At 66.4% G+C, this 112,260-nt stretch carries 110 protein-coding genes (2 of these 110 only partly in view); 73 read left to right on the forward strand and 37 right to left on the reverse strand.

Translation table 11 applies throughout. The features are described 5' to 3' along the window. The 4 genes from V6V88_RS21325 to V6V88_RS21340 all read left to right on the forward strand — a co-directional run. Positions 1-111: the end of a class I SAM-dependent methyltransferase gene (locus V6V88_RS21325; protein ID WP_338616235.1), read on the forward strand. It extends 1,008 nt beyond the left edge of the window; only the last 111 of its 1,119 coding nucleotides appear in the window; its start codon lies off the left edge, out of view; its stop codon occupies positions 109-111. A gap of 135 nt (positions 112-246) precedes the next feature. Next, on the forward strand, positions 247-759 hold the full coding sequence (locus tag V6V88_RS21330) for a sigma-70 family RNA polymerase sigma factor (protein WP_142053738.1): 513 nt from the start codon (positions 247-249) through the stop codon (positions 757-759). Then, entirely contained in the window at positions 756-1,739 is a 984-nt protein-coding gene (locus V6V88_RS21335; protein WP_338616236.1) for a FecR domain-containing protein, read from the forward strand. Before V6V88_RS21330 ends, V6V88_RS21335 begins: the two co-directional genes overlap by 4 nt. 201 nt (positions 1,740-1,940) lie before the next feature. Beyond that, positions 1,941-4,364, forward strand: a complete 2,424-nt coding sequence (locus tag V6V88_RS21340; protein WP_338616238.1) for a TonB-dependent siderophore receptor — start codon at positions 1,941-1,943, stop codon at positions 4,362-4,364. A 23-nt stretch (positions 4,365-4,387) separates the two neighbouring features. On the opposite strand, the gene V6V88_RS21345 is transcribed toward V6V88_RS21340, so the two are convergent. From V6V88_RS21345 to V6V88_RS21355, 3 genes are all read right to left on the reverse strand, one after another. Then, positions 4,388-5,632, reverse strand: a complete 1,245-nt coding sequence (locus tag V6V88_RS21345) for an arsenic transporter (RefSeq protein ID WP_056326527.1) — start codon at positions 5,630-5,632, stop codon at positions 4,388-4,390. Between the two features lie 15 nt (positions 5,633-5,647). Continuing rightward, complete coding sequence (locus V6V88_RS21350; protein WP_338616240.1) at positions 5,648-6,835, reverse strand: MFS transporter; 1,188 nt, start codon at positions 6,833-6,835, stop codon at positions 5,648-5,650. Positions 6,836-7,009: 174 nt separating this feature from the next. Continuing rightward, positions 7,010-7,966, reverse strand: a complete 957-nt coding sequence (locus V6V88_RS21355; RefSeq protein WP_062838730.1) for a GlxA family transcriptional regulator — start codon at positions 7,964-7,966, stop codon at positions 7,010-7,012. A gap of 261 nt (positions 7,967-8,227) precedes the next feature. On the opposite strand from V6V88_RS21355, the gene V6V88_RS21360 reads away from it, so the two are divergent. Together V6V88_RS21360 and V6V88_RS21365 are read left to right on the forward strand one after the other, a co-directional pair. Then, positions 8,228-8,986, forward strand: a complete 759-nt coding sequence (locus V6V88_RS21360; RefSeq protein WP_062838729.1) for an SDR family NAD(P)-dependent oxidoreductase — start codon at positions 8,228-8,230, stop codon at positions 8,984-8,986. Between the two features lie 53 nt (positions 8,987-9,039). Next, complete coding sequence (locus V6V88_RS21365) at positions 9,040-10,320, forward strand: MFS transporter (protein WP_338616241.1); 1,281 nt, start codon at positions 9,040-9,042, stop codon at positions 10,318-10,320. On the opposite strand, the gene V6V88_RS21370 is transcribed toward V6V88_RS21365, so the two are convergent. The 3 genes from V6V88_RS21370 to V6V88_RS21380 form a co-directional block, all read right to left on the reverse strand. Beyond that, on the reverse strand, positions 10,289-10,972 hold the full coding sequence (locus V6V88_RS21370) for a DUF1345 domain-containing protein (RefSeq protein ID WP_338616242.1): 684 nt from the start codon (positions 10,970-10,972) through the stop codon (positions 10,289-10,291). The two genes, V6V88_RS21365 and V6V88_RS21370, sit on opposite strands and share 32 nt — an antisense overlap. 69 nt (positions 10,973-11,041) lie before the next feature. Continuing rightward, positions 11,042-11,566: a chromate transporter gene (locus V6V88_RS21375; protein WP_062838727.1), complete on the reverse strand. Its 525-nt coding sequence runs from the start codon at positions 11,564-11,566 to the stop codon at positions 11,042-11,044. Then, a complete protein-coding gene (locus tag V6V88_RS21380; protein ID WP_062838726.1) occupies positions 11,563-12,141 on the reverse strand; it encodes a chromate transporter in 579 nt (192 codons plus the stop codon). The genes V6V88_RS21375 and V6V88_RS21380 overlap by 4 nt, the downstream gene beginning before the upstream one ends. 136 nt (positions 12,142-12,277) lie before the next feature. Here V6V88_RS21380 and V6V88_RS21385 point away from each other — a divergent pair, with 136 nt between their 5' ends. The 8 genes from V6V88_RS21385 to V6V88_RS21420 all read left to right on the forward strand — a co-directional run bounded on the left by V6V88_RS21385 (position 12,278) and on the right by V6V88_RS21420 (position 20,268). Beyond that, a complete protein-coding gene (locus V6V88_RS21385) occupies positions 12,278-13,210 on the forward strand; it encodes a LysR family transcriptional regulator (RefSeq protein ID WP_223572491.1) in 933 nt (310 codons plus the stop codon). Between the two features lie 78 nt (positions 13,211-13,288). After that, positions 13,289-14,107 (forward strand): glutamate racemase, encoded by an 819-nt coding sequence (gene murI, locus V6V88_RS21390; RefSeq protein ID WP_062838724.1) that lies wholly within the window; start codon positions 13,289-13,291, stop codon positions 14,105-14,107. 83 nt (positions 14,108-14,190) lie between these two features. After that, complete coding sequence (locus tag V6V88_RS21395; RefSeq protein WP_062838723.1) at positions 14,191-14,616, forward strand: universal stress protein; 426 nt, start codon at positions 14,191-14,193, stop codon at positions 14,614-14,616. A 9-nt stretch (positions 14,617-14,625) separates the two neighbouring features. Then, on the forward strand, positions 14,626-15,054 hold the full coding sequence (locus tag V6V88_RS21400; protein WP_062838722.1) for a universal stress protein: 429 nt from the start codon (positions 14,626-14,628) through the stop codon (positions 15,052-15,054). 48 nt (positions 15,055-15,102) lie between these two features. Continuing rightward, the gene (locus tag V6V88_RS21405) at positions 15,103-16,419 is read left to right on the forward strand and encodes a sorbosone dehydrogenase family protein (RefSeq protein ID WP_338616245.1); all 1,317 of its coding nucleotides are present in this window, start codon (positions 15,103-15,105) and stop codon (positions 16,417-16,419) included. An 80-nt stretch (positions 16,420-16,499) separates the two neighbouring features. Further along, a complete protein-coding gene (locus V6V88_RS21410; RefSeq protein WP_280002785.1) occupies positions 16,500-17,204 on the forward strand; it encodes an SDR family oxidoreductase in 705 nt (234 codons plus the stop codon). Positions 17,205-17,323: 119 nt separating this feature from the next. Continuing rightward, positions 17,324-18,874 carry a DUF1800 domain-containing protein gene (locus V6V88_RS21415; RefSeq protein WP_338616247.1) on the forward strand — a complete coding sequence of 517 codons (1,551 nt, stop codon included), beginning with the start codon at positions 17,324-17,326 and terminating at the stop codon, positions 18,872-18,874. Further along, a complete protein-coding gene (locus V6V88_RS21420) occupies positions 18,871-20,268 on the forward strand; it encodes a DUF1501 domain-containing protein (RefSeq protein WP_338616249.1) in 1,398 nt (465 codons plus the stop codon). The genes V6V88_RS21415 and V6V88_RS21420 overlap by 4 nt, the downstream gene beginning before the upstream one ends. Here V6V88_RS21420 and V6V88_RS21425 read toward each other — a convergent pair. Both V6V88_RS21425 and V6V88_RS21430 read right to left on the reverse strand, forming a co-directional pair. Beyond that, complete coding sequence (locus V6V88_RS21425) at positions 20,252-21,526, reverse strand: type II toxin-antitoxin system HipA family toxin (protein WP_338616250.1); 1,275 nt, start codon at positions 21,524-21,526, stop codon at positions 20,252-20,254. The two genes, V6V88_RS21420 and V6V88_RS21425, sit on opposite strands and share 17 nt — an antisense overlap. Continuing rightward, complete coding sequence (locus tag V6V88_RS21430; protein WP_280019441.1) at positions 21,523-21,798, reverse strand: helix-turn-helix domain-containing protein; 276 nt, start codon at positions 21,796-21,798, stop codon at positions 21,523-21,525. The genes V6V88_RS21425 and V6V88_RS21430 overlap by 4 nt, the downstream gene beginning before the upstream one ends. A 252-nt stretch (positions 21,799-22,050) precedes the next feature. Between V6V88_RS21430 and V6V88_RS21435 the strand changes: the two genes are divergently transcribed. The 4 genes from V6V88_RS21435 to V6V88_RS21450 all read left to right on the forward strand — a co-directional run bounded on the left by V6V88_RS21435 (position 22,051) and on the right by V6V88_RS21450 (position 24,354). After that, the gene (locus V6V88_RS21435; protein ID WP_338616252.1) at positions 22,051-22,515 is read left to right on the forward strand and encodes a GNAT family N-acetyltransferase; all 465 of its coding nucleotides are present in this window, start codon (positions 22,051-22,053) and stop codon (positions 22,513-22,515) included. 103 nt (positions 22,516-22,618) lie between these two features. Continuing rightward, on the forward strand, positions 22,619-22,987 hold the full coding sequence (locus V6V88_RS21440) for a hypothetical protein (RefSeq protein WP_056326478.1): 369 nt from the start codon (positions 22,619-22,621) through the stop codon (positions 22,985-22,987). A gap of 24 nt (positions 22,988-23,011) precedes the next feature. Beyond that, positions 23,012-23,542: an RNA polymerase sigma factor gene (locus V6V88_RS21445; RefSeq protein WP_180098043.1), complete on the forward strand. Its 531-nt coding sequence runs from the start codon at positions 23,012-23,014 to the stop codon at positions 23,540-23,542. Next, positions 23,539-24,354 carry an anti-sigma factor gene (locus V6V88_RS21450; RefSeq protein ID WP_280002776.1) on the forward strand — a complete coding sequence of 272 codons (816 nt, stop codon included), beginning with the start codon at positions 23,539-23,541 and terminating at the stop codon, positions 24,352-24,354. Before V6V88_RS21445 ends, V6V88_RS21450 begins: the two co-directional genes overlap by 4 nt. Before the next feature lie 74 nt (positions 24,355-24,428). Here V6V88_RS21450 and V6V88_RS21455 read toward each other — a convergent pair whose 3' ends face one another. Genes V6V88_RS21455 through atzF form a run of 3 tightly spaced genes read right to left on the reverse strand, consistent with a single transcriptional unit; the run spans position 24,429 to position 30,658 of the window. Beyond that, the gene (locus V6V88_RS21455) at positions 24,429-25,157 is read right to left on the reverse strand and encodes a GntR family transcriptional regulator (protein WP_152385322.1); all 729 of its coding nucleotides are present in this window, start codon (positions 25,155-25,157) and stop codon (positions 24,429-24,431) included. Then, complete coding sequence (uca, locus tag V6V88_RS21460; RefSeq protein ID WP_338616253.1) at positions 25,154-28,792, reverse strand: urea carboxylase; 3,639 nt, start codon at positions 28,790-28,792, stop codon at positions 25,154-25,156. Before uca ends, V6V88_RS21455 begins: the two co-directional genes overlap by 4 nt. Positions 28,793-28,819: 27 nt before the next feature. Continuing rightward, positions 28,820-30,658 (reverse strand): allophanate hydrolase, encoded by a 1,839-nt coding sequence (atzF, locus tag V6V88_RS21465; protein WP_338616255.1) that lies wholly within the window; start codon positions 30,656-30,658, stop codon positions 28,820-28,822. 369 nt (positions 30,659-31,027) lie between these two features. Between atzF and urtA the strand changes: the two genes are divergently transcribed. From urtA to V6V88_RS21500, 7 genes are all read left to right on the forward strand, one after another. Then, positions 31,028-32,281 carry an urea ABC transporter substrate-binding protein gene (gene urtA, locus V6V88_RS21470; RefSeq protein ID WP_063952076.1) on the forward strand — a complete coding sequence of 418 codons (1,254 nt, stop codon included), beginning with the start codon at positions 31,028-31,030 and terminating at the stop codon, positions 32,279-32,281. A 25-nt stretch (positions 32,282-32,306) separates the two neighbouring features. Then, positions 32,307-33,938: an urea ABC transporter permease subunit UrtB gene (gene urtB / locus V6V88_RS21475; protein ID WP_279214584.1), complete on the forward strand. Its 1,632-nt coding sequence runs from the start codon at positions 32,307-32,309 to the stop codon at positions 33,936-33,938. Then, the gene (urtC, locus tag V6V88_RS21480) at positions 33,935-35,062 is read left to right on the forward strand and encodes an urea ABC transporter permease subunit UrtC (protein ID WP_062838709.1); all 1,128 of its coding nucleotides are present in this window, start codon (positions 33,935-33,937) and stop codon (positions 35,060-35,062) included. Before urtB ends, urtC begins: the two co-directional genes overlap by 4 nt. Further along, positions 35,059-35,898: an urea ABC transporter ATP-binding protein UrtD gene (gene urtD, locus V6V88_RS21485; protein ID WP_338616256.1), complete on the forward strand. Its 840-nt coding sequence runs from the start codon at positions 35,059-35,061 to the stop codon at positions 35,896-35,898. The genes urtC and urtD overlap by 4 nt, the downstream gene beginning before the upstream one ends. 2 nt (positions 35,899-35,900) lie before the next feature. Then, entirely contained in the window at positions 35,901-36,599 is a 699-nt protein-coding gene (gene urtE, locus V6V88_RS21490; RefSeq protein ID WP_062838707.1) for an urea ABC transporter ATP-binding subunit UrtE, read from the forward strand. Positions 36,600-36,723: 124 nt separating this feature from the next. After that, the gene (arsC, locus tag V6V88_RS21495) at positions 36,724-37,152 is read left to right on the forward strand and encodes an arsenate reductase (glutaredoxin) (RefSeq protein WP_062838706.1); all 429 of its coding nucleotides are present in this window, start codon (positions 36,724-36,726) and stop codon (positions 37,150-37,152) included. A gap of 91 nt (positions 37,153-37,243) precedes the next feature. Continuing rightward, positions 37,244-37,849, forward strand: coding sequence for a phosphatase PAP2 family protein (locus V6V88_RS21500; RefSeq protein WP_338616258.1), 606 nt, complete (start codon positions 37,244-37,246; stop codon positions 37,847-37,849). Positions 37,850-37,879: 30 nt separating this feature from the next. On the opposite strand, the gene V6V88_RS21505 is transcribed toward V6V88_RS21500, so the two are convergent. The 3 genes from V6V88_RS21505 to V6V88_RS21515 form a co-directional block, all read right to left on the reverse strand. Beyond that, positions 37,880-38,860, reverse strand: coding sequence for a tripartite tricarboxylate transporter substrate binding protein (locus V6V88_RS21505; RefSeq protein ID WP_338616259.1), 981 nt, complete (start codon positions 38,858-38,860; stop codon positions 37,880-37,882). Between the two features lie 278 nt (positions 38,861-39,138). Further along, positions 39,139-40,224 (reverse strand): tartrate dehydrogenase, encoded by a 1,086-nt coding sequence (locus V6V88_RS21510; RefSeq protein ID WP_338616260.1) that lies wholly within the window; start codon positions 40,222-40,224, stop codon positions 39,139-39,141. A gap of 85 nt (positions 40,225-40,309) precedes the next feature. After that, entirely contained in the window at positions 40,310-40,876 is a 567-nt protein-coding gene (locus V6V88_RS21515) for a methylated-DNA--[protein]-cysteine S-methyltransferase (protein ID WP_338616261.1), read from the reverse strand. Positions 40,877-41,022: 146 nt separating this feature from the next. Here V6V88_RS21515 and V6V88_RS21520 point away from each other — a divergent pair, with 146 nt between their 5' ends. Then, positions 41,023-42,468 (forward strand): AlkA N-terminal domain-containing protein, encoded by a 1,446-nt coding sequence (locus V6V88_RS21520; protein ID WP_338616262.1) that lies wholly within the window; start codon positions 41,023-41,025, stop codon positions 42,466-42,468. 22 nt (positions 42,469-42,490) lie between these two features. Here the strand turns inward: V6V88_RS21520 and V6V88_RS21525 are convergent, their stop codons facing one another. The 9 genes from V6V88_RS21525 to V6V88_RS21565 all read right to left on the reverse strand — a co-directional run bounded on the left by V6V88_RS21525 (position 42,491) and on the right by V6V88_RS21565 (position 52,042). Continuing rightward, positions 42,491-43,396 (reverse strand): LysR family transcriptional regulator, encoded by a 906-nt coding sequence (locus V6V88_RS21525; RefSeq protein ID WP_056326428.1) that lies wholly within the window; start codon positions 43,394-43,396, stop codon positions 42,491-42,493. Between the two features lie 17 nt (positions 43,397-43,413). After that, positions 43,414-43,896, reverse strand: a complete 483-nt coding sequence (locus tag V6V88_RS21530; RefSeq protein WP_056326426.1) for a YajQ family cyclic di-GMP-binding protein — start codon at positions 43,894-43,896, stop codon at positions 43,414-43,416. Positions 43,897-43,973: 77 nt separating this feature from the next. Then, positions 43,974-44,762, reverse strand: coding sequence for a heme ABC transporter ATP-binding protein (locus V6V88_RS21535; protein ID WP_338616264.1), 789 nt, complete (start codon positions 44,760-44,762; stop codon positions 43,974-43,976). Then, entirely contained in the window at positions 44,759-45,733 is a 975-nt protein-coding gene (locus tag V6V88_RS21540) for an iron ABC transporter permease (RefSeq protein ID WP_056326421.1), read from the reverse strand. The genes V6V88_RS21535 and V6V88_RS21540 overlap by 4 nt, the downstream gene beginning before the upstream one ends. A 22-nt stretch (positions 45,734-45,755) precedes the next feature. Continuing rightward, positions 45,756-46,598: an ABC transporter substrate-binding protein gene (locus tag V6V88_RS21545; RefSeq protein ID WP_338616266.1), complete on the reverse strand. Its 843-nt coding sequence runs from the start codon at positions 46,596-46,598 to the stop codon at positions 45,756-45,758. 28 nt (positions 46,599-46,626) lie between these two features. Further along, positions 46,627-47,673, reverse strand: coding sequence for a ChuX/HutX family heme-like substrate-binding protein (locus V6V88_RS21550; RefSeq protein WP_223572531.1), 1,047 nt, complete (start codon positions 47,671-47,673; stop codon positions 46,627-46,629). An 82-nt stretch (positions 47,674-47,755) separates the two neighbouring features. Then, positions 47,756-50,257 (reverse strand): TonB-dependent hemoglobin/transferrin/lactoferrin family receptor, encoded by a 2,502-nt coding sequence (locus tag V6V88_RS21555; protein WP_338619678.1) that lies wholly within the window; start codon positions 50,255-50,257, stop codon positions 47,756-47,758. Positions 50,258-50,543: 286 nt separating this feature from the next. Further along, on the reverse strand, positions 50,544-51,554 hold the full coding sequence (locus V6V88_RS21560; protein WP_338616267.1) for a FecR domain-containing protein: 1,011 nt from the start codon (positions 51,552-51,554) through the stop codon (positions 50,544-50,546). After that, the gene (locus tag V6V88_RS21565) at positions 51,533-52,042 is read right to left on the reverse strand and encodes a sigma-70 family RNA polymerase sigma factor (RefSeq protein ID WP_062838694.1); all 510 of its coding nucleotides are present in this window, start codon (positions 52,040-52,042) and stop codon (positions 51,533-51,535) included. Before V6V88_RS21565 ends, V6V88_RS21560 begins: the two co-directional genes overlap by 22 nt. A gap of 171 nt (positions 52,043-52,213) precedes the next feature. Here V6V88_RS21565 and V6V88_RS21570 point away from each other — a divergent pair, with 171 nt between their 5' ends. The 4 genes from V6V88_RS21570 (at position 52,214) to V6V88_RS21585 (ending at position 54,659) form a co-directional block, all read left to right on the forward strand. Next, positions 52,214-52,681, forward strand: a complete 468-nt coding sequence (locus tag V6V88_RS21570) for a CopD family protein (protein ID WP_223572535.1) — start codon at positions 52,214-52,216, stop codon at positions 52,679-52,681. A gap of 29 nt (positions 52,682-52,710) precedes the next feature. After that, entirely contained in the window at positions 52,711-53,373 is a 663-nt protein-coding gene (locus tag V6V88_RS21575; protein WP_280002819.1) for a hypothetical protein, read from the forward strand. A gap of 117 nt (positions 53,374-53,490) precedes the next feature. Continuing rightward, complete coding sequence (locus V6V88_RS21580) at positions 53,491-54,180, forward strand: YafY family protein (protein WP_062838691.1); 690 nt, start codon at positions 53,491-53,493, stop codon at positions 54,178-54,180. A 68-nt stretch (positions 54,181-54,248) separates the two neighbouring features. After that, positions 54,249-54,659 carry a VOC family protein gene (locus V6V88_RS21585; RefSeq protein WP_056326395.1) on the forward strand — a complete coding sequence of 137 codons (411 nt, stop codon included), beginning with the start codon at positions 54,249-54,251 and terminating at the stop codon, positions 54,657-54,659. 53 nt (positions 54,660-54,712) lie between these two features. Here the strand turns inward: V6V88_RS21585 and V6V88_RS21590 are convergent, their stop codons facing one another. Continuing rightward, positions 54,713-56,119, reverse strand: a complete 1,407-nt coding sequence (locus V6V88_RS21590) for an amino acid permease (protein ID WP_062838690.1) — start codon at positions 56,117-56,119, stop codon at positions 54,713-54,715. Between the two features lie 77 nt (positions 56,120-56,196). Further along, on the reverse strand, positions 56,197-57,447 hold the full coding sequence (gene kynU / locus V6V88_RS21595; RefSeq protein ID WP_338616271.1) for a kynureninase: 1,251 nt from the start codon (positions 57,445-57,447) through the stop codon (positions 56,197-56,199). 138 nt (positions 57,448-57,585) lie between these two features. Here kynU and V6V88_RS21600 point away from each other — a divergent pair, with 138 nt between their 5' ends. Continuing rightward, positions 57,586-58,059 (forward strand): Lrp/AsnC family transcriptional regulator, encoded by a 474-nt coding sequence (locus tag V6V88_RS21600; protein ID WP_152382365.1) that lies wholly within the window; start codon positions 57,586-57,588, stop codon positions 58,057-58,059. A 33-nt stretch (positions 58,060-58,092) separates the two neighbouring features. On the opposite strand, the gene V6V88_RS21605 is transcribed toward V6V88_RS21600, so the two are convergent. Together V6V88_RS21605 and V6V88_RS21610 are read right to left on the reverse strand one after the other, a co-directional pair. Next, the gene (locus V6V88_RS21605; protein WP_338616274.1) at positions 58,093-58,722 is read right to left on the reverse strand and encodes a hemolysin III family protein; all 630 of its coding nucleotides are present in this window, start codon (positions 58,720-58,722) and stop codon (positions 58,093-58,095) included. Between the two features lie 75 nt (positions 58,723-58,797). Beyond that, positions 58,798-59,883 carry a P1 family peptidase gene (locus V6V88_RS21610; protein WP_196589452.1) on the reverse strand — a complete coding sequence of 362 codons (1,086 nt, stop codon included), beginning with the start codon at positions 59,881-59,883 and terminating at the stop codon, positions 58,798-58,800. Between the two features lie 187 nt (positions 59,884-60,070). On the opposite strand from V6V88_RS21610, the gene V6V88_RS21615 reads away from it, so the two are divergent. The 3 genes from V6V88_RS21615 (at position 60,071) to V6V88_RS21625 (ending at position 62,367) form a co-directional block, all read left to right on the forward strand. Then, entirely contained in the window at positions 60,071-60,853 is a 783-nt protein-coding gene (locus V6V88_RS21615; RefSeq protein ID WP_063952100.1) for an amino acid ABC transporter substrate-binding protein, read from the forward strand. Between the two features lie 84 nt (positions 60,854-60,937). Further along, the gene (locus V6V88_RS21620; protein WP_056327000.1) at positions 60,938-61,618 is read left to right on the forward strand and encodes an amino acid ABC transporter permease; all 681 of its coding nucleotides are present in this window, start codon (positions 60,938-60,940) and stop codon (positions 61,616-61,618) included. Continuing rightward, positions 61,615-62,367, forward strand: coding sequence for an amino acid ABC transporter ATP-binding protein (locus tag V6V88_RS21625; RefSeq protein WP_062838685.1), 753 nt, complete (start codon positions 61,615-61,617; stop codon positions 62,365-62,367). Before V6V88_RS21620 ends, V6V88_RS21625 begins: the two co-directional genes overlap by 4 nt. Positions 62,368-62,613: 246 nt before the next feature. On the opposite strand, the gene V6V88_RS21630 is transcribed toward V6V88_RS21625, so the two are convergent. Further along, a complete protein-coding gene (locus tag V6V88_RS21630) occupies positions 62,614-63,282 on the reverse strand; it encodes a peptidoglycan DD-metalloendopeptidase family protein (RefSeq protein ID WP_056326379.1) in 669 nt (222 codons plus the stop codon). 244 nt (positions 63,283-63,526) lie between these two features. Here V6V88_RS21630 and V6V88_RS21635 point away from each other — a divergent pair, with 244 nt between their 5' ends. From V6V88_RS21635 to cyoD, 9 genes are all read left to right on the forward strand, one after another. Then, the gene (locus V6V88_RS21635) at positions 63,527-63,964 is read left to right on the forward strand and encodes a DUF2946 family protein (RefSeq protein WP_223572540.1); all 438 of its coding nucleotides are present in this window, start codon (positions 63,527-63,529) and stop codon (positions 63,962-63,964) included. A 103-nt stretch (positions 63,965-64,067) separates the two neighbouring features. Beyond that, positions 64,068-64,691 (forward strand): SCO family protein, encoded by a 624-nt coding sequence (locus tag V6V88_RS21640; RefSeq protein WP_338616276.1) that lies wholly within the window; start codon positions 64,068-64,070, stop codon positions 64,689-64,691. 22 nt (positions 64,692-64,713) lie between these two features. Then, positions 64,714-65,202: a copper chaperone PCu(A)C gene (locus tag V6V88_RS21645; protein ID WP_223572544.1), complete on the forward strand. Its 489-nt coding sequence runs from the start codon at positions 64,714-64,716 to the stop codon at positions 65,200-65,202. A gap of 253 nt (positions 65,203-65,455) precedes the next feature. Continuing rightward, on the forward strand, positions 65,456-66,661 hold the full coding sequence (locus tag V6V88_RS21650) for a HAMP domain-containing histidine kinase (RefSeq protein ID WP_056326371.1): 1,206 nt from the start codon (positions 65,456-65,458) through the stop codon (positions 66,659-66,661). 5 nt (positions 66,662-66,666) lie between these two features. Next, positions 66,667-67,218 carry a response regulator gene (locus V6V88_RS21655; RefSeq protein WP_062839675.1) on the forward strand — a complete coding sequence of 184 codons (552 nt, stop codon included), beginning with the start codon at positions 66,667-66,669 and terminating at the stop codon, positions 67,216-67,218. A gap of 259 nt (positions 67,219-67,477) precedes the next feature. Then, a complete protein-coding gene (gene cyoA / locus V6V88_RS21660) occupies positions 67,478-68,386 on the forward strand; it encodes a ubiquinol oxidase subunit II (protein WP_338616278.1) in 909 nt (302 codons plus the stop codon). A 2-nt stretch (positions 68,387-68,388) separates the two neighbouring features. Further along, positions 68,389-70,365 carry a cytochrome o ubiquinol oxidase subunit I gene (gene cyoB, locus V6V88_RS21665; protein WP_062839676.1) on the forward strand — a complete coding sequence of 659 codons (1,977 nt, stop codon included), beginning with the start codon at positions 68,389-68,391 and terminating at the stop codon, positions 70,363-70,365. Between the two features lie 3 nt (positions 70,366-70,368). Next, entirely contained in the window at positions 70,369-70,983 is a 615-nt protein-coding gene (gene cyoC, locus V6V88_RS21670; RefSeq protein ID WP_056326361.1) for a cytochrome o ubiquinol oxidase subunit III, read from the forward strand. Continuing rightward, complete coding sequence (gene cyoD, locus V6V88_RS21675) at positions 70,983-71,333, forward strand: cytochrome o ubiquinol oxidase subunit IV (protein ID WP_056326358.1); 351 nt, start codon at positions 70,983-70,985, stop codon at positions 71,331-71,333. Before cyoC ends, cyoD begins: the two co-directional genes overlap by 1 nt. A 137-nt stretch (positions 71,334-71,470) precedes the next feature. Here the strand turns inward: cyoD and V6V88_RS21680 are convergent, their stop codons facing one another. Then, positions 71,471-73,987 (reverse strand): ankyrin repeat domain-containing protein, encoded by a 2,517-nt coding sequence (locus V6V88_RS21680; RefSeq protein WP_338616282.1) that lies wholly within the window; start codon positions 73,985-73,987, stop codon positions 71,471-71,473. Positions 73,988-74,166: 179 nt separating this feature from the next. On the opposite strand from V6V88_RS21680, the gene V6V88_RS21685 reads away from it, so the two are divergent. The 9 genes from V6V88_RS21685 (at position 74,167) to V6V88_RS21725 (ending at position 84,424) form a co-directional block, all read left to right on the forward strand. Then, on the forward strand, positions 74,167-74,796 hold the full coding sequence (locus tag V6V88_RS21685; RefSeq protein ID WP_223572548.1) for a nitrogen fixation protein NifQ: 630 nt from the start codon (positions 74,167-74,169) through the stop codon (positions 74,794-74,796). 305 nt (positions 74,797-75,101) lie between these two features. Beyond that, the gene (locus V6V88_RS21690) at positions 75,102-75,620 is read left to right on the forward strand and encodes an Hcp family type VI secretion system effector (protein ID WP_056326349.1); all 519 of its coding nucleotides are present in this window, start codon (positions 75,102-75,104) and stop codon (positions 75,618-75,620) included. Between the two features lie 163 nt (positions 75,621-75,783). Then, a complete protein-coding gene (gene tssI / locus V6V88_RS21695; protein WP_338616286.1) occupies positions 75,784-77,913 on the forward strand; it encodes a type VI secretion system tip protein TssI/VgrG in 2,130 nt (709 codons plus the stop codon). Next, positions 77,910-78,785, forward strand: a complete 876-nt coding sequence (locus tag V6V88_RS21700; protein WP_280002744.1) for a DUF4123 domain-containing protein — start codon at positions 77,910-77,912, stop codon at positions 78,783-78,785. The genes tssI and V6V88_RS21700 overlap by 4 nt, the downstream gene beginning before the upstream one ends. Further along, the gene (locus V6V88_RS21705) at positions 78,785-81,484 is read left to right on the forward strand and encodes a toxin VasX (RefSeq protein WP_338616289.1); all 2,700 of its coding nucleotides are present in this window, start codon (positions 78,785-78,787) and stop codon (positions 81,482-81,484) included. Before V6V88_RS21700 ends, V6V88_RS21705 begins: the two co-directional genes overlap by 1 nt. A gap of 18 nt (positions 81,485-81,502) precedes the next feature. Then, positions 81,503-82,774, forward strand: a complete 1,272-nt coding sequence (locus V6V88_RS21710) for an IS256 family transposase (RefSeq protein ID WP_102776314.1) — start codon at positions 81,503-81,505, stop codon at positions 82,772-82,774. A 55-nt stretch (positions 82,775-82,829) separates the two neighbouring features. Beyond that, the gene (locus V6V88_RS21715) at positions 82,830-82,988 is read left to right on the forward strand and encodes a hypothetical protein (protein WP_338616291.1); all 159 of its coding nucleotides are present in this window, start codon (positions 82,830-82,832) and stop codon (positions 82,986-82,988) included. Continuing rightward, positions 82,988-83,965 (forward strand): hypothetical protein, encoded by a 978-nt coding sequence (locus V6V88_RS21720; RefSeq protein WP_280002741.1) that lies wholly within the window; start codon positions 82,988-82,990, stop codon positions 83,963-83,965. The genes V6V88_RS21715 and V6V88_RS21720 overlap by 1 nt, the downstream gene beginning before the upstream one ends. 201 nt (positions 83,966-84,166) lie before the next feature. Continuing rightward, positions 84,167-84,424: a PAAR domain-containing protein gene (locus V6V88_RS21725; protein WP_152382378.1), complete on the forward strand. Its 258-nt coding sequence runs from the start codon at positions 84,167-84,169 to the stop codon at positions 84,422-84,424. A gap of 5 nt (positions 84,425-84,429) precedes the next feature. Here the strand turns inward: V6V88_RS21725 and V6V88_RS21730 are convergent, their stop codons facing one another. After that, positions 84,430-84,702, reverse strand: coding sequence for a hypothetical protein (locus tag V6V88_RS21730; RefSeq protein WP_338616294.1), 273 nt, complete (start codon positions 84,700-84,702; stop codon positions 84,430-84,432). Positions 84,703-84,932: 230 nt separating this feature from the next. On the opposite strand from V6V88_RS21730, the gene V6V88_RS21735 reads away from it, so the two are divergent. The 5 genes from V6V88_RS21735 to V6V88_RS21755 all read left to right on the forward strand — a co-directional run bounded on the left by V6V88_RS21735 (position 84,933) and on the right by V6V88_RS21755 (position 89,801). Then, entirely contained in the window at positions 84,933-86,024 is a 1,092-nt protein-coding gene (locus tag V6V88_RS21735; RefSeq protein ID WP_280004175.1) for a DUF6708 domain-containing protein, read from the forward strand. A gap of 318 nt (positions 86,025-86,342) precedes the next feature. Beyond that, entirely contained in the window at positions 86,343-87,284 is a 942-nt protein-coding gene (locus tag V6V88_RS21740) for a hypothetical protein (RefSeq protein WP_280004177.1), read from the forward strand. 124 nt (positions 87,285-87,408) lie between these two features. After that, positions 87,409-88,386, forward strand: coding sequence for a hypothetical protein (locus tag V6V88_RS21745; protein WP_280004179.1), 978 nt, complete (start codon positions 87,409-87,411; stop codon positions 88,384-88,386). Positions 88,387-88,575: 189 nt separating this feature from the next. Continuing rightward, complete coding sequence (locus V6V88_RS21750) at positions 88,576-89,562, forward strand: hypothetical protein (RefSeq protein ID WP_280004181.1); 987 nt, start codon at positions 88,576-88,578, stop codon at positions 89,560-89,562. Further along, positions 89,544-89,801: a PAAR domain-containing protein gene (locus V6V88_RS21755; RefSeq protein ID WP_338616298.1), complete on the forward strand. Its 258-nt coding sequence runs from the start codon at positions 89,544-89,546 to the stop codon at positions 89,799-89,801. The genes V6V88_RS21750 and V6V88_RS21755 overlap by 19 nt, the downstream gene beginning before the upstream one ends. 5 nt (positions 89,802-89,806) lie before the next feature. On the opposite strand, the gene V6V88_RS21760 is transcribed toward V6V88_RS21755, so the two are convergent. Then, positions 89,807-91,873: a TonB-dependent receptor gene (locus tag V6V88_RS21760; protein ID WP_338619682.1), complete on the reverse strand. Its 2,067-nt coding sequence runs from the start codon at positions 91,871-91,873 to the stop codon at positions 89,807-89,809. Positions 91,874-91,971: 98 nt separating this feature from the next. On the opposite strand from V6V88_RS21760, the gene V6V88_RS21765 reads away from it, so the two are divergent. From V6V88_RS21765 to V6V88_RS21775, 3 genes are all read left to right on the forward strand, one after another. Then, a complete protein-coding gene (locus V6V88_RS21765; protein WP_056326323.1) occupies positions 91,972-92,187 on the forward strand; it encodes a SlyX family protein in 216 nt (71 codons plus the stop codon). Positions 92,188-92,562: 375 nt separating this feature from the next. Next, positions 92,563-92,928 (forward strand): DUF4148 domain-containing protein, encoded by a 366-nt coding sequence (locus V6V88_RS21770; protein ID WP_062839690.1) that lies wholly within the window; start codon positions 92,563-92,565, stop codon positions 92,926-92,928. A gap of 137 nt (positions 92,929-93,065) precedes the next feature. Then, a complete protein-coding gene (locus V6V88_RS21775) occupies positions 93,066-93,446 on the forward strand; it encodes a hypothetical protein (protein ID WP_338616301.1) in 381 nt (126 codons plus the stop codon). A gap of 98 nt (positions 93,447-93,544) precedes the next feature. Here the strand turns inward: V6V88_RS21775 and V6V88_RS21780 are convergent, their stop codons facing one another. Further along, entirely contained in the window at positions 93,545-95,842 is a 2,298-nt protein-coding gene (locus V6V88_RS21780; protein ID WP_280002527.1) for an NADP-dependent malic enzyme, read from the reverse strand. Between the two features lie 106 nt (positions 95,843-95,948). Between V6V88_RS21780 and V6V88_RS21785 the strand changes: the two genes are divergently transcribed. The 6 genes from V6V88_RS21785 (at position 95,949) to V6V88_RS21810 (ending at position 102,773) form a co-directional block, all read left to right on the forward strand. Continuing rightward, entirely contained in the window at positions 95,949-96,917 is a 969-nt protein-coding gene (locus V6V88_RS21785) for a LysR substrate-binding domain-containing protein (protein ID WP_280002529.1), read from the forward strand. A gap of 105 nt (positions 96,918-97,022) precedes the next feature. Next, positions 97,023-99,761, forward strand: coding sequence for a cation-transporting P-type ATPase (locus tag V6V88_RS21790; RefSeq protein WP_338616305.1), 2,739 nt, complete (start codon positions 97,023-97,025; stop codon positions 99,759-99,761). A 122-nt stretch (positions 99,762-99,883) separates the two neighbouring features. Further along, complete coding sequence (locus tag V6V88_RS21795) at positions 99,884-100,432, forward strand: hypothetical protein (RefSeq protein ID WP_280002531.1); 549 nt, start codon at positions 99,884-99,886, stop codon at positions 100,430-100,432. Continuing rightward, entirely contained in the window at positions 100,429-100,920 is a 492-nt protein-coding gene (locus tag V6V88_RS21800) for a hypothetical protein (RefSeq protein ID WP_062839694.1), read from the forward strand. The genes V6V88_RS21795 and V6V88_RS21800 overlap by 4 nt, the downstream gene beginning before the upstream one ends. 73 nt (positions 100,921-100,993) lie before the next feature. Further along, complete coding sequence (locus V6V88_RS21805) at positions 100,994-101,800, forward strand: AraC family transcriptional regulator (protein WP_280002533.1); 807 nt, start codon at positions 100,994-100,996, stop codon at positions 101,798-101,800. 73 nt (positions 101,801-101,873) lie between these two features. Beyond that, a complete protein-coding gene (locus tag V6V88_RS21810) occupies positions 101,874-102,773 on the forward strand; it encodes a DMT family transporter (protein ID WP_280002534.1) in 900 nt (299 codons plus the stop codon). Here V6V88_RS21810 and V6V88_RS21815 read toward each other — a convergent pair. Next, on the reverse strand, positions 102,760-103,236 hold the full coding sequence (locus tag V6V88_RS21815) for a MarR family winged helix-turn-helix transcriptional regulator (RefSeq protein WP_280002623.1): 477 nt from the start codon (positions 103,234-103,236) through the stop codon (positions 102,760-102,762). The genes V6V88_RS21810 and V6V88_RS21815 overlap by 14 nt on opposite strands. Before the next feature lie 133 nt (positions 103,237-103,369). Between V6V88_RS21815 and V6V88_RS21820 the strand changes: the two genes are divergently transcribed. Further along, the gene (locus V6V88_RS21820) at positions 103,370-104,770 is read left to right on the forward strand and encodes an MATE family efflux transporter (RefSeq protein WP_062839697.1); all 1,401 of its coding nucleotides are present in this window, start codon (positions 103,370-103,372) and stop codon (positions 104,768-104,770) included. On the opposite strand, the gene V6V88_RS21825 is transcribed toward V6V88_RS21820, so the two are convergent. Then, positions 104,694-105,707 (reverse strand): LysR family transcriptional regulator, encoded by a 1,014-nt coding sequence (locus V6V88_RS21825; protein WP_280002537.1) that lies wholly within the window; start codon positions 105,705-105,707, stop codon positions 104,694-104,696. The two genes, V6V88_RS21820 and V6V88_RS21825, sit on opposite strands and share 77 nt — an antisense overlap. 122 nt (positions 105,708-105,829) lie before the next feature. Here V6V88_RS21825 and V6V88_RS21830 point away from each other — a divergent pair, with 122 nt between their 5' ends. Continuing rightward, entirely contained in the window at positions 105,830-105,991 is a 162-nt protein-coding gene (locus V6V88_RS21830) for a hypothetical protein (RefSeq protein ID WP_280002539.1), read from the forward strand. Next, positions 105,988-106,743 carry a sulfite exporter TauE/SafE family protein gene (locus tag V6V88_RS21835; RefSeq protein ID WP_280002540.1) on the forward strand — a complete coding sequence of 252 codons (756 nt, stop codon included), beginning with the start codon at positions 105,988-105,990 and terminating at the stop codon, positions 106,741-106,743. The genes V6V88_RS21830 and V6V88_RS21835 overlap by 4 nt, the downstream gene beginning before the upstream one ends. Here V6V88_RS21835 and V6V88_RS21840 read toward each other — a convergent pair. Continuing rightward, entirely contained in the window at positions 106,740-107,555 is an 816-nt protein-coding gene (locus V6V88_RS21840) for an SDR family NAD(P)-dependent oxidoreductase (RefSeq protein ID WP_280002541.1), read from the reverse strand. The two genes, V6V88_RS21835 and V6V88_RS21840, sit on opposite strands and share 4 nt — an antisense overlap. Positions 107,556-107,815: 260 nt before the next feature. On the opposite strand from V6V88_RS21840, the gene V6V88_RS21845 reads away from it, so the two are divergent. Then, positions 107,816-108,148, forward strand: coding sequence for a hypothetical protein (locus tag V6V88_RS21845; RefSeq protein ID WP_056326291.1), 333 nt, complete (start codon positions 107,816-107,818; stop codon positions 108,146-108,148). A 21-nt stretch (positions 108,149-108,169) separates the two neighbouring features. On the opposite strand, the gene V6V88_RS21850 is transcribed toward V6V88_RS21845, so the two are convergent. Next, positions 108,170-108,706, reverse strand: a complete 537-nt coding sequence (locus V6V88_RS21850; RefSeq protein WP_338616308.1) for a GNAT family N-acetyltransferase — start codon at positions 108,704-108,706, stop codon at positions 108,170-108,172. 6 nt (positions 108,707-108,712) lie between these two features. Further along, a complete protein-coding gene (locus V6V88_RS21855; protein WP_223572571.1) occupies positions 108,713-109,288 on the reverse strand; it encodes an XRE family transcriptional regulator in 576 nt (191 codons plus the stop codon). Between the two features lie 118 nt (positions 109,289-109,406). On the opposite strand from V6V88_RS21855, the gene V6V88_RS21860 reads away from it, so the two are divergent. From V6V88_RS21860 to alkB, 3 genes are all read left to right on the forward strand, one after another. Continuing rightward, positions 109,407-110,948, forward strand: coding sequence for a phospholipase D family protein (locus tag V6V88_RS21860; protein WP_338616310.1), 1,542 nt, complete (start codon positions 109,407-109,409; stop codon positions 110,946-110,948). 78 nt (positions 110,949-111,026) lie between these two features. Beyond that, positions 111,027-111,740: a 2OG-Fe(II) oxygenase gene (locus V6V88_RS21865; RefSeq protein WP_338616311.1), complete on the forward strand. Its 714-nt coding sequence runs from the start codon at positions 111,027-111,029 to the stop codon at positions 111,738-111,740. Between the two features lies 1 nt (position 111,741). After that, positions 111,742-112,260, forward strand: the 5' portion of a protein-coding gene (gene alkB, locus V6V88_RS21870) for a DNA oxidative demethylase AlkB (RefSeq protein WP_280002547.1). 141 nt of this gene lie beyond the right edge of the window; only the first 519 of its 660 coding nucleotides appear in the window; the start codon lies at positions 111,742-111,744; its stop codon lies off the right edge, out of view.

Below are 112,260 nucleotides of genomic sequence, written 5' to 3' on the forward strand. Positions count from 1 at the left end.
GAAAAACTGGACACCCGGCCGGTGCACGGCAAGGCCCGCGACGCGAACGATCCGCTGCATGCGGCGCGGTCCCGGGAGATGACGTCGCTGTGGCGATTGGGCGCGGTTTGAAGGCATACGGACAACGATGAAAGGTTTGTGGCCCCCGGCGGGCGGGACCGCAACGGCGCGTGAAAAGTATTCGCCACGCGCCGCTGATTGGCTACAATTAGCAATCATTCCCATTAGCATCTGCCAAGCCGACCCGTGCCGCCCGCCCACTTTGCGTCCTCCGCCGAATTCGTCAGCCTGTACCGCGAGCACCACGGCTGGCTGGTGCAGATGCTGCGCCGACGGCTTGCCGGCAATGCCGACAACGCCGCCGATCTGGCGCACGACACGTTCGAACGGGTCATGCGCAGCGAATCGCGTGCCGCGTTTGCCGAGCCGCGCGGTTTTTTGACCACGGTGGCCAAGCGCCTGTTGATCGACCAGTCGCGTCGGCGGGCGATCGAGCAGGCTTATCTTGAGACGCTTGCCGCGCGCAGCGAAGCGGTCGAGCCCAGCCCCGAGACGCATGCGCTGGTGGTCGAGGCGCTGGATGCCGTGTGCCGCATGATGGAGCAGTTGCCAGCGCGCGTGCGCCGGGTTTTCGTGCTGGCGCAGGTGGAAGGCCTGCCCTATCTGGACGTCGCCCGCGAGCTGGGCATTTCGGTGGCGGCCGTGCAGCGCGACATGATCAAGGCGTGGGAACACTGCTACGCGGTGCTGTACGCATGAGCGCCGCCCACGCCGAACGGGTGCACCCGGACATCATCCGGCAGGCGGCGCAGTGGATGATGCGCACCGGAGATGCGCCCGACGCCGCCACGCAAGCCGCCTGTACGCAATGGCGCGAGGCCGACGCGCGCCACGAACTCGCCTGGCAGCGCCTGCAAGGCATCAGCCAGGACCTGAAATCCGCCACCTCCGCCAACCTGGCCGGCGCCGCCGCGGGCCAGACGATCTTGCGCTATTGCGACCAGCGTGCGCGCCGCGGCGCCCTGAAGTGGATGGCGGCCGGCGTCGGTCTGGGCGCCATGGGCTGGTTGGGCGCGCGCGAAGGCGTGTGGGACGACAGCACCGTGTACCGGACCGCCACGGGCGAGCAGCGCGTCGTGCGCCTGCCCGACGGCACGGTGCTGACGCTGAACACCGATTCCGCCGTGGCGATGCGCTACGACACGCGGCAACGCCGCATCACGCTGCGCAGCGGCGAAATCCTGATCGCCACGGGCCACGACGACGCGGGCCGGCCGTTTGCCGTCAGCACACCCAATGGCCTGCTGACGCCGCTGGGCACCCGCTTTTCGGTGCGGCAAAAGGATGACGGCCAAGGGGCCACGCACGTCGCGGTCTTTGAAGGCGCGGTGCGCGTGGAGCCGGACTCGCGCGTGCAGCCGGCCCGTGTGGTGCATGCGGGCGAGCAAGCCGAATTCGACCGCAACGCCCTGTCGCCAGTGACCGCGGTGGACGGCGCGGCGCCGGCCTGGACCGAAGGCATGCTGGTGGCTAACCGCATGCGGCTGGACCGGTTCGTGCAAGAGCTGGGCCGCTACCGCCCGGGCATCGTGCGCTGCGATGCCGACGTGGCACACCGGGAGGTCACGGGCGCATTCCGTATCGATGACACGGACAAGGCGCTGGAGGTGCTGGCCAGCGTGCTGGACCTGAGGCTGCGCTATCGCACGCGCTACTGGGTCACCCTGGGCCGGGCGTGAGCCACCCGGTCACCGCAGGCCCCACCCCGCCCATTCCGACTATTTTGTAACCGCGCCGCAGATTTTCATTTCTGGTTCGTTAGACGAAGAGAAGGCCCCGAGGCGCCCGAGGGCCGCACTTTTCAATCGACGAATCAGGAACCTCCAGTCATGGCACGACGCCATTCCCGCTCTCCCCTTGCCTTGTCATCGTCACCGCGCATGCGTTTGCGCCTTGCCGTCCACCTTGCCCTGACGGCGGCCGCCTCGCTGGCCGCCCCGGCCGCGTCGTGGGCGCAGGCCGCGCCCGCCGGCGAGATTGCCTTCGCCATCGCACCCGCCACGCTGGACGTGGCGCTGGGTCAGTTTGGCGTCGCCGCCAAGGTCACGGTGGCGGCCTCGCCAGCGCTGACGCGCGGCGTGCGGACGCAGGGATTGACGGGCCGGTACACGGCCGAGCAGGGACTTGCCCGGCTGCTTGCGGGCACGGGCCTGCAGGCAGTGGCCAACGCCAACGGCGAAGGCTATCAATTGCGGCGCATGCCGCAGGACGCGCCGGGGGTGTCCACGCTGGCGCCGGTGACCGTGACCGGCATGACCGACGATCCGGTCACCGAGGGCACGGGCAGCTACACAAGCCGCGTGGTGACCATCGGCAAGGGCCGCCAGACGCTCAAGGAAATTCCGCAGTCGGTCAGCGTGGTCACGCGCCAGCGCATGGACGACCAGAACGCCAACACGCTGGACGACGTGCTGGCCAACAGCACCGGCATGACGCTCTACAAGAGCCCGATGGGCGGCAGCTACGTGTATTCGCGCGGTTTTCGCGTGGACAGCTATCAGTTCGACGGCGTGAACCGCGCCTTTTACTACCCCCAGGCCAACAGCTTCACCACCGAGACCGTGACGCTGGACCGCGTGGAAATCATCCGCGGCGCCACGGGCCTGTTGCAAGGCGCCGGCTCGCCCAGCGCGGCCGTCAACCTGGTGCGCAAGCGCCCGCTCGCCGAGCCCCAGGTGCAGATGCTGGCCAGCGGCGGCTCGTGGAACAACTACCGCGCCGACATCGATGCCAGCGCGCCGCTGAACGAAGCCGGCACCCTGCGCGCCCGCGGCGTGGCCAGCTACAACGACCGCGACTACTTCTACGACGAAGCGCAAAGCCGCACCGGCGTGCTGTACGGCGTGCTCAGCTATGACTTCAGCCCGGACACCACCTTGACCGGCGGCGTCAGCTACGAGGAACTGCGTTCCACCCCCTTCTTCCACGGCCTGCCCCACTACAGCAATGGCGACGACATCGGCCTGAAGCGGTCGACCTCGCTGGGCCAGGACTGGAACCGCTGGAACGGCAAGCAGACCACCGTCTTTGCCGAACTGGCGCACCGCTTCAACAAGGACTGGTCGTTCAAGCTGACGGGCACGTCCTCGCAGGAATCCAACGATTCGAAGTACGCGTTCACGGAAGGCGCCGTCAACCCTGAGACGGGCCTGGGTCCCATGCTGTACGCGGGCCTGTTCGACATGTCCACGCGCAACAAGGCGCTGAATCTGGACGTGGACGGCGCCTTCGACGCGCTGGGCCGCAAGCATTCGGTGAGCTTCGGCGCCAGCATCAACGAGCTCACCAGCAAGAACGATTTTGCGTTGAATCGCCTGAATCGCGCCGTGAATGTGTGGAACCCGGATCATCATGTGCCGGAGCCCACCGATGACTGGATGCGCGAAAACGCCTACCGCAGCGCGGCCACGATCGTGAAGATGAAGCAGACGGGCGTCTACGGCGTCGGCCGCTTCAGCCTGGCCGACCCGCTGACGCTGGTGGCGGGCGCGCGGGTGAGCTGGTACGAAAACACCAGCCGCTATCGCGACAGCGGCGAGCAATACGTCGATCCGTACAAGGACAACGGCGTCGTCACCCCCTACGGCGGCCTGATCTACGCGTTCAATCCCCAATGGTCCGGCTACGTCAGCTACGCGCAGATCTTCGAGCCTCAGAATGCGGTGGACGCATCCGGCAAGGTGCTCGATCCCATCGTGGGCAAGAATTACGAGATCGGCCTTAAGGGCGAGCTGATGGACGGCCGCGTGAACACGTCCATCGCGCTCTTTCGCGTCGACCAGAAGAACCGCGCGCAAGAGGATCTGACCAGCGTGTGCGCGACGGGCGACATCTGCTACCTGTCGAGCGGCAAGGTGCGCAGCCAGGGCCTGGACGCCGAGATCAGCGGCGAAGTGGCGCCGGGCTGGCAGCTGTTCGCGGGCTACACCTTCAATACGCTGAAGTTCCTGGACGACACGCAGGTCACCAACACCAACTTCGCCCGCACGGTCACGCCCAAGCACATCCTGCGCCTGTGGTCCGACTACCGCCTGCCGGGCGAACTGTCGGCGTGGTCGCTGGGCGCGGGCGTGAACTACCAGACGGGCAGCTACACGGAAACGCGCTCGGTGCGCGTCTCGCAAGGGGCTTACGCGGTGTGGAATGCGCGCGTCGGGTATCAGATCAACAAGAACTGGTCGGCCGCATTGAACGTGAACAACCTCTTCGACAAGACCTACTACCAGACCATCGGCGCGCCGGGCTGGGGCAGCTTCTACGGCGATCCGCGCAACGCCACCCTGACGGTGCGCGGGACATTCTGAAATGGGCGCGCGCCTGCGCGGTGTCAGCTGAACACGTGCAGCGCGCCCAGCGCCAGGATCAGCGCCGGCGGCATGACCACGATGCCCAGCCGCAGGAAACTGAGCGCGCTGATGTGCATGCCCTCGCGGCGCACCGCCAGCAGCCACAGCAGGGTCGCAAGCGATCCGCTGACGGACAGGTTGGGGCCCAGGTCGATCCCGATCAGCAGCGCTGCAGTGGTGGCGCTGGGCAGGTCGGCCATGCGCGCCAGCGTGCCCGCCATCAGCCCGGCCGGCAGATTGTTGATGACGTTGCCCGATAGCGCGGCGCCCACGCCGCCGGCCCATAGCGCCGCGTCGGCGGACAGGCTGCGCATCAGGTTCGCCAGGTCTTGCAGCACGCCGCTGGCGGCCATGCCCTCGACCAGCACGAAAAGCCCCGCCACCAACGGCAGCACGCCCCACGCCACGCCTTTGATGAGGCGAATCGGGCTGGATCGCGTGACCGCCAGCACCAGCGCCGCCGACACGCAGCCGGCGATCAGCGTGGGCAGGCCCAGACGCTGGCCAAGCGCCGAGGTGATGAGCAGCGTGCCTGCGGTGATGGCCACGCCCAGCGCAGCCATGCGCAGCGGCAAGGTCATGGGCGGCAGCGGCGGCGAGGGCTTCAAGGGCTGGCGCAGGTCATGGCGAAACACCAGCCGCAACGTCACGTAGGTGGCGCCGATGGCCAGGGCGGACGGCAGGGCAAAGTGCGCCAGCCACGGGCCCAACGCAGGCATGCGGTCGCCGAACACGACCAGGTTGGCCGGATTCGAGATCGGCAGCACGAAGCTGGCTGCATTGGCGATAAATGCGCAGACATACAGATACGGCAACGGCGGCGCGCCGACGACACGCGTCACCGCATAGACGGCAGGCGTCAGCACGACGGCCGTGGCGTCGTTGGACAGCAGCACGGTGACCCCGGTGCCCACCAGGAACACCAGGTCGAACAGCCGCCGCGCCGACCCGGCGGCGTGGTCGGCCGCCAGCACGGCCACCCAGTCGAACAGGCCTGCCTGCCGGGCGACCTCCGCCACCAGCATCATGCCGATCAGGAACAGATAGACGTCGGTGCCTTCCAGAATGGCGCCGCCGGCCTGCCGCGCAGGCAGCAAACCCAGCACCACCAGGGCGACCGCGCCGGCCGTTGCCCACACGTACTCGGGCAGGCGCCAGGGACGAAAGAGAATGGCCATGGTGGTTGCGGCGGCAATCAACCAGATCACGGCATTGGATAGCGACATGCTTTCAGGAACGCATCAAGGAAGGGAAGAGGAAGCCGGCGCGGGGGCCGATGCCGCGGACGCGCGCGTCTCCGGCAAGACCAGCAGGGTCACACAGGCCAGCGCGGCAATGCCGGCCAGCGCAAGAAACGCTGCACTGTAACCCGCGTGCTGGACGATCACGCCGGCGAGCCCGTTGCTCAGCGCGGCGCCGATGCCGAATACCGTGGTGACGGCGCCCAGGCTGGCGTTGAAGCGGCCCGTGCCCTGGGTCAGGTCCAGCACCATCAAGGGCAGGACGGCGCCGAAGATGCCTGCGCCAATGCCGTCGAGCAACTGCACGCCCACCAGCCACGCGGTGTCGTCGGAAAACGTGTACAGCACGCCACGCAGCGGCAGGATGAGAAACCCGATCAGCAGCAGAGGCTTGCGTCCCCATTGGTCTGCGTACCGCCCGACGGCCATCGCGGCGGGAATCATCACGAACTGCGCCGCGACGATGCAGACGGCGGTCAGCGGCGTGGCGAGCGCCGGGTTTGCCAGGGCGAGCTTTTGCCCGACCAGCGGCAGCATGGCCGCGTTGGCCAGGTGAAACAGCGCGCAGCTCAAGGCCAGCAGCATGAGCGGCCGGTTCGAGAGCAACTGGCGCAGCGGCACGGGATGCGCATGCGCTCCCGCATTGGGGCTCGCTTCCAGCCCGCGCGCCTTGTCCGGGTTGATATGCGCGGGGATGCCCATCGTGGCCGCCAGACTGGCCAGCGCCATCGCCGCCATCAGGTAGAACACCGCGACCGGTCCCCATACATACGCCAGCCCGCCCGCCAGCAGCGCCGCGAACCCGTTGCCGGCATGATTGAACGATTCGTTGCGCGCGATGCGCGCCGTGAAGGCGTGGGCCGTGGTCAGCCCGAGCGTGATGCCGGCGATGGCGGGCGCGAACACCGACGACGCGACGCCGGCGACCGCTTGCGTCAGCGTGACCCAGGCGAAGTTCGGGCTGGCCAGGACGGCCATGCAGGCCACCGTCACCAGCACGGCGGCGGCGATCAGCAGCGCGCGCTTGTTCGACGCGCGGTCCACCAGCGCGCCCGCCGGCGTCTGCGCCGCCAGCGCGGCCAGCCCGGAGATCGTCATGACAAGCCCGATGCTGTCGGGCCGCCAATGGTGGACGGCGAGCAGGTAGATTGCCAGGTAAGGCCCAAGTCCATCCCGCACATCGGCCACGAAAAAATTCAGCCAATCGAGAGGACGCGTCGCGGGTGATGGAGAGTGCAAGGCAACCGTGTGAACGTGGATACCGCATGCGCGGCTAGCGGGAATGGCGCATGTTAGATCACAACGATCCGGGAGTCAGCGACATTGCGCTACGGCGCTCGCGCGTTCAACGCAATGACAGTTTCACGGCGGCGGCGCGTCATCCGGCGCGGTCATTCGTCCCGCGCGCCGCACCCCGCTGGGCGGCTGGCCATAGGCGCGCAGGAACGCCCGACGCATGCGGTTGCGGTCGGCAAAGCCGGTGTCCCGCGCCACGATGTCCAGCGAATGCCGTCCGGCTTCGAGCATGGCGCGAGCCGCTTCCAGCCGCAGCAGCTCCACCACCTTGGCGGGGGAATGCCCCGTCTCCTCGCGGAACACACGGCTGAACTGCCGCGGCGACAGGCGCGCCGCCTCTGCCAACTCGTCCACCGTCAGGGGATTACGCAGGTGTTCCTTGGCATAGACCAGCGCCCGTTGCACCCGGTCGGAGCGCGGTTCCAGTTCCAGCAAGGCGGAAAACTGGGATTGGCCGCCCGGGCGCCGGTGATAGACGACCAGCCGCCGTGCCACATCGCGGGCTAGCGCCGCGCCGTGGTCGTCTTCGATCAGCGCCAGGGCGAGATCGATGGCGGCCGACATGCCGGCGGACGTCCAGATGTTGCCGTCACGCACGAAAATGCGGTCGGGGTCGACGCGCACCTCGGGAAAACGGTCCTGAAGAGTGCGCGCATGCGCCCAATGGGTGGTGGCCGTACGGCCATTCAAGAGACCCGACTCGGCCAAGACAAAGGCGCCCGTGCACACGCCCGCGACCCGCCGCGCTTCGGTGGCGGCGCGCGCCACGTAGCGCGCCAGGCCGGGCGTGATTGGCCGGGGCATCAACTCGCCCGCCACGATCAGGGTGTCGGGCATGACGCCCAGGGCCACCGTCTCGATGCCCGCGTTCATGGTCGAGCGGATGATGCCGCCGCCTTCCGACAGGATGGTCACGCGGTATCCGTCGCGCTCCAGCGCGATGTTGGCGAACTCGAAGGCCGCCAGCGCGGCCAGGCCCATCACCTGGAAACCGTCTTCGAGAATGAGGCCGATCTGGCGCATGAGCGTATCCGTGACAGGAAATGACGGATATAGGCTAATAAAGCCATCGGCAGACGTCAATGAGCGAATCGTTTCTAAGGCGACAACCGCCCCATTCCACGGGAATCTTTTCAGTCCGGCCGCCAGGCTGGACCAAGCCTCGCAGAACCTTATGTCTTAAATCGACGCTTTATTGACATTTGAGCCAAAACCGATCTGCCGCATAGTGGCTGCACCGCGATCTGATTCCAATGCAGACGCTCCCCCCACCGAGGCACCCGCATGCAACTGACCCAGAACACCATCTTCATCACCGGCGGCACCTCCGGCATCGGCCGCGCGCTGGCCGTCGCCCTTCACGACCTGGGCAACAAGGTCATTGTCGCCGGCCGCCGGCAGGCGCTGCTGGACGACATCGCCGCAGCGCATCCGGGCATTGACGGCATCGCGCTGGATATCTCCGACGCCCAGGACATCGAGCGCGTCGCCAAGACGCTGATCGCAACATATCCGTCGCTGAACGTGCTGATCAATAACGCCGGCATCATGCCGTTCGACGACCCCTCGTCCACGATCGACGACGCCGTGTCGCAGCGGATCCTGGAAACGAACCTGCTGGGTCCGATCCGCCTCACGTCCGCGCTCATCGAGCATCTGAAGGGCCAGCCGCGCGCGACGATCATTCACAACACGTCGATCCTCGCCTACGTGCCGATCGCCTCGAACGCGGTGTATTCCGCCTCCAAGGCCGCGCTGCATTCGTACGCGCTGTCGCAACGGTTCACGCTGCGCGACACCAACGTCACGGTGCAGGAAATTGCCCCGCCGTGGGTCGATACGGACCTCATCAAGAAAAGCGGCGATCCGCGCGCCATGCCGCTGGATGCGTTCATCGCCGAGACGATGCAAGGGCTGGCGTCCGACGCGCCCGAGGTGCTGGTCCAGGCCATTCGCCCGCTGCGCGACAACCCTGGGTCGAATGAGCACGCCTTCGTGCATGCGTTCAACCAAAGCCTGGTGGACGAACCGATTCCGGTCTGACGCGGCCGGCACGCGGCGCCCCCGTAGGCGCCGCCCCCCTCTGGAAAGATCCCATGACAACAAAATTGGATATCGCAAGCGCCGGGCCGGCGGGCACAGCCGCGGCAGCGAGCCGCAGCGCAGAACTGCTGCCGGCCGGCTTTCTGGCGCTCGGCACCTTCGCCATCGGCACGGAAGGTTTCATGATTGCACCGCTTTTGCCGACGATGGCGGCGGATTTCCGTATGACGGTCCCGCAGATGGCGTCGCTCATCGTGGTGTTCACGCTGACGCTGGCGGTCAGCTCGCCCATCATGACCGTCCTGACCGCACGTTGGAATCGCCGCGCGGCCCTGCAGCTCGCCATGGGATTGTTCGCTTTGGGCAACGTGCTTGCTGCCTGGTCGCCCACCTTCTGGACGCTGATGACGGCGCGGGTCGTCATGGCGGTGGCAGCTGGCTTGTACGTGCCCGGCGCAAATGCGCTGGCCGGCGTAATCGTAGCGCCTGAAAGGCGGGGCAAGGCGCTGGCCATCGTCAGCGCCGGCATGACGTTGGCCATTGCGCTAGGCCAGCCGCTGGGCGCGGTGGCCGGTCACTTTCTGGGCTGGCGCGCCACATTCTCCATCGTCGCGGTGATGAGCCTGGTGGCCATCGCCGGCATCGGGGTGGGCATCGCCGCCGATGCAGGAACAGGTATTGCGGTCGCAACGTTTCGGCAGCGTCTTGCAGTCGTGCGCCAACCGTCGATACTGCGATTGCTGTCGGTCAGCCTTTTCTGGGCGATTGGCGCGTTCACGGCATACCCGTTCCTCGCACCGTACTTGGCAAGCGTGCTGGGATTTCGAGACGCCGCCATCAGCGCGACGATATCGCTCTGGGGCGTGGCGGCCGCGCTCGGCGTGACAACGGGCGGTGCGCTGACCGACAGGCTGGGCGCAAATCGCGTGGTACAGGTGTCGCTGACCATGCTGGGACTGGCGTTCCTGGGATTGTCGCTGGCAACGGCGCTGCCTGCGTCCGCCGCGCGAGCCCCCGTGTTGATCGCCGTGTTCCTGTGGGGCTTCACAGTCTGGTCATTCTTTCCCGCGCAGATGGCACGCCTTATCGGCGCGGGGGCCCCGGGACAGGCGCCGGTTGCACTGGCGTTGAATACGTCGACGATGTATTTCGGCTTTTCGGTGGGCAGCGGGCTGGGCGCCGCCATCCTTGGCGCCGGTGCAATTTGGGCAATTGGACTGGTGGCCGCGATGGCGCAGGCCGCGGCGGTTGTGTGGGATAAGCGCCGCCAGATTCCGGGGCAGGACGCAGCACCCCTCGATCCTACGCCCGCCCCGCCGCCACGTTCACGCTGATCGCGATGATGAACACGTTGAAGAAGAACGCGATGACACCGTGCGTCATCGCCATGCGGCGACACCGGCGGTTGACGATCTGCACGTCTGAAACCTGGAAGGTCATGCCCAGCACCAGCGAGAAATACGCGAAGTCCCAGTAGTCGGGCTCGTCCCTGCCCGGAAAATCCAGGCCCTTGTGCATGGCGTTTTCATGCCCGTAATACCCGTGGGCATAGTGCAGCGCGAAGATCATGTTCATGTAGAGCCACGACAGCACGATGGTCACCGCCGCGGCCAGCATGTCGACCACCGCGCCCACATTGTTTTGCGCGCGCATTTCCACCCACAACGCGACCAGCACCATGCAGGACAGCGCGACGCTGCTCCAGAGGACGCCGCCGCGCCCGACGTCGTGCTGGCGGGCGTGCCGGCGCATGGCGCCGGCGCTGGTGCGTCCGAACACACGGGCGGTCAGGATCAGGAAGATCAGCGCCCCGGCGTCAAAGCCCAGCAGGATGGCCAGACTGGGCGGCAGGCCGGCTGCGTACAGCCCGCCCGCGACCGCGAGCAGCAGGCCGGCGCACAGCATCAGCCGGCGATGGGCATGGAAGAACGGCAGCCGGTCGGCATTCGAGGCGTTTCCGGCGCTGTCATCTTTGAGCGGCTGCATGGCGGGCTCCTGTCTGCGCCGCGGGGCCGGGGCGTGTTGCCCGGGGCAGTCCCGCGATAGGTCCCTACGCTAACCGATACCCAGCAAACCGGCCAGCGCGCCGCCGAACAGCAGCCACAGCGGATGTATGCGCGTGCCGCTGCCCAGGATGGCGACGACGGCGGTGATCGCGCCCAGCAGCCAGGTGTGCACGGACGCCTCGGTGATGAGCGAGGCACTGGCGGCGACCAGCCCCACGGTCATGGGGAAGATCCCCGCCTGGATGACGCCGCGCCATGGGCGGTCCTTGAATTTTTCCCACAGGCCCAGCGCGAGGACGGTGATGAGGGACGACGGGCCGAACTTGGCGATGGTCGTGGCCAGCAGGCCCGGCAGGCCGGCGACGTGCCAGCCGACCAGCGTGACGACCATCAGGTTGGGCCCTGGCGCGGCCTGGCCCAGCGCAAAGAGCGCGGAGAAGTCGGCGGCCGTCATCCAGCCGTGGACCTCGACGACCTGGCGCTGCATCTCGGGCAGGATGGTGTTGCCTCCGCCGAAGGCCAGCACGGACAGTTCGGAAAAAATGAGGACGAGGGCGACCAGCGTATGGATCATCGGCGTTGCCTCCAGACCATCAGGATGCTGAGCGGCGTCAGCACCAGCATCGTGGGCAGAAGCGGGATGCGCAGGACGGCGATGGCGATGAAACAGGCGGTGGCGACCACACCCGCAAGCCAGTCGCGGCGCTTGACGACCGGCACGCCGATCTTGACCGCCATGGAAATCAGCAGCCCGGCCGCGGCCGCCGCCAGGCCGGCGAACAGATGCTGGATGTCGGGATCGTTCTGGAAACGGTCATAGACCATGCCCAGCATGACGACGATGATGGACGGCGCGAGGATCAGGCCCATCAGCGCGGCGAACGCGCCGCGCGGGCCGCGGAATTTCATGCCCAGCGCGACGGACAGGTTGATGATGTTGCCGCCCGGCAGGAATTGGCACAGGCCCAGCAGTTCGGTGAATTCGGCGCCGGTCAGCCAGCGGTGCTTTTCGACGACCATGCGCCGCGCCAGGGGCAAGGCGCCGCCGAAGGCGGTCAGGCCCAGCATCAGAAAACCGTGGAATAGCTGGCCGCAAGTGGGGGGAGGCCGTAAGCCGGCCTCGTCGGTGGAGAGTGCTGCGTTCGTCATTATTGTGGCCGGCGCGGAACCGGCTAAGGGAGCTGGCGCGGGAAACGCGCCAGGGATGGATCACGAGATTGCAGGCTACTCCTCGCGTCAGATAATGTCTAATATATGACTCGTCAAAAACTCATATCCACAGAATATGGCAAGCGTTGATTTGCGGCTGTTGCGGTACTTCCTGGCCGTCGCCGAGGAATCCCATCTGACCAAGGCCGCTGCCCGGCTCGGCATCCGCCAGCCGCCGCTCAGCCAGCAGATCCGCGTACTGGAGGCGGAGCTGGGCGTAACGCTCTTTCACCGGCTGCCGCGGGGCATGGAGCTCACCGAAAGCGGGCGCGCGCTGCTCGAAGACGCGCGCAACATCATCGCGCTGGTGGACCAGGCCGTGGAGGGCGTGCGGCGCGTGTCGCAGGGCGAGGCGGGCCGCTTGACGGTGGGGTTCACGGGCTCGGCGGCATTTCATCCGTTCGTGCCGTCGGTCATCCGGCGGTTCCGCGAAAGCGCGCCGCACGTGCATCTGGTGCTCGAAGAAAGCAGCACGGGCGAGCTGCGCGAGGCAGTCGCCGAGGGGCGCATCGATGTCGCGTTCATCCGCGGCGCGCATGGCGCGGACCCGGGCGTGCAGATGGAAACCGTGCTCGAGGAAGCCATGCTGGCGGCCTTTCCGGCCGACCATCCGGCCGTCAGGGGCCGCACGCGCAAGCGCATCTCGCTGTCGGAGCTGGCGGACGAATCGCTGATCCTGTACCGGCGTCACAGCGGCCCGGGGCTGTACGACGCCATCATCAGCGCATGCCGCGCCGAAGGCTTCAGCCCCCGCGTCACGCAGGAAGCGCCGCGCATGCTGTCCACCCTGAGTTTTGTCGCCGCGGGACTGGGCGTGTCGCTGGTGCCCGCGTCGCTGCGCCGCGTGAACATCGAGGGAGTGGTGTACGTCAGCGTCACCCATCCGGCGGCGCTGCGCGCGCCGCTGAACCTGATCTGGCGCGACGCGCCCCTGTCCGGCGCCGCCCGCAAGCTGATCGACGAAGCGCGGCGTCAGCGCGACGAATCCCGGGCGGGCGAAAGCCCCTGACCCGGGGCCGCGTTTGGTCCGCCCTGCCCCGGCGCTACACTTGCCGCCACCGCATCCTGCAATGACCCACGGCTTTCCATGCATTCCGAATCCCCCATCGGCGTATACGACTCCGGCGTCGGCGGCCTGAGCGTCGTCCGGGCGATCCGCGACCTGCTGCCCCACGAGCCGCTGCTCTACGTAGCGGACTCCGCCCATGTGCCCTATGGGGAAAAGACCCAGGCCTTCGTCGAGCAACGCGCCTGCGCCATCGCGGACTACTTCGTGTCGCAGCGCGCCCGCGCCATGGTGGTGGCCTGCAACACCGCCACGGCCGCGGCGATCGCGCTGCTGCGCCAGCGTCATCCGGCGCTCATCATCATCGGCGTCGAACCGGCCATCAAGCCCGCCGCGCACCTGACGCACACGGGCGTGGTGGGCGTCTTCGCCACGACCGGGACGCTGGCCAGCCCCAAGTTCGCCGCACTGGTGCAACGCGAGGCCCCCGAGGTGCGCATCGTGCTGCGGCCCTGCCCGCAATGGGTGCGGCTGGTCGAGCAAGGCGTGCTCTCGGGCCCCGAAGCCGCCGAGGCCGTGCGCGGGCCGGTCGCCGAACTGCGCGAGGCCGGGGCGGACGTGCTGGTGTTGGGCTGCACGCACTTTCCCTTCCTGCGCGACGTGATCCAGGACGCCGCCGGCCCCGGCGTGCCGCTCTTGGAGACGGGCGCCCCGGTGGCGCGCTGGCTGCGCCACCAGCTGCATGAACGCGGCTTGCTGGCGACCCAAGGTCCGGGCGCCCTGCAGTTGCAGACCACGGGCGACGCCGACGCGCTGGCGCAGCTGGCAAGCCGCCTGCTGGGTACGCCCATGCCGGCCGGCACGGTGCCCGACGCGTGGCGGGGACTGCGCCCCGCTTGATCTGCCGCAGCGCCGGGAGGCGCCGGCGGGGCGAATGTGAGATACAGTGGAACGCACGCCCCCACGGCCCGCAAGGAGACGCCATGAAACGCATCCTGATTCCCGTCGATGGTTCGGAAACTTCCCTGAACGCGGTCAAGGCGCTGCTCGATGCGCGCCGCTACGACCCGGTCGAACGCGTGGACCTGCTCACGGTCCAGATGCCCTTGAAGCCCGGTGCGTTCGGCAGCGGCCTGTCGCAGGACGAGATCGATGCCTATCATCAAGAGGAAGGCGAGGCCGCGCTGCAGGCCGCCAGCGCGCTGCTGACGCAGGCCGGCGTGCCGTTCGACGTACACATCGAGGCCGGCGCGGCTGCCGAGACCATTACGCGCATGGCCGATAAAACCGGCGCCCACGAGATCTTCATGGGGACGCGCGGCCTGGGTTCGGTGTCGGCGCTTTTCATGGGGTCGGTCGCCACGGGCGTGCTGTCCCTGACCGAACTGCCCGTCACGCTGGTCAAGTAAGGAGCCGTCATGCTGAACATCCTCGTTCCCGTCGACGGCTCCGACAACGCGGACCGCGCCGTCGACTATGCGCGCCGCCTGGCGCAGGGCGCAAAATCCGCGCGCATCCACCTCATCAACATCCAGACGCCGCCGCGCGGGCGCGCCGGGTTGTCGCGCCTGATCACGCAGGACATGATCAACGATTTCTACGCCCGCGAAGGCCGCGAAGCCACCGAAGCCGCGCGCAAGCTGCTGGACACGGCCGGCGTGGACTACGTCAGCCACGTGATCTTTGGCAACGCGCCCGCCGAAATCGCCGGCTATGCGCAGGACCACCGCTGCGCCCGGATCGTCATGGGCACGCGCGGCAACGGCAAGCTGACCAACATCCTGATCGGCTCGGTGGCCAATCAGGTGGTGCAGCTGGCGCAGGTGCCGGTCACGCTGGTGAAGTAAGCGCGCCTGGGTATGATGGGGCGACTTGCAAGCCCTGGAGTCCCCATCATGGTCAACCTGCGTTTCGCGCTGGCGGCCGCCCTGGCGCTGACGTTGCTCAGCGCCTGCGGCGAGGTCGCCAAGCTGCCCGTCGAAGCCGGCATGGGGCCCACGCCTCAGCTGCCGCCCCCCAACACCACGCTCATTCCCACGGTGAACACGGCCAAGGCCGTGGGCTGGAAGCCGGGCACGCAGCCGCAGCCCGCGGACGGCCTGACCGTGACGGCGTTCGCCACCGGGCTGGATCATCCGCGCTGGCTGTACGTGCTGCCCAATGGCGACGTGCTGGTCGCCGAGACCAACGCGCCGCCCAGGCCCGAAGACGCGCCGGGTGGCATCAAGCAATGGGCCGCCGGCCTGGTAATGAAACGCGCGGGCGCCAAGACCGACAGCGCAAACCGCATCACGCTGCTGCGCGACGCCGATCACGACGGCGTGGCGGAAACGCGCACGACGCTGCTGGAAGGATTGAATTCGCCGTTCGGCATGGCGCTCGTCGGCAACCAGCTATACGTGGCGAATGCCGACGCCGTCGTACGCTTTCCCTTCGAACCGGGCCGGACGCGCGTCACGGCGCCGGGCGTCAAGGTCACCGACCTGCCCGCCGGCCTGAACCACCACTGGACCAAGAACCTCATCGCCAGCCCGGACGGCTCCCGGCTGTATGTGTCCGTGGGGTCCAACAGCAACGTGGGCGAGAACGGCATGGACATCGAGGAAGGCCGCGCCGCCATCTGGGAGCTGGACGTGGCCAGCGGGCAAAAGCGGCTGTACGCCACGGGGCTGCGCAATCCGGTCGGCATGGCCTGGGCGCCGGACGGCAAGACGCTGTGGACGGCCGTCAACGAGCGCGACGAGCTGGGCAGCGACCTCGTGCCGGACTACATGACCTCGGTGCGCGACGGCGGCTTCTATGGCTGGCCGTACAGCTACTTCGGGCAGCACGTCGACACGCGCGTGCAGCCGCCGCGGCCCGATCTCGTCGCGCGGGCAATCGTGCCCGATTACGCGCTGGGCCCGCACACCGCGTCGCTCGGCCTGGCGTGGTCGGGCGGGACCACGTTGCCCGAGCCCTATGCACACGGCATGTTCGTGGGCCAGCACGGCTCGTGGAACCGCGATCCGCGCAGCGGCTACAAGGTGATCTTCGTGCCCTTCGACCAGAACCAGCCCGGCGGGCCGGCCAAGGACGTGCTCACCGGCTTTCTGGACGAGTCCGGCCAGGCGCAGGGCCGGCCGGTGGGCGTGGCGATCGACAAGCAGGGCGGCCTGCTGGTGGCGGACGATGTCGGCAATGTCGTCTGGCGCGTGGCCGCCAAACCGTAGACGCGCCCCCACGCAGGCGCTGGGCGCAGCGCATGCCCGCCCCTACAATGGCCGCTCCCGAATTCCAGACTGGAGCGAGCATGAGCACGGAAAAAGTGGCGATCCTCACGGCGGCCGGCAGCGGCATGGGTGCGGCGGCGGCGCGCAAGCTGGCGGCGGACGGATACCGCGTGGCCATCCTGTCGTCGTCCGGCAAGGGCGCGGCGCTGGCGCAGGAACTGGGCGGCCTGGGCGTCACCGGGTCGAACCGCTCGCCCGAAGACCTGTCGCGCCTGGTGGACGCCACCCTGCAGAAGTGGGGCCGCGTCGACGCGGTGGTCAATAGCGCCGGGCACGGTCCCAAGGGTCCGCTGCTGGAACTGAGCGACGACGACTGGCACCTGGGCATGGAGTTCTACCTGCTGAACGTGGTGCGCATCACCCGCCTGGTGGCGCCGGTGATGAAGCAGCAGCAATCCGGCGCCATCGTCAATATCTCCACCTACGCCACGTTCGAGCCGGAAGCGCTGTTTCCCACGTCGGGCGTGTTCCGCGCCGGGCTGGCCGCCTTTACCAAGGTGTTCACGGACGAGTACGCGCAGTACAACGTGCGCATGAACAACGTGCTCCCGGGCTTCATCGACAGCCTGCCCGAAAAGGAAGGCCGCCGCGTGCGCATCCCGATGGGCCGCTACGGCACGGCGCAGGAAGTGGCGGACCTGATCGCGTTCCTGGCGTCGAGCGCATCGTCCTACATCACCGGCCAGAACATCCGCATCGACGGCGGCATCACGCGCTCCGTGTGACGCGCGCGGGATCGCCGGCCTCATGCGTTTGGCGTAGTCCCTCGTCCGAATGACGGTATTGAAGGCCCCGGCGGGCTTTTAGTACCGTAGGTTTTCACATTCGACGAGGTGTTTGGCGCATGTCCGCTACATCGTCAGCGGCTGCGCCGCAGTCCGCCCCCCCGACTCCCGGCCAGGCCTCGCGCTTTCTGGCGCAGGCCACCTTCGGCCCCACGCCGGCCGACATCGACGCCGTCGTGCGGGTCGGCTATGCCGCCTGGCTGGACGCCCAGCTGGAGATGCCGCCTTCACAGACGCATTTCGACTGGCTGCTCCAGAAGAACCGCAACACCGAGGCCTTCAAGGGCAACGGCATCAATGCGCCGCTGGAATCCACGCTGTGGCGCAAGTTCATCAGCGCGCCCGATCAGGTGCGCACGCGGGTCGCGTTTTCGCTGTCGGAGATCTTCGTCGTCGGCGTGTCCGCCATCACGGCGTCGTGGCCGCTCTTCGGCGCGGCCGGTTTCATGGATCTGCTGGCCAGGCACGCCCTGGGCAATTACCAGGACCTGCTGACCGCGGTGACGCAGAACCTGTCGATGGGCTGCATGCTGACCTATCGCGGCAACCGCAAGGAAGACCCCACGACAGGCCGACATCCCGACGAAAACTACGCGCGCGAGGTGATGCAGCTGTTCAGCATCGGCCTGCTGGTGCTGGAGCAGGACGGCACGGTCAAGCTCGTCAACGGCGCGCCCGTGGAAACCTACACCAATGCCGACGTGCAGGGGCTGGCCAAGGTCTTTACCGGCTGGGACATCAACGGCCCGGAAACGGACGTGGAGTTTCACCGCCGCCCCATGGCGCTGAACAACGCGCTGCACTCGATGTCGGAGAAGCGCTTCCTGGGCGCGGTCATCCCGCCCGGCACGGATGGCCACCTGTCGCTCAAGCGCGCCATGGAGGTCATCAGCGCCCATCCCAACGTGGGGCCCTTCATCGGCATGCAGCTCATCCAGCGCATGGTGACCAGCAATCCCAGTCCGGCGTACGTGGGCCGCGTGTCGGCCGTGTTCAATGACGACGGGAACGGCCGGCGCGGCAACCTGAAGGCCGTGGTGCGCGCGATCCTGCTGGACCCGGAGGCGCGCCAGCCGGACCTGAGCTCGCCCTATTGGGGCAAGGTGCGCGAACCGATCCTGCGCTTTTCGGGATGGGCCCGCGCCTTCGGGGCGGATTCGACCAACGGCGAATGGGCCATGCCCGACACCACCGACAACACGATCCGGCTGGCGCAGAGCCCGATGCGGTCGCCGTCGGTGTTCAACTTCTTCCGGCCCCGCTACGTGCCGCCCGTCACCGAGCTTGCGCGCCGTCACCTGGTTGCGCCGGAGCTGCAGATCACCGACGAGACCAGCATCGCGGGCTATTTGAATTTCCTGGCCATCTACGTGGACCGCGGTTGGGAGGACCTGCAAACCGCCTACACGCCCGAGATCGCGCTGGCCAAGGACCCCGAGGCGCTGGTAGCGCGCGTGGTGCTGCTGCTGGCGGGCGACGCCTTCAGCGCACGCACCGCGGCCGCCATCGCCAAGGCCGTGGCCACGCTGCCGCCGGACCGCCCGCGCGACCGGGTCCGCGCCGCCATCATGCTGGTGGCCGCCACCCCGGAATACCTGGTGCAGAAATGACAGACCGCCAAGGCCTCGACCGCCGCAACTTTCTCCTGCGCGCCATGGCGCTGGGCGCAACCCGCGGCGCCGCTCCGCTGGCGCTGAACCTGGCCGCGATCGGCGCCGCCGCGGCGCAATCCGCCCCGCCCGCGTACAAGGCGCTGGTCTGCGTCTTCCTGTACGGCGGCAACGATCCGTACAACACGCTGGTCCCCTACGATCCATCGTCGTATCGCGCCTACGCCGCCGCGCGCGGCGACATCGCGCTGCCGCGCGACGTGCTGCGCGCCACCGTGTTGCGCGGCAAGGCGGACACCCAGGGCGGCATGCAGTTCGCCCTGGCCCCCGCGCTGGCGCCGCTGGCCCCGCTGTACGAACGCGGCGAGCTGGCCGCGCTGTTGAACGTCGGTCCGCTGATCGTGCCCACCACCAAGGCCGAATACATCGGCGCGCGCGTGCCGCTGCCGCCCAAGCTGTTCTCGCACAACGACCAGCAGTCGGTCTGGCAGGCGCTGGCGCCCGAGGGCGCGTCCTCAGGCTGGGCGGGCCGGCTGACCGATCTCTTCGCGGGCGCGAACGCGCACCGCACCTTCACCGGCATCACGGCGGGCGGCAGCACGGTGCTGCTGGCCGGCCGCAAGGTGGCGGGTTATCGCGTGGGCATCAACGGATCCACGCAGATCGACCTGCTGCATCGCGACATGTATGGCTCCAGCGCCTGCACCGCCCTGCTGCGCGAACTGATCACCGAGCCGCGCGAACACCTGATGGAACGCGAGATGTCGCGCATCGCCGCCCAGTCCATCTCAGCCGACACGCGCCTGCGCGCCGCCTTGGCCGACGTCGCCGTGCCCGGCGACTTTTCGTCGCCGCTCGCGCAGCAGTTGCGTATCGTGGCGCGCATCATCGCGGCCCGCGACACGCTGGGCGCGCGGCGGCAGGTGTTCTTCGTCTCGCAGAACGGCTATGACAACCACACGGGCCTGTCCGATACGCACCCGGCGTTGTTGAAGGAACTGGGCCAGGCGCTGGCGGCATTCCAGAACGCCCTGTCGGACATGGGCGTGGCCGATCAGGTCACCACCTTCACGGCCTCCGAATTCGGCCGCACGCTGGGGTCCAACGGCAACGGCTCGGACCACGGCTGGGGCGGGCACCACTTCGTGCTGGGCGGCGCGGTCAACGGCGGGCGCTGCTACGGCGCCCACCCGGAAATTGCGCTCAACGGCCCGGGATTCGTCGACAACGGCCGCCTGCTGCCCACGACAGCAGTGGATCAGCTGGGCGCGGATTTGGGCGCCTGGTTCGGCGCCAGCCGGGACGATCTGCGGACGGTGTTTCCGAACCTGCGGCACTTCGGGCCGGAGCCGTTGGGGATGTTGTCGTCTGCGCCGGTCAAGTCTGAAGCTTAGGAGCAAGAGAGTGAGCGCATTGCATCAGCTTCTTCGCAACCGCCTCATCCACCGGTTTCATGCCATACGACCAGAGCTCGAGCATCCGGCCAATATTGCGCACCGCCTCCTGATCTTGATTGACGGACACGAACGACTCCGCGCAATCAGCGGTCTTAAGCAGCGCCGCGCCAAGATGCTTTCGCCAATGATTCTGTCTTGCGGACGAAACGTCGCAGACCAAGCCTAACCGCTTCAAGGCGTCGGCGGTCGGCCAGCGCTTCGTTCCTCCCAGCGTAAGCGCCATGCCGTCATTGGCGTCGCCGTGGTTATCGCGAGGCGCGTACACCGACATCGTCAACATGTCATAAACGGGGGCCAACGTGGGTATCGCGCCGGGCTCGTACAACAGTCCAAAATTCTTCAGGTGCGCATCGCCATTTCTGATGGACGCGGCCAGCAGGTACTGCGCATAGAACTGATCGCAAGCAAGTTGTCCCGCAAGTCCGGGACAAAACGCGCGGATGGTCCGCACGATACGCTCTGCAGAGCCACTGAACTTATCCCGGGCCGGCTGGGCGGTCAGTGCGCACATATCCTCAAAGCCAAGGGCTTTTCCCGCGGCATCAACATCGAACCGTCTGACCAAGAGGCGGCTGAAGTCCGACGCAAGATGCGTTTCGGGCACGTTAAGTCCCATCTCTCGCGCCGCCATCATCCCAAAATGTTCCATCAAAACGATATCTCCCCGATCGGGATCATTCAATTTGACGATCCACTGGTCGACGGCGATGGTGCGCTTGACGCCATCCCCGCCGACGGGACTGCGGGCGAGGAACTTCAGGAATCCTCCGGACACACCCGGGCCGTGACTATCCTCGCCCAAGTAATGGCGCACGATGCCTTTCAAATCCGACGACAACAGATTTTGAAGCGACTCGTGGACGCTTCTTCGCGAAGGCTTGGCGCCTGCAGGCAAGGCTTTGACCTGACCTATCAGGTTCTCGCCAACAATCGACAACAACTCCATGTCGCCAAAACTTGAAAAGTTCTTGGCGAAGAACCGTTCGAGCGTTTGCCGCAATGCCCCTTCGGGCAATGAGACCTGAAACACAGGAAACAGAAATGGGCTTGTCCAGCTTTCCGTGCGTGGGGGCATCAGTAACGAGACGGCCAACTCTCTGGGCGTACTGGGCAAATAGGTAAACACGAAGGAAGTGATGCCGGTTTGGTCCAGCACCCCCACCTTCGTCTCCTGTACGTAGATATCCAACGTCATGATTCACGCCCTTCGCGCGAGCGGCGATACGCCATTTCATTTTCGGCGAACACGTCTTCCAGCGTGGGCGGCGCGTATTCTGCCGGGACGAGCTTCAACTCCAGGTCCAGGACGCGCATAAGCCGCCGCAACGTGGAGACATTGCAATCGCCACCGCCTTCGATGGCCACCAATGCCCGTCGGCTGATACCTGCAAGCTCCGCGAGATGCGCCTGGGTGTACTTGCGGTCACGCCGGGCCTTGACCAGCGCGCCAATCAGCGGGTCCTTCATGTCAGCAGTCATAAGTCACCGGAAATGTGAAGTATAGGTATCAATTTATCGCTAATGGGCACGTTTGTGAAGCGTACTACTCATTTCACACCCCTTCCCTCGCGTCGGAACATTCCAGGACCAAATAACCCCGGCGCCTGACGCGCCGCCGCGCAACGGCTAGCGTCCTCCCCACTTCCGATCTATAACCTCAGACACCCCGCCCCGCCATTCGGCGGCGCGCGCGTTTCCACGGTCCTTGCGCATCGCACCATGAACCTGCCTCCCGATCTGGCGCTCCAGTCCGCCACCGAAGAAGACGTGCCGTTCCTGCTGGCCCTGCGCAAGCGCACGATGACGGAGCATCTGGAGCGTGCAGGCGTGTCGCTGGACGATGCCGGGCACCTGGCGCGCATCCAGTACCACTTCGATGACGCCCAGATCGTCTGGCTGGGCGGGCGGCCCGCGGGGCTGTTCAAGCACTACCGCGATGCCGCCGGCTGGCGCATCGTGCAGATCCAGATCGATCCGGATTTTCAGGGCCAGGGGCTGGGCCGCCGGCTGGTGGCCGGCGTCCTGGACCGCGCGGATCAGGAAGGGGCGCCCGTCACGTTGAGCGTCCTGAAAGGCAATCCCGCCCGGCGGCTGTACGAGGCGTTGGGCTTTACCCCTGTCATGGAGACCGAGCTGGAACATGAAATGCGGTATGACCCCGGCGCCGTCCGGCCGGGTGGTTGAGCCCTTTGCGGCACATTTTTTTCCGGACCGCGGAATAAAGCGGCGCCGGCTGGCGTCCGTAGAGGGCAGTCCCCCACAATCCTCCCCACCTACGAGGCACACCATGCGCAAACACACCGCCGCGGCCCTGGCTCTCGCCTGCGCCGCCCTGTTCTCGGCCGGCGCCCACGCCCAGGCCGTCAAGACCCAGGACGGCATCCTGGTCAATAGCGCCGGCATGACGCTGTACACCTTCGACAAGGACTCCGCGGGCAAGAGCGTCTGCGTCGACGCGTGCGCGAAGGCCTGGCCGCCCGCCATGGCCGCCGCCGACGCCAAGCCGATGGGCGACCTGACGGTCATCACGCGCGACGACGGCAGCAAGCAATGGGCCTTCAAGGGCAAACCGCTGTATCTGTTCGCCAAGGACACCAAGCCGGGCGACAAGACTGGCGACAACTTCAAGGAAATCTGGCACGTCGTCAAACCCTGATCCGGACACCTGCCTGATCAGCCCATGCGCGCCGAAGACGAAGCCCAGATCCTGGCCTGCATCCCCAGCCTGCGCCGCTATGCGCGCGGGCTGACGGGCGACCCGGATCGCGCCGACGATCTGGTGCAGGACACGCTGGAGCGCGCATGGAGCCGCTATTCCCGCTGGCAGCGGCGCGGCGAGCTGCGCGCCTGGATGTTCGGCATCATGCACAACCATTTCATCGACGGCGTGCGCGCCGCGGGCCGGCGCACCGACCAGACGGCGCCGGGCGACCTGCCCGATGCGCCGGTGCGCGCCACCCAGACCGACCAGCTCGAAGTGCGGGACCTGGACCGCTGCCTGCTGGCCTTGCCGGCAGAGCAGCGCGAGGTCCTCTTGCTGATCGCCGTCGAAGACCTGTCCTACCAGGAGACCGCACGAATCCTGTCGGTGCCGATCGGCACCGTCATGTCGCGGCTCTCGCGCGCCCGCGAAAAGCTCGGCGCGCTGATGCAGGGCCGCGAACCCGCCAGACGGCTGCGGCCCGTTCCCTCCCCGCGTGAAATGCCATGACCGACAAACGCCTCCATCCGGTTCCCGCCGCGGGCACGCCCATCACGGAAGCCGACCTGCATGGCTATGCCGACGGCCAGTTGTCCGCCACGCGCCGCGCGGAAGTGGCCGCATTCCTGGCCGCGCATCCGCAGGACCAGACCCGGGTGGACGAGTGGCAGGCGCAGCGCCGCGCACTGCACGCCCTGCTGGATCCCGTGCTGGACGAACCCCTTCCCTTGCGCTTGCCGCTGCGCGCGCCGGCGCGGACGTGGCCCTGGCGCGCGTTGGCGGCCAGCGTGGCCGTCGCCGTGGTCAGCGCCAGCGCGGCCTGGATGCTGCGCGGCGCCGTGGATGCGCGCCATCTGCAGACGGTGCTGGCCACCGCCAGCCCGGAGCGGGCGGCAGGCGGCTATGCCCAGCGCGCCGCCATCGCCCACGCGGTGTATGCGCCCGACATGGGCCGGCCCGTCGAGGTCAGCGGCGATAACGAGAAGGCGCTGGTGACGTGGCTGACCAAGCGCATGGGCGCGCCGATGCGCGCGCCGTCGCTGTCGAAAACGGGTTATGAACTCATCGGCGGACGGCTGCTGCCGGGCGGCGCCGGTCCGGTGGCGCAGTTCATGTATGGCGCGGCCGATGGCCAGCGCCTGACGCTGTACGTCACCCGCGAAGCCGCCGGCGGACAGACTGCCTTCCAGTTCACGCAGGAAGGCCCCGTGCGGGTGTTCTATTGGGTCGAGGGCGAGTTCGGCTACGCGCTCTCTGGCGCCGTCAGCCGAGACGAACTGCAGCGCGTGTCGCAAGAGGTCTACCGCCAGCTGCAGGGCTAGACGCACCCGCTGGGGGCTGCGCGCGGTGGGCTGCGGGACGGCGACGTGCGAGTAAGCGGGCTGCCGGCTGCCGCTCAGCCCGCGCTGGCCCGCGCCTCGTGCAGCATGTGCAGCGTGATCTTGCGCACCTCGGCCTTGCTCATCTCGATGTGGGACCGCAGCATGCGCGCGGCCTCCTCTGCCCGGCGCGCCAGGATCGCCCGCAGGATGGCCGCGTGTTCGTCGTAGGTGGCGTCCACGCGGAAGTCCTTGGTGAAGTCCAGCCGCCTGACGATGCGGATCTTTTCCGTGACGTCGCGGTGGATCTGCGCCATCTCCGGATTGCCTGCCGCGGCCACCAGCGAGCAGTGGAAGGCTTCATCCAGCTGCGCCACCAGCCGGCCGTCCAGGATGCGCTGCGGCGGCGGCACCAGCCAGACGTCCGTCAGCGCGCCCAGAATGCCGGCCGGATCCATGTGTTCACGGGCGCACAGCTTTTCCACCGCCGCCTGCTCCAGCACCACGCGCACGTCGTACAACGCCTCGAAGCGTTCGAAGTCGAACGGCCGCACCTGCCAGCCGCTGCGCGGCCGGGCCAGCACAAAGCCTTCGCGTTCCAGCCGCGCCAGGCCCAGCCGCACGGGCGTGCGGCTGACGCCCAGGCGCGCCACCAGGTCGGCCTCGGTGAAGCGTTCGCCGGGCAGCATCCGAAAGCCGAACAGGTCGTCCTTGATGCGCTGGTAGACCTGATCGGCCAGCGAGCCGGCAAGCGCCGGCGCGGGGCGGAGGGCCGGGCCGGCCTGGACGGCTTCCAGCCGCATCATCCGGTCACGACGCACGTGGCGTCTTCGGTGATCACGACCAGCGGATCTCCCGCGTTGACGGGCTTGCCGGGCACGCAGCGTATGGCGGAAACCGTGCCCGACGCCGGCGCGATGACGGACAGCTCCATCTTCATGGCTTCGACCACCACCAGCGTGTCGCCGGCCGACACGCTCTGCCCCACCTGGACCGGAATCTTCCAGATGTTGCCGCACATGTCGGCGCTGACCAGCCGCTCGCCTTCGCGCAGCACGGTCTCGGCCTCGGGTTCGGCGGCAGGCGGTTCGGCCGCCACGTCCTCGGTCTTCCAGAGCGCCACCTCGGCATCGAACGCCGTCTTCTGGCGCGCCTGGAAGGCGGCGATGCTGTCCGCCTGCTCGGCCAGGAAGCGCCGGTGCGCGGCAAAGTCGAACACTTCTTCCTCGATGCGAACGGTGGCGCGGCCTTCGCGGAAGTCTTCGCGCAGGACATCCAGTTCCGCCTCGGTGACGGGATAGAAGCGCACCTGGTCGAAGAACCGCAGCAGCCACGGCTTGCCGTCCTGGAACACCGGGTTCTTCAGGAACTTGTTCCAGATGGGCAGCGTGCGGCCCACGAGCTGATAGCCCCCGGGCGAGTCCATGCCGTAGATGCACATGTACACCCCGCCGATGCCCACCGTGCCTTCGGCGGTGAAGGTGCGCGCGGGGTTGTACTTGGACGTCAGCAGCCGGTGACGCGGGTCGATGGGCACCGCGCACGGCGCGCCCAGATACACGTCGCCCAGGCCCATGATGAGATAGCTGGCATCAAAGACGATGCGGCGCACCTCGTCGCGCGCGTCCAGCCCGTTGATGCGCTGAATGAAGTCGACGTTGTTCGGCAGCCAGGGCGCGCTGGCGCGCACCGTTTCCTGATAGCGCTGCACCGCGCCCAGCGTGGCGGAATCCTCGAAGGCCATCGGCAGGTACACGACGCGCGTGGGCACCTTCAGGGTCGCCACGTCGGCCAGCTCTTGTTCGATCTCCAGCAGCTTCGCAATCAGCGCGCCCTGCAGGATGACGCGGCTGTCGTAGCGGATCTGCAGCGAGCGCACGCCGGGCGACAGCTCCAGCACGCCGTCAACCGGATCCGCATTGAGCGCCTCCATCAGCAGGTGGATGCGCATGCGCAGCGCCAGGTCGAGCACGTTGTCGCCGTATTCCAGCAGCAGATAGCCGTCGCCGGCTTGCCGGTACGACACCGACGGGCGCGCCCCATCGGCGGGCAGCGCGGCGATGATGGTCTCCGAGACCGTCGCCGGCACGGGCGCGGGCTCGGTCGCGGCCGGCGCCGCGGGCGCCAGTTCGGCGATGCGGCGGTCCTGCGCGGCTTCCAGCGCCACGGCCTGCGGGTAATCGATGCGCACGAAGCGGATGCGGTCGCCGGGCTTGACCTGCCCCACCTTCCACAGCTCGGCACGCGCGATGGTGACGGGACACACGAAGCCGCCCAGGCTGGGGCCGTCGCGCGTCAGGATGACGGGACTGTCGCCGGTGAAATTGATGCTGCCGATTGCGTACTCGCAATCGTGGATGTTGGACGGATGCAGGCCGGCCTCGCCGCCGTTTTCCCGCGCCCAAGTGGGCTTGGGACCGATCAGCCGGACACCCAGGCGATTGGAGTTGTAGTGCACCTCCCAGTCGGCCGCAAAGAAGGCGTCGATGGCGTCGGGCTGAAAGAAGTCGGGCGCGCCATGCGGGCCGTAAAGCACGCCGATCTCCCAGGTGTTGCCGTATTCGGGGATCAGCGCGGCGGGTGCGGCCTGCGGCAGCGTCTCGGGCGGCGCGGCCGTGGCGCCCGCCAGTTCGGGACGCACGACGGGCAGCATGTCGCCCACGCGCAGCGTGCGGCCGGCATGGCCGCCAAACTGGCCCAGCGCAAAGGTGGACCGGCTGCCCAGGTACACCGGCACGTCCAGCCCGTTGCGCACCGCCAGGTAGCTGCGGCAGCCGGACAGCGCGCGGCCGGTGGCCAGCACCTGTCCGGATGTGACAAAGATGGGCTGCCACATCGGCACCGGCTCGCCATCCAGCGTGGCCGCGCACGACGCGCCCGTCAGCGCCACGACGGCATCGCCGTGAAAGCGCAGCGTCGGGCCGATCAGCGTGGTCTCGATGCCGGCCGCGTCCGGCGCGTTGCCGACGATGCGGTTGGCCACGCGAAACGCGTAATCGTCCATGGGGCCGGAGGGCGGCACGCCAATGTCCCAATAGCCCGCGCGGCCGGGATAGTCCTGCACGCTGGTGTAGGTGCCCGCTTCCAGGACCTCGATGGCCGCGGGGCGGTACGCAAAGCCTTCCAGAAAGCGCGTGGACAGCTGGCCGGCGCGAAAGCGCGCATCGGCCACGATCTGGCGCAGGTAATCCAGGTTGGTCGCAATGCCGTGCAGGCGCGTGCGCGCCAGCGCGTCGGCCAGCTTGTCCAGCGCGGCCTCGCGCGTGTCCGCATGCACGATCAGCTTGGCCAGCATCGGGTCGTAGAACGCGGGCACGTCGGTGCCGGTCTCGACCCAGCCATCGACGCGCACGCCGTCCGGGAACGACACTTCCGTCAGCACCCCGGGCGACGGCTGGAACTGGCGCAGCGGATCCTCGGCATACAGGCGCACTTCAATCGACGCGCCTTGCGGGGTGCGCGACATGGCGGCGTAATCCAGCGGCTCGCCCGCGGCAACGCGCAGCATGCACTCCACCAGGTCCAGGCCGGTCACGGCCTCGGTTACCGGGTGCTCGACCTGCAGGCGCGTGTTGACTTCCAGGAAGTAGAAGCTGTCGCGTGCCGGATCGTAGATGAACTCCACCGTGCCGGCAGAGCGGTAGTTCACGGATTCACCCAGCTTGACAGCGGCATCCAGCAGCGCGGCGCGCGTGGCGGCAGGCAGCAACGGCGCCGGGGTTTCCTCGATGACCTTCTGGTTGCGGCGCTGCACCGAGCAGTCGCGCTCGCCCAGCGCCAGCACGCGGCCCGCGCCGTCGCCAAAGATCTGCACCTCCACATGCCGCGCGTTGTCCACATAGCGCTCGATGAACGCGCCGCCGTCGCGAAAGAAGTGTTCGCCCATGCGCTGCACGCTGTCGAACGCGACGGTCAGTTCCGCCTCGTTCTCGCAGCGCGACAGGCCGATGCCGCCGCCGCCCGCCGTGCTCTTCAGCATGACCGGATAGCCGATGCGTTCGGCCTGCGACAGCGCCTCGCCCAGGCTGGACAGGAGTCCGGTGCCCGGCGTCATCGGCACGCCCGCGTCAGCCGCCAGTTCGCGCGAGCGGTGCTTCAGGCCGAATTCGCGAATCTGCAGCGGCGTGGGGCCGACAAACGCAATGCCGGCGGCCTCGCAGGCTTCGGCGAAGTCGGCGCTCTCGGACAGAAAGCCGTAGCCGGGATAGATCGCCTGCGCGCCGTGCGCGCGCGCCGCTTCCAGCAACAGGTCCATGCGCAGGTAGCTGTCGGCGGCCTTCTCGCCGCCGAGCGCCACGGCCACGTCGGCCTCGCGCACATGCGCGGCATTGCGGTCCGGGTCGGAATAGACGGCCACGCTGCGGATGCCCAGCCGCTTGAGGGTGCGGATGGCGCGGACGGCGATCTCGCCGCGGTTTGCAATCAGAACGGTATCGAACACGATGCGACTCCCTGGGGTGAGGCGGGGTTATCGGGTGGCGGCGTTCAGGCTGGCCAGGTAGGCACGCCAGCCGCCGAATTCGGTGATGTCCCGCGCCCCTTCCAGGCCGCGCGGTTCGCAGATGAAGCCCTTGACCAGGCGCCCGTCGGCCAGCTCCAGCGTGCCGATGCCCAGCGGCGCGGGAATCTCGGCCACGAACGCGCCAAAGGCCGTCACGGGCACGTCCCACAGCTCGACTTCGATGGCGGCGCCGCTGTCCATCTTCACCAGGCCCGGCTTGGGCGGCGTGGTGTTGGCCAGCGCGAAGAGCCGGTAGTCGCCGGCCGTTGCGGTCTTCTCAACAAACACCGCGTGACGCGAGGTGAGCTGATGATTCAGCGGCATGCCGGTCAGGTGGGCACCCACCACCGCCACGCGCACGGTGTCCGCGGACGGCGCGCCATCGGCCGCCAGCGCGGGCAGCGGCGCGCCCGTCGCACCCAGCGGCAATCCGCGGCGCGCCTGCCATTGCCTGCCGAACTGCGCCAGCGCGCGGTCCTGCCATGCCAATCCGATCAGCGTGATGCCCGAGGGCAGGCCATCGGCGCGCATGCCGGCGGGCACCGCCAGCGCGGACAGGTCGGCCAGGTTGGCGAAGTTGGTGTAGACGCCCAGGCGGGAATTGAGCGTGACGGGGTCCGCTTCCAGCTGGGCGATCGTGTAGATGGACGGCGAGGTCGGCACGACCAGCGCGTCAAAGCCTTCGAGCGCTCGGTGAATCCGGCGGGTCAGCTCGGCGCGGCGGTACTCGGCCTTGAACGCGTCCAGCGCGCTGTAGTTCGCGGCCTGCTCGACGATGCCGCGCACGACCGGATTGATGGCGTCGGGGTTCTCGTTCCACAACGACTGGACCGCGGCAAAGCGCTCGGCCACCCACGGTCCCTGGTACAGCAATGCCGCCAGTTCGCTGAACGGCGCGAAGTCGATGGCTTCGACCTGGGCGCCATCGGCGCGCAGCGCGCGCACGGCGTCGTCGAACACGGCGGCGGCCTCGGTGTCGCCAAAGAATTCCAGCGACGCCGGCACGGCCAGCCGCGGCGCCTTGGGCCACGGGCGCGCCGCGCCCGCCGGCACGCTGCGCGAATAGGGATCGGCGTCGTCATACCCGCCAGCCACCTGCGCGACCTTGTCGGCATCGTCCACGGTCAGCGCGAAGATCGATACGCAGTCCAGCGTGCGGCATGCCGGCACCACGCCCGCGGTGCTGAGCCAGCCCTTGGTGGGCTTGAGGCCGACGATATTGTTGAAGCCCGCCGGCACGCGGCCGGAGCCCGCGGTATCGGTGCCCAGCGAGAACGCGGCGATGCCGCGCGCGACCACCGACGCGGAGCCCGAACTGGAGCCGCCGCTTACGTAATCGGGATTGAACGTGTTGGCCACGGCGCCGTGCGGCGAGCGCGTGCCCACCAGGCCGGTCGCAAACTGGTCCAGATTGGTCTTGCCGATAAGGATGGCGCCGGCTGCGCGCAGACGGCGCACGACGGTCGCGTCTTCCTGCGGCGTGTAAGCGAACGCGGGACACGCCGCGGTGGTGGGCCAGCCCGCCGCATCGATGTTGTCCTTGATGGCAAACGGCACGCCATACAGCGGCAGGCGCGAGAGATCGCCGCCCGCCGCGGCCAGCAAGAGACGCAGGCCGTCGAGCTGTTCATCGAGCTGGACGCGGTCCACGCGACGGATCCAGGCGTTGTCCTTGTCTGCGTTATCGCCGGGCTCGGCGGCGTAGCCGGCCAACAGCGCCTCGGGCTGCGCCCCGCCGCGGTAGGCGGCCTGCCATTGCGCGATGGTCCAACCGGCGGGTTGCTTCTGCGTTGCTGCGGCATTCATGCTGGAATCCTTTCTTGTATACAAGTACGGATTCCCAAGCAATCTGCGTGCCATGTTGGCGGCGCGCGGCGCTTTCCCTCTGACGCGCGGCCAGACCGCACGCAAGCCGCCGGCACCGGTCCCCGCATCGGCCCGTGCGCCGCACCGGAATCGGGCGCAACGCGCACCGATGTTGTGCGGACGGCACCGTTCTGATCGCACGCGCGCCCCGCCCCGGCCGCCACGCGCCTTCGCGTAAACCCACCCCCTTCATACAGCAGCGGGAAGTGTTGCCAGCACTTGGCACACGTTTTGCTTTTGACTCCTGTGCGACTGCTTTTTCTGAACGTTCTCGCCGGCCCGGCCGGCCTATTCCATCCAGGAGTCACCATGAAACGCAGACTAGCCCTTAAGCAACTGACCGCCGTGAGCCTGTTGGCCATGACCGGATGGATGCCGCAGGTTCACGCCGCCGAGGACACCATCAAGGTCGGCATCCTGCACTCGCTCTCGGGCACCATGGCCATCTCGGAAACGTCGCTCAAGGACGTGGCCCTGATGACCATCGACGAGATCAACGCCAACGGCGGCGTGATGGGCAAGAAGCTCGAAGCCGTGGTCGTCGACCCCGCGTCGAACTGGCCGCTGTTCGCTGAGAAGTCGCGCCAGCTCCTGTCGCAGGACAAGGTGGCCGTGGTCTTCGGCTGCTGGACCTCGGTATCGCGCAAGTCGGTGCTGCCGGTGTTCAAGGAACTGAACGGCCTGCTGTTCTACCCCGTGCAATACGAAGGCGAAGAGCTGGAAAAGAACGTGTTCTACACGGGCGCCGCGCCCAACCAGCAAGCCATTCCCGCCGTCGAATACCTGATGAGCGAGGACGGCGGCGGCGCCAAGCGCTTCGTGCTGCTGGGCACCGACTACGTCTACCCCCGCACCACCAACAAGATCCTGCGCGCCTTCCTGCATTCCAAGGGCGTGAAGGACAGCGACATCGACGAGGTCTACACCCCGTTCGGCCATTCCGACTACCAGACCATCGTCGCCAACATCAAGAAGTTCGCCACGGGCGGCAAGACCGCGGTCATCTCCACGATCAACGGCGACTCAAACGTGCCCTTCTACAAGGAACTGGGCAATGCGGGATTGAAGGCCACCGACGTGCCGGTCGTCGCGTTCTCGGTGGGCGAAGAGGAACTGCGCGGCGTGGACACCAAGCCGCTGGTCGGCCACCTGGCCGCCTGGAACTACTTCCAGTCCGTCAAGAACCCCGTCAACGACGCGTTCATTGCCAAGTGGAAGGCGTACGCCAAGGCCAAGAACCTGCCCAACGCCAACACGGTCGTGACGAACGATCCCATGGAAGCCACCTACATCGGCATCCACATGTGGAAGCAGGCCGTCGAACAGGCCAAGACCACCGACGTCGACAAGGTGATCGCGGCGATGGGCGGCCAGAAGTTCAACGCGCCCGACGGCTACACCATCGAGATGGACAAGACCAACCACCACCTGCACAAGCCCGTCTACATCGGTGAGATCAAGGCGGACGGCCAGTTCAGCGTGGTCTGGAAGAGCAAGGGCCCGATCCGTGCCCAGCCGTGGAGCCCGTACATCCCGGGCAACGAAGGCAAGCAAGGCCTGTAGTCTCAACATCAAGGAATAGGCAGCCATGCGCATCGCGGCAATCGCACACTTCTTGCGTCGTTTCCTTCTGGCATGGCTGCTGGCCGTGCCGGCGCTGGCCGCACCCGCGGCCGCCGCCGGCGTGGACCAGACCCTGCTTGCGCCGCTGGCCGGCGACGACACCGACGCCAGGCTGCAAGCGATTGCCGCGCTGGGCCAACTGCCCGATCCGGGCGCCGCGGCGGTGCTGCAGGCGCTGGGTAGCGATCAGCTCTACGCCACCGCCGACGGCCGCGTGCTGATCGGCACGAGCGGCACGCGCGCCACCGATCCGTCCACGGGCGCGGCCGTGGACCTGCCTGCGGATGCGGGCACGATTTCCATCAACAACCGCCTGCGCCGCGCTATCGAGGCCGCGCTGGCAGGTTCGCGTCTGTTCTCGGACGACGCCAACGAACGCCTTGCCGCGGCCCGGCGGCTGCAGCAGACGGGCGACCCCGCGCGCCTGCCCATGCTGGAAAAGGCGCTGGCGGCGGAAAAGAACGAGGCCGTGCGCGATGCGCTGCTGATCGCGCAGGCCAATCTGGAACTGAAAAGCGAAGATCCCGCCAAGCGCCGCCACGCGGTGCAGGTGCTGGGCGACACCCAGAACGCCGCGTTCCGGCCCACGCTGGCCGCCCTGACGCAGGAGCGCGACGGCACGTATGCGGAGCCCGATGCCGGCGTGCGCGAGGCGGCGGCCAACGCGGTCAAGCAGATCGACCGGCACCTGGCCACGATCGAATGGGCGGGCAATCTGTTTTACGGCGTCAGCCTGGGCAGCGTGCTGCTGCTGGCGGCGCTGGGTCTTGCCATCACCTTCGGCCTGATGGGCGTCATCAACATGGCGCACGGCGAGCTGCTGATGATCGGCGCCTACGTGACGTATGTGGTGCAGACGCTATTTCGCGCGTGGCTGCCGGGCTGGCTGGACTGGTATGTGGTGGCCGCCCTGCCGCTCGCGTTCGTCGTGACGGCGCTGGTCGGCATGGCGCTGGAGCGCACCGTGATCCGCTGGCTGTATGGCCGTCCGCTGGAGACGCTGCTGGCCACCTGGGGCATCAGTCTGATGCTGATGCAGGGCGTGCGGTCGCTCTTCGGCGCGCAGAACGTCGAGGTCGGCAATCCCAGCTGGATGTCGGGCGGCGTGACCGTGCTGGGCGGGCTGGTGCTGACGTACAACCGGATCGTCATCATCGGCTTCGCATTCTTTGTGGTCTTTCTGGTGTGGGCGCTCTTGAACCACACGCGGCTGGGCCTCTTTGTGCGCGCCATCACGCAGAACCGGCGGATGGCCGACTGCGTGGGCGTGCCGACCGGCCGCATCGACATGCTGGCCTTCGGCCTGGGCTCGGGCATCGCCGGGCTGGCGGGCGTGGCGCTCTCGCAGCTGGGCAACGTGGGACCCGACCTGGGCCGCGGCTACATCGTGGACTCGTTCATGGTGGTGGTGCTGGGCGGCGTGGGCCAGCTGGCCGGCACGGTCATCGCCGCGCTGGGCCTGGGCGGCGTGAATAAATTCCTGGAGCCTTACGCGGGAGCTGTCATGGCCAAGATCACCATCCTGGTGCTCATCGTGCTGTTCGTACAAAAGCGGCCGCAAGGCCTGTTCGCCCCCAAGGGCCGGAGCGTCGAATGAAACAGACCGCGCTGACCGACCTGAACCTGCTTGCGCGCCGCCCGCTCTTCTCGGGCCGGGTGTGGGCCGCGCTGGCTGCGGGTGTTGTCCTGCTGGCCCTCCTGCCGCTGATGAATCTGTGGTTTCCGCCGGGCCATACGCTGCACGTGTCGGCCTATGCCGTGGCTTTGCTCGGCAAGTTCATGTGCTACGCCATGGCGGCGCTGGCGCTGGACCTGGTGTGGGGCTATGCGGGCATCCTGTCGCTGGGCCATGGCCTGTTCTTCGCGCTGGGCGGCTATGCGCACGGGATGTACCTGATGCGCGCCATCGGCCGCGACGGCGTCTACCAGAGCGACCTGCCCGACTTCATGGTGTTCCTGGACTGGAAGACCTACCCCTGGTACTGGTCCTTCACCGAGCACTTCTGGTACGCGATGCTGCTGGTGGTGCTGGTGCCCGGCGTGCTGGCGTTCGTGTTCGGCTACTTTGCGTTCCGTTCGCGCATCAAGGGCGTGTACTTCTCGATCATCACGCAGGCGCTGACCTTTGCCGCGATGCTGCTGTTCTTTCGCAACGACACGGGATTTGGCGGCAACAACGGCTTTACCGACTTCAAGCGCATCCTGGGCTTTGATATCACCGCACCGGGCACGCGCGCCACGCTTTACTGGGTGACGCTTGCCGCGCTGGCCGGCGCGCTGATCCTGGCGCGCGCAGTCACGCAAAGCAAGCTGGGGCGCGTGCTGACCGCCGTGCGCGACGCCGAGAGCCGTGTGCGCTTCATCGGCTACGACCCGCTGGGCTTCAAGCTGTTCGTGTGGACGCTGTCGGCCGTGCTGTGCGGCATCGCGGGCGCGCTGTATGTGCCGCAAGTCGGCATCATCAACCCGGGAGAGATGTCCACCGAGAACTCCATTGAAATGGTGATCTGGGTGGCCACGGGCGGGCGCGGCACGCTGATCGGTCCCATCATCGGCGCGGGCGCCGTCAACGGACTGAAGACCTGGTTCACCAGCGTGCTGCCGGAATATTGGCTGTACGCGCTGGGCCTCATCTTCGTGCTGGTGACCCTGTTCCTGCCCACCGGCATCGTCGGTCTTGCCCGCCGCATCGCGGCCCGCATCCAGGAGAAGAAGGCATGACCACCACGCACACCGAATCGGCCATGCTGGACGGCGGCCCCAGCGGCGACGCCGGCTACGGCCGCGTCAGCCCCAAGGGCCTGGACACCAGCCACGGCGCGATCCTGTACCTGGAAGGCATTACGGTCAACTTCGACGGCTTCAAGGCGCTGAACGACCTGACGCTGGACATCGGCGTGGGCGAGCTGCGCTGCATCATCGGCCCCAATGGCGCGGGCAAGACCACGATGATGGACGTGATCACCGGCAAGACGCGGCCCACGTCGGGCACGGCCTATTTTGGCCAGAGCATCGACCTGACCACGCTGAGCGAGGCGCAGATCGCGCACGCCGGCATCGGCCGCAAATTCCAGCGCCCCACGGTGTTCGAGCAGCACACCGTGTTCGAGAACCTGGAGCTGGCCATGAAGACGGACAAGCGCGTGCGCCCCACCCTGTTCTCGCGGCTGACCAGCGAACAGGCCGACCGGATCGGCGAGACACTGGACCTGATCCGGCTGCGGCCCGAGGTCTGGCGCCCCGCGGGCCTGCTGTCGCACGGGCAGAAACAGTGGCTGGAGATCGGCATGCTGCTGATGCAGGAACCGCAGCTGTTGCTGCTGGACGAGCCGGTGGCGGGCATGACCGATGCCGAAACCGAACGCACCGGCGAACTCTTGAACGAACTGCGGGGCCGCCATTCCCTGATGGTGGTGGAACACGACATGGACTTCGTCAACCAGATCGCCGGCGACGGCAAGGTCACCGTGCTGCACGAAGGGTCCGTGCTGGCCGAGGGGCCCATGAGCCGCGTGCAGGCCGACCCGCGCGTGATCGAAGTCTATCTGGGGCGCTGAACATGCTGGACGTAAGCACGATCGACCAATACTACGGCGGCAGCCACACCCTGCGCGGCGTGTCGCTGTCGGTGCGCCAAGGCGAATGCCTGGCGCTGCTGGGCCGCAACGGCGTGGGCAAGACCACGCTGCTCAAGTGCGTGATGGGCGTGCTGCCCGTGGCGCGCGGCGGCATCACGTTCGACGGCGCCGACATCACCCGCCTGGCGCCGCACCAGCGCGCCGCGCGCGGCATGGCGTATGTGCCGCAGGGCCGCGACATCTTTGCGCGGCTGACGGTGGAAGAGAACATCCTGATGGGCATGGCGACCAAGCCCGCGGCCCGGGCCCGCCGCATCAAGGAAGAAGTCTTCGAGCTGTTTCCCGTGCTGAAAAGCATGCTGTCGCGGCGCGGCGGCGACCTGTCGGGCGGGCAACAGCAGCAGCTGGCCATCGCGCGGGCGCTGGTGGCCGAGCCCAAGCTCATCATCCTGGACGAGCCCACGGAAGGCATCCAGCCGTCCATCATCAAGGACATCGCGCGCGTCATCCACATGCTGCGCCAGCGCGGCGACATCGCGATCCTGCTGTGCGAACAGTATTTCGACTTCGCGCGCGAGCTGGCCGACCAGTTCGTGGTGCTGTCGCGCGGCGAGGTGGTGGCCCGCGGCGGGCGCGACACGATCGACGGCGAGGACGTGCGGCGGCATCTGTCGGTTTAAGGGGCCCCGCGGCGCTGATCGTTTGGCGCCGCGGATGGACTATGCTCCGGGTCTGCTAGCGCGCATTGGCATCGCGCATTGGCATCGCGCATTGGCATTACGCAACACCCGAACAGGAGTTCTCATGTCCGACGTCACCATCTACCACAACCCCAAGTGCGGCACCTCGCGCAACACGCTGGGCCTGATCCGCAACGCAGGCATCGAGCCGCAGGTCGTGCTGTACCTGGAAACGCCGCCTTCCCGCGACACGCTCAAGACGCTGTTCAAGCAGGCTGGCATCGGCGTGCGCGATGCGCTGCGCGAAAAGGGCACGCCGTATGCGGAACTGGGTCTGGACGACACGTCGCTGTCGGATGACGCGCTGCTCGATGCGATCGAACAGCATCCCATTCTTTTGAACCGTCCGTTTGTGTCGACGCCGCTGGGCGCGAAGCTGTGCCGGCCGTGCGAAGGGGTGTTGGACATTCTTCCGTCCCCGCAGCAAGGCGCGTTCGCCAAGGAAAGCGGCGAGCCCGTCATCGACGCCCAAGGCAATCGCATCCAGAAGTAAAAACGGCCGCATCGAAGCGCTTTGCAAGGGAACTGACGGGTACGGTCATTACCATCGCGGCAACCGAATTATTACGCCGCGATGACGTGTCATGGATTTCCTGGAAAGCCTCAATCAGTCCCTTTTTCTTTCGATCAATGCCGACCCCGCCACGCCCGCGTGGCGGATCCACGCCGCCATGCTGGTGGCAAACAAGCTCATCCTGCTGGTTCCGGGCGTCATGGCCGCCTTGTGGCTGTGGGGCAGACAAGCCCAGCGCAGCCTGATGCTCAAGGCGCTGGCGAGTGTCGCCGTGGCCCTGGGGCTCAGCTACGTGTGCGGCGCGCTATGGCCGCATCCGCGTCCCTTCGTGATCGGCCTGGGCCACGTCTTTTTCGCGCACAAGCCCACATCGTCGTTCCCCAGCAATCACACGATCATCATCGCCGCCTTCGCCTTCGCGCTGATCCTGGACCGGCGCTGGGCGGGATGGGGCTGGCTCGCGTTGGCGGGCGCCTTGCTGGTGGGGACGTCGCGCGTGTATCTGGGCGTGCATTTCCCGCTGGATATCGCGGGCGGGTTGCTGCTGGCGCCCCTGGCGGCGGCCATCACGGTGCCGGTGTGGCAACGCGCGGGCGAACCGCTGACGGGCGTGGCGCAGGCGGTGTACCGCAAGGTGCTTGCCCTGCCGATTGCGCGCGGATGGATCCGGGCGTAACGGTGGCCGCGACGGCGCCCACCCTGCCCCTCAATTGATCGCGACCTTGGCTTCCTTGACCAGCTTCGCGTAATTGGTGGTGTCGGCGCCGATGCGCGCCTTCATCTCGGCGGGCGTGTCGCCGATCGGCACCGCGCCGATCTCGGCCATGCGCCGCGTGAAGTCCGGCGAACGGATGATCTTCACCATCTCGGCATTGAGCCTGTCGACCACGTCCTTGGGCGCCGCCGCGGGTGCAAGCACGCCGAACCACGTGCCCATGTTGAAGGGCTTCAGGCCCGCCTCTTCCATTGTCGGCACGTCCGGCAGCGCGGCCGAACGCTGGTTGGTGGTCACGGCCAGCGCGCGCAGCTTGCCGCTCTGGATGTGCGCAAGCACCGGGGTGATGGTGTCGAACGACATGTCGATCTGGCCGCCCAACAGATCGGTCGTCAGCGGCCCGCTGCCCTTGTATGGCACATGCAACAGCTGCACGTTGCCCGCGCGCTCGAACTGCGCGCCGATCAGGTGCTGGCCCGTGCCCATGCCGTTGGACCCGTAGGTCAGCTTGCCGGGCGAGGCCTGCGCCAGCTTCAGCAGCGAGGCCACGTCCTTGGCCTGCAGCTTGGGATTGACGACCAGCACATTCGGCACGAGCGCCACGGTGGTGACCGGCGCGAAGTCCTTCTGGAAGTCGTAGTTCAGGTTCTTGTACACGCTGGTGGCGATGGTGTGATGCACCGCGCCCATCAGCAGCGTGTAGCCGTCCGGCGCGGCCTTGGCCACGTAGTCGGCGCCCAGCGTCGACCCCGCCCCCGGCTTGTTCTCCACCACCACCGGCTGACCCAGGCTTTTGGCCAGCTCCTGCCCCAGCGCGCGCGCCAGCACATCCGTCGTGCCGCCGGCCGGAAACGGCACGACGAGGTTCACCGGGCGCGTCGGATAGGACTGCGCCTGCGCGCCGCCCGCGAATGAAACGCCGATCAGGCAGGCGAACGCCAAGGCGCGCGCCGTCATCGCTTTCTTTTGCATGATTTGTCTCCTGACTACGAATGAGCTTCGCTTGTTGTTGTGTTGCCCGGTGCGGGCGTCGGATCTGATGTCCTCGTACCTGCACCGTCTCCAGGTGTCTGACACCCGTTGAAGCACTGCGCCAAGCCGACCATCCTTTCCATAGGGTGTCAGACACCAACACCAGTGCACCTCTCCAGGTGTCTGACACCCGTTGAAGCACTGCGCCAAGCCGGCAATCCATTCCATAGGGTGTCAGACACCGGCACCTGTGCACGGCGTCTGCACCCGGGAACCCGCTACGCCGCCTTGGCTTGTGCCGATTCGGACAGCTTTTTGCATACTGCGTTGGTCACCTGATCGGTCGTGGCGCGGCCGCCCAGGTCGCCGGTGTGCAGCGCGGGATCGGCGGTGACGCTTTCGATGGCCTGCATCAGCCGTGCCGCGGCTTGGGTTTCGCCCAGGTGCTCCAGCAGCATCACCACCGACCAGAATGTTCCGACCGGATTGGCCAGGCCCTTGCCCATGATGTCGAAGGCCGAGCCGTGGATGGGTTCGAACATCGACGGATAGCGCCGCTCGGGATCGATGTTGCCGGTGGGCGCGATGCCCAGGCTGCCGGCCAGCGCCGCGGCCAGATCGCTCAGGATGTCGGCATGCAGGTTGGTGGCAACGATGGTGTCCAGCGACGCGGGGCGGTTGACCATGCGCGCGGTGGCGGCATCGACCAGTTCCTTGTCCCAGGTCACGTCCGGAAACTCGCGGCTGACCTGCACGGCGATCTCGTCCCACATCACCATGGCATGGCGCTGCGCGTTGGACTTGGTGACGACGGTCAACAGCTTGCGCGGCCGAGACTGCGCCAGCTTGAACGCAAAGCGCAGGATGCGCTCGACGCCGGCGCGCGTCATGATCGATACGTCGGTCGCGGCCTCGATAGGATGGCCCTGATGCACGCGGCCGCCCACGCCGGAGTATTCGCCCTCGGAGTTCTCGCGCACGATCACCCAGTTCAGCTGTTCGGGCGTGCAGCGCTTGAGCGGCGCGTCGATGCCCGGCAGGATGCGCGTGGGACGCACGTTGGCGTATTGGTCGAAGCCCTGGCAGATCTTCAGGCGCAGGCCCCACAGCGTGATGTGATCGGCGATGTCCGGGTCGCCCGCCGAACCGAACAGGATCGCGTCCTTGTCGCGCAGCGCGTCCAGCCCGTCGGCCGGCATCATGACGCCATGCTTGCGGTAATAGTCCCCGCCCCAGTCGAAATCCTGGAACTCGAAACGCAGCCCGCCCTGGGCCGCCAGTTCCTGCATGACGCGCTGGCCGGCTGGAATCACTTCCTTGCCGATGCCGTCGCCGGGGATGGTTGCAATGCGATAGGTCTTCATGGGGCCAGCGCTCCGTGCGGGGTGAATGCTGCTGGCACTGTACCGAGCGCGGCGCGTGGCGCACGCGCCCAGATTCACAACATTTTCAACCTGAAGTTGAAAGTGCCCGCACGGCCGCGGCCGACGGTTGCGCGCTGCGCCAGTCCGCCTCGTGCGCCAGCAGCCAGCGCTTGCGGGCAAGGCCGCCGCCGTATCCCGTCAGCGCGGCGTTGGCGCCGATCACGCGGTGGCACGGAATCACGATGCCCGCCGGATTGGCGCCATTGGCCAGCCCGACCGCGCGCACCGCCGTGGGCCGCGCGATCCGCGCCGCAAGCGTGCCGTAGCTGATGGTGCAGCCGCCGTCGATGCCGCGCAGCGCGTGCCAGACCTGCTGCTGGAACGGCGTGCCGCCAAAGGCGACCGGAAGATCCGAGATGGCGTCCACATCGCCGTCGAAATACGCTTGCAACGCGCGGCTAGCCTGCGAGGGCTGCGCAGCGCTCTGCAGTTGCACCGCGCCCCGGCCGTACTGGCGCTGCAACAGCAGGTGCATGCGGGATTCGTAGTCTTCCCAGTCCACGGCGCGCAGGTGGTCCTGCGCATCCGTCAGCACGAGCATCCGGCCGATGGGCGTGGACACGCGTTCGAGCAGAAAGGTGTGTACCGGCATGATGCCGCTCCGCAAAGGTGTGCAAGCCGCCAATATAGACCTGCCGCCGGCGCGTGCGCTGGCGGTTTTCGGACAGCTGTGTGACATTCACATCCCCGTCCGAAATCCGCTAGATCTTGTCCGCCCGGCGGCGTTAGCATCGCCTCATGAACCTGAACCACGATGCCTGCTACAGCGCCATCCAGGTGCGCGACGCCCGCTACGACGGCCGCTTTTTCACGGCCGTGAAAACCACGCGCATCTACTGCCGGCCGGTCTGTCCGGCACGCACGCCCCTGTCCAAGAACGTCACGTTCTTCTCAACCGCCGCGGCCGCGCAAGAGGCGGGTTTCCACCCGTGCCTGCGCTGCCGTCCGGAAACGGCGCCCGAACTGGGCCCTGGCCACGAACTGCCAGCCAGCGTGACGCGCGCGCTGCAGCGCATCGAACTGGGCGCGCTGGACGAGGCCGGCGTCGATGTGCTGGCGCAGCGCCTGGGCATCGGCGAACGGCAGTTGCGCCGCCAATTCCGCCAGCATCTGGGGGCCTCGCCCGTCGCATTCGCGCAGACGCGCCGCGTGCTGCTGGCCAAGCAGCTCATCCACGAAACGCAGCTTCCCATGGCTGAGATCGCGTTCGCCGCCGGCTTTGGCAGCATCCGCCGCTTCAACGAAGTGTTCCTGGACCTGTTCGGCCGCGCGCCCGGCGAATTGCGGCGTTCAGGCAAGCCGGAAGTGCCCGCGGGACGGGACGGAGAAATCAAGCTGTTGCTGCGTTATCGCCCGCCCTACGACTGGGACGCCATGCTGGCCTTCCTGCGGCTGCGCGCGATCCCCGGGGTGGAATCCGTGACCGGCGACACCTATGCGCGCACCATCAGCCTGGACGGCGCGCAGGGCACGGTCACGGTCCGGCCGTGCGCAGGCGACGCGCTGCACGTGACGGTGCGCTTTCCCCGCCTGCAATCGCTGCCCGCGATCATTGCACGCCTGCGCCGCGTCTTTGATCTGGCCAGCGACCCCACGGCCATTGCCGCGCAGTTTGCCGCCGATCCGGTCATGATGGGGCTGATGCACGCACGGCCGGGCTTGCGCGTGCCGGGCGCATGGGACGGGTTTGAACTCGCCATGCGCGCGGTGCTGGGCCAACAGATCACGGTGGCAGCGGCCATCCGGCTGGCCGGCAAGCTGGTGGCAGCACACGGCGCGCCGCTGACCCAACCGGACGGTGCGCTGACCCATGTGTTCCCCGAGCCCGCAACGGTGGCCGCCGCCGAGCTGGCATCGCTGGGCATGCCGCGCAGCCGCGCGGCGACGTTGTCGGCGGTGGCCGCAGCCGCCGTCGCGGACCCGCATCTCTTTGACGCCGCCGTCGATCTGGAAGACGCGGTGCGGCGGCTGCGCACGATACGCGGCGTGGGGGAATGGACGGCTCAGTACATCGCGCTACGGCAACTGCGCGAACCGGATGCGTTTCCGCATGCGGACATCGGCCTGATCCGCGCCCTGGAAAAGCTGGAATCCCGGCCCTACACCCCCGCACAGCTGCTGGCGCGGTCCGAGGCCTGGCGGCCATGGCGCGCCTATGCGGCGCAGCACCTTTGGACGGCCTGACCCCGGCTCGGGCGGCCGGCCTTCACCAACGCCCCTCCGAGCCTTCGCCAAAATACGCTACCAGAAAGTCCACGAACACGCGCACCTTCGCGGACAGGTGATGGCGTTCGGGGAACACCGCGTAGATGTCCGCCTGCGGCAGCGCATAGTCTTCCAGCACCTGCACCAGACGGCCGCTGCGCAGGTAGCGGGCCAGATCCCATTCGGCGCGTTGCAGGATGCCCAGGCCCGCCAGCCCCCAGGTCAGCGTGACCTCGCCGTCATTGCTGCTGAGATTGCCGCGCACCTTCACGGTTTCGCTGCGCCGGCCGCGGGTGAACCGCCACAGGCCATAGGCCGCCTCGTTCTGGCGCAGCACGATGCACTGATGCCGCGCCAGGTCGTGCGGCGTGGCCGGCGTGCCGTGTTTTTTCAGGTAGCCGGGCGACGCGCAGACCAGGCGGCGGTTGGGCGCGATCTTGCGCGCGATCAGGCTGGTGTCGGGCAGATCGCCGAAGCGCACGGCGACGTCGAAGGCCTCGCGCACGAAGTCGGCGGGCCGGTCGGTCAGCTGCAATTGCAGCGAGACCTCGGGGTATTTCTGCGCGAATTCCGCGATGGCGGGCGCGATGTAACTGCGCCCGAAACCGAGCGGCGCATTGACCTTGAGCAGCCCGCGCGGCGCGGCTTGCCGGCTGGCGATGAGCGCATCCAGATCGTCGATTTCGCCCAGGATGCGGCGGGCGTTTTCCAGGTAGACCTCGCCCTCGGCAGTAAGGCTCAGGCGCCGCGTGCTGCGGTTGAACAGCCGCACGCCCAGCCGCGCCTCGATCTGCGCGAGGCGCTTGCTGACCGCGGCGGGCGTGACGTCAAGCTCGCGCGCCGCGGCCGACATGCCGCCCGCGCGCGCAAGTTCCACGACAAGAAGCAGCTCGCCGGAATGGCCCATCGGCGTGGACCGGCCGCTCAGTCGCGGAAGTTCTCGAACTGCAGCGGCAGGTCGACGTCGGTCTTTTTCAGCAGCGCGATGGCGGTCTGCAGGTCATCGCGCTTCTTGCCGGAGATGCGCAGCTTGTCGCCGTTGATCTGCGATTCGACCTTGAGCTTGGCGTTCTTGATGGCAGCGATGAGCTTCTTGGCCACGGGCTGCTCGATGCCCTGCTTGATCGTGACCTTCTGGCGGGCGCCGCCCAGGTTTTCGAGCGGGTCGGCCACATCCAGGCAGCGCACGTCGATGCCGCGGGCAGACAGGCGGCCGCGCAGGATGTCCAGCATCTGCTTGAGCTGGAACGCGCTGGACGCGACCTGGGTCACGACGAAGCCTTCGAGTTCGAACTTGGCGTCCGTGCCCTTGAAATCGAAGCGCGTGGCCAGTTCGCGGTTGGCCTGGTCGACGGCGTTGGCCAGTTCGTGTTTGTCGACTTCGGAGACGACGTCAAAAGTAGGCATGACACAGGATCCTGTGAAAATTGGCGGAAAAATGCAATGCCCGCCATTTTACCGGCCTCGCGCGCGGCGTCACGCCGTCATGCCATCACCACCAGCAGGCGCTCGGGTTGCAAGGGATGCGGCATGACGTGGGCGTCGATGCCATAGGCCAGGAACAGGTTCCGCGGGGTCAGCACCTGCGCCGGCGTGCCCGCCGCAATGGCGCGGCCGCCGCACAGCAGCAACAGGCGGTCGCACCAGCGCGCCGCCAGATTCATGTCGTGCAGGATCACCAGTACCCCCGTATCGCCATCGTGGGCCAGACCCGCCGCCACGCGCAGTAGATCGCCCTGGTGCTTGGGGTCCAGGCTGGCGGTGGGCTCGTCCAGCAGCAGATAGCGCGGTTCGCCCTGCCCGCGCGCCGCCTTGCACTGCACCAGCACCCGGGCGAATTGCACGCGCTGCTGCTCGCCGCCGGACAGCTCGGGGTAACGGCGCGCGCGCAGATGCGCCACGTCGGCCCAGCCCAGCGCCTGCTCCACCAGCGCGTCCACCTGGGCGGGCGATAGCTCCGGAAACGGATAGGCGCCCATCCCCACCACCTCGCGCACGGCCAGATCGAAACTGAGCCCTGGTTTTTGCGGCAGCACCGCGCGCAAGCGGGCCTGCTGGCGGTGCGCCAGCCGCCGCACGTCGGCATCGCCCAGCCGGACCCTGCCCGAATCGGGCGCCAGTTCGGACGACATTGCCCCCAGCAGCGTCGACTTGCCCGCGCCGTTGGCGCCCAGCAGGCCCACCACTTCGCCCGGCCGCACCGCCAGCGACACCTTGTCCAGGATGCGGCTGCCCCCGCGCGTCAACACCAACTCATCGGCCGCGAGCATCATCCATGCCTCCGGCCGCGCGCCAGCAGCCACAAGAAAAAGGGGCCGCCCACCAGGCTAGTCACCAGCCCGATCGGCAGTTCGGCCGGCACGACGGCCACGCGCGCCAGCCAATCAGCCAGCGTCAGCGCCAGCGCGCCGCCCAGCACGCACGCGGGCAGCAGCCAGCGGTGGTTGGCGCCCAAGGTCATGCGCACCAGATGCGGCACGACCAGGCCCACGAAGCCGATGCCGCCGGTGGCGGCGACCAGCGGGCCCACGATCAGCGCGCAGGCCAGCACCAGTTGTGCCCTGACCCGCTTGAGCGCATAACCCAGATGCTGCGCTTCACGCTCGCCCAGCAGCAACGCGTTCATCACCCGCCACTGGCGCATCAGCCACCAGGACATCGCCAGCACCCACGGCCCAAGAAAGGCCAGCAGCGTCCAATTGGCGCCGGCCAGGCTGCCCATGGTCCAGAACGTGAGGTCGCGCAGTTGCGCGTCATTGGCCACGAACGTGAAGAGACCGATCATGGCGCCCGCCACTGCGTTGATGGCAATGCCCGCGAGCAGCAGTCCCGCCATGCCGGGCACGCGCCGACCCAGCGTGTACGCGCAGAAGGTGGCGAGCAGGCTGCCCGCAAAGGCCGCCGGCGCCAGCACCCAGAAGCCGCCCGCGGTCAGCACGATGGCGGCCACCGCGCCCAGCGATCCGCCCGCCGAAATGCCGATGAGACCGGGCTCGGCCAGCGGATTGCGAAAGAGCGCCTGCATCGCCGCGCCTGAAATGGCCAGCGCGGCGCCCGCCACCATGGCAAACAGCACCCGCGGCAGCCGGATGTCGATCAGGACATTGCGCCAGAGCGCATCGTCCGGCGCGGGATTGCCAAACAGCAGCGCGGGCATGTCGCGCAGCGGAATCTGCACTGCGCCGCTGGCGCTGGCGGCCAGTGCCACCCCCACCAGCACGGCGCCCAGCACGGCCAGCGCCATCGGTGCCGAGACGCGCCTTGCGCTAGCGCCCCATGACACCGGCCGCCTCCCGCTTGAGTTCGGTCAGCGCCAGCGGCAGGCGCGGGCCCATGCCCAAGAGGAGCAGGTCGTCCATGACAATGACGCGCTTGCGCGCCGCGGCGGGCGTGGAAGCCAGGCCGGGCAGCGCCAGCAGCTTATCCACACCGCCGGACGCGTCCAGCGACGTCCGCGTCACCACGATGATCTCCGGCGCCAGCGCGCTGACGGCCTCGGCAGAAAGGGGCTTGTAGCCGTGCTGGTCCTTGAGCACATTGGCCAGGCCCGCCATCGACATGACTTCGTTGGCCGCCGTGCCGCCCCCGGCGCCTTGCAGCGTGCCCGTGCGGTTGATGACCAGGATCGCGCGGGCGCCGGTGGCGGGAATCGCCTCGACCGCCTTCAGGTCGCGCGTGATCTCGGTCACCAGCGCGTCGCCGGCCGGGGCCACGTCCAGCGCCTCCGCGATGTTGCGGATGCGGGCCTTCAGCGAGTCCACAGACGGCGCGTCGGGCACCGTGACGATGCGCACGCCGACGTCGCCCAGACGCTTGAGCGCATCGGGCGGGCCGGCCTGCTCGGACGCCAGGACCAGATCCGGCTTGAGCGCCAGCACGCCTTCCACCGGCACCGCGCGGTAATAGCCGACGCGCGGCAGCTTGGTCGCGGCCTCGGGGTACAGGCTGGACAGATCGTCCCCCACCAGCTTGCCGCCCTGCCCGAGCTGATACACGATCTCGGTCACACTGCCGCCCAGCGTCACCACCCGCGTCGCCACCCGTTCGGGCGGCGCCGCGTGCGCGCCCGCCGCCAGGAACCAGGCCGCCACTGCCAACCATTTCTTCATCGCTTTCGTTTCCTTATGCGCTCAACGCTCAGGCGGCCAGCGGCGCGCTGCACAGGCCAACCATCAGTTCGCGCCATTGCGGGATTTCCGGCTGACCGGGCTTGCGTTCGCCAAAGCACTGCACGATCAGGTCGCCCGTGCTGGCATACACCTCCAGCGAGGTGACCCAACCGTCCGTCGTGGGCTTGTTGACCACCCACGCCGAGGCGATCGCGGTGGTGTCCAGGTGCAGGTTGAACTTGGGATCCAGCACGTTGAACCACGGCCCCGTGCGGCGCAGCGACTGCACCGGTCCGGAATGGATCTGGATCATGCCGCGGTTGCCCACGAAGCACATGATGCGCAGGCCCGATTTGGATGCGGCCTGCAGCATGCGCTCGACGGCGTCGGCCGGCACCGGCTGCGCCAGGTCTTCGCCCGCAGCCGACAGCGCCGCCAGGCGCGACACCTTGAACTTGCGCAGGAGCGGGAAGAACTCGTGCGTGTCCTTCATGGCCAGCCAGGCCTCGCGCCACGCTTGCGCGTCCTCGACCTGCGCGGCGTCCGACGGCGGCGCGTAGGCTTGCGTGACGGGCCACTGCGCCTGGCCCGCAAATCGCGCAACCAGCGCGTCCCATGCGGCGGCATCCGTGCCGTCGGTGCGGTAGACCTTGTGCACCGCCACGCCCGCGCCGTCGAAGAACTGCAGGCTGCGGCGGCCATCCTGCTCGACCGACCAGGCCGACTTCCAGGCGGTAAAGAAAACGCGCAGGTCGATGTCCGGCCCCAGCACCAGGCCTACCGGACCGTCGGCCTGGATGTCCTCATACCGGCCGTGGCGCTCGTGCACACACCAGTCGTTGCGCGTCAGCGCCATGACCTCGCCCAGCGTGCCCAGCTCGCGGAAGATCTCCTGCGGCGTGCCAATGAGCGCCGTCGCCTGTACCCCGCCACAGCCCGCGGCCACCCATTCGGCCTCGGACACGCCCAGGGCTTGCGCCAGATTGCGGGCGCGCAGCCCGGGTTGCGAGGCGGCCAGCGCCTCGTTGCGAGCGCGCAGTGCTTGCGCGCGGGTGGTGAAATCGGTAGTCGTCATCGTAGGCCCTCCGGCCAGTGCAAAACACGTTGCTGAAAACCGCCGCCGGGTCCGGTCAGCGCCGAATGGCGGCGGACCGAACTCAATATTGATACGTCAGCGAGACGCGCACGCTGCGTCCCGGTTCCGTGTACCAGTCCACCGGGCGCGGAATCGCGGTGGCGCCGGCGGTCGGCACGTTGATGGCCTCCCAGTACTTCTTGTCGAACAGGTTGAAAACGCCCGCCTGCACCTGCAAGCCCTTCACCGCGGCGGGACGCCAGTAGCCCATCAGGTCGACCACGCCGTAGCCCGGCGCCTTGAAGTCGGGATTGGGCGCGTCGGCCGACGCCTCGGGGTACTCGACCTTGTTGCGCTGCATCGCCGTGGTCAGCATGGCGTCCACGCCCCACACGTCGTGGCCATACCCCACGCCCAGCACTGCCTTCAGGGGCGCCACGGAATTCAGGTACTGCCCCGTGCCCTCGTCCTTGCCCACTGCCCACGCCAGCGATCCCCACGTGCGCCAGCCCGGCGCGAACTTCCAGTGAGCGCTTGCCTCTGCGCCGTAGATGCGGACCTTGGCGCGGTTGACGTTGCCCGTCACACCCAGCGGATACTGGCCTGCCCAGCCCGCCTGCCACTGCGGCGAACTGGCGTTGAGCGGCACATCGCCATCGATGAAGTTCTGATAGCGATTATCAAAGAACGATACTGCACCGCCCAGGTCGTCGGACCCCATCTTGGCGCCCAGTTCCCAGCCCTTGCTGGTCTCCGGTTTCAGGTACGGATTGCCCACGCGCAGATAGGTGCCCGGGCCGCCATAGTTGGTGTAGAGCTGCGTGGCGCTGGGCGCCTTGAAGCCGTACGCGTACTGCGCATACAGGCTGAGCTGGTCCGCCGCCCGCCATGTGGCCAGCAGCTTGGGCGAGAAGCGGCTGCCGCTGTTGCTGGGCGGCAGCGCGCCCGCGTTGGGATTGCTTTCGTAGCCGGCCGTGGATTGCGGCCGTTGCTCGTAGTGGTCGTAGCGCAAGGCGGGAGCCAACGTGTAGCGCCCGTCGGCAAAGCTGAACTCGTCCTGCACCCACAGCGCCCACTGGTCGCCCTTGGACTGCGGCACGTCGGCCTGATTGGTATGCAGCATGTCGCACGCACGCGGACCAAACGGCGCGGGTGTGCCCGGACGGATCACCGGGCAATTGTCATAGCCGCTGGAGTTCTGCTCGGTCTTGTTGCCGTACCACTCGCCGCCGAACGACCACAGTTGCGACACCGACGCGCCCGCGATCCGCTTGGTCAATTCCGTGCTGGCGCCAAAGAGCGTCTGCTGGATCGAATTGCTGCGGCCGTAAGGCCCGTTGGGAAAGCCGTAGCGGAACGGATCGCCAGGAATAATGCGAGCACGCGAGTCGACGCCGCGGATGCCGGTGAGCGAGTTGTCCAGGCGCACGCGCTGCCAGTACACGACGGCGTGGGCCGTGTCGATGAGGCCGCCCGAGTCCGGCGCCGTGTACGTGTAGTCGAACGACACCCGCTCGCGTTCGGTTTCCTTGCGCGTGCTGTTTTCGCCGATGAGGTAGCTGGTGCCGAGGCCTTGCTCCCACATGTTGTCGATGTCGGCATTGCGCTTGAAGTATTCGCCCGTCAGGCCGAACAGATGCGCGCCGTCCACCCGTTGTTGCAGCTTCATCAGGAAGCTGCGCTGGTCGTAATCTTCGGGGCTGGGCTCGCTGCGCTTGGCGCCGTAGCCGCCGACGTCGCCCCGGTTGTCCAGCTCGTGACCGTTGCGCACGCCCGCCTGCACCAGCCAGAACGTGTTGCTGTGGATCTGCCCGGCCAGCGCGGCGTTGGCGCCCCAGCTGTTGTCCGCGGAGTCGAAGTCGGTCTTGGCCAGCGCGCCGAAGGTCTTGCCGTCGCTCAGCAAGTCCGCGGGGTTCAGCGTGTGCAGGTCGGCGATGCCCGAGATGGCGCCGGAGCCGCCGCCGGTCGCGTCCGCACCGCGCACGATGTCCAGGCGCGACAGGCTGTTGAAGTCCACGGCCTCCAGGCCGCCCTTCACGCCGCGCGCGCCGTCGTCCAGCCACGGCAGGCGGATGCCGTCCACGCGGGTCAGCACGCGGTCCTGGTCCAGACCGCGGATGTTGATGCTGTTGGTCGTGCGATTGAAGTTCACGCCCGGTTCGGCGCGCCGGCCCAGGTCGGTCCAGTTCCGGATCTGCAGATCGTCCATGCGGCGGCGGTCGGTGCTGGTGTCCCAGGCCGGCGTGACGACGGCGGCTTCGCCGTCGATCCGCACCGGCGCAAGCTGCGTCACGCCGCCCTGCGGCAGCGCTTGCAACACGAAGACGCCCGCGCTGCGTTCCTGCACGCCCAGTCCGCTGCCGGCCAGGAGACGCGAGAACCCCTCATGCACGGAATAGGCCCCCTGCAATCCCGCGGTGCGCCGTTGACCCACCAGCGCCGCATCGAACAGCACAGTCACGCCGGCGCTGTCCGCAAAGCGCGGCAACGCATCCGCCAGCGCCCCGGCCGGGATGCTGTAGCCGCGCATGCCGGCCTGCGCCGCCGCGGCCCCCTGCGCCTGCGCGGCGGACATCGGCAGCATCGCGGCGGATGCCGCGCACAAGGCCAGTGCCGCGTGCACGGCGGCGGTCAGACGGGTCAGCCGGCATTGCGCGCCTCGGGCTGATCGGGAGCCGCTTGCGCGGCCGGCGGGGTAGTAAGCCATGGTCGTCCTTTCGATCCAACAGGTATCGGCATCTATGTGCCCATACAGACCATGACCCTCGTGAATTCAAAACCGGACAACAAGGATCGAAAAAATTTCGGTGCGTTGAAAATCGCGCCCGCCGACACGACGCGCGAGCGGCCTGTCATGTCTTTGCCCGGCCTCATGCCGCGGCGTCGCGCGGCAGGATCGTCACCCAATACGGCGTGCGGTAACGCACCTGCACGGGCAGGGTCGCGGGCAGCGCGGCGAGCACCGCATCGGTGTCGTGCAACTGGAAGGCGCCAGAAATGCGCAGGTGCGCGATGCCGGGATCGCAGCGCACGATGCCCTGGCGGTAGCGGCCCAGTTCGGCCGCAAAGGCATCCAGCCGCAACGCGCTGGCGTACAGCACGCCGCGCAGCCAGTCGCTGGCGTGCGGGTCCGCGGGCGTGGCCGCGGCCACGGACCCGGGCGACAGCTGGCTCTGCTCGCCGGCCGACACGTCGACGTAATGCCCTGGCTGCCCGCTGCTGGCGACGCGCACGCGTCCTTCCTGCACGCTGAGCTGACAGCGTCCACCCTCCTGGCGCACGCAAAAGCGCGAGGCCTGGGCTTCGATATCGCCCAGCCGCGTGCGCACGATGAACGGGCGCGGATGGCTGGCGGGATCGGCCACCGCGTGCACGGCGATCTCGCCGCCGCGCAAGCGCACGAGCCGCGTCGCGTCATCAAACAGCACGTCGACGGCGCTGGAGGTGTTCAGATGCAGCGTCGACCCGTCAGCCAGCATCACGTCGCGCCGCTCGCCCGCGGCGCTGCGGTAGTCCGCGCGCCAGTCCAGGGGATCGGCCCGCCATGCGGCCCAGCCTGCCGGCCCCGCCACGATCAGGGCGATCAGCGTCTTGACGGCGGCGCGGCGGGACTTCAGATCCGGGCGATTCAGCGCCGCCATGCCCAGCGCCGACGGAATCAGCCCGAAGCGCGCATTCACGCGTTGCGCCCGCTGCCAGGCATGTTCGTGCTCGGCCTTGCTGGCGCGCCATTGGGCGCAGGCATGGACGTCGGCGTCGGTGGCGCGTTCCGAGCTCAGGCGCAACAGCCACCGCGCGGCCTCGCGCGCGACGTTGCGTTCAACGGCAGGCAGCTCGCCCGCCGGATCGGCCTGCGCGCTCACATCACCGCCATGATGCATTGCTCGAGTCCCTTGGTGATGTAGCGGTGCACGGTGCGCAGCGACACATCGAGCCGGCTGGCGATCTCGGCGTGGCTCAGCCCCTCCAGTTGCGCCATCAGGAACGCCTGGCGGGCGGGCAGCGACAGGCCGGCCAGCATTTCTTCGATCTCCTGCAGCGTCTCCAGGATGATGAGACGCTGCTCCGCGGACGGCGCCAGCGCCTCGGGCATCAGCGCCAACGCCTCCATGTACGCCTGCTCGACCGAACGGCGGCGATGATGGTTCAGCAGCAGGCGCTTGGCGATGGTGGTCAGGTAGGCGCGCGGTTCACGCAGCGCATCCAGTTCGTGCCGGTGGCGCAACACGCGCACGAACGTGTCCTGCGCAAGATCGGCGGCATCGAAACTGTTGCCCAGTTTGGCGCGCAGCCAGCCATGCAGCCATCCGTGATGGGCGCGGTACAGCAGGTTGACGGCGTCGCCCGAGGCGAGCACGGAATTCGGCACGGATGGCTCCCTGACTCACAACTGCAAAAATCACAACTACAAATAGAAATCAATCTCATTCTAAATGCAAAACCATGATCCAGGTCAAGTCCGCGCGCCGGCTTCGCGCCATATATCATCCCAACGACACGCGCCGCCTTCCGTGGCGCCGCTTTCTACAGGCTGATCCCCATGCTCTACGCCGTCCTGCAATTCGTCCACGTCATGGCCGTGATCCTTTGGGTAGGCGGCATGCTCTTTGCCCACTGTTTTCTGCGGCCGGCGGCCGCCAAGCTGGAGCCTCCCGTGCGGTTGCCGCTCATGGCGTCGGTGCTGGGGCCGTTTCTGAACGCCGTGCTGGGGGCCATCGTCCTGATTCTGGTGACGGGCGCCTGGATGATCGGCGCGTCGGCCAGCCAGGCCGCCCAGACCGGTGGCGCGTTCTTCATGCCCCGGAACTGGACGCTTATGGCCAGCGGCGGCATCGTAATGATGGCGATCTTCGGCCACATCCGCTTCGCGCTGTACAAGCGGCTGGCCGCAGCCGTGGCGGCGTCCGACTGGCCGGCGGGCGGCCGGGCGATGGCCGGCATCCGGCGCTGGGTCGGCGTGAACCTGCTGTTGGGCATCGCCATCGTGGGCGTCATGTTCCTGGGCTAGCGAAGGGGCGTGCCGCCCAGGCCAAGCCCATCGACAACAGCGCCCTCGCCCAGCCCGGGTTCCGTGCGCACGAGGCCACCTACGGCGTGGTTTACCGCCTGCCGGCTGAGGTCAACGCCATCCTGGACGCCAAGGTCAACGGCTCCCTCAAGCAGGACCTCATCGCGCTCGGCCTGAAAACCGAGGCCGACACGCCCAACCTGCCGCACGTGACCGTGGTCCACATCCATAACGCCGATCCGCAGACGCCCGCGCGCATGCTCAAGGCGCTACCCAAGCCGCCCGGACCGCTGCCCGTGACGCTGAAGACCTTCTATCCCACCGAGGCCGCCAAGGGCGCGGGCCATCCGTGGTGGCTGGACCTGGGCGTGGTCAAGAGCGGCCAGGGCTTCGAGGACATGATGCGCTACAACACCGTGGCCACCGCCGCCCTTGCCCCGCTGCGCGACGGCCCGCTGCCGCGCGTGACGGGCCCGGTCTACGCCAAGATGAGCGACGCCGGCAAGGAGCTGGTCAAGACGCTGGGCGTAAGCGGCGTGAACACCGTGCAGGACGGCATCCAGACCACGTTCAAGGACGTCTCGATCGTGGAGATCGGCTTTGCCGGCAACGTCGTGCGCGAGATCTACTGCGTCAGCCTGGAGGACGGGTCGGTGCTGGACGTCGCGTCGGGCAAGCCGGTCCGCAACTAAGGCCGGGTAGGTAGGGCTGGCAAACGGCGTTGAAGGTCGGGGACGATCCGCGGCAGACTGTTCCCGCCTGCTGCCATTTCATGGCAGTATTGCGCCGTCCGCCCCGCGCCCGCCCCCATGTCCCGCACTGAACGCCTCCTGGACCTGCTCCAGACCCTGCGCCGCCACCGCCTGCCCGTCAGCGGCCATCGGCTTGCGGCCGAAATGGGCGTCAGCCTGCGCACGCTGTATCGCGACATCGCCACCCTGCAATGCCAGGGCGCCGAGATCGAGGGAGAACCCGGCGTGGGCTACGTGCTGCGGCCCGGCTTCATGCTGCCGCCGCTGATGTTCAGTACCGAAGAGATCGAGGCGCTGGTGCTGGGCACGCGCTGGGTGGCGCGCCGCTCGGACGAGCGCCTGGGGCTGGCCGCCAGCAATGCGCTGGCCAAGATCGGCGCGGTGCTGCCGCAGGAATTGCGCGACGAGCTCGACGCCATCCCGCTGCTGGTCGCGCCCAGCGCCGTGGCCGTCACGGATCGCGTGGACGTGTCGCTGATCCGCCAGGCGATCCGCGGCGAACAGAAGCTGGAAATCACGTACCGCGATGACAAGGGCGCCGACTCCAACCGCATCATCTGGCCGTTCGCGCTGGGCTTTTTCGACAGCGTGCGGCTGGTGATGGCCTGGTGCGAATTGCGCGGGGACTTCCGGCATTTCCGCACCGACCGCATTGCAACGCTGACGGTTGCGGACCGATATCCCAGGCGCCGCCACATCCTGCTCAAGGAGTGGCGCGCGCTCGACCACGAGGCCCGCAAGAATTGATATCGACTACTGCCAAAATCTGACAGTACCCCTGCCTATGATGAGCGCATCCCCCCCTGGAGCGCATCATGTCAGACACCAATTTCGTCATTCTGTATGTGGAAAAACCGCAGGCCAGCGCCGCCTTCTATAGCGCGCTGCTGCAGCGCCCGCCCGTCGAATCCTCGCCCACCTTCGCGCTGTTTGCGCTCGACTCCGGACTGATGCTGGGATTGTGGTCGCGCTACACCGTGGCGCCCCCCGCGGCCGGACGCGGCGGCGCGTCCGAACTGGCATTCACCGTGGCGGATGCCGACGCGGTCAACCAGCGTCATGTGGACTGGAGCCTGCGCGGCCTGCCCATCCTGCAGGCGCCTACCGACATGGACTTTGGCCGAACCTTCGTGGCGCTGGATCCCGACGGCCACCGCCTGCGGGTATTCGCCCCCGCGCCGGAACCGGCTGCCGTCCGGACAGAGCGCGCGGTCGCCGCCGTTTGACGGCCGCTTGACGGCAAACGGCCGCGCCTTTGAGCGCGGCCGCCGATGATGCATCACGCACGCTGCCGGCGCGCGCTCATGGCCACCGCTTCGCCGCGCTTCTTGAACAACAGGTAGTACGCCGCGGCCAGCAGCACCAGGAACGGCACGCCAAACACCAGCGTCAGCTTGAAGACGCTGGTGAAGTACGTGGTCACCAGAATCGCCAGCATCGCCCCCGCGCCCAGCAGCGTCAGCACCGGAAATCCCGGCATGCGGAATGACAGCTTCGCGCCGCCCTCACGCACCCAGCGGCGGCGGAAGAAGTAATGCGTGACAAAGATCATCATCCAGGTAAAGAGCGCGCCGAACATCGAGATGGCCATCATCAGCGTGAAGGCCGTTTCCGGATACAAAACATTCAGCACCGTGGCGATGGCGATGCCGCTGGTGGACAGCAGCAGCGCGTTCAACGGCGTGCCGTTGCGGGACAGCCGGCCCATCGCCGACGGCGCGTGACCCGCCCGCGACAAGCTGAACATCATGCGCGTGGTGATGTAGAGCTGGCTGTTCATGGCCGACAGCGCAGCCACCAGCACGATGAAATTGATGACGCCCGCCGCCCCCGGAATATCCAGCACCTGCATCACCTTCACGAAGGGGCTGCCGTCCTTGCCGGCTTCATTCCAGGGCACGATGGCCAGGATCAGCGCCAGCGTCAACAGATAGAACACGACCAGCCGGACGATGGTGGCGCGAAACGCCTGCTTGACCGCACGTTCCGGGTCTTCGGCTTCGCCGGCCGCCACGGCGATCATCTCGACGCTCAGATAGCTGAAGATCGAGATCACGACCGCGATCCACATGCCCCACACGCCGTTCGGAAAGAACCCGCCATGCGCGGTGTAGTTCGCGGTGCCGTACTGCGGATCGCCCCAGACCACATAGGCGCCCAGGATGATGAAACCCACGATGGCGCTGATCTTGATGGTCGAGAACCAGTATTCGATCGTGCCGAACGCCTTCACGCTCAGGGCATTGATGAGGATGAGCGCCGCTGAAAATACGCAGACCCACTGCCATCCCGGCACACTGGGAAACCAGAAGGCCATGTACTTGGCCACCGCCGTGACCTCGGTGCCCACCGCCAGCACCACGCAGGACCAGTACGCATAACGCACCAAAAAGCCCGCAAGCGGGCCGATGTAGTGCTCGGCGTAAGCGCCGAACGAGCCGGACGTGGAATGCGCGACCGTCATTTCCGCCAGGCAGGCCATGAGCAGCAGCGTGATGACGCCGCCGATGGCATAGCTGATGAGCACACTAGGACCGGCAAAGCCGATGGCGAATTTGCTGCCCAGGAACAGCCCTGTTCCGATGGCCCCGCCGATGGCGATCATGCTCATCTGGCCGGACGTCAGCCGGCGCTTGAGTCCCTGTTCGCGTTCGGCGATCTGGCCGAACCCCTTCTGTTGTTGCATTGTCTCCTCCTGTACTGCGCATTCTTGTTGGATGTACGGCCCCCGGGGCCGGCGCGATGAGGCCTGATTTCCGGCGATCAGGTCACGGCGGACCGCTGCTTGAACTCGGGCTTGTCCCATTCCCGGTTGTCCAGCACGTCCTTCAGGATGTCGACCGCGTCCCACACGTCGGCATAGCCGAAATACAGCGGCGTCAGGCCGAAACGCAGGACCTCGGGCTCGCGGTAATCGCCGATCACGCCCCGCGCGATCAATGCCTGCATGACTTCAAAGCCATTGGGATGGCGAAAGCTCACGTGGCTGCCGCGATCGGCATGCATGCGCGGCGTCACCAGCGTCAGCGGGTGGCCGGCGCAACGCGATTCAACGAGGTCGATGAAAAGGTCGCCCAGCGCCAGCGACTTCTTGCGGACTTCGTCCATGCCGGCGGCGTGCGCCACGTCCAGGCCGCACTCGACCAGCGACAGCGACACGATCGGCTGCGTGCCGCACAGGTAGCGGCGGATGCCGCCCGCCGGCTCATAGGCCACGGCCATGTCGAAGGGGCGGCTGTGTCCCCACCAGCCGGACAGCGGCTGCCAGAAATCCTGGGTGTGCCGTGGCGCAACCCAGATGAAGGCGGGCGAACCGGGGCCGCCGTTCAGGTACTTGTACGTGCAGCCCACCGCGAAGTCGGCATTGGCGCCGTTCAGGTCCACGGGCACCGCGCCGGCCGCATGCGCCAGGTCCCAGATGGCCAGCGCGCCGCGCTCGTGCGCCTTCGCCGTCACGGCGGCCATGTCGTGCATCTGGCCGCTGCGGTAATTGACGTGGGACAGCAGCATGACGGCGACGGAATCGTCCAGCGCCTTGTCGAGCGGCAGGTCGTCGTCGATCAGGCGCATTTCGTAGCCCTGCTGCAGCAGGTCGATCATGCCCTGGATCATGTAGAGATCGGTGGGGAAGTTGTCGCGCTCGGACAGGATGACGCGGCGCGCGGGTTGTTTGTGCTGCTGGATGCGCAGCGCGGCGGCCAGCGCCTTGAAGATGTTGAGGGACGTGGTGTCGGTGACGACCAGTTCGCCATCGCGCGCGCCCAGCAGGCGGCCCAGCTTGTCGCCCAGGCGCGCCGGCAGGTCGAACCACCCCGCCGTGTTCCAGCTGCGGATGAGGCCGTTGCCCCATTCGTCCGCGATGACCTGCGCGGCGCGGGCGGCGGCGGTCTTGGGCAAGACGCCCAGGGAATTGCCGTCCATGTAGAGCACGCCGGGCGGCAGATCGAATTGTTCTTTCACGCCAGCCAGGGGGTCCTGGCGGTCGGCGTTGACGCAGGCTTCACGAGTGTTCATGTTCCGTTCCTTCCAACTGGATTCGGGATACATGCTATCAGCGCACTCGGTCCGAAAAATTGCAAAATCGGTCGTGACTTACCCTGGTTTTCCGCATTAAATTGCATTCACCATCATTTTTTCGAACTGGATTGCGCCATGCAGATCGACGCCATAGACCAGCGCATACTTGCCCGCCTGCAGGAGGACGGACACCTCAGCAATCAGGACCTGGCCGAACAGGTGGCGCTGTCGCCGTCCGCCTGTCTGCGCCGCGTGCGCGCGCTTGAAGAAGCCGGGCTCATCCGCGGCTACCGCGCGGTGCTGGACGCCGAAAAACTGGGCTTCGAGCTGGAGGCCATCGTCCATGTGTCGCTGGACCAGTCGCGCGCCGGCTGGCACGAGGAATTCATGGCGGGCATCGCGCTGCACGACGAGATCACCGAAGCCTGCATCGTCACGGGCGCGTCCAACTACATCCTGACCGTGCGCACGCGCAACCTGGCTGCGTTTTCGAATTTTGTCGAAGACAAGCTCAGCAAGATCCCGGGCATGCGCGATCTGTGCTCGCATATCGTCATGCGCAAGGTGAAGAACCGCGAAGGCATGCTGCCGCTGGCAGCCTGGCGATAGCGGTTTCCTTCCGGCGCCCGCAACCGGAACGCGCTATACCGGCGCGTGCTCCAGAAACCCGAACACGGTCACGAAATGGCAGGCCGTGCCAGCCATGACGAAGAGGTGCCAGATGCCGTGCGCATGCCGCCAGCGCTGGTCGTTGGCGTAGAACAGCGTGCCGCAGGTATAGATGGCGGCGCCCGCCAGCAGCCACGTCAGCCCCGCCGACGACAGCGCGCCGGCAATCGGGGCGGCAAAGGCCACGCCCAGCCAGCCCATCGCCAGGTACAGCGGCAAGGCGGGCGGCGCGTTGCGCGCCCACCAGAGTTCGCGGCTGATGCCCACGAAAGCCAGCAGCCAGATCGCCACGCCCATTGCGGCGCCCCAACGATGGTCCACGGGGCCAAACGCCAGCGGCGTGTACGTGCCCGCGATCAGCAGGTAGATGGCGCAGTGGTCCGCCTTGGCCCACATTTCCTTGCGGCGCCCTCGCGAGCAATGAAACAGCGAAGACGACGCATACACCGCGACCATCGACGCCGCGAACACCGCGCAGCTGATGATCTGGCGCGTGTCCACCCGCAGCTCGGCCGCGCGCGTGATCAGTGCGCCGGATGCCAGCACCGCCAGCGCCAGCCCGGCCAGATGCGTCACGCCATTGAGTCGTTCGCCTTCCTGCATGTGCGCCCCCGCGCCGGCGGCATGCCGGCGCCTGTCATCATGGCGCGCTTATATGACAGCGGCGGGACAGCGGCATCACCCCACGAAATCCACCGCCGCCGGATAGCCTTCGATGGCGCGCGCGGCCAGGACTGCGCGCTGCACCGCGATCGCCATCGCTTCGGCCGCCATGACGCCCAGCAGCATCACATTGGCCGTCTTGCCCGACGCGCCCGTGCCCAGCGCAAAGATCGTGTCGCCGTCGAGCATGGTGTGGATGGGGTTGATCGTGCGAGCCAGGCCGTCATGCGCCATGCCGGCGATCTTCTGGGCTTCGGCCTTGGTGAGCCGCGCATCGGTGGCCACCGCGCCTATGGTGGTGGCCGCGCCCGCGCGCATGGACTTGGGCAGATCGCCCGCCAGGATGGCCGCGCGGGTGTCGTGCAGCGTCCTGCCGTCCGCCGTGCGCGCGCCGGCCAGGATGCGCCCGGTGGCCGGGTCCAGCACGTCGCCCACCGCGTTGACCGCGACAATTGCCCCCACCGTCACGCCCGCCACAGTCAGCGACGCGCTGCCGATGCCGCCCTTCATGGCGCGCTGGGGACCATATAGCTTGCCTACGGTCGCCCCCGCCCCCGCGCCCACGTTGCCTTCCTGTGGCGCGTCGGCGGTGGCGGCCCGGCAGGCCTGATAACCCGCGGCGGCATCGGGCCGCACCGACGCATCGCCCACGCCCAGGTCGAACAGCACCGCGCTCGGCACGATGGGCACGAAGGCCACGCCCACATCAAAGCCGATCTTCTTTTCTTCCAGATACCGCATCACGCCCGAGGCCGCGTCCAGCCCGAACGCGCTGCCGCCCGTCAGCACGATCGCGTGCACCTTGTCGACCATGTTGATCGGATTGAGCAGGTCGGTCTCGCGCGTGCCCGGCGCCGCGCCGCGCACGTCCACGCCGCCCGTCGCGCCCGCGTCGGCAATGATGACCGTGCAGCCCGTGGGCCGGCGCGTTTCCGTGTAATGCCCGACCCGCAAGCCCGCCACGTCGGTGATGCTGCCGCCGCCCGGCAGCGCCGCCGCGCCGCCGGCGCCTTGCGCGGGCATCGATCCCGCCGCCGCCGCGCCCGCGGCCGCCATCATGAACGCGCGCCTGTTCCATTGCTGTTGCACATCCGTCTCCATCAAGGTAATGCCTGAAGGATCCCGGGCCGACTGCGCCGGGCGTCTGGTAACGCTATATGACCTGTGGCTATATTTTTACTATTCCTTATGCTTTGTGGAAAAATAGCCCGGTTGTTAGAGTGCCGCTACGCCGGAGGGCATTGCAGGCCCACATGCTCTCCACAGTGATCATCCGTGGAGCATTGCCATGAAACTCTTTCGTACGCTTTTCATCGCCGGCCTCGTCCAGGTCGCCGCCCTGTCCGCCGCCCATGCCCAGTCCGAACTGGACCAGATCAAATCCGCGGGCGTCTTCAAGATTGGCACCGAAGGCACCTACGCGCCGTTCACCTTCCACGATGCATCCGGCAAGCTTACCGGCTTTGACGTGGACATCGGCCGCGCCATCGCCGAGCGCCTCGGCGTGAAGGCGCAATTCATCGAAGGCAAGTGGGACGGCCTGATCGCCGGCCTGGACGCCAAGCGCTATGACGCCGTCATCAACCAGGTGGGCATCACCGATGCGCGCCGCGCGAAGTACGACTTCTCCGATCCCTACATCTCGTCGGCCGCCGTGCTGATCGTGCGCGACGACAACACCAGCATCAAGTCCTTCGCGGACCTGAAGGGCAAGAAGTCCGCCAACACGCTGACCAGCAATTTCGGCAAGCTGGCGCAGAGCCACGGCGCGGAAGTGGTCGCCGTGCAGGGCTTTAACGAAGCCATCGATCTGCTGACCTCCGGCCGCGTCGAGGCCACCGTCAACGACAACCTGTCGTTCCTGGACTTCAAGAAGCAAAAGCCCAATGCCCGCGTGAAGATCGCGGCCACGGACAAGACGGCGGAGTTCAGCAACTCGGGCGTCCTGATCCGCAAGAACAATCCTGAACTGCAGGCCGCCATCAACAAGGCGCTGGCCGACATCAAGGCGGACGGCACGTACAAGACCATCTCGGTCAAATACTTCGGCACGGATCTGTCCGCGCAGTAAACCTCTGGAGCGCCCATGACGCTGCCCCCTTGGCTTCACGCCTTCCTGCCGGACTGGCTGCTGGCAAAAATAGGCGAATGGTCCGTGCCGGCCTGGGTGCAGCTGATGGCGGATTCGTTCTGGCCGCTGCTGCACGCGGGGCTGGTGTTCACGGTGCCGCTCACGCTGATGTCCTTTGCGCTGGGCCTGGCGCTGGCCTTCGTGGTGGCGCTCATCCGCCTGTTCGGCCCCGCGCCGCTGGTGGCCGTGGTGCGCTTTTACGTCTGGCTGATCCGCGGCACGCCGCTGCTGGTGCAGCTGTTCGTGATCTTCTATGGCCTGCCCAGCGTGGGCATCGTGCTGGACCCGCTGCCCGCCGCGCTCATCGGCTTCACGCTGAACGTCGGCGCCTACAACTCCGAGGTGATCCGCGGCGCGATCGAATCGATCACCAAGGGCCAATGGGAAGCGGCCTATTCGCTCAGCATGACGCGCGGCCAGGCCCTGCGCCGCACCATCCTGCCGCAGGCGGCCCGCGTGGCCGTGCCGCCGCTGTCCAATTCCTTCATCGCGCTCGTCAAGGACACGTCGCTCGCCGCCGTGCTGACGGTGCCCGAGATTTTCCAGGCCGCCCAGCGCATCGCCGCGGTCACGTACGAGCCGCTGATCCTGTACACCGAGGCCGCGCTGATCTATCTGGCCTTCAGTTCCGTCCTGTCCGCGGCGCAGGTGCGGCTGGAGCGGCGCTTCGGCCAGCACGCGATGTTTAGCGAGAAGACCCGATGATCCGGCTTGAAAAAATCGAAAAGTCCTTCGGCGGCAATCCCGTGCTCAAGCAGGTGGATGTGCAGATCGACGAAGGCAGCGTCACCGCCCTGATTGGCCCATCCGGCAGCGGCAAGAGCACCCTGCTTCGCTGCGTGAACCTGCTGGAAGTGCCGGATCGCGGGCGGCTGGAGATCGGACCTGAAACGGTCGACTTTGAACCCGGCCGCAAGCTGACGCGTGAACAGGTCCAGGCCGTGCGCATGCAGACCGGCATGGTGTTCCAGAACTTCCAGCTCTTTCCGCATCAGACCGTGATCGGCAATGTGATGGAAGGGTTGGTGACGGTGCAAAAATGGCCTGCCGATCGTGCGCGCGCGCGGGCGGAGGAATTGCTGCGCAAGGTGGGGATGCTGGAAAAGGCCGATGCGTGGCCCGCAAACCTGTCCGGCGGCCAGCAACAGCGCGTGGCGATCGCCCGCGCACTTGCGCCCGCGCCGCGTGTCCTGCTGTGCGACGAGCCGACGTCGGCGCTGGACCCAGGTTTGGCGGCGGAAGTGGTGGATGTCCTGCGCCAGCTGGCCGCGGAAGGCATGACGATGCTGATGGCCACGCATGATTTGCGGCTGGCAGCGAGTGTGTCGCGGGAAGTGGTGTTTCTGCTGGATGGCGTGGTGGTGGAGGCCGGCGATTCCCGCACGGTGTTCTCGCAGCCTCAGGATCCGCGCACGGCGACGTTCATCTCGACGCTGACGCAGGAAGCGCCGTAGATCCGGGGGGCTCGTGGATCTCGGTGTCTGACACCCTCTGCGACGCTGCCACGAGTTGACGGTCATCTCGCCAGGGTGTCAGACACCTGCCGCCACTCCTGCCGACTATCTCGGTGTCTGACACCCTCTGCGAAGCTGCCGCAAGTTGACGGTCGTCTCCCCAGGGTGTCAGACACCTGCCGCAAGCCGACACGCCACCGCCAGCTCCCGGGTGTCAGACACCAGCCGCAACGCGTAGATGGCCCGCTACTTCGGCGGCAGCGAGCCCGCCGGGTCGACCGCCTGGCCGTCGTAGCGCAGTTCGAAGTACAGCCCGACCTGCTTGCTGTCGCTGTTGCCCATCTCGGCGATCTTCTGTCCTTGCGTCACGCGCTGGCCTTCTTTGACCAGCAGCTTGCTGTTGTGCGCGTAGATGCTGAGGAAGTTGGCGTTGTGCTTGACGATCACCAGATGCCCGTAACCGCGCAGGCCGCTGCCCGAATAGGCCACGGTGCCCGGGGCCGCCGAGACAACCGGCGTGCCGGCGGCGTTGCTGATGACGATGCCGTTCGAGCCGGAACCGTCGTAGCCGCGCGTGACCTTGCCCTGTGCGGGCCAGACCAGCGAAATCGCGCCGGGCGGCGCCGTGCGCCGCTTGCCGGACGAGGTGGTCGCGCGCGGCGCGGGTTTGGGTTTGGTGCTGGCCTTGCTGGGCGGCGAGGAGCGCGCCTGCCCGGCGGGCGGTTCGACCCGCAGCAGCTGGCCGACTTCGATCGTATTGGAGTTCGACAGATTGTTCCACCGGACCAGATTACTGACCGTGGTGCCTTCCTTGCGCGCAATCTGATAGAGGGTGTCGCCCGACTGGACCCGGTAATACCCAGGCTGGACCTTGGTCGTGCCGCACGCGGTCAGCAGCACAAGTAATGCCGCCATCAACGCGCCCAACCATAAGCGCGTGTAGGGCCCGGCACGCCCCCGTCCGGCGGGCGGTGCGCTGCTGGACAAGTTGGAAATGGGCAAGTTCGAAGCGGACACGGTCGAAACGGACAAGGTCTGAACGGACACGCTCGAAACGGACAAGGAAAGCTCTGAAACCTGGGGCACGGGGTCGCGTGTCGGAAAGAAGTGCGTTCAAGGGTACCAAGAAATCGGGACCGCTTGGCATAGAATGCCTCTCATGTCTTACGCGACCCGGTCTTACCCGACCCGCCTCCTTTGCACGCTGCGCACTCTGCGCGCCGATGGCGTGCTGTGGCTGGCGCTGCTGGCCCTGGCGCTGCGCGCGCTGGTGCCGGCCGGTTATATGCCGGACACCCGCGCCCTGCATGACGGCCGCCTGGAAGTCACCTTCTGCTCGGCGGCGGGCAACCTGCCGGCGATCAGCCTGGCGCTCTCCGCCGAAGGCGGCAAGGCCGGGCACGACACCGCCAATACCGGCGCCCAATGTCCCTTCGGACTGCTCGCCCACGTCACGCCCGCCACCGCGCCGCCCATGGTGCCGCTGCTGCTGACGGCAGCCGTGCACGCCCCGCCCTTCTCCGCCCATCGCGCGCTGCCCGCGCAGCCCGCCCACGGTCCACCCCTCGGATCGCGCGCCCCACCCCCGCTGGCCTGACCCCGTCCCGGATCTTCCGTGCCCCATGCGCATCCGCAACGGGCACGGACTGCCCCGCCGCGCGCCCCGGCTGCGCGGCCGACTCGTCAATCCAGAGGTACCCATGAATTCGCTGTTTACCCGCGCGTCCACTGGCGCGCCGCGCGGCGTCGCGCCCGATCCGCGGCGCCGTCTGCTGCTCTCCACCCTGGCCCTGCTGCCCCTGGCAGGCTGCGGCAAGGACACCCCGCCCCTGCACGGCATGGATCTGTCCGGCATGCCCACCGGCGATTTCCAGCTGCAGGACACCGACGGCCAGACGCGGCGGCTGGCCGATTACCAGGGCCACCCCATCATGCTGTTCTTCGGCTTCACGCAGTGCCCGGACATCTGCCCGACCGCGTTGACCCGCGCCGTCGAGATCAAGTCCCTGCTGGGCGCCGACGCGGACAAGCTGCGCGTGCTGTTCATCACCGTGGACCCCGAGCGCGATACGCCCGAGATCCTGCGCGCGTACACCCAGGCCTTCGATCCCGGCTTCATCGGCCTGCGCGGCACGGCCGAACAGACCCGCGCCGCCGCCCAGTCGTTCAAGGTGTTCTTCCAGAAGGTCCCCACGGGTTCCTCTTACACCATGGACCACACCGCGCTGACTTACGTCATCGATGCCCAGGGCAAGCTGCGCATCGCCCTGCGCCACGAACAAAGTGCCCAGGACTGCGCGCAGGATCTGCGCACCGTCCTCTGACCCAATATTCAAGGAAACGCTCATGAAGAAGATCTCGATCAAACCCGTGGCCGCCGCGCTCGCATTGGCGCTGGCCGGCTTTGGCCCGATGGCGCTGGCTCAGAACGCCGGACTGACCGTGGAGGACGCATGGGTGCGCGCCACGGTGCCCAACCAGCACGCGACCGGCGCGTTCATGCGTCTGACCGCCGCCGAATCCGGCCGGCTGGTCGGCGTGGAATCCCAGGCCGCCAAGCACGTGGAAGTGCACGAGATGGCCATGCAGGACAACGTCATGAAGATGCGGCAGGTGGCGGGCATCGATCTGCCAGCCGGCAAGGCGGTGGAACTGAAACCGGGCGGCTACCACGTGATGCTGATCGACCTGGCCAAGCCCATCGCGGCCGGCGACCATGTCGCGCTGACGCTGATCGTCGAGGACGCCGCCAAGCAGCTGCGGCGCATCCCCGTGGACGCCGTGGCGCGGCCGCTGAACGCAACCGCCGCGCCGGCGGCCAGCCACGGCCACTGATCTCTATATGGTGGCCCGTGCCGCGTCGCGGCACGGGCGCCATTCAGTAAGACCGGCGATATCAGGGACACATAACGCCGGGCATGGCCCGGCGGCTGGCTCCGATTCGCCATACAATGCCTGCACATCCGCCGCCAGCGCCCACCCGGCCAGGCGGCAGCCGGCCACCGCCGCCGCGCTCAGGATGCCAGCGTTCCGCGCAGCCGGGCGCCCGTAACTGCCGGCAGGCTGGCCGGCGCCTCTGTATCTGGATATGCCCGGTAGTTCCGCCTTTTCATTCCTGCGTACCCTTTGCAGCCTGCGCTGGCTCGCCATCGCGGGCCAGGCCGCCACCATCCTGCTCGCCAGCAGCCTCCTGCGCCTGGATCTGCCGCTGGAACCGTTGTGGCTGGGCGTGGGTCTGTTGATCGGTTTCAACGTCTACGCCAGCCTGCGCCTGCGCCATCCGCGCGACCTCTCCCACGCCACCGCCTTCGGCCATCTGTTCGTCGACATGGCCGTATTGGCGTGGATGGTGGGCTGGAGCGGCGGCATCAGCAACCCGTTCGGAACGATGTTCCTGATCCTGACCGCCCTGGCGGCGCTGGCGCTGCCGCGCAACTGGGCGCTTGCGGCCGCGCTGGCCGGCGTGCTGGGCTATGGCGCCGCCGCGATCTTCGGGCAGCCCCTGCGCGGCGACGTCGATCCCCATAGCCTGCTGCTCTGGGGCCTGGGCGCCAATTTCCTGATTTCGGTGGTGGTCGTGCTGGTGTTTTCGACCCGGCTGGCCGCCGACATGCGCGCCCGTGAGCGCGAGCTTGCCCGCCTGCGCGAACGCTTCACCCGCAACGAGGGCATCGTCGCCCTGGCCACGCACGCGGCCGCCATGGCGCACGAGCTGAACACGCCGCTCGCCACCATGACACTGCTGACCGACGAGATTGCCGCCGAAGTCCAGGACGACGAAGACCTGCGGGCAGACGTCACCACCCTGAGCCAGCTTCTGGCCCTGTGCCGGGAACGGATCCGCAATCTGGCGGTCCCAACCGCCGTGGATCTGGTTCGCGTGGTGGGGCAATGGCGCCTGATCCGCCCGACCATCGACCTGCAGCGCTCGGGCACGTTGCCCACCAGCCTGCGCGTCGATCCGGCCATCGCCCACCTCTTGCAGGCGCTGCTGAACAACGCCGCCGACGCGGGCGAGGCCGCCGACGCGCCCCGCGTGGACCTGCACCTGGAATACGGCTACGGCGCCCTGCGTGGCGAAGTCCGCGATTACGGACGGGGTTTCGATCCCGACCATGCCATGCTGCCGGCGACCAGCCTGTTCAACAGCGGCAAGCCGGGAGGACTGGGCGTGGGCCTGGCCCTCTCGCATGCCACGGTGGAGCAGCTGGGCGGTGAAATGACCATGACCGCGGCCGAAGGCGGCGGCACCCGCATCCGCTTTTATTTACCTCTCGGCAACCCCGGGACCTGAATGTGATGAATGCAAACGATCTTGGCCTGCTGATCGACGACGACGAACTCTACGTGCGCACCCTGCAACGCAGCCTGTCGCGCCGCGGTCTGGAAACCCGCACCGCCACCGGCATCGCCGAGGCGCTGCGCGTGGCCGAAGAAATCCGTCCGGCCTTTGCCCTGGTCGACCTGCGCCTGGGCGAAGACTCCGGCCTGACCCTGATCCGGCCGCTGCGCGCGCTGCGCGAAGACATGCGCATCCTGCTGGTCACGGGCTACGCCAGCGTGGCGACCGCCGTGGAAGCCATCAAGCGCGGCGCCGACGACTATCTGCCCAAGCCGGCCACGGCGCCCATGATCCTGCGCACGCTGGGTCTGGTGAAGCCAGAAACAGTTACGATCGAAACGACCATGACCCCATTGCACCGCCTAGAATGGGAGCACATTCATCAGGCCCTGCACGAGACCGGCGGCAACGTTTCCGCTGCGGCGCGCCTTCTGGGCATGCACCGGCGCTCGCTCCAGCGCAAGCTGGCAAAAAAACCGGGGCCGGAACGCGAAGTCCTCGCGGATTGAATGTTGCGGGGCGACACATCTTTACAACACCCCCGTGTGCAGGTGCGACATATCGTCGCACCCCACCCTCTCCCCTCGGGGCGTCTGCTCCCCTAGGAAAACCCTGAATCTGCCGCCCTTGGGCCGGATTCCTCCCAGGCAATGCGACCATTCGTCGCACGCTTGACCAAAATCAAACCGATAGGATGGAGGTTGCTGCCTAGCAGCATTCCAGTCTGCTGCTTTGCAGCATTTCCCACCTTTCCATCCAAGGCTGTACGTGAAACACCCCCTCCTTGCGACCCTTACGCGCATATTTGGCGTCGGCGCGGTCATGCTGCTTGGCGGCTGCAACATGGAAATCCTCTCCCCCAAGGGAGATATCGGCATCCAGGAAAAGACGTTGCTGCTGACGGCGACCGGGCTCATGCTCATCGTTGTCATTCCCGTCCTCATCATGATCGTGGCTTTTGCGTGGAAATACCGCGCTTCCAACACCAAAGCCGACTACCAGCCCAAGTGGGCTCACTCCACGCCAATCGAAGCCGTCGTCTGGACCGTCCCTTGCATCATCGTGGCGATCCTGGCCGTGATCACCTGGCGCTCGACGCACGCGCTGGATCCCTACAAGCCGCTCGTGTCCGAACACAAGCCGGTGACCATCGAGGTGGTCTCCCTGGATTGGAAGTGGCTGTTCATCTACCCCGAGTACGACATCGCCACGGTCAACGAGATCGCGTTCCCCGTGGACGTTCCGGTCAACTTCCGGATCACGTCGGCCTCGGTGATGAATTCCTTCTTCATCCCCCAGCTCGGCAGCCAGATCTACTCGATGGCCGGCATGGAAACCAAGCTGCACCTGAATGCGCGCGAAATCGGCACCTACGCCGGCATTTCGGCCAACTACAGCGGCGGCGGTTTCTCGGGCATGCGCTTCAAGGCCCACGCCATGTCGCAGGAAGGATTCGACAACTGGATCAAGGAAGCCAAGGCTTCTCCCACCGCCCTGACCCCCGAGGTCTACGCGGAACTGACCAAGCGCAGCGAGCGCAATCCGGTCGTGAAGTATTCGTCGGCGCCGCCCGCCATGTTTGACTTCATTCTGGGCAGCACGATGAGCAAGATGGCCGGCGTGGACTCCGCCACGTGCACCTCCACGTCGAATAATCTGATCGCAGGAATCAACTAACAATGCTCGGGAAACTCACCCTCGAGGCCATTCCGTACCATGAACCTATCGTCATGGTTACGCTGGCCGCCGTGTGCCTGGGAGGCCTAGCGGTCTTCGGCGCCATCACCTACTTCAAGAAGTGGAAGTATCTCTGGACGGAGTGGCTCACTACCGTCGACCACAAGCGCATCGGTGTGATGTACATCATCGTTGCGCTCATCATGCTGCTGCGCGGCTTTGCCGACGCCATCATGATGCGCACGCAGCTTGCCGTCGCGTCAGCAGACTCGGCCGGCTTCCTGCCCCCGCACCACTACGACCAGATCTTCACCGCCCACGGCGTCATCATGATTTTCTTCATGGCGATGCCCTTCATCACCGGGCTGATGAACATCGTCGTGCCGCTGCAGATCGGCGCCCGCGACGTGGCGTACCCGTTCCTGAACTCGCTGAGCTTCTGGCTGTTCGGCGCCGGCGTCGCGCTGATGATGATCTCGCTGTTCGTGGGCGAATTCGCCGCGACCGGCTGGCTCGCGTATCCGCCGCTGTCCGGGCTGGACTACAGTCCAAGCGTGGGGGTGGATTACTACCTCTGGGCGCTGCAGATCTCCGGTCTGGGAACAACGCTTAGCGGCATCAACTTCATCGTCACCATCCTGCGCATGCGTGCGCCTGGCATGACCCTGATGAAGATGCCGATCTTCACGTGGACCTCGCTGGTCACCAACGTCCTGATCGTCGCCGCCTTCCCCGTGCTGGCCGCGACCCTGGCGCTGCTGACGATGGACCGCTACCTGGGCACGCACTTCTTCACGAACGACGGTGGCGGCAACGTCATGATGTACGTGAACCTGATCTGGATCTGGGGCCACCCCGAGGTCTACATCCTGGTGCTCCCGGCTTTCGGCGTGTATTCGGAAATCGTTGCCACGTTCGCCCGCAAGACGCTGTTCGGCTACAAGTCCATGGTCTACGCCACGGCGGCCATCGGCGTGCTGTCGTTCCTGGTCTGGCTGCACCACTTCTTCACCATGGGTGCGGGCGCCAACGTCAATGCCTTCTTCGGCATAGCGACAATGATCATCTCGATCCCGACCGGGGCGAAGATCTTCAACTGGCTGTTCACCATCTACCGTGGCCGCCTGCGCATCACGACGCCGGTGCTGTGGACGCTGGGCTTCATGATCGTCTTCGTCATCGGCGGCATGACCGGCGTGATGCTGGCCATCCCCGGCGTGTCGTTCGTGCTGCACAACAGCCTGTTCCTGATCGCGCACTTCCACAACACCATCATCGGTGGCGTGGTGTTCGGCTGCATCGCCGGCATGATCTACTGGTTCCCCAAGGCGTTCGGCTTCACGCTGAACGAGCGTCTGGGCCGCTACTCGTTCTACTGCTGGTTCGTCGGTTTCTTCCTGGCCTTCATGCCCCTGTACATCCTGGGCTTCAAGGGCATGACGCGCCGCCTGAACCACTACGACAACCCCGAATGGCAGCCGTACCTGCTGGTCGCGCTGGCTGGCGCCGCGCTGATCATGCTGGGCATCTTCTTCCTGCTGCAGCAAGTGTTCGTCTCCGTGCGTCAGCGCAAGCAGAACCAGGACGTCACCGGCGATCCCTGGGATGGCCGCACCCTGGAATGGTCGATCTCGTCGCCCGCGCCTTTCTACAACTTCGCCCACGTTCCTCACGTCGATGAACTGGACCAGTTCTGGGAAGACAAGCAAAGCGGCAAGGCCTACAAGCGCCCGGCCAAGTACGAAGACATCCACATGCCGAAGAACACCGCCGCCGGTGTCTGGATTGGCGCCTTTGGCCTGGTCATGTGCTTTGCGCTGATCTGGCACATCTGGTGGCTGTCGATCGTCGGTTTCGTGGGCATGATCGGGTCGTTCATCGTTCGCGCCTATGACCGCGACGTCGACTACTGGGTCCCGGCCGCGGAAGTCGAACGCATCGAAAACGCTCACTTTGACAAAATGCAGAAGGCCGCCTGAGCCATGATTCAAGCCGTAGCCACTCACCCCCACGCGGGTCACGACGATCACGCGCATCACGACGATGGATCCAAGACCGTTTTCGGTTTCTGGGTCTATCTGATGAGCGACTTGCTGATCTTTTCGGTGCTGTTCGCCACGTTCGCGGTGTTGTCCAACGCCACCGCGGGCGGACCGTCCGGCAAGGAACTGTTCGACCTGAACTTCGTCCTGGTCGAAACGCTGTTGCTGCTGGTGTCCAGCTTCACCTTCGGCATGGCCAACCTGAACGTGCACGCCAACAACAAGAGCCGTGCCATGGGCTGGTTGATGGTCACGTTCCTGTTCGGCGCGGGCTTCATCGCGATGGAAATCTATGAATTCCATCACCTGATCAGCATCGGCGCCGGTCCGGGCCGCAGCGCCTACCTGTCCGCGTTCTTCACGCTGATCGGTACGCACGGCCTGCACGTGACCTTTGGCCTGATCTGGATCATCGTCATGCTCGACATGATCCGCCGCCATGGCCTGGACTCGATCAACAAGCGTCGTCTGGCGTGCCTGAGCCTGTTCTGGCACTTCCTGGACATCGTCTGGATCTGCGTCTTCACCTTTGTCTACCTCCTGGGAGCCCTCTGATGTCGCACTCCGCTGCGGCCGCACACGGCCACGACGATCACGCCGCCGATCACGGCAGCCTGAAGTCCTACATCATCGGTTTCGTGCTCTCGCTGCTGCTCACCTTCGGCTCGTTCGGCCTGGTGATGCACGGCGCGCTGTCCCACACCGCCACCATCATTGGCGTGGTGGCGCTGTGCATACTCCAGCTGCTGGTCCAGCTGGTGTACTTCCTGCACATGGGCGCATCGAAGTCGTCCCGCGACAACCTGGCCACGTTTGTCTTCACCGTGATGATCATCTTCATCATCGTCGGTGGTTCGGCCTGGGTGCTGTACAACATGAACGTCAACATGGGCCACGCCATGTAAGACGGCCTGCCGTTCAGGCAAGCAGAACAGGCGCCCTCGGGCGCCTGTTTTTTTTGCTGCGCTCAAATGAAAGCCACGACCGCGCGTGGTGGGGAACACGGCGGCGGTGCGCGGCGCTGCCGGCGCGCCCGCGTGGGTCAGCGCGCCGGGCCGGCCGCAGTAAAAGTCACGTCGGCGCGACGCGCCAGTTCCGCGGCCGTCACCCCAACGAAGGGCTGCACGCGCGCGGCCTGGTTCAGGTCGCACCCCGCCGGGCCTGCGGCCGCGTCGAGCACCTGCTTGACCGCGCGTCCGCCCATCGGGCTCACCGGACCGCTATTGCCCAACTGCCAGGCCAGCACATCGGCCACCGCCATGCCGCAACGCGCCGGCGTCCGGGGCCTGCCGCCATATTCCAGCAACAAACGCACCTTGTTGTCCTTGCCCAGGCTCAGCATGGTCACGAGCGGCAGCGCGTCCGCCGCGGCAACGCCTTCCAGCCGCAGATCCGGATCGCTCCGGTCCGTGGGGTCCGCCCCCGCCTTCAACCAGGCCTCGTACAGATCGTCGGGCAGCCACGGCAGGCCGAGCGGCGCGATCCGGTTGCGCAGCGGCACCGCCGCGTCCGCCGCGGCCGCAAGCGGCACGCCCGCTGCCACCAGGCGGTCGGCGGTGGCGCGCAGCCGCGCGCGCTGGCCGTCCCACGCCGCGCTGTTGCCGTCGGCCGCCGCGCGTTGCTCCGCGCGGTTCCACACCGACAGCAGGCTGGACAGCGGCTCCGTGGACAGCGGCGCCTGAGGCGCGCGCGCGGCCTGCATCAGTTGATCGATCAGACCCGGCTGAAGATAGCGGGCCGCCAGCGACAGGCCCTCGTCCAATCCATTGCGGTCCGGCTTCTCTTTCGTCGCGCCGTAGCCGCCCACCGCGGGATCGGCCCCGTGCGCCAGCGCGAACGTCACGCGCTCGGGGACGGGATAGGTCGCGGCCGGCGTCAGGTCGCCGCCCGGAAATTCACGCAGCGCCGAGAGCAACGGCGTTTCCCACATGGGACTGTTTCCGTAATACATGCGGATATAGGCGGCATTGATGTCCGCCCCGCGCGCGAGCAGCTTTTCGGCGAACCAGAAGTTCTTCGGGGTTTGCAGCGCCGCGTGCAGCAGCGAGCGCCCATTCTTTTCGCGCGCGTTCGGATTGGCGCCCTTTTCCAGCAGGTAGACCAGGTTGTCCTTGCTGTCGCTGTAGTAAGAGATGCGGCGCATCAGCAGCGGTGTGCCGTTGGAGTCCAATGCATCCACCGGCGCGCCCGCGGCGATCAGCATGTCGGCCAGCGCATAGCGCTCTGCGGCCGGGCGGGTGTCCTTGGCGTCGGGCAATGCGCTGGCCACCAGCGAGAACCCGTTATCAGGGCCATCCGCCTTCGCGCCCGCATCCAGCAGCGCGCGCACCATCTCGAGCTGTTTGCGCGACACGGCCACGGCCAGCGCGGACCTGCCGTATTCGTTCACGCCGTTCGGATCCTGACCGCCGGCAAGCTCGGCGCGCACCGCGTTCACATCACCGGCCTGGATCGCCTGAAAGATCGCCAGGCGCGGACGGCAGGCCGACGCATCGAGCGCCGGGGTTTCCAGCGCGGCGCCGATGCGGGCGGCAACGTTGCCGGGAATGGCTTCCTTGGACGCGAGGCGCCGCGCGCAATACAGCCGGTAGTCCTCGCGCGCCAACGCCTCGTAGTAGGCGCGCTCCTCACGCGACTTTTCGCGCTGCTTCCAGCGGGCGTCGGCGCGGTTCAGGTAGGCGGCGGTGCGCGACGGATCGCGCCGTAGCACGTCGGTCAGGATGCGGTCCGCCTGCGCCGTGTCGCCCGACTCGGCCAGCCAGAAGCCGTAGTCGTTCAAGGCGGTCGTCATCTCGGCGTCCTTGCCGGCCGGATCGATCTCGCGATAATCCTGCGCCATCACAAAACGGCGCAGATCGGCCAGCGCCCGCTGGAACTCGGCCGTCTTGGCACGCGGAATGGCGCGCGCCACCTGATGCAGGGTTCGGAACGTGGCCGTCACATCCGGCGCCGTCTGGTGCTCGAAGCGCACCTGCGCGGGAAACGCGTCCAGCCGCGAGGGATACTCGCGCAGCACCGCCTGCAGCGTCGTCATGGCCTGCGCCCGGCGCGCCTCATCCCACGGCCGGCCGCTCGTGACCACGGCAAGCTGCACGTCCGCATTCACGGATGCAGCCTCGCCCTTGCCGTCCACCAGAAACCCTGTGGCCTTGCCGGCCGGGGCGCGGTGATCGGCCAGGCCGACCCAATAAAAGGCTTCGTCTGCGCGCGGCGACCTGACCTGCACGTTCTCCTCGCGCGGGGCCGTCCAGCCTTCGGGGTCGATCACCAGCGGCTGCGACCGGAAATCCAGCCGGAAGTCCTTGCCCCCCTCGCGCACATAGCGGTACAGGTACAGGCGGTTCTCCATCTGCCCGACCAGCACCACGTCCTTGACGTTCTCGGTACCCCAGACCCGGCGCTCGGGTTCGCGCAGCGGATAGCGCGACAGGCGGATCGATTCGATGACCGCGCCGATGTCGGATGCCAGGGCCGGTGGCGGCGCTGCCGCCATGCCGGCCAGCGTCAGCGCGACGGCGCCAAACAGACGGGTGACAACGGGGCGGAACGGGCGCGGCATGTACAGGAGACGTCGGCAATGAAAGGGATGCCGATGATACCCGCCCCACTGCACACCCTCGGGTATGTCCCAACGGGGATTGACCCGTAGATGGCACAAACCCGCCGATTATTCGTTATATAGTCGCCCCTACATTGTTTAGTTAACACCTTAGCAAACCGATTCCGCAGCAGATCATCATGGACGCCGAGCCCGTGCCGCCCTTCACGCCCGCCCCCCGCATCGCCGATCGGGCCCAACGGTTTGCCGACGCCTTGTTGCGTCACGCGCCTCCCGTCCATCCCGATGCCGGCTTTTTTGCCGCGGTCCTGGGTACCAGCATCGCGCACGAGGACCTTGCCCGCAGCGGCTTGTCGCCCGCCGAACTGAAGGACCTTCTGGACTATCTGTTCCCCGGCGCCCTGACCGGATTCGACACCTCCCTGTCCGCGCTGCGCGAACAGTTCGCCGCCTATGTGGGCAAGGGCGCCAGCGATCCGCAACCCGGGTTCACGCTACTGATGCGCGTGCTGCTGGACGCCTACCGCGCGCCCGGCCCCGAGACGACCCAATGGGTCAGCAGCATCCTCGCGCACGCCTGCCTGCGGCCCGATCACCTGTGGCGCGACCTGGGCCTGTCCGGACGCGAAGACGTCACCGTGCTGCTCGCGCGCCACTACCCCGGGCTGGTGAGCCGCAACGTCGACAACATGCGCTGGAAGAAATTCCTGGCCTACTCCGCCTGCGAACACGCCGGCCTGCCCGCCGAAGCCGCGCCCGGATGCGGCGACTGCGAGGACAGCGAGTTCTGCTACCGGGCCGCGGCATAAGCAGCGGGGCGGGCCATATTTGACCCGCCCGGGCCAAATATGGCCCGGTCTGTTATCTTATGAATCAACGGCTTACGATGAACCGGGTCAAAACTGGCCCGGCTCATCGCGCAAACACGCGCGTGGCCGGACAAAGACGGCGGCCCGCGTACAGCGCATTCGGCGCTTTTTGTTCGTAGAGCGTTGATTTCACGGCAGTATTTTTCGCTTCGCCAAACCTGGCACGGATTTCGCATATGTCGTTGCATCCCACCTTCGGGATGCTTCTGGCCCCACCGGGCCCAACGACGACACAGGAATCCGTCATGCCTACTCCCGCCTATATCAGCATCACCGGCAAGACCCAAGGCAACATCACCCAGGGCGCCTTCACCGCCGACTCGGTCGGCAACGTCTACGTGGAAGGCCACGAAGACCAGATCCTGGTGCAAGAGATCGAGCACCGCGTCAACACCCCGACCGACCCGCAAAGCGGCCAACCCTCCGGCCAGCGCGTGCACAAACCCTTTACGTTCACCAGCGCGCTGAACAAGGCGACGCCGCTGCTGTACCAGGCCCTGGCCGCCGGCGAAATGCTGCCCAAGGTTGAAGTGAAGTGGTACCGCACTTCCATTGACGGCAAGCAGGAGCACTTCTTCACCACCGAACTGGAAGACGCCACGATCGTGGACATCACCAGCGTCCTGCCGCATGCGCAGGACCCCAGCAAGGCGGACTACACCCAGCTCATCAAGGTGGCCATGGCGTATCGCAAGATCACCTGGACGCATGCGATCGCCGGCACGGAAGCTTCGGACGACTGGCGCAAGCCGCTGGAAAGCTAAGCCGGGCGCGCCGGGCCGCGCCAATCGCCGCACGGCCCGGCGCCTTCGCGCTCATCGCGCCTCACAGGCGCCGGAGTTGCCCACACCGGTAACTCAGTCCTCTTCTTGACCATCTGCGGCCATAACGATTGCCCCAATCGTCATGGCCGCACAGGATACCGAGATGCCCCGTTTATCCGACATGCGGTTCACGTTCGCCCCCATCGCAGCCAGCGCCAACTTCGAAGTGATCGAATTCACGCTCGACGAAGCGCTCTCCTCGACCTACCAACTGCGCGTGGAGCTGTCCAGCTTTGACCCCGCGGTGGACTTTGGCGCGCTGCTGGACCAGCCTGCGCTATTCACGATCTGGCGCGGCGACACGCCTGTGCGGCACGTGCACGGCGTCGTCACCGGTTTCGAGCAAGGCGATACCGGTTTCCGAAGGACACGCTACCGCGCTGTCGTCGAACCAGCCTTGGCGCGCACGGCGCTCTGCTCGGACTGGCGCATTTTCCAGCAGCAATCCGTGCCCGAGATCCTCGAGCAGATCCTCAAATCCCATGGCATCACCGACTACGAACAGGTCGCTACCAACGAGCACCTGGCGCGCGAGTACTGCGTGCAGGCGGGCGACACCGATCTGCAGTTTCTCGATCGACTCGCCGCTGAAGAAGGCTTGTTCTACCGGTTTGTCCATTCGGACCACGGCCACCGCCTGATCCACGGCGACCGCATCTACGTGCATGGGACGATCGACGGCGGTCCCGTGGCTTACAACCCGACGCCCGGAGGCGACCAGCCGGAACCCGCACTGCACCGCTTCACCTACGCCGAGCACGTGCGCACCGCGCGCCAGACGCACCGCGACTACACCTACACGCATCCGCAGTACGACCAGGAACATTCTTCGGTCGCGCGCGACATGCCCCATCACTCCACCCGCTACGAACGCTACGACTATCCCGGCCGCTACAAGCGCGACGAAGCCGGCAAGCCCTTCACCCAAAGCCGCCTGCTGGGCCTGCGCCGCGATGCGCGCATGGCCACGGTCGAGGGCGACGACGCGCGGCTCGTGCCCGGCGTCGCGTTCGACCTGACCGGCCATCCGCGAGAGGACTGGAACCACGGCTGGCGGCCGGTGCGCATGCGCCATCACGGCGTGCAGCACACGAGCCAGCAGGAAGAAGCCGCAGAAGCCTTGCAAGGAACCCAGTACCGCTACACCGCCGACATCATCCCGGACCGCGTGGACTGGAAGCCGGAGCCCGCTCGCAAACCGCGCATCGACGGCCCGCAAATCGCCTCGGTGGTGGGTCCCGCCAACGAAGAAATCTACTGCGACGACTACGGCCGCGTGAAGGTCCAGTTCCCGTGGGACCGCCTGGGCAGGCACGACGAACACAGCTCCTGCTGGATCCGCGTCTCGCAAAACTGGGCAGGCGCCGCGTGGGGCCACATGGCGATTCCGCGCATTGGACAGGAAGTGATCGTGGACTTTCTGGATGGAGATTGCGATCAGCCCATCATCATCGGACGCACGTATCGCGCGACCAACCTGCCCCCCTACGAATTACCGCAGCACAAGACGCGGATGACGATCAAGAGCAAATCGCACAAAGGCGACGGGTACAACGAGCTGCGTTTCGAGGATGAACTGGATCAAGAAGAGATCTACGTTCATGCGCAGAAGGACCAGAACATTCACGTCAATCACGACGAGACGACGTTTGTGGGAAATGACCGCAGCGAACGGGTTCAACACGATGAAACCATTGCTGTCGGACACGACCGCAAGGAAACGGTGGGCAACGATGAACACGTCACCATCGGGCAGGACCGGCGTCACAGCGTGGGACGTGACGACTTCCTTGATCACGGACGCAACCATATCATCCGGACGGCGAAGGATCGGATCGAAGATGTCGGCAACCATCGGATCGACAAGACCGCGGCCAATCATTCGATCGATATCGGCGGAAACGCCGAGGTCACCGTCCAAGGGCACCATCAGCTCAATGCCGGGAAGCGCATTGAAAGAAGAACAGTGCTCTATGAGCTGCAAAGCAGCGAAAAGGCCGTGCTGCGAGGACCAGGCGGCGCAATCACGATCGACGACAGCGGCATCACGCTGCAAGGTATTGCCATCAAGCTGAAGGGTCCCATCAGCCAATTGGGCGGCTCGGGGAACCAATTAAGCATCAAAGGCATTGCCGAACAAGGCCGCGCCCTCAATTCGTTGTGCGCCATGCGGGCAGACGGGACGTGCCCGCTCGAACACTGCTCCTGCGGCCGGGCAGGGGCGGGCCAATGACTCTGTCTCGCACGACACCCGACGCGCTCGCCGCGATCGCTGAACAAGAGCCTCACTATTACCTGCTCCTGGACGGCGGACTCGCAACCGGCCTGGAAGCCGAGGTCTCCGCGCTCGATCACCGCATCTGGCATGCGTGGGTCTACAGCGAGACCGAGTATGACGCGCAGTGTCGTGATGGACCTCTGCTCGTGCGTGCGCATTCCGATACGCCCTTGCTGCAGTCGTTCACGACAGACTGGCCGCCCAGACACCTGGGCGGGCTGCTGCTATCACGCCATCCCTTCGAAGTCGTGCTGAATCACCTTCGCTGCTTGCGGCACGCGAGTCTGCCAGATGGCACACAGACATTGCTGCGTCTGCACGAGCCACGAACATTGCGCGGACTGATTCAAGGCATGGACCACCAAGCCACGGACAGCCTTCTCGGCCCCGTGAATAGCTGGCACTGGTGCGAATGGAACGAGGGAAAGGGCGAGTGGTATCGACTCGAACACGGTAATCCCGGAAACGAACAGACTACAGACGCCTCCTTGTTGCTGACGACAACCCAACTGCACGCATTGCGTGCGCACCAGATCGAATATCGCGACACCCAGTTTGCGCGCCGCCTGCTGGCAGCCAATATCCCCGCCCTCGAGCGCGTTGACGAGCTCACCATGCTGACCTATGTGCGACAGCACACCGCCGTCGCCGCGTCGCGCGGGTTTGAAAACGATGAGGACATGTACGGTTATCTCTATGTGTACTTCGGCTATCACGATCAACTGTTCGCGGCCCAAAGCCCGCTGGCCCGCATCATGAGCCAACCGGATGTTCCCGCATGGCGCCGTGTGCGAAACGCTCATGCCTTCATGAAGGGTGCGGCCTGATGATCGTCATCTCCAAAACCGCGCGAGAGCTGAGCAACTGCACGGCCAGCGATTCCGCTGAGTCGTCTCGTCAGTGCAATAAGGTCATTCCCTTCTACCCGCTCAGATATGCCCTTGCCCCGGCGGAAAAGGCCGGTTACGCCTACACCCACAAAAATCTGGAACGCGGATTTCCTGTCCTTGCCAGCAGCCAATACGTGCTGCGCAGCTTGCGCGACGACGACGGCTTTCTCTACATCCTCGATCCGGACAATCGCGAGCAGATCCTGTGCTTCGTCTATCGCAGCCCGGATGGCGAGAAAAATGGCGGCAAGCGCAGACCCGCCAGCTTTCAGCGGCTTCAGCTCGACGAGGCGTTTCGCGCGACGGGGCTGGTGGGCGAGCTACTGCCGTTTCCCTATATTCCCGCTTATCACCATGACCCGAAGATAGTCACGATCTGGTTCGCCGACACGCTCTTGAGCGCCCGCAAGCTCACGGCCATCCATGACGGCTCTACCGCCGCGCTCGGTACATTCGGAACGTCGGTCGATTTGAGGCCCTGGCTCACCGCATTCGCCCAAGACCTCAATCCGGAGCAAGCGCCTGAGGTTCCCCACACCCTGCGCCTGGAAGACATTGCGGATCAAAAGCCCATCGGATTGGACGGCGCAACCGTTCCCTGGTCCGAGTATGCCGACGGCGTGATCGCGCCCTCAGTAGCAGCAATGCGCATGGCGCAAGGCCCGGGCAGTGCAAGATTGGCAGTGGTGCTGCACGACCCCGTCGGCATGGCCAGCGAACTGAATCACCGCATCGACGGCGTGCTGCAGCAATGGAGCACATACAACGAGCATGCCGCTCGCCTGCGCTGGGTCAGTGACGCGATCGAAGCGCTTGGCAACAACGTGGCCCGCGAGGCGGAGCTCCAGACGCTCTCGAACGATGCGGTCGGCAGCGCGCTACCGCCGGGCGTGACCGGAGGCGCAGCTAACGCGGCGCGTGCGCGTGCGTACGAAAAGGGCCTCGCCGCCAAGCGCAAGCTGTTCATGGAGTCCGTGGACGAGAAAGCCAGGGCAGAGTTTCTGAAGAACGATGTGCCCACGGTGGGTCGTTATCAGGAGTGGCTGAATGCCGCGGCGGCGGATCTGGTTCCTTGGGGAACAACGTATAACGGACCAGGCGCACTGTCGGCGACGGTGGCGAATCTTTACGACTGGGCGGATCCCACCAACTTCGCAGCGGGCCGCGCAGCCGTGGTTCGCACGTTATTCGGCCTGATCTGCTGCACGCCAGGCACGCAGGCGCTCACGCAGCAATTGACACCCGACGGACCGCGAGAAGGCACACTGCTGGCGTATGCCTTGACAGGCTATCCAAAAATTAGCGCGTGGGCGGCGACGCGTCGGGTATTTGAGCCAACGACGGATCAACTGTCGGACCAGGCACTTAAAGAGCTCAGAGCCATCGTCAAGGAAATCAGACCGGACGCTGCATCCAGACAACTCACGGCCTTGACCATGCTCGCGTTGACAAAGGGGCCGACGCCCGTGACAGCTCAGCTCCTATGGAGCAGCCGATTTGCTGCGTTGTTTGAAGCTGCTGAAGGCCGATTGGCCATGTTTGAGAACATTAAGACGCGAGACATTCCTGCACTGCTTCGACGGGATGCCAATCTATCCGGTACGGTCAACTTCCGAATTAGCGCACCTGCACAGGCCGTTAAGGACCACATCGCGATCATCCGCCTTGCCTACGCGCTGGACGACGGGGAGATCGCGGAGATCAGCCAAGCGGCGCCGGGTTTGCGTGCCAAGCTATCGCTGTGGCATGGCACAAAAGTGGGGTTAGGCGGGCTGAGCATGGTTACTTCCATCACCAATACAGTTGCCGCCTTAAATCAGTTCGCCGGAGGTGATCAATCCGTCTTGATTAATAGTTTGAACGTGACCGGGAATCTTTTGGGCATTGGCGGATCTGGCTATGGCTTGAAGACTGCGGTACTGAGTCGGCAAAGGGATATAGCTGCCCTGACCGGAAAGGATGTCGAGACTAGGGTATTGAGAAAGCTCGTGGAACGAGCAGATCGGTGGGCGATCGGTTTGGTTGCTGGTGCATCCCTGGTAACGGCACTAAAGGACCTTTCCGCGGGAAAGGCAGCCGGGAAGAATGAGAGGCATATTTCGCATGCGGGTATCGCACTACAAGGGGCTTCGGCTGGCGTCGGCTTTTCATATCTCGGCGCAAAAATCTGGACGCAAAGACTGGGAGTAGCAGCGCGAAGCTTCGCTCTTCAAAAAGCTGGTCAGACCGTCGCGCTCTCCACAGTCGGCCGGGCCGCAATCTGGTTTGCGGACGCACCGGTAGCTCTGATCATCTCTGCTTTTCAATTGGCCTACGCTTGGAACCAGAGCCGAATCGACCGCGCGAAGGTCGCCGACTGGATTAACCATGGATGTTTGGGCGTCGCGCCAACACTCGACGGCGTGACGGAACAAAAAAAGTACTACGAGCTATTCCTTGAGCCGAAGATCGAGACCAGCTTCAATTTCGGCAACATTGCTCTAGACGCCGTCATTCCAAGCTATAGACCCACGCGGTCTCAGCGCGAAGTCGTCGTTTTGTTGCCTGGCTGGCAACCACAGGTCAGTGCGTACGCAGTTACCCAACATGTGGCGTTCGGGGCCTATCCGCAATTTTGTGTGCGAGGCATATCATGAGGACTAAAGACCATGGATATGCCGATGAAGAAGAGACGCAGCGCAGCCGCTCAGGCGGCGGCCCGTGGGCCGCTGCCTGAAGTCCCAGCCGAACTGCTGGATCATCTGGTCAAGGGACCGATGACGCCCAGCGAGGTCCAAGACCTGTTCCTGTCGTTCCAGAAGGCGGTGATCGAACGCACGATGGCCGCGGAGATGAACCTGCATCTGGGTTATCGGCCAGGCGAGGACAAGCCCGAAGGCCAGGCCAACGAGCGCAACGGCGCCAGCGGCAAGACGGTGCTGACCGAGCATGGCCCGGTGCGCGTGGAGCTTCCCCGTGACCGGGACGGCTCCTTCGCCCCGATCCTGATCCCCAAGCACGAGCGACGCTTCACCGGGTTCGATGACCGGATCATCGCCATGTACGCACGGGGCATGAGCGTGCGCGAGATCCAGGCGTTCCTGGCCGAGAGCTACGGCACCGAGGTCTCGCCGGACTTCATCAGCTCGGTCACCGACGAGGTCATGGCCGAGACCATCGCCTGGCAGAACCGGCCGCTGGAGGCGATGTACCCGGTGGTGTTCTTCGACGCGTTGCGGGTCAAGATCCGAGACGACGGCGGCGTCAGCAACAAGGCGGTGTACCTGGCGCTGGGCGTGCAGGCCGACGGCCAGCGCGATGTGTTGGGCCTGTGGGTCGAGCAAACCGAGGGGGCCAAGTTCTGGCTCAAGGTCTTCAATGAACTCAAGACCCGAGGGTGCCAGGACATCCTGATCGCCGTGGTCGACGGCCTGAAGGGCCTGGCCGACGCCATCGGCACGGCCTTCCCGCGCACGACGGTGCAGACCTGCATCGTGCATCTGATCCGCAACAGCCTGGATTACGCGGGGTGGAAGGATCGCAAGGCTGTAGCCGCCGCCCTGCGCCCGATCTACGCAGCCGCCAGCGCACAAGCAGCCGAGCAGGCGCTACAGGCGTTCGCCGATGGGCCCTGGGGAACCAAGTACCCCACCATCGTCGCGGCCTGGCAGCGGGCCTGGGAGAACGTCACGCCGTTCTTCGTGTTCCCGCCGGACATCAGGCGCGTGATCTACACGACCAATGCCATCGAGAGCTTGAACATGCAATTGCGCAAGATCATCAAGACGCGAGGCCACTTCCCAACGGATGAGGCCGCCATCAAGCTCCTATGGCTGGCGCTACGCAACGTGCTGGCCAAGTCCGTCAGAGCGACCTTCGACTGGAAAGTCGCCATGAACCAGTTTGCTATCCTGTTCGGCGAACGGTTTACTGCGGCCCGGGGATAACAACTTTTAAAACGCCTCGCCCACAAAAATACGGACAGGCTCGGCGTTCGGTCTGATGAAGGAGATCCAGCTTAGCGGCCCAGACAAAGTGATTCTCAAGAACGGCAACGGCTACATACGCCTGGATGCCCATAATTTGCTCGGCAACACCGTCGTGCGCTATTGGCCGAATGGCTTTACCAGGCCGGACCTTATGCTCGAAAAAACTCACTAATGCATACGCACAATCCTTTGCTCACTTTTCAAGAAATGCTGTCCAACCTGCGGGCACGATCAGACTGGCAATCACTACCCGATATCCGTCTCGCAATGTGGCCGGGCCAGGTGAGTTTTTCCGATGACCTATCCGACCCTCGAATGTTCAACGAACGCTACGTGGAGAGCCGCGTATTTGCGGGAAAAATGGCGTTTGTCCTTTATTTGCTTTGCGGAGCATTTTTGACGTCGTCTGCATTCATCCTCTACTTCGTATGGTGGACTTTAGACGAAGGCGGAACGGCATACGAGGCATTGGCTGACAGTTGGGTAATCGTGCTGCTTTCGGCCCTTACAGGTTGGCTAGCTGGCGTCCTGCTGAAGCTGGAACCCGCCTGCGTTCGGTTCAACCGTCAAGCTCAGGTCGTTCACATCTATGACGGCCCGAGCAAAGCGACCACGGTTGCATGGCGGGATGTGCACCCCTTCACCGAGTTCAGTACTTCGGCAGACGGAAAGTTCGCTATCAGACTAGTCTTTCAGACTGGGCCGGCCGATCTGGCGATGGCGTCAGGTGCATTCGACATCGGTGACGAATCGGCAATGATCGACAACCTAACAAGACTTGAGTTCTTGCGCCGTTACATGGCCGAGGGCCTAACAGCCGTGCAGCCCGACCCTCAGCGCATCCCTTGCAAGCCAAGCGGATTCACAAAATCTGTCACCCTGAAAGAAGATGGAGTGCTCAGTTTCCTCCTAGCGAAATTTTTCGTCTTTCCCGCGTACTGTTTGGCCGGCGGTCCGTTCATCGATCGCTACCTCCTGCGTCGCGCGTCGCTTCTCCAATGGCCCGCCGAGGTCGAGCGCCTCTGTGCGCCGGACGCGGATCTTAGCGGCTATGACACCACACCTGTTCGACCTCACAAGCACCACTTTTACCGATTCGATGGGCGAGGGATCGAAATCGTCGGCAACGACGGGAACGCAATTGGATGAGCACCGCCCCAGCGTTAGCGCTGCATGCCGCTGTCCTTCGCGCCCACGTCTTCTGACGGTGCGCCGCCGACGGTCAATGGCCAGGCGCGGACGAACGACCTTGTGCGCCGGAAGCCTATCTCAGCTTGAGGCATTGCTTCCGCGGAAGTCGCATCACAGAATTTCTACCGCGCTTTGAACACACGATACGAGGAACCACCCATGCAACCCATCGTCCTAGTCGGCCATCGCCACGCCTGCCCCACTCACGGCAGCGGCACCGTCATTACCGGCGCCGCGCAAGCCCACGTCAACGGCCGGCCCATCGCGCGGGTCGGGGACAAGATCAGCTGTGGGGCAGTGATCGTGACCGGGTCGTCCACTGCCACGCTGGAGGGACGGGCCATCGCCCGGCTGGGCGACACCACGAGCCATGGTGGCGTATTGGTCGAGGGAGAATCGGCGTGGCTGGTGGACTGAGGGCATCAAAACCGATAAGTCGCCCCCACCCCAACGCCGGCATTCCGGCCGGGCGCCGGTTCGTAGTAGCGTCCGTTCGCTTCGTTGACGATCACCGATCCCGCGTAGTCGCGATCGAACAGGTTGTCGACGCGGGCGTAGGCGTTCGGTTTCTGCGCGCCGCGACGCTTGATGTAGCCGCTGCTCGCGGTCGCCCCGAAATCGGCCTGGATGGCTGGTTGACCGATACCGAAATTGTGCTCCCAGAATTCAGGCTGCGCACTCTGACGCGCAATCACACCGGAATCTCCGCGTCCATATCGCTATCGACCTCCTGCCCGCTGCTCCGTTGGATCCTTCTAAACACGGAACGGCAACTACTTCGAGCCGCCCTGCCGGTACTCGTTCGCCAACGAGGTGCGCCCACTGCTGCTTCGGCTCGCGCTCGCAGGATAGTTTTGCCAAGCCATTCGTAGACGAGGCGACCGAACTACGGAAATTGTATGAAGCTTTGAGGACGGTGAACTGAATGTATTTTATCGAAGCGCAGGCCTGGGCAATGCAGACAAGGGCAACATTACGTGGGGAGTATGAGGATGCCGTTAAGGTAGCTACAGCGGATGAAAAGGAGAATAAGGCCAATGTCGGGAAAGAATTTGTACGGGAGATCGGCATTGATGAGAAAGTCAGCGATCAACCAGATGCTGAAGGGTCAATATTGGCATTTAACCGAACTTATATTGAGGTGCAGGCTGGGGCTCTTCAAACGAAGCGTGGAGTCGTCACCCTAGTAACACTGCCATGGATGTATCTCATGTGGACACTCGTCTACACCACGGTACTCTCGTGGGCAAGTTGCATCAGGGGTGTCAATGTAATGAGCGGTAGTCCAGCGACCGTTGAGCTCTACATTTTCACGATCTTTTTAACCTTGATGACGGTCGCGGCATGTATTGGGTCTTACCAATTTCTGTGGCGCTGGTTACGCCTCGAAAACTTTGTTCAACGCCGTCTGCTGATCCGCTTCAATCGTATTACTCGCCAGGTGTATCTGCACCGCCCTCGATACGCCGGTGGAATTGCGATCCTCGCATGGGAACAGGTCTCGGCGGAAGCTGGGGTGGGCAAGCCTGAGGTCGCCGGCACGGGCACTCAGCTTTTGCTGGCCTGGACGCAGGACATGACGGGACTGCCTCACAGCCACCTCATGTTTGTGGGCAAGACGGCCGATGGGACCAGCGATTTGATCAATCTCTGGGAGTTCATTCGGCGATACATGGAGGAAGGCCCCGATTCCGTACCGCGCCCCCGCAGACTGCTGACCAAGCTGCCTTGGCCTTGGCTGTCGCTCGCGGCCCCCTGGAGCTTCCTTAAGCCGCTCTGGCGAGCTGGCCAGCGGCGGCTAGTCGTTTGGCTGTCGGTGTTGCTATCTCCCGTCATGTTGATTCATGCAGCAGGGCATTGGATTTCGCTGCTCCTGTGCTGGGAGCCGCGCTGGCCCAAGATCATTCGCCAAGCGGGACTGCCTGGAAAGCCGTGCCCCCCCCTGTCGGTGGCAGCCGACTGGCCCCCTGTTCCCCCACCGACGAGCGCTCCTCATCCCCATACGGCGCGTCCATGAACAAACCATTTGTTGTGTTGAGCGATTCCACCACACACGCCGGGAAGGTGGTCTCAGCGACGACCGGCTTTACCGCAGGAGGCTCACCCGTGGCAGGGCATGGAGATGCCGTTCAATGCCCCCTCCACGGTGCCACTTCAATCATTGCTAGTTGCGCCGGCTTCCAAAGTAACGGCAAGACCCCTGCCCGCGAGGGTGACAGCACTTCGTGTGGCGCGATACTAGTTGCGTCTCAGCGCGGCGTGAACGCAGGAAGCTAGCCGTACTGGAGGGCAAAGACTGATGCCGCACCCAAAACCCCTACTCACGTTTCAACAAATGCTGGCCAACCTGAAGGCGCGTCCGGATTGGCAGGCGCTTCCAGACATACGGGTTGCCATGTGGCCGCAGCAGGTCAGCTTCTGCGACGACATCTCGGACGAACGGTTATTCAACGAACAGTACATTGAAAGTCGCCTATTTGCAGGAAAGGCAGCGTTCGTTCTCTACCTATTGTGTGGTGCCACATTGGCCTCGCTCGTGTGCTTCGCCTATGACGCATGGCTGAGCCATTCTGCGGGCAGCACGCTCTATAGCTTTCTTTCCAAGAGCTGGATATTGCTGACTTTCGCCGCGTTCACAGGCGTTTTGGCGATTGCGCTTCTGAAGCTGGAGCCGATATGCGTGCGCTTTAATCGCCAAGCTCAGGTCGTCCACATTTACAAGGGGCGGAAAAACGCAGCAACGGTTGCATGGAGAGACGTGCATCCTTTCACCGAATTCAGTCCGTCCGCAGACGGCAAGTTTGCAATCAACCTCGTGTTTCAAACGGGGCCGACCGCCCTCACGATGGCTTCTGGTGCGTTCGACATCGGCGACGAGTCGGCGCTCGTCGACAACCTCACTCGTCTCGAATTCCTGCGACGCTACATGGCCGAAGGCCTGTGCGCGATACAACCCGATCCGGCACGTACATCCTACAGACCCAGCGGCTTTTCCAAGGCAGTCACGTTCAAGGAAGATGGGCTGCTCACTTATGTCTTCGCGATCCTGCTGGTGAAGCCCGCCTACTACCTCGCCGGCGGCCCCTTGATCGATCGACATCTAGTCCGTCGCACGGCGAACGTCGAGTGGCCGGAGGAGGTGGAGCGCTTGTGCTCGCCGGGCGCTGATGTGACCGGTTATGACGCCACGCCCGTGCATGCGAGCAGGGACGTCTTTCACCGCTTCAATGGCCGCGGATTCGACTTGGTCAATCTACAAGGCGAAGTGATCGGTTGAGTACTCGTTACCTCACCCCAAAATCAATTTTCCGCCGGCCGGCCTTTCTCATATCGCCACTAACGGATTCTGTTCCGCTTAGCGCTTTCACGGAAGCACAGCCGCCATCAGAGATGACCCACCAATGACCGAATTGCAGCCGACCCACAGCTTCGATGAGATGCTGGCCACTTTGAAAGCCGCACCAGATTGGCAAAAACTTCCCGATATCCGCCTTGCAATGTCGCCGCAGCACGTCACGTTCGTAGACGATGTGTCTGACAAGACGATGTTTAACGAGCGTTACATGGAGAGTCACGTCTTCGTTGGGAAAATGGCATTTGCGCTATACGGGACTTGTGGCGCGTTCGTCGCTACATCAACGGTCCTGGCTATTGCCATTACGCATGATGTCCTTGCGAAGAAAAGTTTGGGCGACATCGCTTTCCAATACGGGATAATGGTTGTCTTCGCTGTCCTGATGGTCGCATTGGCATACTTTTTCGGCAGATCCGAGCCGGCTTGTGTTCGGTTCAATCGGCAAGCCCAGTTGGTCCACATATATCAGAGCCCTGGAAAGGCGATCACCGCCGCATGGCGCGAGGTTCATCCTTTTACCAAGTTCAGGCCACCAGGCGAAGGGTCGTTTTCGCTCAAACTCGTCTTTCGCATCGGCACCGCAGATTGGGTTGTGGCTCCCGGCGCATTCGATTTCGGTGACGACTCCTCCTTAACAGACAACCTCCTTCGCCTGGAATTTCTGCGCCGATACATGGCCGAGGGCTTAGGTTCCATACAGCCAGATCCGGCGCGCAGCGCGTACAAACCCACCGGGTTCTCAAAAGCTGTCTCGCTTAAAGACGACCATCTGATCACGGTTCTGTTTGCAAAACTCGTGGCCCTGCCCGGCTACTACCTGGCGGGCGGCCCGCTCATAGATCGATATCTTTTGCGCCGTGCCTCGAATCTGCAGTGGCCTGCCGAAGTCGAACAGCTCTGCGCCCATGACGCCGACCTGAGCGGTTATGACACGACGCCCGTGCAAGCAAACAAAAGCATATTCCACCGATTCAACGGTCAGGGCTTCGACCTGGTCGACATCAACGGAACCGTGCTCGGCTGAACGACATACATAGATTGCCTCCGCCATGTATCCGGCGCATTACCTAACAGCATCGGAACTATCCCGGAAGGACTCATGCAACCTATCGTCCTGTCTGCTTCATGTCGGCAGCGCAGATACCGCTCCTGCGCAGCGGGCGTCCGGTTCCAAGAACGCGCACCCATTCGCCACTACGACGCGAACTAGCTCATGTCCAACCAAAATGCTCTGCTCACTTTTCAAGAAATGCTGTCCAACCTGCGGGCACGATCAGACTGGCAATCGCTACCCGATATCCGTCTCGCAATGTGGCCTGGCCAGGTAAGCTTTTCCGACGATCTCTCAGATCGGAGTCTGTTTAACGAGCGATACATAGAGAGCCGGATCTTCGTCGGAAAGCTGGCTTTTGTTCTCTATCTCGTATCCGGCGCATTCATTTTCACGACGAGCGCGTTCGTGTGGCTTATGTTCGACTGGATATCAGGCGGCGGGTCTGTGGCAGAGGGGCTGGTGCTGCACTGGGACATGGGCGCCTTTGGACTGTTCAGCCTCGTTTTAGGATACGCGCTAAGCAGAATTACACCTGCTTGCGTCCGGTTCAATCGCCAAGCTCAGGCCGTTCACATCTACAACGGAAAGAACAAGGCAACTACGGTTTTGTGGCGAGACGTCCACGCGTTTACCGAATTCAGCGCGTCCGCAGACGGTAAGTTCGCCCTTCGACTCGTGTTCAAGACGGAGTCCTCCGGCCTCGCCATGACCTCCGGCGCTTTCGATGTGGCTGATGAGTCAGCGCTCGTCTCGAACCTCACCCGCCTCGAGTTCCTTCGTCGCTACATGGCCGGAGGCCTTGCATCCATTCAGCCCGATCCGCATTGCGTTTCCGCCCAGCCAAGCGGGTTCACACCGCCCGTCATGCTGAAAGACGACGGTTTGATTGAATTCCTCATCGCAAAATTTGTAGTGCTGCCGGCGTACCTATTGGCGGGTGGCCCGCTGATCGATCGTTATCTGCTGCGGCGCGCTGCCGACGCTCAGTGGCCAGCCGAGGTTGAACGCCTTTGTGCCACAGGAGCCGATCTGAGCGGCTACGACACGGCTCCCGTGCAGGCCCATGAACACATGTATCACCGATTCAACGGCCGAGGATTCGACTTGGTCAATTCGCAAGGAACTCCATGCAACCCATCGTCTTAGTCGGCCATCGCCACGCCTGCCCCACTCATGGCAGCGGCACCGTCATTACCGGCGCCGAGCAAGCCCACGTCAACGGCCGGCCCATCGCGCGGGTCGGGGACAAGATCAGCTGCGGGGCAGTGATCGTGACGGGATCGTCCACTGCCACGCTGGAGGGACGGGCCATCGCCCGGCTGGGCGACGCCACGAGCCATGGTGGTGTATTGGTCGAGGGAGAATCGGCGTGGCTGGTGGACTGAGGGCATCAAAACCGATAAGTCGCCCCCACCCCAACGCAGGCATTCCGGCCGGGCGCCGGTTCGTAGTAGCGTCCGTTCGCTTCGTTGACGATCACCGATCCAGCGTAGTCGCGATCGAACAGGTTGTCGACGCGGGCGTAGGCGTTCAGTTTCCATTGGCCCACCTGCTTCACGTAGCCGACGCTGGCAGCGGCCACGAAGTAGGCGGGTGCGTCCGCGTTGTTGGCATCGTTGACGTAGATTTTGGACAGGTAGCGGCCTTCCACGCCTGCTTGCCAGCCTTCCGGCGGCGCCCAGGCCAGGGACGCGAAGGCCGCCTGGCGTGCGATGCCCGGGATCTTGTTGCCGGCGCGGATATTGCCCGAACCGTCGTCGGCGTATCGGGCGTTGAGCAGCGTGTAGGCCACTTGCGTGCGCCAGTGCTGCGCGAATTCTCCGGACCAGCTCAGTTCCAGGCCATCGCGGCGTGTGCGGCCGGCGTTCTGGTAACTGGTGCGGCCGCCTGAACTGCCGGCGGAGACGATCTCGTCGTCGGTGCGGGTATGAAAGACTGCAGCCGTCAGCAGGCCGCCTGCCATGCGCGCCTTGATGCCGGCTTCAAGGTTGGTGCTGACCGACGGCATCAAGCCGAAGTTCAGGCCCGGGTCGCCGTCGGGCCGGTACGAGATTTCGTTCAGCGTCGGCGTCTCGAAACCGCGCCCATATGAGGTGTAGACGCTGACGTCGTCATTGACGGCGTAGCGCAGCGCGGCGACGGGCAAGGCCTTGCGGTAGCGCGCGCTGCCGCTGTCGTCGGCGTTGCCGGGGGTGATGTAGTGGTCGTCGGAATCGAAGCGGACCGTGCTGTATCGCAGCCCGGCGTCCAGCGTCCAGCGGTCCGCGAAGTTCCAGGACGCCTGGACATAGGGGTCGGCGTTGTAGACGCGGTTGGTCTCGTCGCGCCGCAGGGCGCCCTGCACGCCGAGTTGCCGGCTGGGGCCCGCGCCGGTGAAGTTCTGGTAGCCCTTGCGGTCTTCCTGCATGGCGTCGTAGGCAAAGCCGCCGATCAGGGTCAGCGCCCGGCCGCCCAGGGCAAGCTCGGACGTCCAGCGCACGTCGGCGCCGCCGTATTCGCGTTTGAGGTCGATGACGCCGCCGGCTTGCGTGGCCGGGATTTGCACCGCGGGTGGAATCGACTGGTACTGCGTCGTGTCGCGCTGGCCGTAGTAGACCATCACGCGCAGCGCGTTGCGGCCGTCGACCTGGTGGTCGAAGACCAGCCCGCCCTGCGTCTGCTTTACCGTTTTGCGCGTGTTGTATTGCTCGGCAAGCGGCGCGCTGCGCGGGTCGTCCTGGAACTGCTGGTAGGTCAGGCCCAGCGGATCCTGCGCCTTCAGGTCGACGCTGTTGACGACCAGCGTCAGGCGGCTGTCGTCATTCAGTTGCAGGCCGAGCTTTGCATTACCCAGATTCTTGCGGGCGGCGCTGTGGTCGCGATAGCCGTCGGTGGTGAAGCGCGACAGGTCCAGCACATAGTCCAGTTGACCGGCGCCCGTGCCCGACACCCCGCTTGCCATCGCGCCATAGCGCCATGTGCCATAGCTGCCGCCCCAGCCGCTGGCGGTGATCTCGGGCGGGTCGGCGCCGTCCTGCGTGAAGACCTGGATGACGCCGCCGGAAGAGTTGCCGTACAGCGCCGAGAACGGGCCGCGCAGCACCTCGACGCGGTCGATGGAGCCGATGTCGATATTGGAGGTCTGCCCCTGGCCATCCGGCATCGTTGCGGGAATGCCGTCCACGTAGAGGCGCACGCCCCGCACGCCAAACGTGGAGCGCGCGCCAAAGCCGCGGCTGGATATCTGCAGGTCTTGCGCATAGTTCTGGCGGTTCTGGATCTGCAGGCCCGGCACGCTTGCCAGCCCTTCAGACAGGTTGATGCCCGGCTGCTGCCAGCGCATGGCGCTGCCTTGGACGACGTCGACCGAAGCCGGCGTCTCCAGCACCTCGGTGCCCAGCCGTGTGCCGGTCACCACCACCGGGGCCAGCGTGTCGGCCTGCGCCAGCGCGGTGGCAGCCGGCGCAAGCGCCAGTATTGTGCCCGCCGTCCACCGCCAGGTCCCGCTGTCCCGCCATTGCCGCTGTACCAAACTTCTCTCCTGTGCCTGGGCGGGAATGGGTTCTAATACCCGCCATGGAAAATACGCAAGACATCGAACGCCGGCTGTTGGACCTGGAGGTCAAGGCCAGCTTCTCGGATGATCTTCTGGAGCAGTTGAACCAGATCATCGTCCGCCAGCAACAGCAGATCGACCGGCTCATGCGCGAGGTCGCCGACCTGCGCCAGCAGGCGCCCGAGGGCGCAGCTCCTTTTCGCAGCCTGCGCGACGAACTGCCGCCGCACTACTGATTGCGAAGCCTGAAGGCGCTGCAGCCTGGTCATCCTACCCAAGGGTCCTGGCTGGCGCATCCGCCATAGGGGCGCCCGCGCCCGCAGCGAATATCGTGCCCGCTGCGCGAGGCCATCGGGTCCGTGGCCTCGGCTCGTCGAAGCTGCCGGGGCGCGCCGGCGACGCCGAGACTATCTCACGACCAAACGTTCCATCAGCGGCATCAAAGCCTGAAATACGGCCAGAATTTTCCATTGATGGAATTATCTTTTACGGATATCCGGGTTTATCCGCATTCTAGATCGGCGCAAGATTCAGCCATCGGGAAACAGCAACGAACCACGACGGAAAGGCCGCCGGATTCGCTCCCAGGCTCTAGAAATCGGAGGTTTACCATGAAGACCCTTGCTACCGCCGTGATGTTTTCGCTGGCTGCATTGAGTGCCGGCGCCTACGCCTCGCCCAACATCGAACCCAACAACGTGCCCTTCCAGGGTGTCTATGGCACCCCCTACGAAGGTCCGACCCGTGCCCAGGTGCAGGCCGAACTGGCCGCCGCGAAGGCCGCCGCCAAGGCCGCCGGGATCAACACCAACGCCGAACCGAACAACACGCCCTTCCAGGGTGTCTACGGCACGCCGCACACGGGCAAGACCCGCGCCGAGGTCCAGGCCGAACTGGCTGCCGCGAAAGCCGCGGGCCAGGTGTCCAACGTGGAACCGAACGACATGCCGTTCGCGGGCGTGTATCGCGGCAACTAAAGCGGCGCAGATTTACCCTCCCCTTGTTGTATGTTGGCCGCCCGGTTGGGCGGCCTTTTTTTGGCGTACTATCGGCTCAGATTCATGATGCAGACTCGCTTACCGCCAAACCGGCTGTTCACACCAGGGAGCCCATCTTGATATACCCCCGCGTTCTTGCCGCGTTGCTGCTGTCCGGCGGCATGGCGTCGGTGGCGGTTGCCGCCCCGCCCGTCATGCTCAACGACGCCCTCATCACCCAGATATCCAAGGCCGACCGCGCCTCGTTCCACGAGGCCGTGGCGCAAGCGCTGAACAGCTCGGCCGACGGCCAGAGCACCGAATGGAAAAGCGCGCATCAGCCCAAGCGTGCGGCGCCGATCACGGTGCAGTTGACTCCCAAGCAGACCACCCGCGCCGGCAACGACCGGGTTTGCCGCTTCCTGGTGGGCAACTTTGCGCGGACCAGCACCACGGAAACGTGGCAGTTCTGGTTCTGCAAGCAGTCCGACGGCACCTGGAAGGCCAGCGCCAACTAGGCCGCCCGGCGCCCCCCGAAGAAAAATGCGCGCCAGCCCCGTAAGGGGTGGCGCGCATTGTCATGCCCGCGCAAGACGCGCGGGCTGGTGAAGGCCGATCAGGCGCCTTCGACGCGGTTGGCGTCCAGCACGGTCATGGCCGTCATGTTGATGATGCGGCGCACGGTGGAGCTGTTGGTCAGGATGTGCACGGGGGCATTGGCGCCCAGCAGGAACGGACCCACCGCCACATTGCCGCCCGCGGCGGTCTTGAGCAGGTTGTAGGCGATGTTGCCCGAGTCCACGTTCGGGCACACCAGCAGGTTGGCTTCGCCTTTCAACGTGGAGGACGGCAGGATGCGCATGCGCAGCGCCTCGTCCAGCGCGCAGTCGCCGTGCATTTCGCCGTCGATTTCCAGTTCGGGCGCGGATTCGCGGACCAGTTCCAGCGCGCGGCGCATCTTTTCGCCGGAGGCCGAGCTGCCCGAGCCGAAGTTCGAACGCGACAGCAGCGCGACCTTCGGCGCCAGGTTCATGCGCGCCATTTCCTGGGCGGCCATGATGGTGAATTCGGCGATCTGCTCGGCCGTGGGATCGTCGTTCACGTGCGTGTCCACCAGCACCACCGTGCGCTCGTCGAGCAGCAGGATGTTCATGGCGGCATACACGTTGTGGCCGGGGCGGCGGCCGATCACTTCGTCCACAAAACGCAGGTGGTCGTGGTACGCGCCCACCGTGCCGCAGACCATGCCGTCGGCATCGCCCAGGTGCACCATCATCGCGCCGATCAGCGTCAGGCGGCGGCGCATTTCCACGCGCGCCATTTCCTTGGTGATGCCGCGGCGGCTCATCAGTTCCCAATACGTCGTCCAGTACTGATGGAAGCGCTCGTCGTATTCGGGGTTGGTGACTTCGACGTCCTCGCCCAGACGCAGGCGCAGGCCGAATTTTTCGATGCGCGAGAGCAGCACGGCGGGACGGCCCACCAGGATGGGACGCGCCAGGCCTTCGTCGACGATGACCTGCACCGCGCGCAGCACGCGTTCGTCTTCGCCTTCGGTGAAGACGATGCGCGCCTTACCGCCCGAACGCACGATGCGCTTGGCGGCCGAGAACAGCGGCTTCATGAACGCGCCGGAGTGATACACGAACTGCTGCAGCTGTTCCTCGTAGGCTTCCAGGTCGGCCAGCGGGCGCGTGGCCACGCCGCCTTCCATCGCGGCCTTGGCCACGGCGGGCGCAATGCGCACGATGAGGCGCGGATCGAACGGCTTGGGGATCAGGTATTCAGGGCCGAACGAGATGTCATACGTGCCGTAGGCCGCGGCCACGACTTCGTTCTGCTCTTCTTCGGCCAGGTCGGCGATGGCATGCACCGCCGCCATTTCCATCTCGCGCGTGATGGTCGTGGCGCCCACGTCCAGCGCGCCGCGGAAGATGTACGGAAAGCACAGCACGTTGTTGACCTGGTTCGGGTAGTCCGACCGGCCCGTGGCCATCACCACGTCGTCGCGCACGCCGTGCGCCACTTCCGGCAGGATTTCCGGCGTGGGGTTGGCCAGCGCCAGGATCAGCGGGCGCGGGCCCATGGCCGCCACCATTTCCGGTTTCAGCACGCCGCCGGCCGACAGGCCCAGGAACACGTCGGCGTCCTGGATCACTTCGGCCAGCTTGCGGGCGTCGGTCTTTTGCGCAAAGCGCGCCTTGTCCGGATCCATCAGCGTGGTGCGGCCTTCATAGACCACGCCTTCGATATCGGTGACCCAGATGTTTTCCAGGGGCAGGCCCAGGTCCACCATCAGGTCCAGGCACGCCAGTGCCGCGGCGCCCGCGCCGGACGTGACCACCTTGACCTGCTTGATGTCCTTGCCCACGACCTTCAGGCCGTTGATGAAGGCCGCCGACACGGTAATGGCGGTGCCGTGCTGGTCATCGTGAAAAACCGGGATCTTCATGCGCTCGCGCAGCTTGCGCTCGACGGTGAAGCATTCCGGCGCCTTGATGTCTTCGAGGTTGATGCCGCCGAAGGTGGCTTCCAGGCCGGCAATGATCTCGACCAGCTTGTCCGGGTCGGTTTCGTTGATCTCGATGTCAAAGACATCCAGGCCGGCGAACTTCTTGAACAGCACGGCCTTGCCTTCCATGACGGGCTTGGAGGCCAGCGCGCCGATGTTGCCCAGGCCCAGCACCGCGGTGCCGTTGGTGATGACGCCCACCAGATTGCCGCGGGCGGTGTAGCGGTACACGTTGGCCGGGTCGGCCACGATTTCCTCACAGGCCGCCGCCACGCCGGGCGAATACGCCAGCGCCAGATCGCGCTGGTTGACGAGCGGCTTGGACGCCACGACAGAGATCTTTCCCGGGGTGGGGAACTCGTGATAGTCCAGGGCTGCCTGGCGGTCGGAGGGGTTGTTCATGGGCTTAGGCCTCGCTGTCTTCAATGAGCAAAATTCTAGGCGTTAAGACATAAGGCGATCATTCGGATTTAATATCGTCTCATTATGTTTCCCTAATGCCTTGTCTATGACAGCCTTCGACCCGGATGCCGTTTTCCGGAAACTGACCTCGCGCCTGAAGATGCGCCATCTGATGCTGCTGCTGCAAATCGAGCAGCACGGATCGCTGACCCGGGTGGCCGAACACATGGCGACCAGCCAGCCCGCCGTGACCAACGCACTGGCCGAACTGGAAAGCATGTTCGGCGTGCCGCTGTTCGACCGTTCCGTGCGGGGCATGACGCCCACGCCGATGGGCGCCGTGGTGCTGGCGCGCGCCCGCGGGCTGGTGCACGATCTGGGGCATCTGGTGCAGGAAATGGAAACAGTCTCGGCCGGGCACGCCGCCCACCTGCACATCGGCGTCATCCCCTTCGTGTCGGGCCAGATGCTGTCGGCGGCCATCGGCCGCACGTTGCCCCAGGGCCGCCAGCTAACGGCCACCATCCACGAAGGCCAGGGGCCGGCCCTGCTGCGCCAACTGCGTGACCACACGCTGGACGTGGTGGTGGGCTGGGCCACGCCTTCGGTGGACCTTACCCATATCGGCTTCGAGGTCCTGTATCACCAGCAGCCGCGCCTGATCGCCAGCCGTCGGCTGGCCGCGCGTCTGGGCCGGTCGCGCCTGGAATGGAACCGGCTGGCCGACCTGGACTGGATCCTGGGCACGCCGGGCAGCCCGATCCGCGAGCAGGTGGCCGACATCTTTCTGCGGGCCGGCCTGGCGCCCCCGCCGCCGTCCGTGCAAAGCGACTCGTCCAAACTGATTGGCGAAATGATCGTGGCCAGCGACCGCGCCGTCACGATCCTGCCGGCCGACATCGCCGACGAACTGGTCCGCATCGCGGGCGCGGCCATCGTGCCGTACTCGTTCGATTGGACGCTGCCGCCGATCTCGCTTTTCACGCGGTCCGACGGCTTGCGGCGCAACGTCGAAGCCCTTTTCGCCGCCGCCTTGCGCGAGGTCTATCTGAAGGGCGCCCGCCCGCCGCTCTGATCGTCCACGGGCAGTTGGCCGTCGTATCATGGACGGCGGACTGACGCGTGCGGCCCCCGACCCCCGGCCCGGTCACGGCGCCGGTCCTCCCGGGAGGCCGTCGCAATGACGCAGGCGCACACGCAGGCTCCGCAAACTCCTCGCCCCTGGCACCAGCTCTCCGTCGACGAGACGCTGGACGCGCAGGTGACCAGCCCGTCGGGCCTGACGCAGGACCAGATCCGGCGCAGGCAGGAAGCCCACGGCCTGAATGCCCTGCCCCCGCCCGCCCGCCGCAGCGCCTGGCTGCGCTTTCTGGGCCACTTCAACGACGTGCTGATCTACATCCTGCTGGCGGCGGCCGTGGTGACGGCGCTGATGGCCCATTGGCTGGACATGATCGTCATCCTGGCCGTGGCCGTCATCAACGCGGTCATCGGCTACGTGCAGGAAAGCCGCGCCGAACGCTCGCTGGACGGCATCCGCAACATGCTGTCGAACCACGCCCGCGTGGTGCGCGACGGCCAGAAGGAAGAGATCGACGCCCGCGACCTGGTGCCGGGCGACATCGTGATCCTGCGGCCCGGCGACAAGATTCCGGCCGACGTGCGGCTCTTTGACACCCACAACTTCCGCGTCGAGGAATCGATGCTGACCGGCGAGTCCACCGTCGTCGAGAAGCACGATGCGCCGCTGCCCGGCGAGGCGCCGCTGGGCGACCGCCTGAATCTGGGCTTCTCGGGCACGAGCGTCAGCGCGGGCAACGCGCGCGGCATCGTCGTGGCCACCGGCAGCGACACCGAGATCGGCCACATCAACCGGATGATGAGCAACGTGCGCACGTTGCAGACACCGCTGCTGCGGCAGATGCAGCTGCTGGGCAAGCGCATTTTCCAGGTGGTGCTGGTGATGGTGGCGGCGCTGTTCGTGCTGGGTCGCTACGTGCTGGACATGCCCCTGCCCGACCTGCTTTTGTCGCTGATCAGCATCGCGGTGGCCTCGGTGCCCGAAGGGCTACCGGCCATCATCTCGATCATCCTGTCGCTGGGCGTGCAGCGCATGGCGCGCAATCGCGCCATCATCCGCAAGCTGCCCACCGTGGAAACGCTGGGCGCGATGACGGTGATCTGCTCGGACAAGACCGGCACGCTGACCATGAACGAGATGACCGCCAAGAATGTGCTGCTGGCGCAGGGCGTCTATCGCGTGTCGGGCGACAACTACCGCCCGGTCGGCGAGGTCACCCGCGAGTCCGACGGCATGCCGGTGGACTGGAGCCAGGAGGACGCGCTGACGCGCTTCGTGCGCGCGGCGGCCATCTGCAACGACAGCCAGCTGCACGAAGACGCCGACGGGCAGTGGCGCATCGTGGGCGGCCCCACCGAAGGCGCCATGATGGTTCTGGCCGCCAAGGCAGGCCAGGGCCTGGATGGCGTGGCCAAGCATGGCAAGGTGCCCTTCGACTCGGGCTACAAATACATGGCGCGCCGGTGCGACGACCACGGCCAGAACGTGATCTACGTCACCGGCGCGCCCGACGTGCTGTTTCAGCTGTGCGCGCAGGAACAGGGCGAAGACGGACCGCAGCCGTTGCGGCTGGACTACTGGGAAAGCGGGCTGCAGGCCTTTGCACACGATGGCCTGCGCACGTTGGCCGCCGCCTATAAGCCCGGCGCCGCCGGCGCCACGGCGCTGAACCATTCGCATTTCCAGACCGGCCTGATACTGCTGGGCGTGGCCGGCATCATGGATCCGCCCCGGCCCGAAGCCATCGAGGCCATCGCGCAGTGCAACCAGGCAGGCATCCGCGTGAAGATGATCACCGGCGACCATCCCGAAACCGCGCTGGCCATCGGGACGATGCTGGGCATGACGCACGTCAGCGAGGCGGTGACCGGCGCGCAGCTGGAGCAGACCAGCGACGAAGCGCTGGCTGCGCTGGCGCGCGACCACGACATCTTTGCCCGCACCAGTCCCGAGCACAAGCTGCGCCTGGTGCGCGCGTTGCAGGCGATGGGCGAAGTGGTCGGCATGACGGGCGACGGCGTCAACGACGCGCCCGCGCTCAAGCAGGCGGACGTGGGCGTGGCCATGGGCATCAAGGGCACCGAGGTCACCAAGGAAGCCGCCGACATGGTGCTGGCGGACGACAACTTCGCCTCGATTGCCTACGCGGTGCGCGAAGGACGCCGCGTCTACGACAACCTGAGAAAGACGATCCTCTTCATCCTGCCGACCAATCTGGGGCAAGGGCTGCTCGTCATCGCGGCGCTGCTGGCGGGCGCGCAGGCGCCGCTGACGCCGCTGCAGATCCTGTGGATGAACATGGCCACCTCCATCACGCTGGCCTTCGGCCTGGCGTTCGAACCGGCCGAGCCCGGGGTGATGCAGCGCGCGCCGCGCGATCCGGCCAAATCCATCCTGGACGCCTTCGCGATCTGGCGCATCGCCTTCGTGGGGCTGCTTTTCATGGCATCGGCCTTCGTCATTGAAAAGAGCCTGATCGCCGCCGGCCGCGATCCGGACTTCATCCGCACGGTCATCCTGCAGACGCTGGTGACGGCGCAATGGACCTACCTGTTCAACTGCCGTCTGCAGGACCGCTTTCCGCTTACGCCCAGCATGTTCCGCAACAAGGCGCTGTGGCTGGTGACGATCATGCTGGGCGTGCTGCAAGGCGCGCTGATCTACCTGCCCGTGATGAACCGCGTCTTTGGCACCGTGCCGCTGCCGCCGGAGTACTGGACGCTGACGCTGGTGGCCGCCGGCATCCTGTTCTGCGTGGTCGAGGCCGAGAAGCTGGTGCTGCGCATGTGGCGGGCGCGGCGCGACCGCGTGGCGCCGGCGCAGCGAACGGCGGCGTGAAGCGTCCGGCGGGGTAAGGCGCCCGCCCACAAAAATGCCAACAAATGTAAAGCCCGCGGCCGCAAGGCCGCGTGCGCTCCTATACTTGCGCCCGCCAAGTTTCACGCAGGAGGGCACGCAGCGTGTTCACCATCTCGCCAATCCTTGCGAGCCGCCGCGCGCTTACCGCCGTGGGCATCGCCGCGCTGACCGCGCTTTCCGGCTGCAGCTCGATGCTGGGCGAAGGCACGGGCGCCGCGGCAGGTATCGCCGGCACGGCCATCGCCAATAAAGTCACGGACAACGCCACCGTCGCCACTGGCATCGGCCTGGGCGTGCAGGCCGGCGCCAAGGCCGCGCTGGCCTATGCGCAGCGCCAGACCCGCGGCGAAGAACAGGACGCCATCGCCAAGGCCGCCGGCCAGCTCGCGGTGGGCAAGGTCGCCAGTTGGAACGTCAAGCACAAGCTGCCCATCGAAGACGACGCGCGGGGCCAGGTCACCGTCAGCCGGCTGATCGGCGGCGGCGATCTCCAATGCAAGGAAGTGGTGTTCTCGGTGGACACCCCCGCCGACAAGCCTGGCGCCGATCCCGAGCGCGAGTTCTACGTCACGACCGTCTGCCGCGACGGTGAACACTGGCGCTGGGCCAGCGCCGAACCGGCGACCGCCCGCTGGGGTTCGCTCCAGTGACGCGCGCGCTTGGGATGCTGGCGCTGGCCGCCAGCCTCGCGCTCGCGGGATGCCAGAGTTCGTCCATCGGTCCGGCCACGGGCGCGGTGGTCGGCACGCTGAGCGGCGCGGCCACGGCCAATCCCGTCGCCGGCTTCGCCATCGGCGTTTCGGTGCAGGCCGCGGTCGACGCCACGGTGAAGTACGTATTGCGCGAGTGGAAGAACGACCAGCAGAACGTGATGGCCAACGCGGTGGGCGCGCTGCCCCTGGGCGAAGTCCGGCAATGGCAGGTCAAGCGCACGCTGCCGGTGGGCAACGAGCGCGGCAGCATCCAGGCAGTGCGCGACATCAAGACGCCGCTGGCGCATTGCCGCGAGGTGCTGTTCACGGTCGAGGTCGAAGGCGCCGCCCCGGCCTACGCCAGCACGATCTGCCAGCGCCCGGACGGCCAATGGAAGTGGGCCGCTGCCGAGCCCTCGGTGGCGCGCTGGAACGGGCTGCAATAGCCCGCTTGATCGCGGCGCAAGCCGCGGGCGATACTGGCCGGAATCTCCCGCGTTGTCGCCGCCCCGTTCGCCCATGCCCGCAGGCCAATTCCTCATGCAACGCAGCGCCATCGCCGGCGTGCAGGCCGTTTCCGCCTGCAGCGGGCACGCGTTTGCGCGCCACACGCACGAGCAGTTCGGCATCGGTGTGATGCGCGCGGGCGCGCAGGTGTCGCACAGCGGGCGCGGCCAGGTCGAAGCAGGACCTGGCTACGTCATCACGGTCAATCCGGGCGAGGTGCACGATGGCGCGCCCCTGGGCGGCGGGGCGCGCGCCTGGCAGATGCTGTATCTGGACCCCGACGTGGTCCACGCCTGCAGCCGGGAGATCGCGGGCGCATCGCGCTACGAATTCGAGCACCCCGCCCGCGAACAGCCGGCGCTCGCGCGCGCGGTCCTGGCGCTGTATGCGCTGGGGACTTCCGGCGCGCCGGCGCTGGCGTGCGAGGCGCTGCTGCTGCGCGTGCTGGCGCAGGCCGGCGGGCCGCGCGGGGCGCCCGTGTCTGCGTCCGGCCGGGAAGGCGTGCCCGCGACCTTGCGCCATGCGCTGTCGCTGATCGACGACGATCCGGCCGCCGCCCTGTCGCTGGCCGACCTGGCTGGCGTCGCGGGGCTCTCACGCTACCAGGTGCTGCGCGCCTTCACGCGCGCGACGGGACTGACCCCGCATGCCTACCAGACGCAGCGCCGCCTGCTGCTGGTGCGCCGCCTGATCCGGCAGGGCGTGGCCCTGGCCGACGCGGCCGCGCTGGGCGGGTTTGCCGACCAGAGCCACATGACGCGCACCTTCGCCCGCGCCTATGGCGTGTCGCCGCGCCGGTATGCCTTGGCGGCAGCCTGACCCTGCAATTTCGTTCAAGACCGACGCCCTCCCGCCCGCTTACGCTGCTCTTTTCCACAGGGGGAGGCGCGCGATGGCGATCGGCAAGCAACGGCTCGGGTATCTCTATCTGGCGGGGGCCATGGTGCTGGTGGGCAGCACCGTGACCGCCAGCAAGATCATTGGCGCTGGCCTGCCGCCCTTCACCGCGACCGCGCTGCGCTTTGCCATCGCGCTGCCGTGCTTCGCGCTGCTGATGGCCGCGTCGGGCGCGCGCATGCCCCGGCTGGACCGCCGCGACTGGCTGCTGCTGACCGTGCAGGCCGTGGCGGGCAGCGTGGGGTACACGACGCTGCTCATCGCGGGATTGCAGCGCACATCGGCGGTGGACGGCGGGGTCATCCTGGGGACGCTGCCGCTTGTCACCGCCGCGATTGCCGTGCTGCTCCTGGGCGAACGGCCGGGCAAAGCGGCCTTGGCGGCGATCGGCCTGGCGGCATTCGGCGTGTGGCTGATGTCGGGCCATGCGGCCGGACCCGGCAAGGCAGGATCGCTGGCGGGCAATGCGCTGATCCTGGGCGCCGTGGCCTGCGAGGGGCTCTTCATCCTGTTGAACAAGCGGCTGCGCACGCCCGTTGCGCCGCTGGCGCTGTCGACGCTGATGGCGGCGTTTGGTCTCGTATTCTCGGCCGCGGCCAGCCTTGCGGAGGCGCCCTGGACGCTGACATTTTCGCAGGACGCGGTGGCGGCGGTGGCGTACTACGCGCTTGTGCCCACGGTTGGGGGCTTTCTGCTCTGGTATGCCGGGGCGGCGCGCGTGCCCGGCTCGGAAGCGGCGCTGTTCACCGCGCTGGCGCCGGTATCCGCCGTGCTGCTGGCCGCCGGCGTGCTGAAAGAGCCGCTGTCGGCCGCGCAGATCGCCGGCATGGGCTGCGTGCTGGGCGCGGTCGTGATGCTGGGCGGCACGCGGCGGGCGGCTGCTACCCCCGGCTGAAGGCCAGCGCGAACTCGTCGGAAAAGATGTCGGCCAGCGCATGCCGCAGCGCCGCGGCGCGCTCGGCGCCGTAGGCGGCCTCGAAACGGTTCTGCGCGTCTTTCCACAGGCGGCGCGATTCGGCCAGCTTGGCGCGGCCGGTCTCGGTCAGTTCGACCCGGCGGCTGCGGCCGTCCAGCGGGTCGCGCATCAGGCGCACGTAGCCGTCGCGCTGCAGGGGCTTGAGGTTGTGGGCCAGCGCGGACCGGTCCAGCACCATTGCGTGGGCCAGATCCGTCATCGAGGGCGAACCTGCGCGCGCGATGTGCACCAGGATCGAATGCTGCGACACCTTCAGCCCGCAGGGCGCCAGCACCGTGTCGTACAACTGGGACACGCGGCGCGTCGCCTTGCGCAACGCTGCGCCGTTGCAGATGAGCGGATCCGGAGGAACTGCGGGGCCGGGGAGCGGGGCGTCGGACATGGCGAGGGGCGAAGGAAAGTGTGCGGGCAAGGACATAACGCTAACGCCGGGGCAGGCCTCGAGTCCAGCGCGATATTGACAGATATTGGCATATGCACGTAAATTTTGCCGACCCCTTTCACCGGCCCGTCCCATGACCGCGACCGTTCCGCCTCGCCCCGCCAATGCGCGTTTGCAGGCCATGCTGCACGCCCCCATCGCACCCACGCTCGCGCGGCTGGCGTGGCCCAACATCCTGATGATGCTGGCGCAATCGTCCACCGGCCTGATCGAAACCTGGTTTCTCGCGCGCTTGGGCACGCCGGTGCTGGCGGGCGTGGCGCTGGTCGTGCCGGTCCTGATGCTGATGCAGAACATGTCGCAGGGCGCAATGGGCGGCGGCATATCCGCGGCGGTGGCGCGGGCGCTGGGCGGCGGCCGCCAGCAAGAGGCGGATCAGCTCGTGCTGCACGCAGTCGTGCTCAACGCCTTGCTGGGGGTCCTGTTCTGCGTGCTGCTGCTGGCCTTCGGTCCGGCACTGTACCGGGCGCTGGGCGCCGAGGGCGCGGCCCTCGATGCGGCGCTGGCCTATTCCAACGTCATCTTCGGCGGCATCGTGCTGATGTGGCTCATGAACGCATTTGCCAGCGCCATCCGGGGCACCGGCAACATGCTGGTGCCGGGCGCGGTCATCTGCGGCGGCGCGCTGCTGCTGATTCCCCTGTCGCCGTGCCTCATCTTCGGCTGGGGTCCCTTCCCCGCGCTGGGCGTGGCCGGCGGCGGCTGGGCGCTGGTGACCTACTACGCGGTGGGCACGCTCATCCTGGGCGCGTACTGCGCCAGCGGCCGCAACGCGGCGCGGCTCGTGGCCAGCCGGCTGCACGTGACGCTGATGCGCAACATCCTCAGCGTGGGTGCGCTGGCCACCATCAACCCGCTGCTGACCAACGCGCTGGTGGCCCTGACCGCCGCATTGGTGGGCGCCTACGCGGGCGAGGCGGCCGTCGCGGGTTATGGGGTGGCGGTCCGGCTTGAATACCTGCTGATGCCGATTGCATTCGGCCTGGGCGCTCCCATGGTGGCGATGGTGGGCTCCAACATCGGCGCCGGGCAGCCCGAGCGCGCCATGCGCATCGCCTTGACCGGCGGGGCGATGGCCTTCGTGCTGGCCGAGGCGATCGGGCTGGCCGCGGCGTGTTTTCCCGAGGCATGGCTGCGTCTCTTTGGCGCGCAGGATCACATGCTGCAGGCGGGCGCCGACTACTTGCGCACGGTGGGCCCGGTGTACGGGTTCTTTGCGCTCGGCTTTTCGCTGTACTTCGCGTCGCAGGGCGCGGGCCGGCTGAAGTGGCCGTTGACCGCGGGATTCCTGCGGCTGCTCATCGGCATCGGGGCGGGCGGCATTGCGCTGCACCTGACCGGGTCGCTGACGGTGTTCTTCGTGATTTCGGCCGTGGCAATGTGCGTCTACGGCCTGGTCATCCTGGCCGCCGTCGCGTCGGGGTCCTGGTTCGGCCCCGGGCACCTGCCGGGGCGCCGGCTGTTCGCGCGGTGATGCCGGCCGGCGTTTTTTCCAGCGCATTTTCCGGCGCACTTGCCCGCACATTTTCCGGCGCATCCCGCAACGCATACGCCACCAGCTCGTCCGCGTACGCAGGCAGATCGTCGCGAACGCACAGCACAAGGTCGCGCGCGGCCCAGGGATCGGCCAGCGCCACCCGGCTCACGCCGGCCGCGCGGCCATAGCGCAGGGCCGCTGCCCGCGGCACGATGGCCACGCCCACGCCCTGGCCCACCATCCGGCACACGGCGTCAAAGCTGCGCAGCCGCACGCGATAGGACAGGGGCCTGCCGCTGCGGCGCGCATGATGCGCAATGTGTTCCTGCAGCGCGCTGCCCTGCACCAGTCCCACGAAGTCATGCCCGGCCACGTCCTGCAACAGCACCTGAGGCTGCGCTGCCAGCGGATGGCCGCGCGGCACGATCAGCGTCAGCGGATCGTGCCGGAATATGCGCGTGCGCAAGCCATGCAGGTCGGCCGAGTCCGCCAGCACCCCGATGTCGCACGCGCCCGCCCGCAGCGCGTCGGCGATCTCGTGGCTGAGGCGCTCTTCCAGGTCGACGGAAATATGCGGGTGGTCCTTGAGGAACGCGCCGAGCACGGGCGGCAGGTATTCGCTGAGCGCCGTGGTGTTGCACAGCACGCGAACGTGCCCCTTCAGGCCAGCCCCGTAGTGGTCGAGTTCGCCACGCATGCGGTCGATCTGGCCCAGTACCAGCCGGGCATGGTGGACCAGCGTGCGCCCGGCGGGTGTGACTTGCACGCCGCGCGGCTCGCGCACCAGCAGCGGCACGCCCAGCGCGTCCTCCATGCCGCGGATGCGCTCGCTGGCCGAGGCCAGCGTCATGTGCGAACGCCCCGCCCCCGCCGTGATGGAGCCGGTTTCGTGCACATTCAAAAACAGGCGAAGGTCGGTCAGGTCGAAACGCATGGAAAAAAGCGTAGCACGCGAGCCTCAGGCGCTTCCATAGCCTGAGTAAGCCAGATCCCGATAGGCGCAGCGGGGCGCGATCGGCAGAATGTGTTCATTCCCCCATCAGATAAGGCGAAAACATGAACCTCGCACTCTGGCGCATCCGCGCCGCGTGCTGGCCGCGCGCGACCGCCATCGCATCCACGCTACATGCCTCAGGCGTGGCCGAAGCGAACCACGATCTTGGCGTCGGCACGCCCGCCCGCCAGAGCGCGCCGACCGCGCACTGCGAGCCCGCATGAATCTCCTGGACCCGGTTTTGCTGGCCGCCGTTGTCGCGGTGTTCGTCCTGGCGGGCGTGGTCAAGGGCGTCGTCGGCCTGGGCCTGCCCACGATTTCCATGGCGCTGTTGGCGCTGGTGATGGCGCCCGCGCAGGCGGCGGCGCTGCTCATCGTGCCGTCGCTGATCACCAACCTGTGGCAGGCGCGGCCGTGGGTCACGCTGCGGGCGGTGCTTGGCCGGATCGCGGGCATGCAGGCGGGCGTCTGCGCCGGGACGGTGGCGGGCGCGCTGTGGCTGGGTCCTCCTTCGGGCGAGTGGGCGGGCATCTGCCTGGGATTGGCGCTGGTGGCCTATGCCGGGTGGGGACTGTTTGGCGCGCCGCCCACGGTGCAGCCCCGTCACGAACCCTGGTTGGGCATCGCCACCGGCGCCGTCACTGGCGTCATCACGGCGGCCACGGGCGTCTTCGTCATCCCCGCCGTGCCGTATCTGCAGGCGCTGAACCTGGACAAGAACGCGCTCATCCAGGCCATGGGAATTTCGTTCACGGTATCGACCGTCGCGCTTGCCGCGGGGCTTTGGCTCAACGGCGGCTACACGGCAGGCGCGGCAAGCGCGTCCCTTCTGATGCTGCTGCCCGCGCTGGTCGGCATGGCCTTGGGGCAACGGCTGCGCAACCGGATGTCCGCGCGCACCTTCAAGCTGTGCTTCATGGTCAGCCTGGCGCTGCTTGGCGTGTATCAGGCCGGACGTGGTCTGCTGGGAACCTAGGCGGCCAGCCGTCTTGCGTCGGCAAAACCGATCGAGACCGACATCTCGCGCCAGCGCGCCAGCTCCTGCTGCACCGACTGGATCTTGCTGCGCGCCTGGTCGAAGGAATCGCGGCCCAGGAACAGATGCAGCGGCGCGTATTGCGCCTGCGCGGCATCGATCAGCGCTTGCGCCGCCTTGGCCGGATCGCCGCTCTGATCCCACCCCTGCGCGCCGCGCGCGGAAAGCTCCGGCGACACCTCGGATTCGCCTGTGCGCATCGCCCCGGGATAGACGAGTGAAACCCGGATGCCCAGCGGCGCGGCTTCGGCGGCCAGGGATTCGGTCAGCCCGCTGACGGCGAACTTGGCGGCGCTGTAGGCGCCCCATTCCGTCGTGCGCCCGTCGAAGCCCAGGATGGACGAAATGTTGAACACATGCCCGCCGCGCTGCGCGCGCAGGCGCGGCATCACGGCGCGGATGACGTTCAGCACCCCGAAAACGTGGGTATCGAACGTGCCGCGCAACTGCGCGTCGGTCACCCTGTCGAGCGCGCCCTGCACCCCTTGCCCGGCGCCATTCACCACCACGTCGATGCCGCCGAACGCGGCGACGGCGGCATCGACGGCGCGCCGAGCCGCGCGCTCGTCGGCCAGGTTGACCGTCAGCGGCAGGAACCGCCCTTCAAGCTTGGCGCCCACCGCCTCCAGCAACGCATCGCCATCACCTGAGGTGGCGGCTACCTTGTGTCCCTGGTCCAGCAGCATTTTGACCAGGGTGATGCCCAGGCCCGCCGATACGTCCGTCACCAACCAGATTTTTTCGGTATTCATGCGATTCCCTTTCCTTGCTTGCGGCGGCCGGCAAGATGCCGTGCCGCCCGGCCGATGCCGCCGCGCTTGGCAAAACCACGGCCGGCGCGGCCCTGGACAGGATAGTAAGAATCGCCCGCGCGGGCGTACAGGCAGGATCTTGCGTGAAACCTGCCTATTTCTACGGCAATGCGATATGGCGGATAATCCGTCTGTTTGCCGCCGCCTTGCGCGGCGGATCATCACGGGGGCAACCGCCCCCGCTGCTTTCGGAGTCAGCTATGTATCGCGGCATTGAGGCGATCGAACACTTCATGGAATCCATCGGCCTGACCTGGCGGCCCGGCCAAGCCGAACGCGCCGAACTGCGCGTCAGCTACCGCATCGGAAACACCCGCCCGCTGGGCATCGACCGCACGCTGGTGGAATTCCACTGCGATGCGAAGCGCGCAAAGGTGTGGGTGCCGGAGTTCTCGCGCACCAGTTTTCACCAGTGGTTCGAAGTGCCCTACCAGGAATTCGAGTTCACGCCGGGCGGCTCCATGCTGAAGATCAAGGCCGCCGCCCGCGGCAACGCGCCGCCCTACAGCGTGGGCATCAAGCCGCTGGCCTGATCGCCCCGCCCCGAACGCCGGTCATAGCTGCTTGTACATGATCGTCGTTCCATCCACCTTGTCCGGGTCGAGCGGATCGCGCGCAAAGCCCGGAATCACCCCCACGGTCTGGTAGCCCAGCGACGCATACAGCGGCTCGGCCGAGTCGCCCGTGCGCGTGTCCAGCGTGAGCAGGCTGCGATGCAGCCGCCGCGCCATGTCCTCGACCTCGCCCATCAACCGCCGCGCAATGCCCTGGCGCCGGAAATCCGGATGCACCAGCAGCTTGCGCACCTCGGCGCGGTGCGGCTGATTCGGCGGCGTATCCACATCCAGCTGCACGGAACCGGCCACCCGCCCGTCCACCCGCGCCACCCACAACTTGACCGCGCCGCTTTCCACGGCCGGCAGCACCTTGCGGCGCCAGAACGCCTGCGCGTCTTCATGGCTGTACGGCAGCACGAAGCTGACGCTGGCGCCGCCCTGCACGCACGCGTGCAGCAAGGTGGCAAGGTCGGACACGGCGGCTGCGGCAGCGTCGGCCGGCAGCAGCGTCAATTCAGGATTTGAAGGGGACATGAGGGCTCAGACAATGAATAGCAGGTAGCGGGCGCCGCGATGCGGCGGGGTGACGAAGGTGCTGGCGCCGAATAGCTGGTAGCGCAGACAGTCGCCCGGCAGCAGGCGGTGCGCCTGCCCGTCCACCGTGACGGACAGCTCGCCGTCCAGCATCAGCAGGTGGTGTTCAAGACCGGGCCGGGGCGATTGCTCGTAATGGATGCGGGCATCGGCAGCCAATTCGCAGGCCAGCACCTCGCCGGCAAGGCGTTGCGAGGGCGGCGACACGGAACGGCGCGTAAAGCCCACGCTGTCGTCCACCCAAACGGCCTGCGCGGCTTCGGGCACGCAGGCGGCAAAGTCGTCCTCGACCATCAGCATGAGGCGCGACATGGTCATGCCATGGGCGGCGCACAGCTTGCCGAGCACGCTGGCGGTGGGACTGACCTCGCCATTCTCCAGCCGGGACAGCGTGGCGCGGCTGATGCCGGCCCGGCCGCCCAGATCGTCCAGGGACCAGCCGCGTTCCTGGCGCAGCGATTTGAGCCGGGCGGCAAGGCGAAGGTCCAGCCCGGCGTCGGCAGAAGCGTTTATGTTTTCCATATCTGGGAATTTATCCCGTATATGAAAAACCGTCGACTGCGTGGTTTCCCCAATGCGCGATTCGTTCGGCCGCCGGACACTAAGGAGGACCCGCGCAGGATTCGGCACAATAGCGGTCATGCAACTGGGCAAACTCCTCTACATGACCATCCTTTGCGCGTTGACCTCCGGTTGTTCCCTTCCCTCGCTCGACAAGCGCAGCGTGTCGCAGGCGCTTCCCGAAGACCAGGCCCAGACCACGCCGCTGGGACAGGCGATTGCACCGCTGGCCGCCGCGCATCCCGGAAAATCCGGCATCCATGCCCTTGCCAACCCCCTGGACGCGTTCGCCGCCCGCATGATGCTGGCGCGCGCGGCAGAGCGCAGCCTGGACGTGCAGTACTACATCTGGCACGACGACATGACGGGCATCATGCTGTTCGAGGCGCTGCACGAGGCCGCCGATCGCGGCGTGCGCGTGCGCCTGCTGCTGGACGACAACGGCACCGCGGGGCTGGACCGGACGCTGTCCACCCTGGACGGGCATCCGAACATCGAAGTCCGCCTCTATAACCCGTTTGCGGTGCGCTGGCCCAAGCCGCTCGGCTACCTGACCGACTTCAACCGGTTGAACCGCCGGATGCACAACAAGTCGTTCACCGCCGACAACCAGGTCACCATCGTCGGCGGCCGCAATATCGGCGACGAATACTTTGGCGCCACCGACGGCGTCGTGTTCACGGACATGGACGTGCTGGCCATTGGGGAAACGGTCAGCGACGTGTCGGCCGATTTCGACCGCTACTGGTGCAGCGACTCCGCTTATCCCGTGGAAGGCCTGGTCAAGAAGGCGGCCTCCAACGAACTGGAGGAACTGGAGGCCGATGCCGCCACGGTCGAGCGATCGCCGCAGGCCGCGGCCTATGCCCAGGCCATGCGCGACCTGCCGTTCATCCGCCAGTTGCTCAGGGGCGAGCTGCCCCTGGAATGGTCGACGACACGCATGGTCAGCGACGATCCCCGCAAGACGCTGGGCACCGCGCCGCCCGAGGCGATGCTGCCGCACCAGCTGCACGACATCGTGGGCGTGCCGGCCAAGGATCTGCTGCTGGTGTCGCCCTACTTCGTGCCCACCGCCGCCGGCACGCGCGCGTTCGCCAAGATGGCGCGCAACGGCGTCAGGGTGCGGGTGCTGACCAACGCCCTGGAAGCCACCGACGTGGCGGTGGTGCATTCCGGCTACGCCAAGCGCCGCAAGGATCTGCTGGCGGCCGGCGTCGAGATCTACGAAATGAAGCGCGCGTCGCACGGCGTCGAGCGCAACCGAAGCATGGGCCCCTTCGGCAGTTCGGGCTCCAGCCTGCACGCCAAGACCTTCGCCGTGGACGGTGAACGCGTCTTCGTGGGTTCGTTCAATTTCGACCCGCGTTCGGCGCGGCTGAACACCGAGCTGGGCTTTGTGATCGACATCCCCGCATTGGCCCGCGGCATCGAGAACGCATTCGACAAGGAGCTGCCCCGCACCGCCTACCGCGTCCGGCTGGACGACATGGGCAAGCTCTATTGGCTGGAGGAACGCGACGGCCAGACGGTGCGGCACGACCGCGAGCCGGGCGCCACCCTGCTGCAACGCGCGACCGTGTGGGTTGCATCGAAGCTGCCGCTGGAACCGCTGCTCTAGGCGGCCGCAACAAGCGGAGTGGCCGGCGCACGCGCAAGGCGTAGACTGGACGCAGCGATATTCCTTTTTTTGCCGATCATGACCCTGACGCCCGCCGACGCCTTGCTCGCGCAGCAAGACTGGACCCGCGCCGCCGCAGACCTCGACGCGCACGGTAATGCCATCCTGCCCGCCCTGCTGACGCCCGCGCAGTGCAATGTGCTCTTCAATGCATACGACCAGGACGATCGCTACCGCAGCCGCGTCGTGATGGCGCGCCACGGATTCGGACGCGGCGAATACAAGTATTTCCGCTACCCCTTGCCCGGCCCGATTGCCCGGCTGCGCGGCGCGTTGTATGCCCGGCTGGCGCCCATCGCCAACCGCTGGAACCGCCAGATGGGCATCAACGTGCAGTACCCGGCAGACCACGCCGGCTTTCTGGCGCGGTGCCACGCGGCCGGACAGCGCCGGCCGACGCCGCTGATCCTGCGGTACGGGCCGGGCGACTACAACTGCCTGCATCAGGACCTGTACGGCGAACACGTCTTTCCGTTGCAGGTCGCGCTCTTGCTGTCGGCGCCCGGCGTGGACTTCACGGGCGGAGAATTCGTCATGACCGAGACCAGCAGCCGCGAGCAGCGCGCCGACGTGCTGCCCTTGCAGCAAGGCGATGCGCTGATCTTCACGGTGAACCAGCGCCCCGTCGCGGGCGTGCGCGGCTGGCGCAAGGCGGCCATGCGCCACGGCGTGAGCGAACTGCGCTCGGGCCGGCGCCACACACTGGGCATCATCTTTCACGACGCGGTGTGACATGACCTCGACCCTGGACCTATTCGGCGGCGACGATCCCGCCCAGCACGGCCGCGTGGCGCTCGGTGCGCAGTCGGTGGTGCTGCGCGGGTTTGCGCTACCCGCCGTGGACGCGCTGCTGGCCGGCGTGGACGACGTGATCGCGCAGGCCCCGTTCCGCCACATGGAGACGCCCGGCGGCTACACGATGTCGGTGGCGCTGACCAATTGCGGCGAGCTGGGTTGGACGACGGATGCCCGCGGTTACCGCTATAGCCGCATCGACCCCGTGTCCGGCCAACCCTGGCCGGCGATGCCGCAGGCCTTCAGGCAGCTGGCCGAAGACGCGGCGCGGGAAGCCGGCTTTGCGGACTTCGCGCCGGATGCGTGCCTGGTCAACCGTTACGCGCCCGGCTCGCGGCTGTCGCTGCATCAGGACCGCAATGAACGCGATTACGGCGCGCCGATTGTCTCCGTGTCCCTCGGCATGCCGGCGATGTTTCTGTTCGGCGGCGGCGACCGCGCGGACCGGGCCGCGCGG

It is taken from the genome of Achromobacter sp. E1 (genome assembly GCF_037039475.1).
Classification (GTDB): domain Bacteria; phylum Pseudomonadota; class Gammaproteobacteria; order Burkholderiales; family Burkholderiaceae_B; genus Achromobacter; species Achromobacter mucicolens.

Coding starts and splice junctions, on each gene's coding strand:
- V6V88_RS21690 (WP_056326349.1), top strand. CDS start 75,102: ATGCCTACTCCCGCCTATATCAGCATCACCGGCAAGACCCAAGGCAAC.
- V6V88_RS21500 (WP_338616258.1), top strand. CDS start 37,244: ATGGATTTCCTGGAAAGCCTCAATCAGTCCCTTTTTCTTTCGATCAAT.
- kynU (WP_338616271.1), bottom strand. CDS start 57,447: ATGAACACTCGTGAAGCCTGCGTCAACGCCGACCGCCAGGACCCCCTG.
- V6V88_RS21365 (WP_338616241.1), top strand. CDS start 9,040: ATGACAACAAAATTGGATATCGCAAGCGCCGGGCCGGCGGGCACAGCC.
- V6V88_RS21515 (WP_338616261.1), bottom strand. CDS start 40,876: ATGCCGGTACACACCTTTCTGCTCGAACGCGTGTCCACGCCCATCGGC.
- V6V88_RS21380 (WP_062838726.1), bottom strand. CDS start 12,141: ATGACGAACGCAGCACTCTCCACCGACGAGGCCGGCTTACGGCCTCCC.
- V6V88_RS21405 (WP_338616245.1), top strand. CDS start 15,103: ATGGTCAACCTGCGTTTCGCGCTGGCGGCCGCCCTGGCGCTGACGTTG.
- V6V88_RS21520 (WP_338616262.1), top strand. CDS start 41,023: ATGAACCTGAACCACGATGCCTGCTACAGCGCCATCCAGGTGCGCGAC.
- V6V88_RS21340 (WP_338616238.1), top strand. CDS start 1,941: ATGCGTTTGCGCCTTGCCGTCCACCTTGCCCTGACGGCGGCCGCCTCG.
- V6V88_RS21385 (WP_223572491.1), top strand. CDS start 12,278: ATGGCAAGCGTTGATTTGCGGCTGTTGCGGTACTTCCTGGCCGTCGCC.
- V6V88_RS21400 (WP_062838722.1), top strand. CDS start 14,626: ATGCTGAACATCCTCGTTCCCGTCGACGGCTCCGACAACGCGGACCGC.
- V6V88_RS21650 (WP_056326371.1), top strand. CDS start 65,456: ATGCCCGGTAGTTCCGCCTTTTCATTCCTGCGTACCCTTTGCAGCCTG.
- V6V88_RS21740 (WP_280004177.1), top strand. CDS start 86,343: ATGCTGGCCAACCTGAAGGCGCGTCCGGATTGGCAGGCGCTTCCAGAC.
- V6V88_RS21750 (WP_280004181.1), top strand. CDS start 88,576: ATGTCCAACCAAAATGCTCTGCTCACTTTTCAAGAAATGCTGTCCAAC.
- V6V88_RS21685 (WP_223572548.1), top strand. CDS start 74,167: ATGGACGCCGAGCCCGTGCCGCCCTTCACGCCCGCCCCCCGCATCGCC.
- cyoD (WP_056326358.1), top strand. CDS start 70,983: ATGTCGCACTCCGCTGCGGCCGCACACGGCCACGACGATCACGCCGCC.
- V6V88_RS21525 (WP_056326428.1), bottom strand. CDS start 43,396: ATGGGCCATTCCGGCGAGCTGCTTCTTGTCGTGGAACTTGCGCGCGCG.
- V6V88_RS21630 (WP_056326379.1), bottom strand. CDS start 63,282: ATGGCGGCATTACTTGTGCTGCTGACCGCGTGCGGCACGACCAAGGTC.
- V6V88_RS21430 (WP_280019441.1), bottom strand. CDS start 21,798: ATGAAGGACCCGCTGATTGGCGCGCTGGTCAAGGCCCGGCGTGACCGC.
- urtE (WP_062838707.1), top strand. CDS start 35,901: ATGCTGGACGTAAGCACGATCGACCAATACTACGGCGGCAGCCACACC.
- V6V88_RS21785 (WP_280002529.1), top strand. CDS start 95,949: ATGACAGCCTTCGACCCGGATGCCGTTTTCCGGAAACTGACCTCGCGC.
- V6V88_RS21590 (WP_062838690.1), bottom strand. CDS start 56,119: ATGCAACAACAGAAGGGGTTCGGCCAGATCGCCGAACGCGAACAGGGA.
- V6V88_RS21415 (WP_338616247.1), top strand. CDS start 17,324: ATGTCCGCTACATCGTCAGCGGCTGCGCCGCAGTCCGCCCCCCCGACT.
- V6V88_RS21710 (WP_102776314.1), top strand. CDS start 81,503: ATGCCGATGAAGAAGAGACGCAGCGCAGCCGCTCAGGCGGCGGCCCGT.
- V6V88_RS21550 (WP_223572531.1), bottom strand. CDS start 47,673: ATGACGACTACCGATTTCACCACCCGCGCGCAAGCACTGCGCGCTCGC.
- V6V88_RS21360 (WP_062838729.1), top strand. CDS start 8,228: ATGCAACTGACCCAGAACACCATCTTCATCACCGGCGGCACCTCCGGC.
- V6V88_RS21605 (WP_338616274.1), bottom strand. CDS start 58,722: ATGCAGGAAGGCGAACGACTCAATGGCGTGACGCATCTGGCCGGGCTG.
- V6V88_RS21440 (WP_056326478.1), top strand. CDS start 22,619: ATGCGCAAACACACCGCCGCGGCCCTGGCTCTCGCCTGCGCCGCCCTG.
- V6V88_RS21370 (WP_338616242.1), bottom strand. CDS start 10,972: ATGCAGCCGCTCAAAGATGACAGCGCCGGAAACGCCTCGAATGCCGAC.
- V6V88_RS21820 (WP_062839697.1), top strand. CDS start 103,370: ATGACCGCGACCGTTCCGCCTCGCCCCGCCAATGCGCGTTTGCAGGCC.
- urtA (WP_063952076.1), top strand. CDS start 31,028: ATGAAACGCAGACTAGCCCTTAAGCAACTGACCGCCGTGAGCCTGTTG.
- arsC (WP_062838706.1), top strand. CDS start 36,724: ATGTCCGACGTCACCATCTACCACAACCCCAAGTGCGGCACCTCGCGC.
- V6V88_RS21655 (WP_062839675.1), top strand. CDS start 66,667: ATGAATGCAAACGATCTTGGCCTGCTGATCGACGACGACGAACTCTAC.
- atzF (WP_338616255.1), bottom strand. CDS start 30,658: ATGAATGCCGCAGCAACGCAGAAGCAACCCGCCGGTTGGACCATCGCG.
- V6V88_RS21680 (WP_338616282.1), bottom strand. CDS start 73,987: ATGCCGCGCCCGTTCCGCCCCGTTGTCACCCGTCTGTTTGGCGCCGTC.
- V6V88_RS21790 (WP_338616305.1), top strand. CDS start 97,023: ATGACGCAGGCGCACACGCAGGCTCCGCAAACTCCTCGCCCCTGGCAC.
- V6V88_RS21770 (WP_062839690.1), top strand. CDS start 92,563: ATGAAGACCCTTGCTACCGCCGTGATGTTTTCGCTGGCTGCATTGAGT.
- V6V88_RS21625 (WP_062838685.1), top strand. CDS start 61,615: ATGATCCGGCTTGAAAAAATCGAAAAGTCCTTCGGCGGCAATCCCGTG.
- V6V88_RS21615 (WP_063952100.1), top strand. CDS start 60,071: ATGAAACTCTTTCGTACGCTTTTCATCGCCGGCCTCGTCCAGGTCGCC.
- V6V88_RS21825 (WP_280002537.1), bottom strand. CDS start 105,707: ATGCGTTTCGACCTGACCGACCTTCGCCTGTTTTTGAATGTGCACGAA.
- V6V88_RS21580 (WP_062838691.1), top strand. CDS start 53,491: ATGTCCCGCACTGAACGCCTCCTGGACCTGCTCCAGACCCTGCGCCGC.
- V6V88_RS21725 (WP_152382378.1), top strand. CDS start 84,167: ATGCAACCCATCGTCCTAGTCGGCCATCGCCACGCCTGCCCCACTCAC.
- V6V88_RS21705 (WP_338616289.1), top strand. CDS start 78,785: ATGATCGTCATCTCCAAAACCGCGCGAGAGCTGAGCAACTGCACGGCC.
- V6V88_RS21395 (WP_062838723.1), top strand. CDS start 14,191: ATGAAACGCATCCTGATTCCCGTCGATGGTTCGGAAACTTCCCTGAAC.
- V6V88_RS21530 (WP_056326426.1), bottom strand. CDS start 43,896: ATGCCTACTTTTGACGTCGTCTCCGAAGTCGACAAACACGAACTGGCC.
- V6V88_RS21765 (WP_056326323.1), top strand. CDS start 91,972: ATGGAAAATACGCAAGACATCGAACGCCGGCTGTTGGACCTGGAGGTC.
- V6V88_RS21445 (WP_180098043.1), top strand. CDS start 23,012: ATGCGCGCCGAAGACGAAGCCCAGATCCTGGCCTGCATCCCCAGCCTG.
- V6V88_RS21545 (WP_338616266.1), bottom strand. CDS start 46,598: ATGAAGAAATGGTTGGCAGTGGCGGCCTGGTTCCTGGCGGCGGGCGCG.
- V6V88_RS21700 (WP_280002744.1), top strand. CDS start 77,910: ATGACTCTGTCTCGCACGACACCCGACGCGCTCGCCGCGATCGCTGAA.
- urtB (WP_279214584.1), top strand. CDS start 32,307: ATGCGCATCGCGGCAATCGCACACTTCTTGCGTCGTTTCCTTCTGGCA.
- V6V88_RS21865 (WP_338616311.1), top strand. CDS start 111,027: ATGACCCTGACGCCCGCCGACGCCTTGCTCGCGCAGCAAGACTGGACC.
- V6V88_RS21855 (WP_223572571.1), bottom strand. CDS start 109,288: ATGGAAAACATAAACGCTTCTGCCGACGCCGGGCTGGACCTTCGCCTT.
- V6V88_RS21745 (WP_280004179.1), top strand. CDS start 87,409: ATGACCGAATTGCAGCCGACCCACAGCTTCGATGAGATGCTGGCCACT.
- V6V88_RS21860 (WP_338616310.1), top strand. CDS start 109,407: ATGCAACTGGGCAAACTCCTCTACATGACCATCCTTTGCGCGTTGACC.
- V6V88_RS21585 (WP_056326395.1), top strand. CDS start 54,249: ATGTCAGACACCAATTTCGTCATTCTGTATGTGGAAAAACCGCAGGCC.
- murI (WP_062838724.1), top strand. CDS start 13,289: ATGCATTCCGAATCCCCCATCGGCGTATACGACTCCGGCGTCGGCGGC.
- V6V88_RS21805 (WP_280002533.1), top strand. CDS start 100,994: ATGCCCGCAGGCCAATTCCTCATGCAACGCAGCGCCATCGCCGGCGTG.
- V6V88_RS21715 (WP_338616291.1), top strand. CDS start 82,830: ATGAAGGAGATCCAGCTTAGCGGCCCAGACAAAGTGATTCTCAAGAAC.
- V6V88_RS21645 (WP_223572544.1), top strand. CDS start 64,714: ATGAAGAAGATCTCGATCAAACCCGTGGCCGCCGCGCTCGCATTGGCG.
- V6V88_RS21535 (WP_338616264.1), bottom strand. CDS start 44,762: ATGATGCTCGCGGCCGATGAGTTGGTGTTGACGCGCGGGGGCAGCCGC.
- V6V88_RS21420 (WP_338616249.1), top strand. CDS start 18,871: ATGACAGACCGCCAAGGCCTCGACCGCCGCAACTTTCTCCTGCGCGCC.
- V6V88_RS21755 (WP_338616298.1), top strand. CDS start 89,544: ATGCAACCCATCGTCTTAGTCGGCCATCGCCACGCCTGCCCCACTCAT.
- V6V88_RS21355 (WP_062838730.1), bottom strand. CDS start 7,966: ATGCGCCAGATCGGCCTCATTCTCGAAGACGGTTTCCAGGTGATGGGC.
- urtD (WP_338616256.1), top strand. CDS start 35,059: ATGACCACCACGCACACCGAATCGGCCATGCTGGACGGCGGCCCCAGC.
- V6V88_RS21835 (WP_280002540.1), top strand. CDS start 105,988: ATGAATCTCCTGGACCCGGTTTTGCTGGCCGCCGTTGTCGCGGTGTTC.
- V6V88_RS21840 (WP_280002541.1), bottom strand. CDS start 107,555: ATGAATACCGAAAAAATCTGGTTGGTGACGGACGTATCGGCGGGCCTG.
- V6V88_RS21570 (WP_223572535.1), top strand. CDS start 52,214: ATGCTCTACGCCGTCCTGCAATTCGTCCACGTCATGGCCGTGATCCTT.
- V6V88_RS21435 (WP_338616252.1), top strand. CDS start 22,051: ATGAACCTGCCTCCCGATCTGGCGCTCCAGTCCGCCACCGAAGAAGAC.
- V6V88_RS21850 (WP_338616308.1), bottom strand. CDS start 108,706: ATGTCCCCTTCAAATCCTGAATTGACGCTGCTGCCGGCCGACGCTGCC.
- V6V88_RS21830 (WP_280002539.1), top strand. CDS start 105,830: ATGAACCTCGCACTCTGGCGCATCCGCGCCGCGTGCTGGCCGCGCGCG.
- V6V88_RS21455 (WP_152385322.1), bottom strand. CDS start 25,157: ATGATGCGGCTGGAAGCCGTCCAGGCCGGCCCGGCCCTCCGCCCCGCG.
- V6V88_RS21505 (WP_338616259.1), bottom strand. CDS start 38,860: ATGCAAAAGAAAGCGATGACGGCGCGCGCCTTGGCGTTCGCCTGCCTG.
- V6V88_RS21510 (WP_338616260.1), bottom strand. CDS start 40,224: ATGAAGACCTATCGCATTGCAACCATCCCCGGCGACGGCATCGGCAAG.
- V6V88_RS21780 (WP_280002527.1), bottom strand. CDS start 95,842: ATGAACAACCCCTCCGACCGCCAGGCAGCCCTGGACTATCACGAGTTC.
- V6V88_RS21450 (WP_280002776.1), top strand. CDS start 23,539: ATGACCGACAAACGCCTCCATCCGGTTCCCGCCGCGGGCACGCCCATC.
- V6V88_RS21815 (WP_280002623.1), bottom strand. CDS start 103,236: ATGTCCGACGCCCCGCTCCCCGGCCCCGCAGTTCCTCCGGATCCGCTC.
- V6V88_RS21560 (WP_338616267.1), bottom strand. CDS start 51,554: ATGCATCATGGCGGTGATGTGAGCGCGCAGGCCGATCCGGCGGGCGAG.
- V6V88_RS21540 (WP_056326421.1), bottom strand. CDS start 45,733: ATGGCGCTGGCCGTGCTGGGCGCCGTGCTGGTGGGGGTGGCACTGGCC.
- V6V88_RS21600 (WP_152382365.1), top strand. CDS start 57,586: ATGCAGATCGACGCCATAGACCAGCGCATACTTGCCCGCCTGCAGGAG.
- V6V88_RS21425 (WP_338616250.1), bottom strand. CDS start 21,526: ATGACGTTGGATATCTACGTACAGGAGACGAAGGTGGGGGTGCTGGAC.
- V6V88_RS21410 (WP_280002785.1), top strand. CDS start 16,500: ATGAGCACGGAAAAAGTGGCGATCCTCACGGCGGCCGGCAGCGGCATG.
- V6V88_RS21845 (WP_056326291.1), top strand. CDS start 107,816: ATGTATCGCGGCATTGAGGCGATCGAACACTTCATGGAATCCATCGGC.
- V6V88_RS21640 (WP_338616276.1), top strand. CDS start 64,068: ATGAATTCGCTGTTTACCCGCGCGTCCACTGGCGCGCCGCGCGGCGTC.
- V6V88_RS21345 (WP_056326527.1), bottom strand. CDS start 5,632: ATGTCGCTATCCAATGCCGTGATCTGGTTGATTGCCGCCGCAACCACC.
- urtC (WP_062838709.1), top strand. CDS start 33,935: ATGAAACAGACCGCGCTGACCGACCTGAACCTGCTTGCGCGCCGCCCG.
- V6V88_RS21610 (WP_196589452.1), bottom strand. CDS start 59,883: ATGGAGACGGATGTGCAACAGCAATGGAACAGGCGCGCGTTCATGATG.
- tssI (WP_338616286.1), top strand. CDS start 75,784: ATGCCCCGTTTATCCGACATGCGGTTCACGTTCGCCCCCATCGCAGCC.
- V6V88_RS21635 (WP_223572540.1), top strand. CDS start 63,527: ATGTCTTACGCGACCCGGTCTTACCCGACCCGCCTCCTTTGCACGCTG.
- cyoB (WP_062839676.1), top strand. CDS start 68,389: ATGCTCGGGAAACTCACCCTCGAGGCCATTCCGTACCATGAACCTATC.
- V6V88_RS21335 (WP_338616236.1), top strand. CDS start 756: ATGAGCGCCGCCCACGCCGAACGGGTGCACCCGGACATCATCCGGCAG.
- V6V88_RS21810 (WP_280002534.1), top strand. CDS start 101,874: ATGGCGATCGGCAAGCAACGGCTCGGGTATCTCTATCTGGCGGGGGCC.
- V6V88_RS21720 (WP_280002741.1), top strand. CDS start 82,988: ATGCATACGCACAATCCTTTGCTCACTTTTCAAGAAATGCTGTCCAAC.
- cyoC (WP_056326361.1), top strand. CDS start 70,369: ATGATTCAAGCCGTAGCCACTCACCCCCACGCGGGTCACGACGATCAC.
- V6V88_RS21375 (WP_062838727.1), bottom strand. CDS start 11,566: ATGATCCATACGCTGGTCGCCCTCGTCCTCATTTTTTCCGAACTGTCC.
- V6V88_RS21735 (WP_280004175.1), top strand. CDS start 84,933: ATGTATTTTATCGAAGCGCAGGCCTGGGCAATGCAGACAAGGGCAACA.
- V6V88_RS21555 (WP_338619678.1), bottom strand. CDS start 50,257: ATGCTGCCGATGTCCGCCGCGCAGGCGCAGGGGGCCGCGGCGGCGCAG.